This is a genomic window from Alkalimonas mucilaginosa, from assembly GCF_036327005.1.
Taxonomy (GTDB): domain Bacteria; phylum Pseudomonadota; class Gammaproteobacteria; order Enterobacterales; family Alteromonadaceae; genus Alkalimonas; species Alkalimonas mucilaginosa.
Map to the genome: position 1 here is coordinate 1 of NZ_JAUGZK010000014.1, position 97,587 is coordinate 97,587.

At 51.2% G+C, this 97,587-nt stretch carries 89 protein-coding genes, 1 tRNA gene, 2 pseudogenes and 1 riboswitch; of the genes and pseudogenes, 40 read left to right on the forward strand and 52 right to left on the reverse strand.

Annotation, left to right across the window (positions count from 1 at the left end):
- From QWF21_RS15040 to QWF21_RS15095, 12 genes and pseudogenes are all read right to left on the reverse strand, one after another.
- Positions 1–193, reverse strand: a pseudogene (locus QWF21_RS15040) (hypothetical protein); the annotation flags it as partial.
- Positions 194–329: 136 nt separating this feature from the next.
- Positions 330–779, reverse strand: a complete 450-nt coding sequence (locus tag QWF21_RS15045) for a hypothetical protein (protein WP_330088867.1) — start codon at positions 777–779, stop codon at positions 330–332.
- A 108-nt stretch (positions 780–887) separates the two neighbouring features.
- Positions 888–1,295, reverse strand: coding sequence for a GFA family protein (locus tag QWF21_RS15050; protein ID WP_330088868.1), 408 nt, complete (start codon positions 1,293–1,295; stop codon positions 888–890).
- A 96-nt stretch (positions 1,296–1,391) separates the two neighbouring features.
- On the reverse strand, positions 1,392–1,688 hold the full coding sequence (locus tag QWF21_RS15055; protein WP_330088869.1) for a hypothetical protein: 297 nt from the start codon (positions 1,686–1,688) through the stop codon (positions 1,392–1,394).
- Positions 1,689–1,785: 97 nt separating this feature from the next.
- Complete coding sequence (locus QWF21_RS15060) at positions 1,786–2,199, reverse strand: hypothetical protein (protein ID WP_330088870.1); 414 nt, start codon at positions 2,197–2,199, stop codon at positions 1,786–1,788.
- 108 nt (positions 2,200–2,307) lie between these two features.
- Complete coding sequence (locus QWF21_RS15065; protein ID WP_330088871.1) at positions 2,308–2,916, reverse strand: hypothetical protein; 609 nt, start codon at positions 2,914–2,916, stop codon at positions 2,308–2,310.
- Between the two features lie 24 nt (positions 2,917–2,940).
- Positions 2,941–4,011, reverse strand: a complete 1,071-nt coding sequence (locus QWF21_RS15070; protein WP_330088872.1) for a serine hydrolase domain-containing protein — start codon at positions 4,009–4,011, stop codon at positions 2,941–2,943.
- A gap of 106 nt (positions 4,012–4,117) precedes the next feature.
- Positions 4,118–4,876, reverse strand: coding sequence for a PD-(D/E)XK nuclease domain-containing protein (locus QWF21_RS15075; RefSeq protein ID WP_330088873.1), 759 nt, complete (start codon positions 4,874–4,876; stop codon positions 4,118–4,120).
- 67 nt (positions 4,877–4,943) lie between these two features.
- Positions 4,944–5,252, reverse strand: a pseudogene (locus tag QWF21_RS15080) (LysE family transporter); the annotation flags it as partial.
- Between the two features lie 130 nt (positions 5,253–5,382).
- On the reverse strand, positions 5,383–6,264 hold the full coding sequence (locus QWF21_RS15085) for an alpha/beta fold hydrolase (RefSeq protein ID WP_330088874.1): 882 nt from the start codon (positions 6,262–6,264) through the stop codon (positions 5,383–5,385).
- A gap of 576 nt (positions 6,265–6,840) precedes the next feature.
- Positions 6,841–7,257: a hypothetical protein gene (locus tag QWF21_RS15090; RefSeq protein WP_330088875.1), complete on the reverse strand. Its 417-nt coding sequence runs from the start codon at positions 7,255–7,257 to the stop codon at positions 6,841–6,843.
- A gap of 65 nt (positions 7,258–7,322) precedes the next feature.
- Complete coding sequence (locus QWF21_RS15095) at positions 7,323–7,664, reverse strand: hypothetical protein (RefSeq protein WP_330088876.1); 342 nt, start codon at positions 7,662–7,664, stop codon at positions 7,323–7,325.
- A 234-nt stretch (positions 7,665–7,898) separates the two neighbouring features.
- Between QWF21_RS15095 and QWF21_RS15100 the strand changes: the two genes are divergently transcribed.
- A complete protein-coding gene (locus QWF21_RS15100; RefSeq protein ID WP_330088877.1) occupies positions 7,899–8,864 on the forward strand; it encodes an integron integrase in 966 nt (321 codons plus the stop codon).
- 45 nt (positions 8,865–8,909) lie between these two features.
- Here the strand turns inward: QWF21_RS15100 and prpF are convergent, their stop codons facing one another.
- The 5 genes from prpF to QWF21_RS15125 all read right to left on the reverse strand — a co-directional run bounded on the left by prpF (position 8,910) and on the right by QWF21_RS15125 (position 15,838).
- Positions 8,910–10,088 carry a 2-methylaconitate cis-trans isomerase PrpF gene (gene prpF, locus QWF21_RS15105; RefSeq protein WP_330088878.1) on the reverse strand — a complete coding sequence of 393 codons (1,179 nt, stop codon included), beginning with the start codon at positions 10,086–10,088 and terminating at the stop codon, positions 8,910–8,912.
- A 167-nt stretch (positions 10,089–10,255) separates the two neighbouring features.
- The gene (acnD, locus tag QWF21_RS15110) at positions 10,256–12,844 is read right to left on the reverse strand and encodes a Fe/S-dependent 2-methylisocitrate dehydratase AcnD (RefSeq protein ID WP_330088879.1); all 2,589 of its coding nucleotides are present in this window, start codon (positions 12,842–12,844) and stop codon (positions 10,256–10,258) included.
- A 104-nt stretch (positions 12,845–12,948) separates the two neighbouring features.
- Positions 12,949–14,073: a bifunctional 2-methylcitrate synthase/citrate synthase gene (gene prpC / locus QWF21_RS15115; protein WP_330088880.1), complete on the reverse strand. Its 1,125-nt coding sequence runs from the start codon at positions 14,071–14,073 to the stop codon at positions 12,949–12,951.
- Positions 14,074–14,273: 200 nt separating this feature from the next.
- The gene (gene prpB, locus QWF21_RS15120; RefSeq protein ID WP_330088881.1) at positions 14,274–15,158 is read right to left on the reverse strand and encodes a methylisocitrate lyase; all 885 of its coding nucleotides are present in this window, start codon (positions 15,156–15,158) and stop codon (positions 14,274–14,276) included.
- A complete protein-coding gene (locus tag QWF21_RS15125) occupies positions 15,155–15,838 on the reverse strand; it encodes a GntR family transcriptional regulator (protein ID WP_330088882.1) in 684 nt (227 codons plus the stop codon). Before QWF21_RS15125 ends, prpB begins: the two co-directional genes overlap by 4 nt.
- Positions 15,839–16,061: 223 nt before the next feature.
- Here QWF21_RS15125 and QWF21_RS15130 point away from each other — a divergent pair, with 223 nt between their 5' ends.
- Positions 16,062–17,267, forward strand: a complete 1,206-nt coding sequence (locus tag QWF21_RS15130; protein ID WP_330088883.1) for a class I SAM-dependent methyltransferase — start codon at positions 16,062–16,064, stop codon at positions 17,265–17,267.
- 115 nt (positions 17,268–17,382) lie between these two features.
- Entirely contained in the window at positions 17,383–17,952 is a 570-nt protein-coding gene (locus QWF21_RS15135; protein WP_330088884.1) for a YceI family protein, read from the forward strand.
- A gap of 63 nt (positions 17,953–18,015) precedes the next feature.
- On the opposite strand, the gene QWF21_RS15140 is transcribed toward QWF21_RS15135, so the two are convergent.
- The 6 genes from QWF21_RS15140 to QWF21_RS15165 all read right to left on the reverse strand — a co-directional run bounded on the left by QWF21_RS15140 (position 18,016) and on the right by QWF21_RS15165 (position 25,467).
- Positions 18,016–18,315, reverse strand: coding sequence for a PilZ domain-containing protein (locus QWF21_RS15140; protein ID WP_330088885.1), 300 nt, complete (start codon positions 18,313–18,315; stop codon positions 18,016–18,018).
- Positions 18,316–18,427: 112 nt separating this feature from the next.
- The gene (gene hrpA / locus QWF21_RS15145) at positions 18,428–22,351 is read right to left on the reverse strand and encodes an ATP-dependent RNA helicase HrpA (RefSeq protein WP_407935301.1); all 3,924 of its coding nucleotides are present in this window, start codon (positions 22,349–22,351) and stop codon (positions 18,428–18,430) included.
- Positions 22,352–22,409: 58 nt separating this feature from the next.
- Positions 22,410–22,829 carry a CBS domain-containing protein gene (locus QWF21_RS15150; RefSeq protein ID WP_330088886.1) on the reverse strand — a complete coding sequence of 140 codons (420 nt, stop codon included), beginning with the start codon at positions 22,827–22,829 and terminating at the stop codon, positions 22,410–22,412.
- A gap of 104 nt (positions 22,830–22,933) precedes the next feature.
- On the reverse strand, positions 22,934–23,941 hold the full coding sequence (locus QWF21_RS15155) for an isoaspartyl peptidase/L-asparaginase family protein (protein ID WP_330088887.1): 1,008 nt from the start codon (positions 23,939–23,941) through the stop codon (positions 22,934–22,936).
- 242 nt (positions 23,942–24,183) lie between these two features.
- Positions 24,184–24,951, reverse strand: coding sequence for a MipA/OmpV family protein (locus tag QWF21_RS15160; protein WP_330088888.1), 768 nt, complete (start codon positions 24,949–24,951; stop codon positions 24,184–24,186).
- A gap of 12 nt (positions 24,952–24,963) precedes the next feature.
- Positions 24,964–25,467 (reverse strand): TspO/MBR family protein, encoded by a 504-nt coding sequence (locus tag QWF21_RS15165; RefSeq protein WP_330088889.1) that lies wholly within the window; start codon positions 25,465–25,467, stop codon positions 24,964–24,966.
- A gap of 126 nt (positions 25,468–25,593) precedes the next feature.
- Here QWF21_RS15165 and QWF21_RS15170 point away from each other — a divergent pair, with 126 nt between their 5' ends.
- Positions 25,594–26,190 (forward strand): DUF938 domain-containing protein, encoded by a 597-nt coding sequence (locus tag QWF21_RS15170; protein WP_330088890.1) that lies wholly within the window; start codon positions 25,594–25,596, stop codon positions 26,188–26,190.
- On the opposite strand, the gene QWF21_RS15175 is transcribed toward QWF21_RS15170, so the two are convergent.
- Positions 26,187–27,356: a GNAT family N-acetyltransferase gene (locus tag QWF21_RS15175; RefSeq protein ID WP_330088891.1), complete on the reverse strand. Its 1,170-nt coding sequence runs from the start codon at positions 27,354–27,356 to the stop codon at positions 26,187–26,189. The genes QWF21_RS15170 and QWF21_RS15175 overlap by 4 nt on opposite strands.
- Before the next feature lie 221 nt (positions 27,357–27,577).
- Between QWF21_RS15175 and sbcB the strand changes: the two genes are divergently transcribed.
- The 6 genes from sbcB to thiH all read left to right on the forward strand — a co-directional run bounded on the left by sbcB (position 27,578) and on the right by thiH (position 34,699).
- Positions 27,578–28,999 (forward strand): exodeoxyribonuclease I, encoded by a 1,422-nt coding sequence (sbcB, locus tag QWF21_RS15180; protein ID WP_330088892.1) that lies wholly within the window; start codon positions 27,578–27,580, stop codon positions 28,997–28,999.
- Positions 29,000–29,043: 44 nt separating this feature from the next.
- Positions 29,044–29,164, forward strand: a riboswitch (TPP riboswitch).
- Between the two features lie 127 nt (positions 29,165–29,291).
- Positions 29,292–31,112: a phosphomethylpyrimidine synthase ThiC gene (gene thiC / locus QWF21_RS15185; RefSeq protein WP_330088893.1), complete on the forward strand. Its 1,821-nt coding sequence runs from the start codon at positions 29,292–29,294 to the stop codon at positions 31,110–31,112.
- Positions 31,099–32,631: a thiamine phosphate synthase gene (gene thiE, locus QWF21_RS15190; RefSeq protein ID WP_330088894.1), complete on the forward strand. Its 1,533-nt coding sequence runs from the start codon at positions 31,099–31,101 to the stop codon at positions 32,629–32,631. The genes thiC and thiE overlap by 14 nt, the downstream gene beginning before the upstream one ends.
- Positions 32,615–32,815, forward strand: a complete 201-nt coding sequence (thiS, locus tag QWF21_RS15195; RefSeq protein WP_330088895.1) for a sulfur carrier protein ThiS — start codon at positions 32,615–32,617, stop codon at positions 32,813–32,815. The genes thiE and thiS overlap by 17 nt, the downstream gene beginning before the upstream one ends.
- Position 32,816: 1 nt before the next feature.
- Positions 32,817–33,584 (forward strand): thiazole synthase, encoded by a 768-nt coding sequence (locus tag QWF21_RS15200; RefSeq protein WP_330088896.1) that lies wholly within the window; start codon positions 32,817–32,819, stop codon positions 33,582–33,584.
- Positions 33,581–34,699: a 2-iminoacetate synthase ThiH gene (thiH, locus tag QWF21_RS15205; protein WP_330088897.1), complete on the forward strand. Its 1,119-nt coding sequence runs from the start codon at positions 33,581–33,583 to the stop codon at positions 34,697–34,699. The genes QWF21_RS15200 and thiH overlap by 4 nt, the downstream gene beginning before the upstream one ends.
- A gap of 53 nt (positions 34,700–34,752) precedes the next feature.
- Here the strand turns inward: thiH and QWF21_RS15210 are convergent, their stop codons facing one another.
- A complete protein-coding gene (locus QWF21_RS15210) occupies positions 34,753–35,187 on the reverse strand; it encodes a DUF2059 domain-containing protein (RefSeq protein WP_330088898.1) in 435 nt (144 codons plus the stop codon).
- A gap of 127 nt (positions 35,188–35,314) precedes the next feature.
- Between QWF21_RS15210 and upp the strand changes: the two genes are divergently transcribed.
- From upp to rnk, 13 genes are all read left to right on the forward strand, one after another.
- The gene (gene upp / locus QWF21_RS15215) at positions 35,315–35,941 is read left to right on the forward strand and encodes a uracil phosphoribosyltransferase (protein ID WP_330088899.1); all 627 of its coding nucleotides are present in this window, start codon (positions 35,315–35,317) and stop codon (positions 35,939–35,941) included.
- Between the two features lie 80 nt (positions 35,942–36,021).
- The gene (locus QWF21_RS15220) at positions 36,022–37,368 is read left to right on the forward strand and encodes a TolC family protein (RefSeq protein WP_330088900.1); all 1,347 of its coding nucleotides are present in this window, start codon (positions 36,022–36,024) and stop codon (positions 37,366–37,368) included.
- A gap of 9 nt (positions 37,369–37,377) precedes the next feature.
- The gene (locus tag QWF21_RS15225) at positions 37,378–38,349 is read left to right on the forward strand and encodes an HlyD family secretion protein (RefSeq protein WP_330088901.1); all 972 of its coding nucleotides are present in this window, start codon (positions 37,378–37,380) and stop codon (positions 38,347–38,349) included.
- Positions 38,349–39,518: an ABC transporter permease gene (locus QWF21_RS15230; protein ID WP_330088902.1), complete on the forward strand. Its 1,170-nt coding sequence runs from the start codon at positions 38,349–38,351 to the stop codon at positions 39,516–39,518. Before QWF21_RS15225 ends, QWF21_RS15230 begins: the two co-directional genes overlap by 1 nt.
- The gene (locus QWF21_RS15235; protein ID WP_330088903.1) at positions 39,518–40,645 is read left to right on the forward strand and encodes an ABC transporter permease; all 1,128 of its coding nucleotides are present in this window, start codon (positions 39,518–39,520) and stop codon (positions 40,643–40,645) included. The genes QWF21_RS15230 and QWF21_RS15235 overlap by 1 nt, the downstream gene beginning before the upstream one ends.
- Positions 40,646–40,804: 159 nt before the next feature.
- Positions 40,805–41,305, forward strand: a complete 501-nt coding sequence (locus QWF21_RS15240) for a hypothetical protein (protein WP_330088904.1) — start codon at positions 40,805–40,807, stop codon at positions 41,303–41,305.
- Between the two features lie 68 nt (positions 41,306–41,373).
- Positions 41,374–42,258, forward strand: a complete 885-nt coding sequence (locus QWF21_RS15245; protein ID WP_330088905.1) for an alpha/beta fold hydrolase — start codon at positions 41,374–41,376, stop codon at positions 42,256–42,258.
- Positions 42,259–42,308: 50 nt separating this feature from the next.
- Positions 42,309–43,412, forward strand: coding sequence for an META domain-containing protein (locus QWF21_RS15250; protein ID WP_330088906.1), 1,104 nt, complete (start codon positions 42,309–42,311; stop codon positions 43,410–43,412).
- 154 nt (positions 43,413–43,566) lie between these two features.
- Positions 43,567–46,143: an intermembrane phospholipid transport protein YdbH family protein gene (locus QWF21_RS15255; protein WP_330088907.1), complete on the forward strand. Its 2,577-nt coding sequence runs from the start codon at positions 43,567–43,569 to the stop codon at positions 46,141–46,143.
- An 11-nt stretch (positions 46,144–46,154) separates the two neighbouring features.
- A complete protein-coding gene (locus QWF21_RS15260) occupies positions 46,155–46,343 on the forward strand; it encodes a YnbE family lipoprotein (protein ID WP_330088908.1) in 189 nt (62 codons plus the stop codon).
- Between the two features lie 10 nt (positions 46,344–46,353).
- Positions 46,354–46,707: a YdbL family protein gene (locus tag QWF21_RS15265; protein ID WP_330088909.1), complete on the forward strand. Its 354-nt coding sequence runs from the start codon at positions 46,354–46,356 to the stop codon at positions 46,705–46,707.
- 10 nt (positions 46,708–46,717) lie between these two features.
- Positions 46,718–48,193 (forward strand): NAD(P)H-hydrate dehydratase, encoded by a 1,476-nt coding sequence (locus QWF21_RS15270; RefSeq protein ID WP_330088910.1) that lies wholly within the window; start codon positions 46,718–46,720, stop codon positions 48,191–48,193.
- Positions 48,194–48,335: 142 nt separating this feature from the next.
- Positions 48,336–48,746, forward strand: coding sequence for a nucleoside diphosphate kinase regulator (gene rnk, locus QWF21_RS15275; protein WP_330088911.1), 411 nt, complete (start codon positions 48,336–48,338; stop codon positions 48,744–48,746).
- Between the two features lie 40 nt (positions 48,747–48,786).
- On the opposite strand, the gene QWF21_RS15280 is transcribed toward rnk, so the two are convergent.
- The 7 genes from QWF21_RS15280 to QWF21_RS15310 all read right to left on the reverse strand — a co-directional run bounded on the left by QWF21_RS15280 (position 48,787) and on the right by QWF21_RS15310 (position 54,591).
- Positions 48,787–49,185: a CBS domain-containing protein gene (locus tag QWF21_RS15280; RefSeq protein ID WP_330088912.1), complete on the reverse strand. Its 399-nt coding sequence runs from the start codon at positions 49,183–49,185 to the stop codon at positions 48,787–48,789.
- A gap of 1 nt (position 49,186) precedes the next feature.
- Entirely contained in the window at positions 49,187–49,537 is a 351-nt protein-coding gene (locus tag QWF21_RS15285) for a P-II family nitrogen regulator (protein ID WP_305944918.1), read from the reverse strand.
- Complete coding sequence (locus QWF21_RS15290; protein WP_330088913.1) at positions 49,534–51,021, reverse strand: DUF1538 domain-containing protein; 1,488 nt, start codon at positions 51,019–51,021, stop codon at positions 49,534–49,536. Before QWF21_RS15290 ends, QWF21_RS15285 begins: the two co-directional genes overlap by 4 nt.
- 69 nt (positions 51,022–51,090) lie before the next feature.
- A complete protein-coding gene (locus QWF21_RS15295) occupies positions 51,091–52,635 on the reverse strand; it encodes a cation:proton antiporter domain-containing protein (protein WP_330088914.1) in 1,545 nt (514 codons plus the stop codon).
- An 87-nt stretch (positions 52,636–52,722) separates the two neighbouring features.
- On the reverse strand, positions 52,723–53,355 hold the full coding sequence (locus QWF21_RS15300) for a winged helix-turn-helix domain-containing protein (protein ID WP_407935303.1): 633 nt from the start codon (positions 53,353–53,355) through the stop codon (positions 52,723–52,725).
- 74 nt (positions 53,356–53,429) lie between these two features.
- Positions 53,430–54,044 (reverse strand): potassium transporter TrkG, encoded by a 615-nt coding sequence (locus tag QWF21_RS15305; protein WP_330088916.1) that lies wholly within the window; start codon positions 54,042–54,044, stop codon positions 53,430–53,432.
- Entirely contained in the window at positions 53,983–54,591 is a 609-nt protein-coding gene (locus QWF21_RS15310) for a potassium transporter TrkG (RefSeq protein WP_330088917.1), read from the reverse strand. The genes QWF21_RS15305 and QWF21_RS15310 overlap by 62 nt, the downstream gene beginning before the upstream one ends.
- Positions 54,592–54,727: 136 nt before the next feature.
- Here QWF21_RS15310 and QWF21_RS15315 point away from each other — a divergent pair, with 136 nt between their 5' ends.
- Positions 54,728–55,381, forward strand: a complete 654-nt coding sequence (locus QWF21_RS15315) for a potassium channel family protein (RefSeq protein WP_330088918.1) — start codon at positions 54,728–54,730, stop codon at positions 55,379–55,381.
- Between the two features lie 2 nt (positions 55,382–55,383).
- Entirely contained in the window at positions 55,384–56,751 is a 1,368-nt protein-coding gene (locus tag QWF21_RS15320; RefSeq protein ID WP_407935304.1) for a TrkH family potassium uptake protein, read from the forward strand.
- Here QWF21_RS15320 and QWF21_RS15325 read toward each other — a convergent pair.
- The 6 genes from QWF21_RS15325 to kdpF are packed head-to-tail and all read right to left on the reverse strand — an operon-like array spanning position 56,748 to position 64,593.
- Positions 56,748–59,375, reverse strand: a complete 2,628-nt coding sequence (locus QWF21_RS15325) for a sensor histidine kinase KdpD (RefSeq protein ID WP_330088920.1) — start codon at positions 59,373–59,375, stop codon at positions 56,748–56,750. The genes QWF21_RS15320 and QWF21_RS15325 overlap by 4 nt on opposite strands.
- Before the next feature lie 4 nt (positions 59,376–59,379).
- Complete coding sequence (locus tag QWF21_RS15330; protein ID WP_330088921.1) at positions 59,380–60,120, reverse strand: TorF family putative porin; 741 nt, start codon at positions 60,118–60,120, stop codon at positions 59,380–59,382.
- 14 nt (positions 60,121–60,134) lie between these two features.
- Positions 60,135–60,773 carry a potassium-transporting ATPase subunit KdpC gene (kdpC, locus tag QWF21_RS15335; protein WP_330088922.1) on the reverse strand — a complete coding sequence of 213 codons (639 nt, stop codon included), beginning with the start codon at positions 60,771–60,773 and terminating at the stop codon, positions 60,135–60,137.
- Positions 60,774–60,782: 9 nt separating this feature from the next.
- On the reverse strand, positions 60,783–62,777 hold the full coding sequence (gene kdpB, locus QWF21_RS15340) for a potassium-transporting ATPase subunit KdpB (RefSeq protein ID WP_330088923.1): 1,995 nt from the start codon (positions 62,775–62,777) through the stop codon (positions 60,783–60,785).
- Entirely contained in the window at positions 62,777–64,504 is a 1,728-nt protein-coding gene (gene kdpA / locus QWF21_RS15345) for a potassium-transporting ATPase subunit KdpA (protein ID WP_330088924.1), read from the reverse strand. The genes kdpB and kdpA overlap by 1 nt, the downstream gene beginning before the upstream one ends.
- Before the next feature lie 8 nt (positions 64,505–64,512).
- Positions 64,513–64,593 carry a K(+)-transporting ATPase subunit F gene (gene kdpF / locus QWF21_RS18185; RefSeq protein WP_407935305.1) on the reverse strand — a complete coding sequence of 27 codons (81 nt, stop codon included), beginning with the start codon at positions 64,591–64,593 and terminating at the stop codon, positions 64,513–64,515.
- Between the two features lie 418 nt (positions 64,594–65,011).
- Here kdpF and QWF21_RS15350 point away from each other — a divergent pair, with 418 nt between their 5' ends.
- A complete protein-coding gene (locus QWF21_RS15350; RefSeq protein ID WP_330088925.1) occupies positions 65,012–65,275 on the forward strand; it encodes an AbrB/MazE/SpoVT family DNA-binding domain-containing protein in 264 nt (87 codons plus the stop codon).
- Positions 65,262–65,651 (forward strand): type II toxin-antitoxin system VapC family toxin, encoded by a 390-nt coding sequence (locus QWF21_RS15355; RefSeq protein ID WP_330088926.1) that lies wholly within the window; start codon positions 65,262–65,264, stop codon positions 65,649–65,651. Before QWF21_RS15350 ends, QWF21_RS15355 begins: the two co-directional genes overlap by 14 nt.
- A 2-nt stretch (positions 65,652–65,653) precedes the next feature.
- On the opposite strand, the gene QWF21_RS15360 is transcribed toward QWF21_RS15355, so the two are convergent.
- Positions 65,654–66,619, reverse strand: coding sequence for a LysR family transcriptional regulator (locus QWF21_RS15360; RefSeq protein ID WP_330088927.1), 966 nt, complete (start codon positions 66,617–66,619; stop codon positions 65,654–65,656).
- 152 nt (positions 66,620–66,771) lie between these two features.
- Here QWF21_RS15360 and QWF21_RS15365 point away from each other — a divergent pair, with 152 nt between their 5' ends.
- Positions 66,772–67,983 (forward strand): MFS transporter, encoded by a 1,212-nt coding sequence (locus QWF21_RS15365; protein WP_330088928.1) that lies wholly within the window; start codon positions 66,772–66,774, stop codon positions 67,981–67,983.
- A 3-nt stretch (positions 67,984–67,986) separates the two neighbouring features.
- Positions 67,987–68,553: a hypothetical protein gene (locus tag QWF21_RS15370; protein ID WP_330088929.1), complete on the forward strand. Its 567-nt coding sequence runs from the start codon at positions 67,987–67,989 to the stop codon at positions 68,551–68,553.
- 5 nt (positions 68,554–68,558) lie between these two features.
- Here the strand turns inward: QWF21_RS15370 and cysB are convergent, their stop codons facing one another.
- Positions 68,559–69,536 (reverse strand): HTH-type transcriptional regulator CysB, encoded by a 978-nt coding sequence (cysB, locus tag QWF21_RS15375; RefSeq protein WP_330088930.1) that lies wholly within the window; start codon positions 69,534–69,536, stop codon positions 68,559–68,561.
- 179 nt (positions 69,537–69,715) lie between these two features.
- On the opposite strand from cysB, the gene QWF21_RS15380 reads away from it, so the two are divergent.
- Positions 69,716–70,408: a sensor histidine kinase gene (locus QWF21_RS15380; RefSeq protein WP_330088931.1), complete on the forward strand. Its 693-nt coding sequence runs from the start codon at positions 69,716–69,718 to the stop codon at positions 70,406–70,408.
- 37 nt (positions 70,409–70,445) lie between these two features.
- Entirely contained in the window at positions 70,446–71,216 is a 771-nt protein-coding gene (locus tag QWF21_RS15385; protein WP_330088932.1) for a hypothetical protein, read from the forward strand.
- A 40-nt stretch (positions 71,217–71,256) separates the two neighbouring features.
- Here the strand turns inward: QWF21_RS15385 and topA are convergent, their stop codons facing one another.
- Entirely contained in the window at positions 71,257–73,851 is a 2,595-nt protein-coding gene (topA, locus tag QWF21_RS15390) for a type I DNA topoisomerase (RefSeq protein WP_330088933.1), read from the reverse strand.
- A gap of 217 nt (positions 73,852–74,068) precedes the next feature.
- Here topA and astB point away from each other — a divergent pair, with 217 nt between their 5' ends.
- Positions 74,069–75,412, forward strand: a complete 1,344-nt coding sequence (gene astB / locus QWF21_RS15395; protein ID WP_330088934.1) for an N-succinylarginine dihydrolase — start codon at positions 74,069–74,071, stop codon at positions 75,410–75,412.
- Between the two features lie 66 nt (positions 75,413–75,478).
- On the opposite strand, the gene QWF21_RS15400 is transcribed toward astB, so the two are convergent.
- Positions 75,479–77,569 carry an Ig-like domain-containing protein gene (locus QWF21_RS15400; protein ID WP_330088935.1) on the reverse strand — a complete coding sequence of 697 codons (2,091 nt, stop codon included), beginning with the start codon at positions 77,567–77,569 and terminating at the stop codon, positions 75,479–75,481.
- 307 nt (positions 77,570–77,876) lie between these two features.
- Here QWF21_RS15400 and QWF21_RS15405 point away from each other — a divergent pair, with 307 nt between their 5' ends.
- Positions 77,877–79,217 (forward strand): dicarboxylate/amino acid:cation symporter, encoded by a 1,341-nt coding sequence (locus QWF21_RS15405; RefSeq protein ID WP_330088936.1) that lies wholly within the window; start codon positions 77,877–77,879, stop codon positions 79,215–79,217.
- Positions 79,218–79,221: 4 nt separating this feature from the next.
- On the opposite strand, the gene QWF21_RS15410 is transcribed toward QWF21_RS15405, so the two are convergent.
- The 3 genes from QWF21_RS15410 to QWF21_RS15420 all read right to left on the reverse strand — a co-directional run bounded on the left by QWF21_RS15410 (position 79,222) and on the right by QWF21_RS15420 (position 83,344).
- Positions 79,222–79,908 carry a class I SAM-dependent methyltransferase gene (locus QWF21_RS15410; RefSeq protein ID WP_330088937.1) on the reverse strand — a complete coding sequence of 229 codons (687 nt, stop codon included), beginning with the start codon at positions 79,906–79,908 and terminating at the stop codon, positions 79,222–79,224.
- Entirely contained in the window at positions 79,872–80,864 is a 993-nt protein-coding gene (gene sohB, locus QWF21_RS15415; protein ID WP_330088938.1) for a protease SohB, read from the reverse strand. The genes QWF21_RS15410 and sohB overlap by 37 nt, the downstream gene beginning before the upstream one ends.
- 86 nt (positions 80,865–80,950) lie before the next feature.
- Positions 80,951–83,344: a VolA/Pla-1 family phospholipase gene (locus QWF21_RS15420; protein WP_330088939.1), complete on the reverse strand. Its 2,394-nt coding sequence runs from the start codon at positions 83,342–83,344 to the stop codon at positions 80,951–80,953.
- Between the two features lie 213 nt (positions 83,345–83,557).
- Between QWF21_RS15420 and QWF21_RS15425 the strand changes: the two genes are divergently transcribed.
- Complete coding sequence (locus QWF21_RS15425) at positions 83,558–84,304, forward strand: YciK family oxidoreductase (protein ID WP_330088940.1); 747 nt, start codon at positions 83,558–83,560, stop codon at positions 84,302–84,304.
- A 52-nt stretch (positions 84,305–84,356) separates the two neighbouring features.
- Here QWF21_RS15425 and QWF21_RS15430 read toward each other — a convergent pair whose 3' ends face one another.
- Together QWF21_RS15430 and purU are read right to left on the reverse strand one after the other, a co-directional pair.
- Positions 84,357–84,881 carry an H-NS family histone-like protein gene (locus tag QWF21_RS15430; protein WP_330088941.1) on the reverse strand — a complete coding sequence of 175 codons (525 nt, stop codon included), beginning with the start codon at positions 84,879–84,881 and terminating at the stop codon, positions 84,357–84,359.
- 77 nt (positions 84,882–84,958) lie between these two features.
- A complete protein-coding gene (gene purU, locus QWF21_RS15435) occupies positions 84,959–85,795 on the reverse strand; it encodes a formyltetrahydrofolate deformylase (RefSeq protein WP_330088942.1) in 837 nt (278 codons plus the stop codon).
- A 186-nt stretch (positions 85,796–85,981) separates the two neighbouring features.
- Here purU and tsaA point away from each other — a divergent pair, with 186 nt between their 5' ends.
- The 3 genes from tsaA (at position 85,982) to QWF21_RS15450 (ending at position 89,524) form a co-directional block, all read left to right on the forward strand.
- Positions 85,982–86,704 carry a tRNA (N6-threonylcarbamoyladenosine(37)-N6)-methyltransferase TrmO gene (gene tsaA / locus QWF21_RS15440; protein WP_330088943.1) on the forward strand — a complete coding sequence of 241 codons (723 nt, stop codon included), beginning with the start codon at positions 85,982–85,984 and terminating at the stop codon, positions 86,702–86,704.
- Positions 86,664–87,716, forward strand: coding sequence for a Kelch repeat-containing protein (locus tag QWF21_RS15445; RefSeq protein ID WP_330088944.1), 1,053 nt, complete (start codon positions 86,664–86,666; stop codon positions 87,714–87,716). The genes tsaA and QWF21_RS15445 overlap by 41 nt, the downstream gene beginning before the upstream one ends.
- 77 nt (positions 87,717–87,793) lie before the next feature.
- On the forward strand, positions 87,794–89,524 hold the full coding sequence (locus tag QWF21_RS15450) for a proline--tRNA ligase (RefSeq protein ID WP_330088945.1): 1,731 nt from the start codon (positions 87,794–87,796) through the stop codon (positions 89,522–89,524).
- 53 nt (positions 89,525–89,577) lie between these two features.
- Here QWF21_RS15450 and QWF21_RS15455 read toward each other — a convergent pair whose 3' ends face one another.
- On the reverse strand, positions 89,578–89,967 hold the full coding sequence (locus tag QWF21_RS15455) for a DUF2750 domain-containing protein (RefSeq protein WP_407935302.1): 390 nt from the start codon (positions 89,965–89,967) through the stop codon (positions 89,578–89,580).
- A 35-nt stretch (positions 89,968–90,002) separates the two neighbouring features.
- Positions 90,003–90,422 (reverse strand): MAPEG family protein, encoded by a 420-nt coding sequence (locus QWF21_RS15460; RefSeq protein ID WP_330088946.1) that lies wholly within the window; start codon positions 90,420–90,422, stop codon positions 90,003–90,005.
- A gap of 147 nt (positions 90,423–90,569) precedes the next feature.
- Here QWF21_RS15460 and QWF21_RS15465 point away from each other — a divergent pair, with 147 nt between their 5' ends.
- A complete protein-coding gene (locus QWF21_RS15465) occupies positions 90,570–91,151 on the forward strand; it encodes a thymidine kinase (protein WP_330088947.1) in 582 nt (193 codons plus the stop codon).
- An 85-nt stretch (positions 91,152–91,236) separates the two neighbouring features.
- Complete coding sequence (locus QWF21_RS15470; protein ID WP_330088948.1) at positions 91,237–92,751, forward strand: GGDEF domain-containing protein; 1,515 nt, start codon at positions 91,237–91,239, stop codon at positions 92,749–92,751.
- Here QWF21_RS15470 and QWF21_RS15475 read toward each other — a convergent pair.
- The 3 genes from QWF21_RS15475 to QWF21_RS15485 all read right to left on the reverse strand — a co-directional run bounded on the left by QWF21_RS15475 (position 92,748) and on the right by QWF21_RS15485 (position 97,005).
- A complete protein-coding gene (locus tag QWF21_RS15475; protein WP_330088949.1) occupies positions 92,748–93,533 on the reverse strand; it encodes a putative porin in 786 nt (261 codons plus the stop codon). The two genes, QWF21_RS15470 and QWF21_RS15475, sit on opposite strands and share 4 nt — an antisense overlap.
- A 116-nt stretch (positions 93,534–93,649) precedes the next feature.
- On the reverse strand, positions 93,650–95,638 hold the full coding sequence (gene uvrB, locus QWF21_RS15480) for an excinuclease ABC subunit UvrB (protein ID WP_330088950.1): 1,989 nt from the start codon (positions 95,636–95,638) through the stop codon (positions 93,650–93,652).
- The gene (locus tag QWF21_RS15485) at positions 95,635–97,005 is read right to left on the reverse strand and encodes an MATE family efflux transporter (protein WP_330088951.1); all 1,371 of its coding nucleotides are present in this window, start codon (positions 97,003–97,005) and stop codon (positions 95,635–95,637) included. The genes uvrB and QWF21_RS15485 overlap by 4 nt, the downstream gene beginning before the upstream one ends.
- A gap of 475 nt (positions 97,006–97,480) precedes the next feature.
- Here QWF21_RS15485 and QWF21_RS15490 point away from each other — a divergent pair.
- Positions 97,481–97,557 (forward strand) — tRNA-Asn (locus QWF21_RS15490).
- Positions 97,558–97,587 lie beyond the last annotated feature (30 nt).

Consider the following 97,587-nt stretch of genomic DNA (forward strand, 5'->3'; position numbering starts at 1 on the left):
CTCCCTCTTTGTTTGCAAATCCTACAGCAAAAAAGCATGCAGAGAATACTCCAATATGTTTAACAAGCTTAACTATGTTCAACCCGATGGATGCCGATTCATAATCCATTTCTGCGTAAGGTTTGAAGTAGTACTGGTTTGCCAAATAAATCGATAGCAAATGAAATAGCAAAAAAACACCTAACGACGACATTGTCGCAGCAAAGAAAGCAGAAATTCTCAAACGGATGCCCCTAGCATATAACGCTCAAATTTAGCGCGGAAAGCCGCGCAGCGGGTTGACGTCGCAGCCAGCGCTTTTTGCTGGCGATAAAATTTGCTTGTTATATTTAATTCTCACAGATTGAGACTTTTTCTCCAGACAAAAAGCGCTCTATCGTTGTTTTGTTTTTTGAGTCGTACGCAGGTAGTTGGTAAACTGATATTTTAGTTTGTGTACCATTCTCACCGATCAACTCAATCATCCTTTCATACCAGCTGTGGAAGTTAACTCTTCTTCTAACAGCAATTTGATAACTACGGTCTGTAAGCTGGCTTGCTTCAACTGTTTTAGACTCATGTGAGCCAATAAAAGCACCACCGACGGGGATCATTGTCGAGTTGCTAACCTGATAGCATTTTGCATATTCATCTATTAACAATTGAAAGGCTTCATCAACCTTCAGGTCAGCTTCAAATTTCAGTGGTGCGTATCTTGATGTTTTAAATTCATCCGCTGTTTTAGGTGGCATGCTACAGCCAACAAGCAAAACAATAAAAAATATTGGAATTACTCTCATGATTCGACCCTTAAAAAATATAACGCCCCGCACACGGGCGACAGGCCGCGCAGCGGGTTGGCGTCCCAGCGACCGCAGGGAGCGAGTGCTGCGGTTTGTTATGTGCCATTATTTGCGATCTGCTGGATGGTTTACACCATCGTTGGTCGGTACATTTGGTATTTTCAATGGGTTAACTCCCTCAAGACAAGCAACATTAAAACCATACTGCGTTGGATTTGACCTGCGTTGATGGTGAGTATAAATACCGCAGTTACTACAAAAATAATGCTTGGCTGTCTTTGTATTAAACTGGTAAAGCTTTAAAAAGCACTCACCTTTTATAATCTTTATACCCGACAGAGGAATTGAAGCCGCTATCGCTCCACGCCTCCGGCAAAGCGAACAATCACAGCGACGTAATTCAACTAAACCATCCGGTAAATCAAGCTCAAACTCAACAGAACCACAATGGCAGGTCGCTTTGTGTTTAGCGTTGATTTGAACGCCATCAACTTCTTTCAAATTTAAAGCCATACTTGGTTCCTTGCGAGCACATAACGCAAAGCTTTGGGGCGGCTGGAGCGCAGCGTAAACCGTCCCAGCCACGACAGTGGCGACAATAGCGCCTTGTTATACATCATCTTTCAACAACTTATGAAGCGCATCTATACGCTTGTTGATTTTTTTGCTTTCTGCATGCAATTCGGCGCTCATACCAAATATAAGAATTAAAAAAACATACAATACAGGCTGCTGCATGATTTCTGGATACATCCATATTAAAAATGCTATGCCTAAAACCATGCCAGCAAATCTGATGATACTGCCTTTCCAATTTGGGCGGAGCTTCTCGAACTCATCTAATAGGGCTTGCTTCTTTTGCATGCTATTAAAAAGTGAATGAGCTTCAACTTGATCTTTGTCCATCAAATGTACCTATTGTGATGTATAACGCTGCCAACACGCGCAGCTTTGTAATGAAGGCGTAGCCGCAACGAAAAAGCTGTCGCTGTGCTTGGCCTTGTTAAGAGACACCGGCACCGTTACTGATTGCGCTGTTGATGGCAGCTGATATTAAAACTCCCACTGCTTCGGAGGTCTTAGATTTAGCAAACCTAGCGAGCCTCTCGCCGATGGACTCTGAACCCTCCAGCGAGCTAGGAACTCGACGAAGGGCTTCCAGGCCCTTCTCACTAAGGACCACTTCAACGTCGTATCCGTCCATCGATGAGAAGTCTTGACTAATCCAAATATATCCGGCGGTCTCTAGCCATTTGATTGTGTGCTCAAAGTATTCAGGGAAGTTGAAAGAACCCTCATCATCGTCAGCATCTATGGTTTTTTCAAGAAAGTCGCCTGCATCAAGGCGCAACGGAACGGGAAATTCTTCATACAACGTTCCAAACAGCAACCCAACTAGCCGATTAAACTTTTCCATATAGTGCCCCTTAACGCTTTGCTAATTGGCTGCCGCAGCGCAGCGTAGGCAGTCCAGTGGAGGCCACGCCTTTTGTGGCCGGAACGAAATTAAGCAATTTGTTAAGTTTCATGTTGAACGAACTTTGCACTGAAAATACAGCTCAATTTTAGTGACGGCCGCATAAATTTTCTGGCTAAAATCGTCGTCATCTGAAATCAAATAAACGATAGCATCATTCGCTGCTACTCGTTCAGGATTGTTGTCGACAGTAGCACCTCCACTTTTGTAAGCACCCTTTAACCAAAAGTGAAGCCAAATTTCAGATCTTATTTTTCTAACTAAACTCTCAAGATCTCCAAAAGCTTGTTCCGCTGGAGATGACCAAATGATCTTTGCTTCCAGCTTTAATGTCGCAAGTTCGGCCCACTCGGAGGAAAGATTTTTTAATCGTTCATCATATATTCTCTGTTCCTCCTTGAGACGATTCCCGGCATCAACTTCTTCTTTGTTTAAAAAAAGCATAGGGCTACGTACAGCTTGAATTGCTTGTGCCACTTGATGAGATTTTACAAGGATCTTTTTGGCGAGTTCGTACTCACTAGTACCTCGTAATTGCTTTTTCCAAGTTGATAGACCGTAGATACCAATTAATACAACAGCAATAGTTCCAAAGATGCTAATGACATCCTTTGTAAGAGACCAATTCACCTCTGAAATTGAAAAACAGATATTCAATGCTCCTCCTTGAAACTTAACGCTTCAATCAGCCGACGCGTTAGCGGTCGGCTGTATTGCTTTGTTAGCTCTTAAATTTGTAGGTTTAATTTCTTCCGAAGTTAAAGCCTTAAGTTCGCTTAGCAGTTTGTACAACGTCGATTTATTGCCATCACTCGACATTAAAATAATTACATTCCCGGAGATGAAGTCATGGTGTTTAATAGTGTGGTGACTGGGATTTGAGCCATCATGCTCCCAGGAAACCAAAGAACCATTGTCGTCGACGAAGAATTTGCCAAAATCAAAGTAAGCTCTGTTCGTTTGCCCCGACAAACTATCGCCAGGCAATGCCTGTTTCAATTGTTCTGCACTTAGCAATGAACCATTCCACAAAGCATTTTCAAACTTAAACAAGTCCAGCGGTGTTACGTAGATAGTTAAACCTGCCATATTTGTAGGGAAGTCACCTGAAACAACAGTTTTGGATACTTGCTCATTTTCGGTTTGATGAAATGCATGTGTCATGTCCGCTACTTTGAAAATTGAAGAATCAACATAGTCTGCATAGCTTTTTCCGGTAATGCTTTCGACTATCAGAGCACGAACAACAACGTTCAAATTTGTATACTTGTAACCAGTTCCAGGTTCAAAAGCCGGCGTTCCCTGCTGGATCTGATGAATCGCATCGGCCGTACTAATGCCCTTTTTCCACTTTACATCCGGCAAGCCTGAAGTGTGAGTAAGTATATGCTCTATCGTTATTTTATTGGCCCACGCAGGCAATGCATCAACGTATCTTGCAATGCTGTCCTGGTACTTCAGTTTGTTTTTTGCAGCAAGCTGCATGATAGAAACCGTCGTAAATTCTTTCCCCACAGAACCTGGGCTGAATAAGTGATTAGCGGTAAGTGGAATTGTTTTTACCGCATCGGCATAGCCAACACTTTTATGTAAAAGAATCTGTTCTCCACGTCCAACCACTATCGTGCCGTTGAAACCTGTTTCGTGTACAATTTCTTCAATGTTACCCCAGTAGTCGGTACTCAAGGCTTCTTTTGCATATACGGGTAAAGTTAGGAAAACAACATTTAAAAACAGTAAAAATAACTTCATGGTAAATCCATTTTTATGAGTGAGCTAACGCCGCCAACACGCGCAGCTTTGTAGTGAAGGCGAAGCCGCAACGAAAAAGCTGTCGCCGTGATTGGCCTTGTTAGCCTTATGGCCGAATGTATGTCTGCACCACTAATTCATCGGTGTCTTTATTTAAGTCTGACTCCAGTCCACGCGGATTTGCCACTCGCCCATCTGGATCATAAACAAAGCACACCAATGCATCGCAATCTGGATGTGAAATATACCTGTGAATGTCCTCAATGAGCTGACTACCCACTTCCTTTGCACCAAGCCCTTTTCGAGTTTTTTTGATCTCTACAACTATTCGCTCAGGTTTTAAAAGAAAGTCTACTCGCGTTGACTTTCCAGCATTACTCGGGACCCACTCTTCGGAGCGGATATCTTCAAACTCCAAATGAAGCAAAGCATGAAACAAGTCTTGAACATCATACTCATCCTGAATATCAATCGTTTCTCTTTCACTATAACGTTCACGTAGCTGCCTAGCAACCAAGTGAAACCGGTCACACAGATTTTCGATAATTTGAATAGGATTTTTTGTGTCTGAAACTGTGCTTATTTCACCAGATTCTATCTCTTCCTTTACGGCTTCAAGAACCCCTATTCCCGTGTTTATCGAACCTTTGTAGGCCTTTTTGACTTTATCCTGAAATTCTAAATAGTACGGGCTTGTAGAAGAAAACTGTTTCTCTAGAAAAGCAAGCGATTGCGTCTTCCAAGTAGCAAATAGCCCGGAATCGCACGTTGGGAAACCAATAACATTCGGCGGAGGAGGACGATGCGACGCCAGCACTCCCTTTCCTTTGTCTATCAAACTATCTACTTTTTCCAGAATTCCCATGAACTCTCCATAGTGAGGCTAACGCTGCAATCAACGGCTCGTCCGTTGCATTGCTTTGTTACATTTTTTATTTTGCGAATGCTGATTTAACAATTGAAATACCAACTAACCCAAGGATCGCACCTGTTAACTTGTCAATATAGTAAGCCAACTTAGTGAATCTACTCCTTGCCTTATTTGTAGACAGCATAAAAATAATCGCTGTATCCCAGAAGAAAACCACAAGAGTCATCCATACTCCAAGTGCGATCTTAAATACCAACCCCACATCATTCGTCAATACAACTGTGAACAAGCTCAAATAGAATAGGAGATTCTTGGGATTCAGAATCCCAGACATAAATCCTGTAACAAACTCCTTTATGAAGCTCGCTTCTCCATTTTTTATTTGATCGTTCTCTACCTAGGCATGGTAACGACCTCGTTCAGCCGACCAGAAACGCAGGCCTCAACGTTATGCCCGCTATGCTTTCCTAGGCATGCCTCTCCCTAAAGGATTCTTGTCCCTAAAGGATTCTTTTCGACCAGTTCAACAAATTCTGCTTCACCGCTTCATGACCAAAGTCATGCAACATTTCATGACGTCCCTCGTCATAGAAGTCGACTGTGATGTTCATTACACCTGCATTTCTATAGCGATTGACCAACTCTTTCACGCCAATTGTCTGCATACCAACTGGATCCATTGCACCTGAGAAAATATATATAGGTAGGTCACTTCGTATATTTGAAAGATTAATAGAATCAGCTAGAGCTGATGCTGCTGAAAGATAAGACTCCATTGATGCAGGATTCAGCTGTGGAAAACATAGCGAATCAGCGAGGAAAGCATCAACCACACTCACATCACGACTAAGCCAATCAGCTGGAGTACGTGCTGGCTCAAAATTCGCATTCAATATCTCGAGCCCAGATGCAGCAGCTAAGTCTACTAAGCCATCGAGAATACCGGAGCCTGACAGTATCAATCCATCAATTTCACTACTTTTATTTAAAACAAATTGTTGCGCAGCAAAAGATCCCATGCTGTGCCCCATCAAAAGTAATGGTAAATTTGGCGCTTGTTTACGCGCCATTGAGCAAAGAGTAAACATATCTTCAACAAGTAAGTTAAAACCTCCCTCACCTAGATCGCCGAGACATTGACTACTGGACACACTAAATCCATGTCCTCGATGATCATTTGCCCAAACATTGAACCCAGCCTCAACCATTAAGGCTATTGTTTCGGTATAACGACCAATATGCTCTCCCATGCCATGAGCAATCTGTATAGTCCCTCGCGCCGTGCCTTTCGCATTCCAACGCGCACAAGCAATCGACAAACCATCACTGCTTAAGAAATGAAAAGTTTCTGTCGGCTCAAAGCCAGTGAAGTCATGAAACATAATTAGCTCCTTTAAAACCAGATGTGACTATAATAATACATTTACCTTATATAGCATCAAAAGTAGGCACTAACGTCAAGACAGTTTTTTACAGAATTTAAGTTGAATCCCAATTTTATAAGTGTGCAGATGAACAGCGCATACTGATGTTATATAAGGAAGTAGACCAGTACATTTTTTCGAATACCGTAAAAGCACAAGACGCCTTCTAAGCAATCAACACAGAATTATGCATCTATGATATTACTGATGCACCAAGACAGTACCTTGCGACTGCATCAGTCGGTCACGGCCACCAAGCACGCGAAGCCGCGAGTCAGCTGAATCAAGTCCACTTGCCACAAAATCCTTACTCCCTTGAGGAACTACATGGGCCGGAAGGAGCGCGAGGAGTGCCTGTCCCAGTGTCCCTGGCAAACATACGTCGCCTGCTGCTTCCCATGCTAGCAACTTTCAACATAGTGACCCTCATCGCTCATTTGCATTGCCTTTTAACGCAAAGCACACGGGCGGAAAAACGCGTTAGCGTTTGACGTCCCAGCAGCCGTAGGCTGCGCGTGATGCGCCTTGTTAGAGTTACTCATGCGCGATCCAAAACCCAACACCATAAACAAGGGCAGTGCCTAATGCATACCAATAGTTTTCTGTAAGAAATCCAGTAACCGCAACAATAGAACCGAAATTGAAAAAAACAGAACTCCATTCTTGAAGCGCGAGATTTTGAAAATAACGGGTTCTTTCAAGTTCGTCCGGGGTGTTCAATTTACGAAAAGCAAAACAGAGCAATCCATATAAAGTAAAACCAGACAATATTAGCAGTATAAATTGTTTGGTTTCTATTAAATTCTCCAATTCCGGGAACGTGGGCTTTTGGTCAAGAATGAAATCAACTTTTGCCCAATTGATAACTAAAATGACTATTCCAAAGCTCATCCAAAAAGCAAAGTTTATAAAAATTTTGTAGCCAAGAGACTTATTATGTGAAATTTCCAATTTACTTTCCTAGTAACTCTAACGCTCAAAGCAGCTGCGCGGTTCGCGTCGGCTGCCTTTGTTTGTTAAGTGTTTTTGTATAACCTTGACCATGAATTCCAATCGTCCTCGTTCCGTAAATACACTAACAAAGATAGATGCTCCATTTCTTCAGGATACGGAACGGCTAACATTTCTTCCTTATAACTCCGATGATTTTTGGAGTAATTTGAGAGCAGATTAGTCAGCACAACGCTCGCAACTTCTTTAGCATCATCGCTTGGATTTCCATCGAAAATAAAGCGTGCAACCAAATCTTCACCATCAGGAGATAGCTCGAAAGAGACTGCCCTAAATGATGGTACCACCTCACCAAGCAGCGCACTTTGGGCGTGTAGCATTAACTTTATTTCGTGCTCTGTTCTCATAAACACTTAACAGCTTAATAGTTTGGAAAATCCCTTCTTTCCCCGCGGGATTTTCCCTTCTATCTTTTTTCGATTTCATCAATCTAGCGAACTACCTGCGCTAAATCAACAACTTCATAACGAAGATGTAAATCTTCGTGCAAAAAAGCAGGGATTTCCCCTGCAAGTGACTTGCTAACAATAAATTCACCAACTACTGTTTATTTATACACACCCATTTATGAGGTTCGTGCAATGGCTTCACCATTTCTTGATCACGTAGCAGAGTTTATGACGGTTCGTCGTTATGCCAGGCGAACGGTGGATACTTATATCTATTGGATCCGCTTCTACATTCTGTTTAGTAAAAAGCAGCACCCTGCCAAGCTGGGTGATGCTGATGTCGAGCTGTTTTTAAACTATTTAGCCAATCAGCGCCATGTAGCGCCACGTACACAGGCAACCGCTTTAAATGCACTTAGTTTTTTGTACAGCAAGGTGCTGCAAAAGCCGCTGTCCCTCAACCTGGAGTTTAACCGCTCTCAGGTGAGCCCTAAGCTTCCGGTGGTGCTAACCCGGCCTGAGGTTGCTGCACTTTTACGGCTGATCGACCCAAAGTACAAGTTAATTGCGCAACTGATGTATGGCAGCGGTTTGCGTTTAATGGAAGCTGTTCGGCTGCGGGTGCAGGACATCGATTACGATTACCTGTCGGTGATGGTGTGGCAGGGGAAAGGCAACAAAAACCGCCGGGTTACACTTGCGCCCGAATTGGTCACAAGCCTGAAGCAACAAACTCAGCATGTGTTGCGGTATTTTCAGGCAGATCTGGCGAACCCTGACTATGCCGGTGTATGGCTTCCCTTTGCACTAGCACGCAAAAACCCGAGCGCTCCCAAGCAACTTGGCTGGCATTACTTGTTTCCGTCGATAAAACTCAGCCTGGATCCCGAGTCAAAATGCATTCGTCGGCATCATCTGGATGAATCCTGTGTACGGCGTGAAATCAAAATCGCCGCCCGCAAAGCGGAAATTCGTAAAAATGTCACCTGCCATACCCTCCGCCATTCGTTTGCCACCCACTTGCTAGAATCCGGTGCCGATATCCGCACCGTGCAGGAACAACTGGGCCATACCGATGTACGCACCACGCAAATTTATACCCATGTGCTTAATCATGGTGCTAGCGGTGTGAAAAGCCCGTTATCTCAGTTGCTGTAATTAAAAAAGGCGCCAAAGCGCCTTTAGTGATGTGAATGCCCAGCGTTAAAAACAATCCCCAGGCACCCGCACCCAGCCTTCCATCAGCACCCTGGCGCTGCGGCTCATGCTGGCTTTGGTGACGACCCAGTCACCGTTTTGCTGCTCGGCCGCGGCCCCTACCCTAAGCGTCCCGGAGGGATGGCCAAAGCGCACTGCATCCAGCTTGCCGCTCCCGGCGGCCAGGTTGACCAAAGTGCCTGGGATCGCAGCAGCAGTGCCAATAGCGACTGCTGCGGTGCCCATCATGGCGTGGTGCAGTTTACCCATCGAAAGCGCCCGTACCAGCAAGTCGATATCTGCAGCTGCTACCGCCTTGCCACTGGATGCGCTGTAACTTTTTGGCGGGGCAACAAAGGCAATTTTCGGCGTATGCTGCCGGCTGGCGGCTTCGGCTATATCGCTGATAAGGCCCATCTGCAATGCGCCATAGGCCCGAATGGTTTCAAAGCGCTGTAACATTTCAGCGCTGCCATTAATGGCATCTTGCAGCTCGGTGCCATCAAAGCCCAGGTCGGCGGCATTTAAAAAGATGGTCGGGATGCCGGCATTGATAAAGGTCGCCGGGAAACTGCCTACCCCGGGCACTTCCAGCGTATCGACCAGATTGCCGGTTGGGAAAATGGCGCCGGTGGCATCGGCCGGATCCATAAAGTCGATCACTACTTCTGCCGCCGGAAAAGTCACGCCATCGAGTTCAAAGTCGCCGGTTTCCTGCACTTCGCCGTTGGTGATTGGCACATGGGCAATAATGGTTTTGCCAATATTGGCCTGCCAAATCCGCACCGTGCAAATACCGTTTTGCGGAATATGGCTGGTATCCACCAAACCATTGCTGATGGCAAAGGAGCCAACCGCTGCCGTTAAGTTGCCGCAGTTGCCACTCCAGTCGACAAAGGCCTTGTCGATGGCGACCTGACCAAACAGATAATCGACATCGTGCTCCGGCTGGCTGCTTTTGCTTAAAATCACCGTTTTGCTGGTACTGGAGGTCGCCCCGCCCATGCCATCGGTGTGTTTGCCGTACGGGTCCGGGCTGCCAATCACCCGCTGCAGCAGTGCATCCCGCGCCGGGCCAGGCACCCTCGCCTGCTCTGGCAAATCGTCCAGCTTAAAAAAGACCCCTTTCGAGGTTCCGCCACGCATATAGGTGGCTGGAATTTTAATTTGTGGCGCTGTCATCATTTGTACTCACAGTTGATCTAACGAAACACTGGACTGTTCACGTAGGTTGGAATGCCATGAAAAGTCGACACAGAATGTCTGAAGGAGCGCGCCAGCAGCGACTGAGTTGCTGTGGCGAGCTTTTCGTGGCATTGCAACCGGAGCTAAAACAAGGCCCCGGTATACTATTACGCAGATCCTTCCAAAAAGTCCTTAGCAAAACGCTGCAACACCCCACCGGCCTCGTAAATCGACACTTCTTCAGCGGTATCCAACCGGCAACGCACCGGTACGTCAACCCTGTCGCCATTGGCGCGATGGATTACCAGCGTTAGCGTAGCCCCTGGCGTGCGCTCTCCGCGCACATCAAAGGTCTCGGTGCCGTCGATGTGCAGGGTTTTGCGGGTCGTGCCTGGCTCAAACTCCAGCGGCAGCACGCCCATCCCAATCAAATTGGTGCGGTGAATGCGCTCAAAGCCTTCTGCGGCAATGGCTTCCACCCCGGCCAACCGCACGCCTTTGGCGGCCCAGTCACGCGATGAACCTTGGCCGTAATCGGCACCGGCAATGATGATCAGCGGCTGCTTACGCTCCATGTAGGTTTCAATGGCTTCCCACATCCGGGTGACTTTGCCTTCGGGTTCAATCCGTGCCAGTGAGCCTTGCTTCACCTTGCCGTCTTCCACCACCATTTCGTTAAACAGCTTGGGATTGGCAAAGGTCGCGCGCTGGGCGGTCAGGTGATCGCCGCGGTGGGTGGCGTAAGAGTTAAAGTCCTCCTCCGGCACCCCCATCTTGGCCAGGTACTCACCAGCAGCGCTGTCGAGCATAATGGCGTTCGAGGGCGATAAGTGATCGGTGGTGATGTTATCGCCCAGCACTGCCAAAGGCCGCATGCCGGATAAGCTGCGCTCACCTGCCAAGGCCCCTTCCCAATACGGTGGACGGCGAATGTAGGTGCTTTGCGGCCGCCAGTCGTACAAGGGGCTGATTTGCTCGCCGTAATCGACACTTAAATCAAACATCGGCTCGTAGACTTTACGGAACTGCTCGGGTTTGACCGCCGCTTTGACCGCAGCATCAATCTCGGCATCGCTTGGCCAGATATCTTTTAACGTCACCGGCTTGCCTTCGCTGTCATGGCCCAGCACGTCTTTTTCGATATCAAACCGAATGGTGCCGGCAATGGCGTAAGCCACTACCAAAGGCGGTGATGCCAAAAACGCCTGCTTGGCGTAAGGGTGAATCCGGCCATCGAAGTTACGGTTGCCCGACAGCACAGCGGTGGCATACAGATCGCGCTCTATTACTTCTTGCTGGATCACCGGGTCTAAAGCGCCACTCATGCCGTTGCAGGTGGTGCAGGCAAAGCCAACAATGCCAAAGCCCTGCTGCTCCAGCTCGGGCAGCAAGCCGGCTTCTTCTAAGTACAGCTGCACCGCTTTGGAGCCAGGAGCCAGTGAGGTTTTAACCCAGGGCTTGCGGCTTAAGCCTTTTTGGTTGGCATTGCGGGCCAGCAAGCCGGCGGCAATCACATTGCGCGGGTTGCTGGTGTTGGTGCAGCTGGTAATGGCGGCAATAATCACAGCGCCATCCGGCATCTTGCCTTCTTCCAGCTGATAGCTAGCTGCAATGCCACGCGCTGCCAGATCACTGGTGTTCAAACGGGCATGCGGGTTGGATGGCCCGGCCATGGTGCGGCCGACACTGGATAAATCAAAGCGCAGCACCCGCTCGTACTGAGCGGTTTTTAAACTGTCCGACCAAAGGCCTGTGGCTTTGGCGTAGGTTTCAACCAGCTTGACCTGCTCCGGCTCACGGCCGGTCAGCATCAGGTAATCCAGCGTTTGCTGATCGATGGAGAACATCGCCGCGGTAGCGCCGTACTCCGGCGTCATATTGGAAATGGTAGCCCTGTCGCCCAGACTGAGGCTGTCGGCACCTTCGCCAAAGAACTCCAGATAGCTGGAGACCACTTTTTCTTTGCGCAAAAACTCGGTCAGTGCCAGCACTAAATCGGTTGCCATCACGCCAGGCTGGGCTTTACCCACCAGCTCGACGCCAATGATATCCGGCAGCCGCATCCAGGAGGCCCGGCCCAGCATCACGCTTTCGGCTTCCAGACCACCCACACCAATGGCAATGACGCCAAGCGCATCGACATGAGGAGTATGGCTGTCGGTACCGACCAGCGTATCCGGGAAAGCCACGCCATCTTTGGCATGCACCACAGGGGACATCCGCTCCAGATTGATCTGGTGCATAATGCCGTTGCCTGGCGGAATTACATCAACATTCTTAAAGGCTTTTTTGGTCCAATTGATAAAGTGGAAGCGATCGTCGTTGCGCCGATCTTCAATGGCGCGGTTTTTGGCAAAAGCGTCTTTATCAAAACCGGCGTGCTCGACGGCCAGTGAGTGATCGACAATCAACTGGGTTGGCACCACAGGGTTTACTTTGGCCGGATCGCCGCCTTGCTCGGCAATGGCATCGCGCAGGCCGGCCAAATCGACCAGCGCAGTCTGACCTAAAATATCGTGGCAGACCACCCGGGCCGGAAACCAGGGGAAGTCCAGCTCTTTTTTCCGTTCAATCAACTGGCGCAGTGCATCGGTCAGCATAGCCGGATCGCAGCGGCGCACCAGGTTTTCAGCCAACACCCGCGAGGTGTATGGCAGGGTATCGTAGGCACCGGGTTGAATGGCTTCAACCGCCGCGCGGGCGTCGAAGTAGTCCAGTTGGGTGCCTGGCAGTGGTTTACGGTAATTGGTATTCATCAGCATGCCCGGTCGTAGTGGGTGAAAATCAGCCAGCGAAGGGGCTGTCCTTGTCCTCGTCCTTCCCCTTCGCTGTGGTTTGCTTCGATGTTTATTTCTTAAACTTAACGCTCAGCAATCGGCGGTACCGGCCGTGGTGCTGGGCCGGTGTAATCGGCGCTTGGGCGAATAATACGGTTGTTGGCACGCTGCTCTTTCACATGCGCTGTCCAGCCGGTGACCCGTGACATCACAAAAATCGGCGTAAACAGCTTGGTCGGAATGCCCATAAAATGGTAAGCCGAAGCATGGAAGAAATCGGCGTTGCAGAACAATTTCTTCTCGCGCCACATCACTTCTTCGCAGCGTACCGACACATCGTACAAACGGCTGTCGCCAAACTCAGCGGCCAGTTTTTCCGACCACTGCTTGATGATGGCATTGCGTGGATCTTTTTCACGGTAGACCGCATGGCCAAAGCCCATGATTTTTTCTTTGCGCTCCAGCATGCCCAGCAGGGTTTGCTCGGCTTCGTCCGGGTTTTGCATGGTTTCAATCAGCTCCATTGCCGCTTCGTTGGCACCGCCGTGCAGTGGGCCGCGCAAAGAGCCAATGGCGCCGGTGACGCAAGAATGAATGTCCGACAAGGTCGAGGCACAGACGCGGGCGGTAAAGGTCGAGGCATTGAACTCATGCTCGGCGTACAGAATTAACGAGGCATGCATCACTTTTTCGTGCAGTGGGCTTGGCTTTTTATCGTGCAACATATGCAGGAAGTGGGCGCCGATGGAGTCGTCGTCTGTGTCGGTCTCTACCCGCACGCCGTCGTGGCTGAAACGGTACCAGTACACCACGATGGCCGGGAACAACGCCAGCATCCGCTCGATGTGCTGATCGGCCTCGCCAAAGTCCGCTTCGGTTTCCAGGTTGCCCAGCATCGAGCAGCCGGTACGCATGACATCCATCGGGTGGGCGCTGGCCGGAATGCGCTCCAGCACGTCTTTGAGTGCCTGTGGCAGCTTGCGCAGTTGCTTTAACCGCGCTTTGTACTCGGCCAGTTGGCCAGCATTTGGCAACTCGCCATGGGCCAGCAGGTAGGCCACTTCTTCAAACTCGGCCACAGCGGCCAGCTCAGAGATATCGTAGCCGTAGTAGGTTAAACCGGAGCCGGATTGACCGACCGTACAAAGGGCAGTTTGTCCTGCTACTTGTCCGCGCAGACCTGCGCCACCTAAAGCTTTATCGACCATGATTGTTGTCCTCTTGTTCTGTTGATTTAATAAGGTTCTGCTTTTTTAGTTGCTGCACTATCTAAGCTAGCCAAGATAGCTCGACAAGGCCGGCTGGCAATTCTGTTGGCACAGCCAGAGGATGTCTGACTGAGCGCTCGCGCGAAGGAGTTGCTATGGCGAGCACAACAGAGATTGGCAGATGGCCAATAACCCGGCAACTATTTCTTCTGGCTAAACAGCTGATCCAGCTTTTCTTCAAAGCTGTGGTAATTCAGAAAATCGTACAGCTCCATCCGGGTTTGCATGTCGTCGATCACCGCTTTCTGATCGCCCTGCTGCAAAATGTTCTCGTACACTTTTAATGCTGCCTTGTTCATGGCCCGGAAGGCACTGAGTGGATACAGCACCATGGCCACGCCGACACTGGCCAGCTCGTCTTTGTTGAACAAGGGCGTTTGGCCAAACTCGGTAATGTTGGCCAGTACCGGCACATCCAGCGCCTTGGTAAAGGCCTGGTACTGCTCCAGCGTATGCACGGCTTCGGCAAAGATGGCATCGGCACCGGCGGCCTGGCAGGCCAGGGCCCGCTCAATGGCCGCATCCACGCCTTGCTGCGCTAACGCATCGGTGCGCGCCATAATAAAGAAGTGTTCATCAGTACGGGCATCGACCGCGGCTTTGACCCGGTCGACCATTTCATCCAGCGACACGATTTCTTTGTTCGGCCGGTGGCCACAGCGCTTTTGCGCCACCTGATCTTCAATGTGAAAACCAGCAGCGCCGGCACGGGTCATTTCTTTCACGGTACGGGCAATGTTAAAAGCGCCACCCCAGCCGGTATCGGCATCGACCAACAGTGGCACTTCGGTCGCACCGGTAATGCGGCGGATGTCTTCACAGACATCGTTTAAGGAAGTCATGCCCAAATCCGGCAGCCCAAAGGAGGCATTGGCGACACCGGCACCGGATAAATACAAGGCTTTATGACCCACCCGCTCAGCCATCATGGCGGTGTAGGCATTGATGGTGCCGACCAGTTGCAAAGGTTGATTGTCGACAATGGCCTGACGCAGCCGGGCTCCGGCGCTAAAATGAGTGCTCATGCTTGATTCCCCGTTAGTTGCAATTCAATGTTTCGCCGTGACGCGCCTATGTGGCGGCGCATCAGTAAATCGGCCAGTTCACCATCGCGGTTGGCAATGGCATGGATGATGGCTTTGTGTTCATCAAAGGCCCGCGACACCCGCGGCCCGTTCATGCCTAACTGCACCCGGTACATCCGGACCAGAAAGTATAGCTCATCACATAAAATGTTGATTAAGTATGGATTTTTGCTGCCAAGAATAATGCGGTAATGAAAGTCCAGGTCGCCGGCTTCCTGGTAGTAGCTCTCCCCTTCGCGCACGCGCTGGGTGCTGAGGTGCTGGTCGAGCAAGGCACGCACTTCGGCAATTTCGGCATCGGTCATCTGCTCGGCGGCAAGGCGGCAGGCCAGGCCTTCCAGCTCTTCGCGCAATTGATAGAGCGATATCAGCCCTTCTTTCGATAGCGTCACGACCCGGGCGCCGGCATTGGGGATGCGCTCAATCAGATGGCAGCGCTCCAGCCGTGCCAGCGCCTCGCGCAGTGGTGCCCGGCTTAAATCAAAGCGCCGCGCCAGTTCAGGCTCGCTGATTTTGCTGCCAGCCGGGATATCCCCTTCCACGATAGCACGCTGTATTTCCAGCAGCACGCGGTCGGCTGCTGTCACCGGCATCCGCCAGATTGGACTTTGCATTGTCATCAAATTGCCACACCACTCGCGCTAAATTGTCGACAGATAAAAACGATAATGCAGTTTTAGTGGCTATTGAACCGATTGTCAAGCAACGCAACACAAAGATTGTCGACAATAACACCAAAGTTGTAGCCAGATCATGCCAGTTTCAGCTTTCTGCTGCTGACAGATGATCCCGCCATCCGTTTCAAGTACAATAACCGCCCTTTACTCTTTGGCGAACCGCACCATGTCCAATGCAAAAACCTACCCCATCGTCACCCTGGCTGCTGGCCGGGAAAAAGCATTAAAACGCCGTCATCCGTGGATCTTTTCCAAAGCCGTGCATGCAGTCAAAGGCACCCCCAATGCCGGTGATACCGTCGATGTGGTCAGTTTTGATCAGAAATGGTTGTGCCGGGCGGCCTATTCGCCAAAGTCGCAAATCCGCTTACGGGTCTGGACAGAGCAACAGAGTGAAGCCATTGATCAGGCATTTTTTGAAAAACGCATTCAGCGAGCGCAGGGCCTGAGAAGCCTCTGGTTTGCCGGTCAGGATACCACTGGCTACCGGCTGGTGGCGGCCGAGTCCGATGACCTGCCAGGCATTATTATTGACCGTTTTGCCGATGTGCTGGTCTGTCAGTTGCTGTCGGCTGGTGCCGAGGCCAATCGCAAGCATCTGCTGGCTGCGCTCAAAGCGCTCTACCCCAGCTGCAGCATCTACGATCGCTCCGATGTTGAGGTGCGCAAAAAAGAAGGGCTGGAACTCAAATCCGGCTGGCTGCATCAGCCACTGGCAAGCACCGAAGTGACCATTCGTGAGCATGGCATGCAGATATTGGTGGATGTGGCCGAGGGCCATAAAACCGGTTTTTACCTCGATCAGCGTGCCAATCGCCTGCGCCTGCGCCAACTGGCGGCCGGCAAAACCGTGCTGAACTGCTTTAGCTACACCGGTACTTTTGGTGTAGCGGCTCTGCTTGGTGGTGCCACAGAGGTAATCAACGTCGATGCCTCTGAAAGCGCCCTCGCCTTGTCTGAGCGTCAATTAGCATTAAATGGCCTGCAGCCAGAACAAGCCAGCCATGTGAAACAGGATGTGTTTAAGCTGCTGCGCCAGTACAAAGAAGAAGGCAAGCAGTTTGATCTGCTGATTCTGGACCCGCCGAAATTTGCCGACAACAAAGGCCAGTTGATGGGCGCCTGTCGTGGTTACAAAGACATCAACCGGGTGGCAATGCAATTGGTAAAACCAGGCGGCTTGCTGCTGACCTTCTCCTGCTCTGGCCTGATGGAAGACAGCTTGTTCCAGAAAGTGGTGGCCGATGCAGCGCTGGACGCCGGCCGCGACTGCCTGTTTGTGGAGCGGATGCAGCAAGATGCCGATCACCCGGTCGCCAGCTTCTACCCGGAAGGTCATTACTTAAAAGGATTGATCTGCTACCTGCCTTAACTGCGTAACTGAACACCAACACCCGCTAATTCCACACAAACGGCGGGTGTTTGTTGCCATAGCCTTTTGGTATGCTGCCAACAGTTTTTCCGTTCATACACAGATAGGTATTTGCATGAAAACAATGCTTTGCTCTTTGCTGCTTGCGACCAGCCTTGGCGCCAGTGCCAACTGGCAGCTGGATAACAGTACGTCGCGGTTGGATTTTGTTTCGTTAAAAAATGATGTGGCCGCTGAAGTCCATCAATTCTCGCAGCTTAGCGGCAGCTGGCAAGCTGATGGCAGCTTGCAGATCGAGATTGCCGTCTCAAGCCTGCAAACCCATATCCCAATCCGCGATGATCGCATGTGGCAATATTTGTTGAAACTGGATGATTACCCACTGATTACCGCTACCGGTACTGTCAGCCCGGATGCCATCGCCGACTTAGCCATTGGCAGCAGCAAAACGGTGCGGGTACCCTTGCAGCTGACCATCGTTGGTCAAACACAGCGGGTGCAAAGCGAAGTGCTGGTTACCCGGTTGGCTGAAAACAGCCTGCAAGTAAACACCCAGGCGCCTATTATGGTGAACGGGGATCAATTTGGTTTAACGGAAGGTTTAAACCGGCTGCGCGATCTGGCCGGGCTGCAAAATATCAACCCGATGGTGCCTGTGACCTTTACCGTACGGTTTGAAAAGTAACTGCGAATAAAACGAGCGCAACAACAGTGCAGCCCGGATCATACCTGGCTGCCTGGTTACACGCTAATTCATATCGATAAAAGCCAGTCCCAGCTGGTAACCATCCCCGCTTTCCTGGCCACAGCGCATCACTTTAGCGGTCGCATCCAGTGGCGGTATGCTGTTGTTGGCTGATTCTAAACGCACTCGAATTATGGTACCCATTTCCAGTGGTTCATTAATATCGACCGACATGCCGGAAGCGCTTAAATCCCGGCAAATACCATCAATGGTTCGGCCTGCTTCCGGATCATTGATCAGCAGTTGCACATCGGCATTAACCATCATACGGTAAAAATGGCGCTTATCACTTTGGTTTAACATCACTACTCCCCCAGCTTGTCCTTGCTTAATGTGTTTGTACCTGACGTACTAGTTATATAGCTTTCCCCCATGCCTGTAAAGGCAGGATTGAAAACGGTGATAGATTTAGGCGTCAGGCAGCCGACGACTTCGCGTCACTGATGGCGTTGAGCACCCGCTTGAGCGAAATTGGATACGCCGTGCCCAGGGTTTGCGCGAACAGTGATACTTTTAACTCCTCTATCATCCAGCGGATCTCCGCTACAGGCTCAGGCAACACAGCAAGGGTTTTGTAATGGCCCAGCAAGGCCTGATAAGCTTCTTCGGCGCGCTGGTAATCGTGCATCATCAACCGGTCACGGTGCGGATCTATCGGTAGTTTCTCCAGTCGTTTTTCCATCGCTTTTAAATAGCGCAGTAAATCCGCCAATCTGGCTGCGCCATGCTGGCTGACAAAGCCTTTAAACAGCAAGCTAGCCAGATGCTGTTTGACTTCCCCCTGCGCCTGCACATGGGCTAAATCCACCTTGCCCTTTAAGCGCTTTTGGATCTGGTGACCGAGCGACAAAATTTGCTCCACCTGCAAGGCGATGGCCAACACCCGCTCGTTCAGCTCGGCCCGCACCTGCTCTTTGATGGTTGTAAATTGCGCCTGGTTGTGTGGAAAGTCCTGCTCTGCCAGCATGGCATCCACCGCCGCCGCAATGCAGTCGTCTATCAGCTCCAGCACCTTGCCAAAAGGATTAAAATAAAGCCCAAGCTTGGCCTTGTTCGGCAATGACTCTTGCAGGTATTTCACCGGCGATGGAATATTCAGCAATATCAAGCGGCGTAGACCAAGCAAGCTGGTTTGCCTGGCCAAAGCGGCATGGTCCAGCAGCTTAATGGCGACTGAGTCGCCCTCATCCACCAGCGCCGGATAGGCCTTGATCTCGTAACCCGCCTGCAGCTGCACGTACTCACTGGGCAACTGACCAAAGCTCCAGTCGGTCAGCTGTTGCTGCTCGATATCCGGCTCTGCCACCTCGCTCAAGGTTTGCTGCACATCGCCCTGCAATTGCTGTTTTAACAAGGCCAGCGAACGTCCCTGCACCATCAGCTTGCCGCTGGCATCGACCACTTTAAAATTCATCTGCAAATGAGCCGGCAAACTGGCCAGGTCCCAGGCATCCTCCGGGATGGTGGTGCCGGACATCCGCCGTAACTGTGCGGTCACCGCCCCCAGCAGCTTGCCCTGGCCAGGTTGCAGCACCTGCAACAGAGCATCGGCGTAATTGGGTGCCGGTACAAATTGGCGACGGTAATTTTTCGGCAAGGATTTAATAAGCGCCACCAGCAACTCATGCAACAGGCCCGGGATCAGCCAGTCAAAGCCTTGATCGTTGATTTGATTCAGCAGCGCCAGCGGGATCACCAGACTGACCCCATCGTCCGGCTCGCCCGGTGCAAAGTGATAGCTTAGCGGCAGCTTCAGATTGCCCTGGCTCCATACATCCGGGAACTGTCCTTCGCCGATGTCATCGGCAGCGCGTTTTTTCAAGGCTTCGGGGTCAAAGTGCAAAAAGCGTTTGTCTTCTTTGCGTTTTTGCTGCCACCATTTACTGAAATCAACGCGGTTATTGGCTTGCAGCGGCACCCGACTGGCGTAAAACTGCACCAAATCTTCTTCATCCACCAGAATATCACGGCGCCGGCTTTTATCTTCCAGCGCGATCACTTCATCCAGCAGCTTGCGATTGTGCGCCAAAAAAGCTTCCTGCTGTCCCAGCTCTTCATGCACCAGGGCTTCACGAATAAAGATCTGGTGGCAGGTCGCAGCATCGATGTTGCTGTACAGCACTGGCCGTTTGCCGACAATGATCACGCCATACAAACTGACTTGCTCAAAAGCAATAACAGCCCCGCGCTTCTTCTGCCAGTGCGGCTCGCTGTAGCTGCGGCTAACCAGGTGTTCGGCCAGCGGCTCCACCCAGTCCGGCTCTATTTTTGCCAGGCTGCGGGCATAGAGTTTGGAGGTTTCCACCCATTCGGACGCCATCACCCATTTGGGTTTGCGCTTAAATAAATGACTGCCTGGAAAGGCGTAAAAACGGGTTTGCCGCGGCCCCAGATAATCGGCTTCAGCATCTTTGCAGCCAATCTGGCCGAGCAAACCACTAAGCAGACTGCGGTGAATTTCGGCATAGCCTGCTGTGGCCTGATTGGCGCGAAAACCAAGCTCCTGCATCAGTTGCGTCAGCTGATACACCAAGTCCTGCCACTCCCGCACCCGAAGGTAGTTCAGCAACTCGGTTTTGCACAGTTTGCGAAACTGATTGTTGCTCAATTCCTCCTGCTGCTGTTGCAAGTACTGCCAGAGCTTGAGGTAACTGACAAAGTCCGAGTCCTGATCGGCAAAGCGGCTGTGCAGCTCATCGGCTTTTTGCTGTTTATCCAGCGGCCGCTCACGCGGGTCCTGAATCGAAAGCGCTGCTACGATCACCACCACTTCACTCAGCGCCTGCTGTTTTGGCGCTTCGAGCAGCATGCGGCCAAGCCGGGGATCAATCGGCAACCGTGCCAACTGACGGCCAAGCTCGGTCATTTGCAACTGACCGGCTTTGCGTTTGGTTTCAACCGCCCCCAGCTCTTCCAGCAATTTGATGCCATCGGTGACAAAACGGCTGTCGGGCCGCTGCAAAAACGGGAAGGCCTCGATGCTGCCAAGGCGTAAGGACAACATCTGCAAAATAACCGACGCTAAGTTGGTGCGCAGGATCTCCGGATCCGTGTACTCCGGCCGGTTTAAAAAGTCCTCTTCGCTGTAGAGCCGAATGCAAATACCAGCCGCAACCCGACCACAACGGCCCTTACGCTGATTGGCGCTGGCCTGGCTGATGGGTTCAATCGGCAGCTGCTGCACTTTAGAGCGGTAACTGTAACGGGAAATACGGGCGGTACCGGGATCAATCACATAGCGGATCCCCGGCACCGTTAACGAGGTTTCGGCCACATTGGTGGCCAGCACAATGCGCCGGCCCGGATGCGATTGAAACACCCGGTTTTGTTCGCTGGCGCTTAAACGCGAATACAGCGGCAGGATTTCGGTATGCGGCAATTTCAGCTTTTCCAGCGCATCGGCGATATCACGAATTTCCCGCTCGCCATTTAAAAACACCAGAATATCGCCCGGCGGCTCGCGGTACAGCTCCTCCACTGCATCGAACAGGTTTTGCAGCTGATCGCGATCTTTATCGTTCTGCTCGGCCGTTTCATCGAAAGGCCGGTAACGCACTTCCACCGGATAGGTGCGGCCCGAGACTTCAATCACCGGCGCATCGTTAAAGTGTTTGGAGAAACGCTGCGGATCGATGGTGGCCGACGTAATAATCACCTTCAAATCCGGCCGTTTTGGCAACAACTGTTTCAGGTACCCAAGCAAAAAATCGATGTTCAGGCTGCGTTCGTGCGCCTCATCAATAATCAGCGTATCGTACTGATTTAAGAAACGGTCCTGCTGCATTTCTGCCAACAGCACCCCATCGGTCATCAGTTTAATCCGGGTCTGCTCGGAAGTATGATCGCCAAAACGAATTTTAAAACCGACTTCTTTACCAGGCTCGACCCCCAGCTCTTCAGCAATGCGATTGCTAACGCTGCGTGCAGCCAAACGCCGTGGTTGGGTGTGGCCAATCATGCCGGCAACACCGCGCCCCAGCTCCAGGCAAATTTTCGGCAACTGGGTGGTTTTGCCCGAGCCGGTTTCACCGGCAATCACCACCAACTGGTGCTTAGCAATGGCCGCTTTGATGTCGTCTTTTTTTGCCACCACCGGCAGCTCGGCCGGATAGTTCAGTTGCAAGGCCTGGCTGGCTCGTTGCTGGCGCAGGGCAACCGAGCGCTCAAGATCCTGTGCTATCGTGGCGAGAGCTTTATTACGCTTTGCCTCATCGCTGATTTTTTTCAGGCCATGCAGGCGCTTTTGCAAACGGAACTGATCTCTTTGCATGGCGAAACGAAGCTGTCGCTGCAACTCGTGGAGCGACTGTGGATTCGGTATGGACTTGGGTTCAGACAAAAAAACGCCCTCAGCAGAATAAGGGCGTTATGCTAGCAAGAAGCGCAAAGCGCTGCAATCAAACGGCTTTGCGATAATGGGAATTCATTTCCTTATCGATGGCGGCCAGCACATGGCTGCGGCTGATGATCCCAAGCAACTGGTTGTTGTCGTCCACCACCGGATACAACTTGGGTTTTAGCTTTAGCATGGTTTGCGCCAAATCGATGATGCCATCGTACGCTTTTACCGACAACACCTCGGTTTGCATAATATCGCGCACATGCGCCACCTGCTGGTCGTGGTAGGTGGATTTTAGCATCAAAGCCAAGCAATCCTGCTCGGATAAAAAGCCAATCACTTTATTGTGTTCGTCCACCACAGGGCCACCGGTCTGATTGCTGATGGTGAGCCGATCGGCTGCCAGCTCCACCGTCATATCTGCGGTAAAGGTTACCGGATGGTTGTTCATGTAATCGCCTACTTTCAGTAAGTCCATGTTTCCTCCTGAAGACATATTGCTTGCTTTAAGCCTAGCTGAAACTGGCAAAACTGCCGGATTTTAGTCAGCAAAAAACCACTGACTGCTGACTTTTTAGCCAGTTACTCGTCGGCAAAAATAGCCGTCAAGGCCGGTTGATTGCTGCCAATCTTGCCGCGGTACATGCCGGGGGTATTAAAAGACCAGCTAAGCTCTCCTTTGGCATCCACCACAATAACACCACCGGTGCCACCGACTGGCAGCAATACATCCTGAATTACCGCATCAGCTGCGGTTTTAGCCGAAACGCCCTGATACTTCACCCGGGCACAGATATCGGAAGCGACTTGATAACGAATAAAGTACTCACCATGACCGGTGGCAGAAACGGCGCAGCTGCTGTTGTCGGCGTAGTTGCCAGCACCAATAATGGGCGAGTCGCCGATCCGGCCATAACGTTTGCCGGTCATGCCACCGGTCGAGGTCGCCGCGGCCAGATTGCCCTGGCGATCAATAGCCACAGCGCCAACCGTGCCCATTTGCCAGTTCGGATCACGCACCACGTTAGCCTGGTGCGGCACAGCGCCCTCAGCCGCTTTCATGCGCTTGAGCGCTTCATGGCGAAATTCAGTGTTAAAGTAACTGTTATCGACCTGCTCCAGGCCCTTCTCTGCAGCAAACTGTTCGGCACCGGCGCCGGATAACATCACATGCACCGACTCCGTCATCACCTTGTGCGCCAGCAAAATAGGGTTCTTAACGGTACTGACCCCAGCCACCGCACCGGCATTCAAGGTAGCCCCATCCATAATGGACGCATCCAGTTCGTGGCGTTCATCCCAGGTATAGACAGCCCCTTTGCCAGCATTGAATAACGGATTGTCTTCTAAAATAGTGACCGCCTTGATGGCAGCATCCAGGCTGGAGCCGCCGGCTTGCAAAATAGCATAGCCCTGCTCCAGCGCCAGTCGCAGGCCGTCATGATAGGCTTGTTCCTGCTCGGGCGATAAGTTCGCCCGCTCTATGGTGCCGGCCCCACCGTGGATCACTAAACCAATCGGAGATTCTGCCCCGACTGCAACTGTGGCAACTAATCCGGTAGTTACAGCGGCTAACAATGTCTTGCGCATCTTGGATGTCCTGTTGAAATGGGATCTTGTGCTTTACTTGTAACCTATCTGGCCCAGGCTGACAAATTTGTGCGGTTGTCGGCAACTGATTTGCGGTAGATCAACTTCTTGCATGCACCAAAGCGCTACCATGGCTTTGTTCCTTGTAACACCCAGACACCAACCTTGTCTGCTGACATTTTTAGCGCCGCTTGCCGGCGCTTTTTTTTGTCTGTCAGCCAAGCAAAACAGCAACACAATCATTAAAAGAAGCGGCTGAAACTAAAAAACAACTGAAAACCGCGGCGCCGATCCGTCAATGGGCTGTCGGCTATCGCATCATCGTACCAGCGATGATCCAGACCTAACCGGGTCATGCCTCCCCAAAAAATGGGAGTGGCTACCGACACACCGGCCCCGGGGTTCCAGGCACTGCCCGCATGGTAAGCCGGCCGGTTGCTGGTAACTTCCTCCGGCCGGACGCCATAGTAATAATTCACCAGCCGGGCGTTGCTGTAATCCAAACTGAGATGCGGCTCAACAAAAACCGGGCCAAAGCGATGCTGGTAACCAATGCGATTGCGCACTTCATAGCCATCGGAGTTACCAAGCACATCGTGCAGCCAGGATGTTTCCAGCCGGATATTCTGCCAGTCATACCGCAGGCCAACACCCGCATCCATTGAGGTTTTGCGTTTTTGCATGCCTTCAAAGACCGGGCTTTTTGAAGCATCGGTACCGGCAAAGCGTGGGGCCAGCCGCGCCGTTAGTGTCAAACCGTCCTGCTGCAGCAACTCATAACTGATAAAAGGACCATACACCGATAAGCGCTCGCCCCGGTAGCCAACCACCGGTATAGGTACTGTCCGCCTGCGGTAATCCTGATACAGCTCCTGATTAACTCCAACGCCAACTCCGTAAATAAAACCTCGCGGCTCAGGCCGGACAGTCTCGTTATCAGCATTGGCAGATGGCTGCCAAAACAAGCTCACAGCGATGAAGGTAGTGCAAAGGGTGTAGCGGTATCTCATAAACGCCTCTCGTTACAGCACAGTCGGGTTGAATTGCCAGATGCTCCAGGTAAGTACCGTTGCAAAACTTACCCAACACAAATAGGGTACCAAAAGCAGAGCCGCCAGATTGCTGTGCCGTTTAAACCATAGCAGAGTGAGCAGGATCGCCAGCCAAAGCAATACAATCTCAGCCAGTGCTGCTGCTCCCAGGTACCAGGCAAAAAACAGCCAGCTCCAGAGCGCATTCAGCGCCAGTTGAATACCATACAACTGCAATGCTCTGCCCGTGATGGCGATACGGTCACTGCGCCAAACCAGCCAGGCAGCCAGCGCCATCAGGGTGTACAGCACCGTCCAGACAGGACCAAATAACCAGCCGGGTGGTGCCCAGCTCGGCAGCTCCAGTTGCAGGTAAAACGCTGGCGCATTGATAGAGCCCAGGCTTCCCAGCGCTGCGGCCAAAAAAGTAATCAGCAGAATAACCAGCAAGCCACTGCATTGCTGTAACTTTGTGTAAGGAGATTGTCGGACCATCACCACACCATGGTATTTAAGTTATTGTTTCATCATAGCGTTACGCTCAGAATCGCAGTTCGATCACTTCATCGTACTGCAGCTTTCCGTTATGCTATGACTCTGGTAATCGATAGCGAGTGCGTTATGCAAACAGCTTTACCCTTTTCACAGGCCTGTGAAAACAACAAGGGGCCTATTCTACAGATCCTGCGCCATGCCTTTGCCCATCGCCAGCAGGTGTTGGAGATTGGCAGTGGTACCGGGCAACACGCCGAATACTTTGCCCATGAGCTGCCGCACTTGCATTGGCAGTGCAGCGATCAACCGGCCTATTTACCGGATCTGAATCGGCGCTTGCAGCAGGTGAAACGTCCTAATCTGCCTTTGGCAGTTGCACTGGATATTCGGGAAAACAGCTGGCCTTATGCCAAAGTGGATGCGATCTTTAGTGCCAATACGCTGCACATTATGAGCTGGGCTGTGGTGCAGCGGTTGTTTGCCCGGCTGGATGAGTTCTGCCTGCCAGCTGCCAGCCTCTGCATTTATGGCCCCTTTAATTACCAGGGCCAATTTACCAGTGCCAGCAATCAGGCTTTTGATCAAAGCCTGCGACTACGCGACCCTGTCATGGGCATTCGTGATCAGGAAGCCGTGCTTGCATTGGCCGCTCAGGCCGGTTTTGTGTTGCAAGCCGATCATGCGATGCCGGCCAATAACCGCTTGCTGCACTTTCAGCGTTAAGACAAAGGCTCTGAGTGTGCCGGCTGGCGAAATGGTAAACGCGCCTGCGCCTGGCGTTGATAAAGTGCCAGCATATCCTCTTCGCCTTCAAAATAGCGGCCTATCGCATCTTTTAGCGGGCTATCCCGAAAGTGATAGCAACCATAACGCGTAACCGGCTCAAAGCCGCGTTGCAGCTTGTGTTCACCCTGAGCACCGGCATCAAAGCGCTGTAAACCCTGCTCGATGCAATAGGCAATGCCGGCATAGTAGCAGGCTTCAAAATGCAGAAAGTCCCATTCGGCTTCACAGCCCCAGTAACGGCCATACAGGGTGTCCGCTGAGCGGAAGCACAAGGAAGCGGCTATCAGTTGCTGCTGCTGGTAGGCGGCAAAAATCACGATGCTATCGGCCAGTTGCTGGCCCCATTCGTGAAAGGTAGCTTCGGTCAGATAACCGGCATGGCCAGAGCGCTTTAAGTAGGTGCGTTGATAAAAGTGATACAATTGCTGCCAGAGCGCCGCATCGGCATCGCAGCCATGCACCACACTAAGAGCAACACCGGCGTCTTGCACCCGCTGACGCTCCTTACGAATTTGTTTGCGCTTGCGTGAGCTTAAACTTGCCAGAAAATCATCAAAAAACGCGTAACCATAATTGCGCCATTCAAACTGCACATCCTGCCGTGGCCAGTAGCCGGCAGCCGTTAGGTGCTCGCGCTGCGCTTCATTGGGGTACAAACACTGAATACTGCTCAGGCGCTGTTTTTTCATGCGCTGCTGCAAGGCATCCAGCATCAGCGTCATCAGCTCGGCCTCATCTTCACCCGCTAACACACCAAAACGCGGTCCTTCGGCCGGGGTAAAAGGAATGGCCAGCACCAGCTTGGGGAAAAAGTCCAGGCCATAGCGCTGATAGGCTTCAACAATGGCCCAATCAAACAGGTATTCGCCATAGGAGTGTTGCTTCAGATAGGCCGGCACGGCCGCGATCAATTGCTCGCCTTGCCAGATGGTCAGATGACTGGCCTGCCAGCCAGTACCAGGCCCAACACTGCCGCCACTTTCCAGCGCCTGCAAAAAATCAAACCGGGTAAAAGGGTAATCGGTTGCAAACAAAGCATTCCAGCTATCGGCTGGTACCGATTGCAAGGAGTCGATCCATTCAATCCGTCTACTGGCGGTCATTGGCTATCCTCTGCAAAGCCTGCCACAGCTGGCGTAACGACCAGCCCGAGTAGGTTATGCGTAACTTTAATGCGCAGTATTTTTGCCATACTGGCGCAGTCTGGCGCTCGGGTCAAGCAGCAAAAAACAGGTCCTGCCTTGCATCCGCTTTTGTCTATCGCTCTATCGAGCTGTTACACTAGCAGCAGGAAAAATTCGCCAGCCAAGAGTCCGTACTGTTTATGTCTTTTTACTTCTACGATTTTGAAACCTGGGGCGCCGATCCAAAACGTGACCGCCCGGCCCAGTTTGCCGGTATTCGTACCGATGACCAGCTCAACATTGTTGGTAAACCGGATGTCTGGTACTGTCAGTTGGCTCCCGACTACCTGCCGCACCCACAAGCAGCCCTGATCACCGGCCTGACCCCGCAGCTTTGCCAACAACGCGGACTGCCGGAAACCGAGTTTATCGGTAAAATCCTGGAACGTTTCAGTGAGCCGGATAGCTGCGTGCTTGGTTACAACAGCATTCGCTTTGATGATGAAGTGACCCGTCACAGTCTGTACCGCAATTTTTATGAGCCTTATGGCCGTGAGTGGCAACAGGGCAACAGCCGCTGGGATTTGCTGGATGTGGTGCGGGCCTGTTATGCACTTCGCCCGGAGGGTATTGAGTGGCCGTTAAAAGACGACGGTACGCCCAGCTTTAAACTGGAAGACTTGGCCAAAGCCAATCAGCTGGCCCATGAACAGGCGCACGATGCGCTGTCCGACGTCTATGCCACCATAGCGCTGGCAAAACTTGTGCGTGACAAACAGCCGCGTTTGTTTCAGTTCTTGTTTGAGCACCGAAAAAAACAGGCCCTTAGCAAATACATCAATCTGGCCAATCAAACCCCTTTGGTGCATGTGTCCGGTAAATTCCCGGCCAGTCAGGGCTGTGTCAGTTGGGTGGTGCCATTGGCGTTTCATCCAACCAACAAGAATGCACTGATTGCCTGGAACCTGCAGGCCGACCCAACGCCTTTACTGGCGCTTGATATCGACCAATTGCGCGAGAAGCTTTATACCAAAAGCGCTGATTTAGCCGAAGGCGAAGAGCGGCTGGGCCTGAAACTAATTCACCTGAACAAATGCCCGGTGCTGGCACCGGCGAAAACCTTATCGGAACAGCGGGCCGATGCTCTGGGTATTGATCGCAGCAAATGCCGGGCACATTTAAATTGGTTGCTGGCCAACCCGGAGGTGCAGCAACAAGCACAGCAGGTGTTTGCCCAAGCCGAAGCATTCCCAGTAGAAACCAACCCGGATTATCAGCTCTATCAGGGATTTTTGGCCGATGGCGATAAGCAAAAAATGATGGCGTTGCACCAGCTCAGCCCGCAGCAGTTGGAAGTGCAGACGCCAGTTTTTAGTGACGAACGTTTGAATCAACTGCTGTTTCGCTACCGGGCACGTAACTACCCCGCTAGTTTGAATGAACAGGACATGCTCAAATGGCAACAGTATTGCGTGGATCGCTTAACCGATGGGCTGGATGATCCGCCACTGACACTGGAGGCTTTTCATCAGCAACTGGAGCTGGCGGCGCAGCAACATCAACACGATGAGCGGGCAATGCGTATCCTGAAAGCGCTGTACCATTATGCCGAGCAGCTCTGAGCACGAGCGGCTCTTGCTTTCGATTATGAAGTCCGTATACTGAAGCCAACTTGTCGGAGTGCTCCACTGGTTGTATTACAACCAAAGGAGCTGAGATCGCTGATGCGAGATCCGTGGAACCTGATTCAGGCTAATACCTGCGAAGGGAACAAGATGCGCTGCACCATCCTGCTTGTTGGGATCCCTGCTGCAGCGCCTGGTGTATCTGGCTGTATCTCAGCCTGCTGCCCCACCTTTGTTCACCCACTCCAGACAAGCAACCTCAACCGATATCGGAACCCAGGAGCTTGCTATGTCAGAGAATTCAACCCCAGTATCCAAACGCGAACAACGCGCCCGCGCCCAGGCTTATATTCGTCAGCTGCAGGGCGAAACCTTTCCCAACTCAGTACGGCGGTATTTACAGGGCGAGCGCCCGGATATCCAGGTGCCGGTCCGTTCTATCCAACTGCATCCGACCAAACACAAAGACGGCAGTTTAAGCGATAACCCGCCACTGAATGTGTACGACAGTTCCGGTCCTTATGGCGATCCGGAACAAAAACTCGATGTGCTAAAGGGCCTGCCAAAGCTAAGGCTGGCGTGGATCACAGCGCGTGCAGATGTGGAAGCCTCCCCGCTGCCACCTTACCAGGAAATCGCGCTGGATGAATGGCACACCGAATTTTCGCACCAGCCAATGCGCGCTAAAGCCGGTAAAACAGTGACACAACTGCACTACGCCAGAGCCGGTATTATCACGCCGGAGATGGAGTTTATTGCCTTGCGCGAGAACATGGGCCGCTCAGAACAAGCGCAGGATGATGGCATGCGCCGGCACAGCGGCAACAGTTTTGGCGCCCGCACGCCCAAGGTGATTACCGCCGAATTTGTCCGGGAAGAAGTAGCTGCTGGTCGGGCTATTATTCCGGCCAATATCAACCATCCGGAAGCCGAGCCGATGATCATTGGCCGCAACTTCAAAGTGAAAGTCAACGCCAACATCGGCAACTCCTCGGTCACCTCCAGCATTGAAGAGGAAGTGGAAAAACTGGTCTGGGCCACCCGCTGGGGCGCCGATACCGTGATGGATCTCTCCACCGGCCGGCGCATTCACCAAACCCGCGACTGGATTTTGCGCAACAGCCCGGTGCCCATTGGCACAGTGCCGATTTATCAGGCGTTGGAAAAAGTCAAAGGCGATGTCAGTCAACTAAGCTGGCAGGTGTTTAAAGACACCCTGCTGGAGCAAGCCGAACAAGGGGTGGATTACTTCACCATTCATGCCGGTGTTCTGCAGGAGTACGTTGGGCTAACCGCCAACCGGGTGACAGGCATCGTCTCGCGCGGTGGCGCCATCATGGCGCAGTGGTGCCGCATCTTTAACCGGCAAAGTTTTTTGTACGAGCACTTCGAAGAAATCTGTCAGCTGTGCGCGGCCTACGATATTTCGTTATCACTTGGCGATGGCCTGCGCCCTGGCAGCATTGCCGATGCCAACGATGAAGCCCAGTTTGCCGAGCTTCGCACCCTGGGTGAGCTGACAAAAATCGCCTGGCGCTACGATGTGCAGGTAATGATTGAAGGTCCGGGCCATGTGCCGATGCAACTGATTGAAGAAAACATGACCGAGCAGCTCAAGCACTGCCATGAAGCGCCTTTTTACACCTTAGGGCCACTGACTACCGACATAGCCCCGGGCTACGATCACATCACCTCCGGCATCGGTGCTGCGATGATTGGCTGGTATGGCTGCGCCATGCTCTGTTATGTCACCCCCAAAGAACACCTGGGCTTGCCGAACAAAGAAGACGTCAAGCAAGGCTTAATTGCCTACACCATTGCTGCCCATGCCGCTGACTTGGCCAAGGGCCACCCGGCGGCGCAACTGCGGGATAATGCCCTATCCAAGGCCCGTTACGAATTTCGCTGGGTCGATCAATACAACCTGGCACTGGATCCCTTCACGGCCAAAGCCTACCACGATGAAACACTGGGGCACGAAGGAGCGGACAGCGAAGAATTTTGCTCAATGTGCGGTCCTAAGTTCTGCTCAATGCGACTGAATCAACAAATCGCAGAAGAGTCCGCAAGTCAAAGCAGCACCACGGAGTTGGCCGATGCAAGCAGCTAATACTTCGTTAGCCAGTCCTCAGCCGGTAGCAGCACTGCAGCCGGCGAAACCCCTGGTCTGGAGCATTGCTGCTTCAGACTCCGGGGGGGGCGCAGGTATTCAGGCCGATGTGCTGACCTTGCAGGACCTTGGCTGTCATGCCTGCACCGCAATCACCGCCATCACAGCGCAGAACTCGCTTGGTGTGCAGGCGCTGGAGCCTGTTTCAAATAAGCTGTTCCAAGCTCAGTTGGACGCCTTGAAAAGTGACTTACCAGCGCGAGCGATTAAAATAGGTTTGCTGCCAACAGCTGAAATGATTTGGCAGCTGGCCGACTGGCTGCAGCAGTACAAACAGCAACATCAGGCACTGGTGGTGGCCGATCCTGTACTTGGCAGCAGCAGTGGCCAACACTGGCACAGTGAAGCGCTGCTGGATGCCTGGCGTGCCTTGCTGCCTCACATTGATGTGCTCACCCCCAACCTGCCGGAGCTTGGCTTACTCAGTGGCCGACCGACCCAGGCTATTGATGAGCAGGTGGCATTGCTGCAGGCGCTTGGCGCTTCAGCTGTACTGGTAAAAGGTGGCCATATCAGCCAGATCCGGGATGTCACAGACCTGCTTTATCAGCAAGACAAGCTGGTTGCTCTTGCCTGTGAACGGTTGCAGACGCCGCATCAACATGGCACCGGTTGCACTCTGTCCAGTGCCCTAACTGCCCTGCTGGCGCATGGTTATCCGCTGGAAGATGCACTGGTGTTGGCTCGGGCCTACCTGCAGGCGGCACTGGAGCAGGGCTATGCAACAGGGGCAGGCCCAGGCTCTCTGGCGCATCCGGGCTGGCCAACAAGTCAGCAGTATCTGCCACGAATTAGCGGTGCCAACTGGCCAAAAACACCAACAGCACCTTTTGCCGGCATCAGTGAGCCGCTGGGCGTCTACCCGGTGGTCGACTCCATCGCCCTGCTGCAGCAACTGTTACCGGAGCAACCTGGCTGCATTCAATTACGGCTGAAACAAGGCAGCCCTGCTGATTTGCATGCTCAGATTGCCGAAGCCGTGATGCTATGCCGCAGATATCAGGTACGGCTTTTTATCAATGACCACTGGCAATTGGCCATTGAACTTGGCGCTTACGGCGTGCATTTAGGCCAGGAAGATTTGGCTCTGGCCGATTTAACAGCGATCCAGCAAGCTGGCCTTCGGTTGGGTATTTCCAGCCACGGCCCCTTTGAACTGGCCAGAGCCCTGCAATTACGCCCTTCCTATGTTGCATTGGGCCATGTGTTCCCCACCCAAACCAAGCAGATGCCATCGCAGCCCCAAGGGCTCAAAAGGTTGGCTCTGTCAGTACCGCTCTGTGCCGGTACTCCGACGGTGGCGATTGGCGGCATCGATCAGCACAGCTTTGCACAAACCTGCGCCAGCAAAGTGCATGGTATTGCCATGGTCAGTGCTATTACCAAAGCGACGCAACCAGCTCAACGCTTGCGCTTTTTTAATAAGTTATGGGAGCAGCATTATGCGTATCACCGTTAATCAACAACCACAGCAACTTGCTGAACCCTGTACTTTGCAACAGCTGGTTGAGCAGCTGCAACTTAACCCGAATGGGCTGGCACTGGCCATTAATCAGACCGTGATCAGTAAACGGGAGTGGGCTCGCACTACTTTACAGCCGGACGATCAGGTCGCGGCTTTTCAAATCGTCACCGGAGGTTAAAATGCTCAATCTGGCAGGCGTTCAGTTAGAAAGCCCTCTGCTGCTTGGTACTGGCAAGTTTGCCAGTGCGGCACAATTAATGGCTGCAGTCACAGCATCAGGCACTGAGCTGGTGACCCTGGCAATGAAGCGGTTGGATTTACAACACCAAAGCGACGATATCCTGACGCCCTTGCAACAGCTGGGCGTTCGGCTGCTGCCCAATACTTCCGGTGCTAAAACAGCCAGCGAAGCCATCTTTGCCGCAGAGCTGGCCCGCGAGGCGCTTGGCACCCACTGGCTGAAACTCGAGATCCATCCGGATCCGCGCTATTTGCTGCCGGATCCGATTGAAACCCTGCAGGCTGCGCACGAGCTGGTAAAACGTGGTTTTGTGGTACTGCCTTATTGCCCGGCCGATCCGGTACTGTGCAAACGACTGGAAGAAGCTGGCTGTGCTGCCGTAATGCCGTTGGGTGCACCGATAGGCTCCAATCAGGGCCTACAGACCCTGGCAATGCTGGAGATCATTATAGAGCAGGCGACGGTACCGGTCATTATTGATGCAGGCCTTGGGGCTCCCTCCCATGCCTGTCAGGCGTTGGAGCTGGGTGCCAGTGCTGTGCTGGTCAATACTGCCATTGCCAGTGCGGCCGATCCTGTTGCTATGGCAACAGGCTTCCGGCTGGCATGCCAGGCCGGAGTTCATGCCCGGCGCAGCGGTTTGGCAGCTACCTCTTCGCAGGCGCATGCTTCCAGCCCACTGACCCACTTTTTGGAGACGCTATGACCCAGGGGTTCTATGAACTGTGGCAGCAGCAAAGCTGGGAGCACCAGTTGCTTCAAAGCCGAAGCTATTCACTGGCCCAGGTGAAACAAGCGCTCGGTAAAACCCGACTTACCCTGCAAGACTTCCAGGCTCTGATATCGCCGGCTGCCGAGCCGCTGCTGCCTGAACTGGCAGCCAAAGCACAACAACGAACCCGCCAGCGCTTTGGGCGAACTCAGCAGCTGTTTGCCCCTTTGTATCTATCCAACCTCTGTGCCAATGAATGCAGTTACTGCGGCTTTTCCATGAGCCAGAAAGTCAAACGCCGGGTACTCACTGCCGAAGAAATCGAAAAAGAATGCCTGGCATTGCGTCAATCCGGCATCGATCAGGTACTGATAGTCACCGGTGAGCATGAACGCAAAGTGGGCATGCCCTACTTCCGGCAGATGCTACCTTTGATCCGCCGTCACTTCAGTAGTCTGATGCTGGAAGTGCAACCCTTATCCGAAGCCCACTACCTGGAGTTACGTCAGCTTGGTGTCGATGCGGTGATGGTGTATCAGGAAACCTATCAACAAAGCGCCTATCAGCGTTACCACTTAAAAGGCCAAAAGTCCGATATGAGCTGGCGGCTCGGTTGCCCGGATCGGCTGGGCAAAGCCGGTATTGATAAAATCGGTTTAGGCGTATTATTTGGCCTGGCAGACTGGCGCACCGATGCCAGCTTTTTGGCCATGCACTTGTTGTATTTGCAACAACAGTACTGGCAAAGCCGTTATTCACTGTCGGTACCGAGGATCCGGCCTTGCAGCGGTGGTATCGAAGTCCCCTATCCACTGAGCGACAAGCATTTGGTGCAACTAGTCTGTGCCTTCCGCCTGCTGTCTCCCAGTCTAGAGATCAGCTTATCCACCCGTGAACGGGCTGAGCTGCGCGATCAACTGGTACCCATTGCCATTACCAGCAGCAGTGCCGGCTCCAGCACCCGCCCCGGTGGGTATGCAGTGGATCCTGAAGCACTGGAACAATTTAGCATCGACGATAGCCGTAGTCCGGCTTTATACCGGCAGCATCTGCAACAACTGGGGATGGCTCCGGTGCTTAAAGACTGGGAACCTTATTTAGGAAGATAACAACTGCCAGTTTGAAGTCGGGGCGCAATCAAGCGCCCCGATGACTTAAGAAACTAATTGCCGATATCCAATCCTGCAGCTTCCAACATCTGCAGTAATTGCGGCTGATACTTTTCTGCCAACGCCATGCCGATTTGCGCACCTTCGGAAAACAGCTGCGGCATTAGCTCAACACTTTTGGCACCTACCGGGGACTTGTAGAACTGAACCAGCTCTTTTAACTCCGCTTCACTGAAATGCTTTTTATAAAGCGCGGCCATCGGCACTTTCATTTCGTCCCAGCTCATGTAGGTCCGGCTCCATTCCAGCAATACCGGCTCGTACTGTGCCAGCACTGGGTTTGACCCTGCCATCATTTGCACCAGTTGTTGCTGCATCTGAAGCACTTGCTCCTGGCCTCCCATCACATCCAGCAATTCATAGGCCGGATCCGCTTTTAATGGAAAACAGCACAACATCGCCGCCAGCAGAATTGATTTCTTTAACATCGTTTTTTTCCTTTTATTCAAAGACAGCTCAAAATAACTTAAACTCAGAGTGGTTGCAATTGCTGGGGCATCAAAGCCAGGCTTTCGATGTGCTATGCTTAAAACTGTGTTTTAACAAGGATAACAAATGAAGCTAACGGAAGTTAAACACCCGCTGGTGCAGCATAAAATGGGCTTATTGCGTTCAGCCGATATCAGCACCAAAGCCTTTCGCGAACTTGCCAGAGAAGTTGGCAGTTTACTTACTTACGAAGCCACCACCGATTTACCACTGGAAGACTGTAGTATTGAAGGCTGGTGCGGCACCATTCCAATCCGGCAAATTCAAGGCAAGAAAGTCACTGTAGTGCCTATTTTACGGGCAGGTTTAGGGATGATGGACGGTGTACTGGAGCACTTACCCAGCGCCCGCATTAGTGTGGTTGGTATTTACCGGGATGAGCACAGCCTGCAACCTGTTCCTTATTTCCAAAAGCTGGCACCGGATATGGAGCACCGTTTGGCCATCGTAGTGGATCCAATGCTGGCCACCGGTGGCTCAATGATTGCAACCGTTGATCTGTTAAAACAACAAGGCTGCAAGCATATCAAAGCTCTGGTGCTGGTGGCAGCGCCGGAAGGCATCAGTGCCTTATCGAAGGCACATCCGGATATCGAGCTTTACACCGCAGCCGTCGATGAAAAACTTAACGAGCATGGCTACATTTTGCCGGGGCTTGGCGATGCCGGCGACAAATTATTTGGTACCAAATAAGGCTCACCGTGGCAATAAGTTGCAGCCACAGGTGAACTTGCTTAGAATAAAGTAGAGCATTTACTCTAACGAGGATTTCTATGCACTTCCGTTCTTCATTGGCAGGCCTGACAGCCATGCTGCTTTTACTGATGCCAGACAGCACATTACGGGCAACAACGCTCAGCCTGCCTGATGCTGAGCAGCGACTGGCATCGAACCGAACTTTGCTGGCGCAGCAAGCTGATGTCGATGCCTGGCAAGCCCAGCAGCGAGCACTGAACAGCCTGAACCTGCCACAGCTGAGCATCACCATTGCCGGTATTGCCTATGAAAAAGAAGTGACTTTCGATATTCCGGTGATCAACCAGCCAGCCGAACTCGATGTGTTTCGCAGTGGTATTCGTAGCCAGATGAATCTGCTTTGGCCTCTGTACACCGGTGGCCGAACCAATGCGGCTCAGCAACAAGTTGCCGCCAGGGTTACCGAAGCCGAAGCGGAACAACGTTTGCTGCAACTGCAGTTGCTAAAACGATTATTTGATCTGTACTTTTCCAGCCAGATGATGCAACAGGTGGTGCAGGTTCGGGAGCAAGCTCTGCAGACTCTGGATGCCCATGTTCATAAAGCCAGGCGCTTCGAACAAGAGGGCCTGATCACCCAGCTCAACCGGATGCAGGCCGAAGTAGCTCAGGCAGAAGCCCGCCGAAGCGCTGTCCAAGCCAGACGGCAGCTCATTGATGTTCAGGCTGCCTTGCAAAATTTACTGCAACTGGATGCACTCAGTTGCTTAAGTACCCCACTGCCCCAGCCAGTCGCATTAACCGAATCTATCGACTGGTTTGTTGCCGAGGCCAGGCGCAATAACCCGGTTTTTTCGCAGTTGCAGGCGAAAGATCGTCAGGTAAAGCAGCAACTACGCATAGAGCAAGGCAAAAAGCTGCCCGAGGTGTTCCTGGTAGGCAGCTATGATTTAAACCGAGCCGCCACCCCCTTGACCGAGCCTGACTGGAGCATTGGTCTTGGCATGCGTTATCACTTTACTACCCCGGTGAATCGCCAGGCCAGTGTAGATGCCGTACTTAGCCGGCAACAACAGCTGGATCACAGCCGGGATCAGGCCGACGCCGATATGCAGTTGGCGGTGGAAAGCAGCTACCGTACCGTGCTGCAGCATCTGGAGCAATTTGAGTTGTTACAGCAGGATCTGGAACTGGCACGCGAACATGCCCGTTTGCAACGCCATGCTTTTGAAGAAGGCATGGCAACGTCACTGGATGTGACCGATGCCCGTTTAAAGCAAGCGGCTGCTGAAGTAGAGGCACTGCAGGCTGCTTTTCAATACAGCAGCGCCCTGGCGCAACTCACTCAGCTAACAGGCCGCCCGGAATTATTAGCCAACTGGCTGCCTGCTTTATTGCAACAGCAGTCCTGCGCATCCATTTAAGGGTTCAACATGCAAAGTAAAAAAATTATTCTACCTCTCTTCGCTGTTCTTTTGGTGCTGGTGCTCTTCTGGTGGCTTTGGCCAAGCCCACAACCCGAGTTCTTGCATGGTGATGTCGAAGTGCGGGAGATCCGTATAGCCAGCAAGATCCCAGGCCGTGTCAGTCGAATGCATGTCAAAGAAGGCGATATGGTTCAGCCGGGCCAATTGTTGTTTGAACTGGATAGTCCCGAGCTAAATGCCAAACTGGCTCAGGCTGAAGCCGCCGAAGCGGCGACCAAAGCACTGCAGGATGAAGCTGAAGCCGGCCTTCGTAGTGAAGAAATAGAGATGGCCCGGCTGGACTGGCAGCGGGCGCTGGTGCAGCAAAACCTGTACCAAACGACGTTGAACAGGATGCGTAATTTGCATGCCGAAGGCCTGGTGTCACAACAACAACTGGATGAAGTACAGGCAAAGTGGCAAGCCAGTACCGATCAGGCCAGCGCAGCGGAGGCACGTTACACCATGGCAGCTTCCGGCGCACGCCAGGAGCAACTGCGGGCAGTACAGGCACAGAACCGTCGTGCTGCTGCAGCCGTAGCTGAAGTAGAAGCTTACCGGCAGGAAACCCGCATGCTCGCTCCTCTGGCCGGTGAAATTGCCAGCATAGTCATTCAGCCCGGCGAGCTGGCACCTACCGGGTATCCGGTGATTACGTTAATTGACCCAACCGATAGCTGGGTGGTCTTTACCATCCGGGAAGATAAGCTCAATGCACTGGTCCCAGGCACCGAGTTTGATGCGTGGGTACCCGCATTGAACCATAGCCTGCGCTTTCGCGTCAGCAAGCTAAGTGCCCTGCCATCTTTTGCGAATTGGAAGCAAGTCCGGGGTACCCCGGGTTACGACTTGAAAACCTTCCAACTGGAAGCAAGGCCCGTGCAGCATGAGCCTAAGTTACGGGCCGGTATGACCGTGATACTGGCGCTGGAGGACTGATGTCGGCTTTTCGGCTTAGCCTGAGCCGCGAACTCAAGCACCTGCACGATGATCGTGGTGATCGCTTTTTAGCCCTTTGGCTAATGCCTTTGCTTTGCATCTTTATCTGGTGGATTTTTTCTGCCGGTCAGCCCGAGCAACTGCCTGTTGCTGTGATGGATCAGGATCAAAGCCCTTTGTCACGGCAACTGATCAGGTTGGTTGATGCTGCCCCCGGAGTAGCGGTCACCCTGGATGCCACTGACAGTAAAGTGGCCGTGGATGCCCTGCGTCAACGCCAGATCTATGGCCTGTTGATTTTACCCAAAGGCCTGCAAGATAGTATCTATCAGGGACAGCCTGCCGAACTGGTGTTGCAGCTAAACAGCCAATACACCACCTATGCATCAACACTGCAACGTGGCATTCAGCAAGCCATTATGACTGCCGGTGTCGGTATTCACAGCGACAGGCTGCAGCGACAGGGTCTTTACCCCGAGGCCAGTCTGGCCACTGTACTGCCGGTGCAGGTGCTCGCCACCCCTTTATACAACGAGGGGCCAAGTTATGAGGTATTTCTGGCAGCTACTTTAATTCCGGCCCTGTTTCAGATCCTGGCGATGGTAGTCACCGTTTCTGCCATAGGGCGGGAGCTAAGAGACGGCACGGCCAAAGCCTGGCTGGATAGTGCCGGTGGCTCAGTGTTAATGGCGTTGGTAAGCAAACTGGTTCCCTACTTTGCTTTACTTGTATTGTACGGCGCTGGCTACGTACTCTTGTTTCAGCTGCTGGCTCCTGCCAGCTATGCCGGCTCCGCTGTAAATATCTGGTTTAGTTTTGTGTTAATGATTGCAGCTGCCATGGCCATCGCGCTGTTGCTGGTTGCTCTGACCCGAAACTTTCGCATGGCTCTCAGTCTGGCCGGTTTTTACAGCGCGCCTGCTTTTGCCTACTCCGGTCAGGCCTTCCCTCTGGTAGCCATGCCGGAGCTGGCACAGTACTGGGCTAGTATTTTGCCACTGACCCACTGGCTGAAGTTATACAATCAGCAATGGCTGGCTGGCGCGCCATGGCAAGCGGCCAGCACCCCCTGGCTGGTACTGCTGTCGATGCTGCTGCTGGGCAGTATTTCAGGTTATCTGCTATTGAAACGCTCGGGCTTTAAGGCCGAAAGCTGGGGGGCACGTTAATGACTATCTGGCAACACAGCCTGCACACCTGGCGATTGATCTTTAAAGATAAGGGCGCCATTTTACTGTTGTTTGTCGCAGGCTTAATTTATTCCTTTTTCTACCCACTGCCTTACCACTTCGAACAAGTGGAATCAGTACCTACTATTTTGATTGACCAGGATCACAGTGCGTCTTCCAGAAACCTGCGACGCCTGTTGCTGGCATCACCAAATCTGGAAATACGTCAAATCAGCAGCGAAACATCCGCCATTCAAGCCGCGTTATGGCAAGGCGATGTGATGGCTCTGATTATTATCCCAAGTGGCTTTCATCAGGATATCCTGGCAGGGCGTGCTGCACAGGTGCAGATTGCCAGCCATGGCGGCTACCTGCTGGCTGGCAGCAAAGCCTTGATGAATGCCAATGAAGCAGCCCTGACAATGGGTGCAGCGGTTAGTATGCACAAGCTACAAAGCTTGGGGTTTAGTCCGATACAAGCCATCGACAGTCTGCAACCCCTGCAGTTGCACAGCCGCTCTTTGTACAACCCCAAAGATGGCTATGGCCATGCCATAGTGCCGGCAGTGATGGTGCTGGTGATCCAGCAGACACTGTTAATCGGCGTAACCTTGCTGCTGGGCAGGCAAGCCGAGCTGAAGCAACTGCCAAGCGGTTGGCGCGCCTACAGTGGTATGCTGCTTACCTTTAGCTGTATCGGACTGCTCAACTCACTGTATTTTTTCCTGGTTGCCCTTCGGCTGCAACACTATGCTCAGCTTGGTCCCTTAGTGCATCTGCTGGTATTTTGTCTGCTATTCTCGCTGTGCATAGCTGCTTTTGCCCTGCTGCTTGGCCGCTTGTTTCAAAGCCGTGAACGTGGCTTGCAGTTGCTGCTGATTAGTGCCGTACCCATGCTGTTTATCTCGGGGTACAGTTGGCCGGCCGAATCCCTGCCAACAGCGCTCTACTATCTGCGCTGGTTGCTCCCCTCCACAGCCGGCATTCATGGGTTTGTAGGTATCAATCAACTGGGCGCCAGCCTGGTCGATATTCAACAAGAGTTGGTGGCTCTTAGCTGTCTGACACTCGGCATGATTGCAGTTGGACTCTGGCTGTACCGTCCGACAGGCAAGCAATTGCCCTGAAACGGCAAGCCTTTGCCTGTTTGCTGTATCACCACAGCCAGGCACAACAAGGCGCCAGGCTGTCTGAACATTGCATCAGCCTGGCGCAGCCTTTGCATCGTGCTCACTTCACAAGCAGTCATCTTTCACCAGGCAGTACCAAACCATGGAGCAGCTGATATGCTGATTATTCCCCAAACCAGTGGCAGTGAATACCAGGCACTACGACAACGTCTGCGCGAAGACAACAAAGCCGATTTGTATCCTTTGCCCGTAAAACAGCCCGTACAAGACAGCAAAAATGAGATCCAACCTCAACCTGTGCCAGATGTGCGCCCTACCCCCATTCCTGAGCCAGATCGGGTCACTCTGGGACAAGCTGCACCAGGCTCCGAGGGATTAAGCCTGACCTACCGACCTGATGGCAGAGTGCCAGAACAAGTGACGGAGCGGGTAGACTATCTAAGCCAGATGATGCAGGCCATGACAGATGCCAAAGTTGGGTTTGACCGCGAAAAATACGAAGAGCTGCAAGAAAAAATTGATGAGATCCTGGCCAAAGAGGAACTCACCGATGCCGATCGGTCAAAACTGGAAGCTCTGGAGCAAGAACAACGCCGGCTGTTTGAAGTTGCGGCAAAACGACTGGCAGAAAAAGCTGTCAATGAGGAAAAAGTCTGATCCTGACTTGCGATAACGGGAAAAAGCTGGCATCTTGCGGCCATCTTCGTTGAAACAGGGACAATGCAGTGGAGCTTATCCCCTGGTCTTTTCATACCCATTATGGCTTTTGCCTGCGGGGGTACCACAGTGCTCCCAGTGGCAAGCCGGTATTGCATGTTTTGCATGGCAATGGCTTTTGCAGCCGGATGTACCAACCCATGCTGCAACAACTGGCCAGAGACTATGACTTATTCTTATCCGATGCGCAGGGACATGGTGACAGCGATCATGGTGGCCCCTTTGTCGGCTGGAATGAAAGTGCTGAGCTGGCAGCCCAGGCCTGGTTAGCGCATCGTGATCGCTTTGCCAATGTTCCCCACATTGGTCTTGGTCATAGTTTTGGAGGGGTGCTGACAGCGCTGAATAATGCCGCTTACCCTGATCTGTTCTCTCAGGTAGTCCTGCTCGATCCGGTGCTGTTTACTCCCAGCATGCTGACCAGCATGAAAGCACTTACCCTGGTTCGACTGTACCAACGAAACCCCTATGCCCGAGCGGCGCTAAAACGCCGGCAGCATTGGCCAGACAAAATCACCGCAAAAAACTACCTGCAGCAACGTGGCCTGTACCGGAATTGGCAGCCTGAAGCTTTAGCCGCTTACATCGACCATGCCCTAAAACCGACGGAGCACGGTATTAGTTTAAAATGCCAACCTGAGCGGGAGGCCGAAATTTTTGGCTCCTACCCACGCAATTTGTGGCGTCAACTCGCTAAGCCCTGTGCGCCAACGCTGGTGCTTTATGGCAATAACAGTTATCCTTTTGTGCCTAAAGCGCTGCAAAAATGGCAGCATCTCAACCCTGCAGTTGAGCTTGAGCAGCTGCCGGGCAGCCATTGCTTTATGCAAGAAGCACCGGAAATGACCGCAACTGCGATTCATGCGAAACTTAGCGCTATAAAATGCGTCTGAAGCGGGTATAATTCGCTGCACTACCAAAACGGGAACATGCCGGAGTAATGATGAAAACACGTTTTGTCCTTTGTGTACTGGCCAGTCTGGTCGTTTCAGCCTGTGCTACCAAGCCAGAAGTATCCCGTAGTGAACGTCTGCCAACCACGGTGGTTCCGGTCGATACGCTGGTGGTTGAAGAAGTACCAGACACCGAGGCGACTCAGGCGCTTGCCACCGACTTCGAGATGATTTTTATCGATCAGGATATGAGCTTTATCGGCACCCTGCCCTGTGCCGATTGCCCCGGCATTGCTTTTCATCTGAACCTGTACCGCGATGGCCGCTTTGAAATTCGCCAGGAATACCTGGAGCGCAACAACATATTACTGGTTAAAGGCACCTGGCTGCTGGAGCAACGCACCCTGCACCTGATGAACCAGCAACACACCCTGCCTACCTTCCAGTTTGTCAGCAATCACCGGTTGACCATGCTGGATATGGCGGGTAAACCCATTGTTTCCAGCCTGAATTACCATTTGGATCGTGCCAGCCGGCTGCAGTCTATTGATACCCGCCGGCCAATGCTTGGTCTGTACCGGGTCAATGGAGATCTGGCCAGCTTTACCCAATGTGACTCCGGCGAGCGTTATCAGGTTGCCATGACACAACACCATATGCCGATGCTGCGCAACTACCGGCAGGATCCGGCACTGGATGGTCGTCCTGTAATTGCCACCCTAACTGGCCGTCTTGGCAATGGTAAAGACAGTGATACCTTATTTATTGATCAATTTGAACAGTTTTGGCCTGGTGCCAGCTGCCCGGAGCGCCATGCTCCTGAAAGCATGCAGGGTGTAGTTTGGCGGGCTGAGAAAATCGCCGATCAGTACGTACCCCAGCAATTGAATGTACGGGTGCTGTTTCGCGACAACAACACTCTGTATGGTTTTTCCGGCTGCAATAACTTTCATGCCAACTACCGTCAGCGCGCCAACACCCTGCAGGTCAGTCCATTGGCCATGACCCGCAAGTTCTGTGACGAAAGCAGCCGCATCGAAAGCAGTTTCACCGAACGTTTGCAAAGCGCCGACAGGGCCGAAGTAAACGGCAATACCCTGCAATTGTTTAAAAACAACCAGGTGATTATGCAACTGGTTCCTGCGGCTAACTGACGCCTGCCAGTATGTATTCCTGGCAAAACACCGGCAACCGCCGGCGTTTTGCCAGAGCGAATAAAACAAAGTATCTTTCGAAGATCAGCACAATTCATTGCTCGTTCAGTTGCTAACGATTATGCTGAATCGAACTCCTTTGAATTGGGCCACTATGCGTCGTTTCTTTCGTATTTTCAGCCTGAGTCTGACCCTGCTGCTGTGCTTACTGCTGGCTGCATTTCTCTGGCTACAGCACCAGCTACGTCAACTACCCATCACTAACCTTGATTACCAGATCAGCCAGTGGGGCTTGCGTCAGTTGCGGTTGGAGCATCTTCATTTTGATTATCTAATAGCTGACGCCCCACTGCACATGGAACTGAATCAAGTGCACTTAAGTTGGCACTGGCAAGGACTGCGCCCGCAGTTAAACCTGCTAACACTGCATCAACTGGATGTCCGGCTTGCAAGCATGCCGCAAGCAACTGAGTCAGCACCAAAGGCTGCGATGCAATTGCCGGAGCACTGGCACTGGCCGGACTGGTTGCCGGCACAGAGTCGTATTGACTGGCTGCAGCTGGATCTGCCCTGTGATCAGCTGCGTTGTATTTATCAGGGCAGCCTTGAGCTTACTCACCAGACCGAACAACTCGATGTCAGTATGCAGCTCTATGCAGTGCAGCACTCTGAACACCCCCTCAGTTTGCAGCTGAGCTATCAACTCCAACAACACTGGCCGCAACTGGAGCTGATGCTTCAGCTTGATGAGGTGCTGCAACTCGAACTGAGCAGCAACTTACAGGCACATAGCTCTGATTTGACTGACACCAGTTGGCAAGGCGCGATGGCCTTTAGTCTGCAACCACCACCATCCTGGCTAGTGACCGAGTTAGCAAGTTGGCAGCTGGAGTTGCCAGAGCTTTGGCTGTCACAATTCCGGCAGCAAGTCTCTGCCAGCAGTCAATGGCAGTTTGCTGTGCCGCCGCAGTTGTCTGAGCAATGGTGGCAACACCTGAACGGCAGCATGCAATTGCAATTAAGCAGTCCCAGCCCCTTATACCTGCCTGATCTTGGCCTGATCACTGCCGAGCTGCAAGCCAGTGCCGAATTTAACCAGGGTCAGTTGGCTCCCTTTCGGGTCGCTGCCGGTGGCACTCTGACAGAAATCGTAGTGCCAGAGCCCCTGCTGGCGGCAGGTTTTAAACTACCAACACTGTACTGGAGCCTGAGCAGCCAGCACAGTGAAGCGCTCAGTCTGGCGGCACTGCCTTTGCAATTCCGGCTTGATTCGGCCGACCAGCAGCACCAGCTGCATGCCATCTTTAACCTGGATCTGTTAGCACAAAAAGCACAGCTGGAACAGCTGCAGCTTCGCCTGGTCCAGCCAGAGCTTCGCGCAGGCGACTGGCAACTCAGCGCGGTAGAACTGGCAGGCTCACTAAGTGGCTCCCTGTCCGCTCAGCAACTGCAGCTAAGGAGCAGTAGCCCTTTGCAACTGCAAGCAAAGCTAGAAAACCCGGAGTTGTCGCTTCAAATCGCCCACACCTCGCTGCATCTGAATCAGCTGCAACTCGAGTCCAGGCTTGCAACGACAGAAACCGCGTCGCATCGCCTCAGTAGCCGCCTGGTCTTTAACGCCGAACAATTGCAACAACCCCAGCTCAAAACACTGGACTGGCAATGGCAGGGTAATCTGAGTGCCAACAGCAGCAAAGACTGGCAGCTTAGCTCTGCAGGCGAGCTCATAGCCTCCTCAGGCCTGGAGCTGCGTTCTGATGTGCAAGCCAACACCCATCAAGTAACTTTGCATTGGCAGTTGGCCGATGTCTTTATGTTGGCTGGCAATACCCTGGCAAGCACAATGGCCGACTGGCCGGAGTTGCTGACCCTGCAGCGTGGCCGCATCAAGCATCAGGGGGAGCTGCGCCTGGCATTGGCCGACCAAAGTTATCAGCTGCACAGTACGACCGAGTTGCTGGAGCTGGCAGGTTTTTACGACACCACCACCTTTCGCGGTATCAATGGCCAGTTGCTGCTGGCCGCCGATCCAAAGCAATTGCAACTAAGCACTTCGCGCCTTGCGGTGGAACAATTTGAGCAAGGGGTGATGGGCGGGCCTTTGCATTTGGCCGCTCAGTACCAGGCTGAGTGGGATGCGCCAACAGCCGGCATGTTGCAGTTGCACGACAATGAATTGATACTCTTTAATGGCCGCATCTCTGTGCCGGCTATGGCACTGGATCTTAGTCAGCCACAGTGGCTGTTACCACTGCATATCAAGCAACTGGATTTGCAGCAGTTGCTTACCCAGCACCCTACCTCGGATTTAACCGGCCATGGTCTGATTGATGGTGAAATCCCGCTCATTATCTCCGCCCGGGGTGTGGAAGTCGCCCAGGGACGATTACGGGCCCTAGAGCCTGGCGGAAGCCTGAGTTACCGCTCACCACAGGCACAAGGCATGGCCGCCAGCAACCCTGGTATGAAAATGATCATTGCTGCTCTGGATGACTTCCACTACTCTGTGCTCAGCAGTGATGTCAGCTACAGTACGGATGGCCACCTGACGCTGGCACTGCGGCTGGAAGGCCGAAACCCGGCCATGGAAGGTGGCAGACCAGTGCATTTTAATATCACGCTGGAAGAAAATATCCCGGCCCTGATCACCAGCTTGCAATTAACCAATCAACTGAACGAAGTGATACAAAAAAGGGTACAGGAGCGGTTACAACGACCGCGCCAACCTTAAGGAGGAAACAGATGCACACCAAAGTGATCACCATGCTTGCCTTGTCGCTGTGGCTTAGCGGTTGCACCCCAACCGTTCAGGTCGCAGCACCCAGCGAGCCCATTACCATCAACCTGAATGTAAAAATTGAGCACGAGATCTTAATTCGCGTAGATCGCGAGCTCGATCAGCTGTTTAGCGATTCCAGTGGCTTATTCTAAGGAGCATATGATGAAAGCAACCACTACCTTTCGAACTTTACTGGCAACGCTGTTGCTGGTTTGTGCCCTGCCCGTTATGGCAATGAATCTGCAGCAAGCGATGAATGCGCTGGGCCCAGCCAAAGAGCAAGGCCTGATCGGTGAACAAATCAATGGCTATTTGGGCTTAGTTCAAGATAACGCGCAAAGCCGTCAGATTGTTGAGCTTATCAACGATGCCCGCAGGGCCGAGTACAGCCGCATTGCCCGTGACAACAACATCGCTGTTGCTGATGTTGAAGCAAGAGCTGGCCAACGTGCGATTGAGCGGACGCCAACAGGACAATTTGTCAAACTGGATGGTCAGTGGGTTAGAAAGCGCTGACATTAACCCCATGCCAAACAAGCTGTACAGCAGTACACAGATTCGATCCCTTGAGCAGCAGGCCATTGCTGAGCTCGCTCAGGGCGACTTTGTGCTGATGCAACAAGCGGCCAGTGCACTGCTTGGTTTACTAAAGCAGCGCTGGCCGAGCCGTAGAAACTTGCTGGTTTATGCCGGCAATGGCAACAATGGTGGTGATGGCTACTTGCTGGCGGCATACGCCAAAGCCGAAGGCTACCGTGTTGCCATCAAATGCCTTGGTGATCACCGCCAACTGCCCCAGGCAGCTCTGATGGCCAAACAAGCTGCTGGGCAAGCGCTCATCCCAATGCTGGCCCTGGATGACCCATTCAAAGCCGATGTGCTGGTGGACGCACTCTTTGGTATTGGTCTGAACCGGCCGGTTGACGGTGATTACGCCAAAGCCATCGCACAAATCAATCAGACCACGAGCCCAGTGCTTGCAGTTGATGTGCCATCCGGTCTATGTGCCGATAGCGGCCAGGTTTTAGGCTCCGCCGTTCAAGCCGATGTGACTTTAAGCTTTATTGGGCACAAAGTCGGCTTATTCACTGCAGATGGGCCGGATCATTGCGGCGACTTACTGCTGGAGCCATTAGCGATACCACAGCATTTGCTGGCGGCTCAGGCTGCCTGTGCCACTCTGGTTCAGGGACCCGAATTACTGAACAAACTGCCGCGAAGGCGAAAAAACTTCCACAAGGGGCAGGCGGGCCATGTGGTGATCCTTGGCGGTGATTATGGCATGGCCGGAGCCCCCTTACTGAGCGCTGAAGCAGCACTTCGCTCTGGCGCCGGCCTGGTTAGCGTACTTACCCGTAAAGAGCATCTAAGCGCCCTGCTGGCCAGGCGGCCAGAATGCATGGTGCATGGCGTGGAAGCGCAACAGGACTTGCTTCCTTTCCTAACCAAAGCCAGCGTCATTGTGGCAGGACCAGGCCTTGGTCAACGGTTTTGGGGCCAGCAATTGCTGCAACAAGTGTTGGCCATGGACAAAGCTGTGCTGCTGGATGCTGATGCACTGAATCTGCTGGCGCAGCAACCACAGCTCAGACCTAAACAACTGATCCTGACACCTCATCCAGGTGAAGCGGCCCGCTTGCTGCAATGCAGCAGCCAGCAGATACAACAAAACAGACTACAAGCGCTGCAGTCCCTTCAACAACGTTTTCAGGCCACAGTACTGCTTAAAGGTAATGGCAGCCTGATTGCCGGTTCCTCTGGCCTGCAGCTCCTTAATGCCGGCAACCCAGGCATGGCCTCTGCCGGTATGGGTGATCTACTCAGCGGCGTTATTGCTGCCTTGTGGGCGCAGGGCATGAACGCCGAAGATGCCACAGCTTTGGGCAGTTGGTTGCATGCGACAGCAGCAGATCGCCAAGCTCAAAGTCTGGGACAACGCGGCCTGCTGGCACTGGATCTGTTGACTGAAGTGCGGCAACTCATCCATCAGCAGATGGTGTAGTATTCAACCATACTCCTGCCTTCGTTGACGTAACGCAACAAAGCAATGGCTCCCACCACTTGCTTTTTCACAGGATTGGTCCAATATAGGCTTTAACCCCGCCTGTTTAGCAGGCGGTTTTTTTATGTGACAGGAGATAGCAATGTCCAAACAACCTGCGATTACGCTTTCCAGCCTGGATTACGATCGCATTGATGCGTTACTGGCCAAAGAAAAAGAACTGAGCCCGGTACACGAACAGCTGTTGCTGGAAATGGAGCGGGCTACATTGGTAGAGCCAGAAGCCGTTCCGCCCAATGTGGTGACCATGCATTCTAAAGTACGCTTTAAACTAAAGAGCAGTGGCAAGGAATTTGAGAAAACCCTGTGTTACCCGCAAGAGCTGGCTACAACCAGCGATGGTATTTCGATTTTCGCACCGGTCGGCGCTGCGCTGATTGGCTTAGCAGTCGGCCAGCACATTGACTGGCCGATGCCGGGTGGGCAACTGGATCAGGTAGAAATTGTCGAACTGGTTGATCAGCCCGAGCGCAAAGGCGAGTTTTATCGCTAAGCGCTCAGCGCCTGTGTTTTGCCAGGGGCAGCTTGCTGCCCTATTCCACCATCTCTAAAATTGGCCCCATAATATCCTGCATCGTCACCAGACCCACCAGATCGTTGTTGTTCAGCACCAGTACCCGCTTCATACGCTGTTGGCTCATCAAAGCGGCCACATGCTTGACCGCTAAGTCTTCGCCGACCGCCACTACCGGCTTGGTATAAATGTCGTACACATGCAACAAATCAATATCGCCGCTTTCCGCCACAATGGTTTTTAAAATATTGGTATGGGTGATCAGGCCATAAGCATCGTGCGGCTGCTGCTTATCCACCACCAGGGACTTTAAATCGTGTTTTTTCATCAGGCTAAGCGCTTCGCGCAGGGTAGTAAAAGGCGATACCGTTACCACCTCTTTCACCATAATGTCTTTGACCAGTCGAACCGAGTCCATACTAGAGTTCCTCTTTTAAATGTTGTTCAAAGCGCTGCACTTGTTTGACATCAATGCCGGCTAAATGCTCCAGCGGCACCGTAAAAACCAGGCCTTCAGAACCGCCCTCATCTTTGGCCACCACGTTTTTGATGGCTTTAAGGACCCCCAAAGACAATGACTTTTCCAGCACCATAATCAGCACACTCTGACTGCCTTCAAAGCTCAAGCCAAAGAAGGTTTTGCGCTCATCGCAGGGAATGCCTTTGCCTGCCAGTATGGTAATGCCGGTAGCACCATGCTTGCGGGCAGCTTTGATGGTTTGTTCTTCGTATTCATCGTTGACGATGGCCACCAGGGCTGAGAACTTCATGCGGTTTGTCTCCTGAATTTGGCGGCGTACTCCATAATAATTGCGTACGCCATCACGGTAATAATGGGGAAAATCGAAGCAAAGGCAATCAGACCAAAGCCATCGATCAATACATTGCGTCCTTCAATATGGGTGGCAAGACCAATGCCCAGGGCGGTGACCAAAGGCACCGTCACTTCCGAGGTAGTCACGCCACCCAAATCAAAGGCCAGGGCAATAATGTACTTGGGTGCCAGCGCCGTCAGCACAATCACCAGCAGGTAACCTGCCATGATGTAGTAGTGGATGGAGTCGCCGGTAATAATGCGATGCACCCCCACGGCAATGCCAATGGCCACTCCTAAGGCAACAATAATACGGATCACACTGCCTTTTAATTTACCGGGCGCAGCTTGCTCGGCTTGCTCACCAACAGCAATCAAGGCGGGCTCGGCCATGGTGGTGGCAAAGCCTATCATAAAGGCAAACAGGTAAATAAACGGCAGGTAGTTGCGCGCCATCAACTGCTCGGCCATGCCTTCGCCTATCGGGAAAAGCCCCAGCTTTAAGCCAATCACAAAGGCATACAAACCAAGCAACACCATGATAAAACCGAAAATTACTTTGACCGGATTTTTCAGCGGTTTACGCAATACCAGATACTGAAAGAACAGCACCACCAGAATAATCGGCAGTACATCACGCAGCATGGTCAGTAAATCGAGCAGCATTTGCAGCAGTGGATGCACTGCTTTAATTTCGGTGGAAACCAGCTCCAGTGCCAGCTCCGGTGTAGGCGCTACGTTATACACCCAGATACCATACAGCTGCACACTGATCATTGGCACCATCACCGCCATCGCCACCAGGCCAAAGCCATCCATTAAGGGGTTACGACCCCGAATGGAGGCAGCCAGGCCTAACCCTAGCGCGGCAATCAACGGCACCGTCACAATGTTGGTGGTGACCCCACCTGAGTCGTAAGCAAGGCCAACAATCTCTTCCGGTGCAAACCAGGTTACCGATACCACCAGGATGTAGCCGATGATCATGTACCAGTGAATGGGATGGCCCAAAATAATGCGCAATACGCCAATGGCCATCACAGCCCCCACCGACAGAGCGACAATCAGCCGCAGCGTCAGGCCATCAACCCGGCCATCGCTGATTTGCTCGGCCTGCTGTGCCACTGCAATCAGTGCGGGCTCGGCCACCACGGCGGAAAAGCCCATGGCAAAGCCAAAGGCCATTAAAATAGGAATGGAACCTTTACGGGCAAACTGATTGGCCAGGCTTTTGCCAACCGGGAAGATGCTGAACTCCAGCCCCTGCAAAAACATCGCCACACCAAGGGCGACAATGCCAAGCCCAAGCGCCAGCATCCAGGGATCATTGGGCATTTGCCGTAAAATCACTGCCTGAAAAAACACCACCACCACCACTATGGGCAGCAGGTTTTTACTGGCATGCAGTATTTGATGCAGAAAGTCCTGAAAAAAACGCACGCCCTCTCCCTAATTGCCTTATCGTCAGACTATCATAGCCGGTTTTTATGAGACATGGATTGATCTACTTTAAGTTTTTAATCGCGCCACCACATGCGATGCCAAGCCAACACCTGCCTCAGACATGGTCAAGTAGGTTTCATCGGCTCCAGCCTGACGGATTTTTTCGGCCTGATCCTCATGCATGCTGTGAGAGACGATCACACCGCTAAAGCCGTACTGTCGCAGCTTGCTGGCGGCAATCATTTTCGCCTCTGAATCGTTCATGCTTAAAATCACCGCTTTGATCTTTTGATAATTCAGGCCTTGCCAGAACACCTGATCTTCTGCATCCGCAAAGAATATATTGATGCCATTGCCTTTTTGTGCTTCTACTTTGGATGGATCCGAGTCCATTGAAATCAGACGGTAGCTATCCTGCAAGTGCAGGTAAGCAGCAGTACCAGTACGTCCCATGCCCATTATGAGTATCTCAGCATCGCCCAGATCGACCGGCTGCTCATCGGGGTGTCGGATATTGCGCTCTAAGGGCAATAATCGTCGACACAATTTTTCGTACAAGGGATGTGCCAGACGATTAAGTGGCGCAGAGACCACAAAGGACAACGCGACCGTTAATGCCAGTGGGATCAGCCACTGTGGTAGCACCACGCTGGCAACTATCAAGCCAAACTCACTGTAGTTGCCAAGACTTATCCCAGTTAAAAACGCGCTGCGGGCCCGTAATTTGAAAAAAATAAGTAAAAAGAAGAACAGAATCGCTTTGAGTGGTAACAACAACACCATCACCACAGCAAAGACCCATGCTTGCTGATCCGGCAAGCCGCCCATACCAATTTGCAGGAAAAATCCAACCAGGAAAAATTCCTTGATACTCCACAGCGATTCCGAGAGCTCTTCGGCACGTTTATGATTTGCCAGCATAGCCCCAAACACCAAAGCTCCCAGCTCGCCACTTAACCCAACCAGCTCAAAGCCATAACCGCCAATCACCAGTGCCAACAACAAGCCAAACAGCAGCAAGAGTTCATCATGGCCACTGGCATCCATCAGTTTGTACAACACCGGCCGCAGCAGTGGAATGCCAAACACCAACAGCGCCCAGGGCGATGGTAAGGTGCCAGCGGCCAGGCTAATAACCACCAGGGCAATCAGATCCTGCACAATTAAAATACCAATCGCCACCCGACCATGAAAAGCCCGCAGTTCCCGTTTGGTTTCAAGTACTTTGGCGGCCAGTACCGTACTGGAAAACGCCAGCGCCACGGCAAGCATCAAGGCAGTATAAAGGCTGATGTCCAGCAACAGATAGAGGGCCGGCGCCATCAGCAGACAGGAAATAGCGAAATGGATCAAGCCACCGCCAATCACTTCCGGCTTGATAATTTTCCGTATATCCAACTTCAAACCAACAGTAAACAGCAGCAGCAAGACCCCAAGATGGGCTACATGCTCAAGGATTTTAGTGCTTTCTGCCGGCAGGCCGATTTGATCAGACACCGCCGTAATAGCAAAGCCTGCGGCAAGATAACCAATAAGTGGCGGTAAACCTATGGTACGAACCAATAACCCCAGCGAAAAAGCAAACCCAATCCAGATGGCTTCAAGTAACATAAAGGCACACTACCTGCATTATTTATTCCTGACTGCAGTGTAGCGGCTTCAAAAACGAAGGCAAACAGATTTTCAAATCAATTGATTTTAAATAAAAAAACGATAGCCTACCCCTGCTTCCGTTTGAATGTACTTTGGGCTGGCAGGATCATCACCGAGCTTTTGCCGAAGATGGCTGATCACAATCCGCAGGTAATGGGTATCATCCTGATGACTTGGTCCCCAAATGGCTTTCAATAACTCAGTTTGCGTCACCACACACTGGTTGGCCTGTACCAACCGGGATAGCACGGCATACTCTTTCGGGGTCAGCTCAACACGCTGCCCGTCCAGCGTGACTAAGCGCTGCTGCAAATTAATGCACAAGGTTCCATCGGTGAACTCACTGGCTTGCTGCTTATCACGGCGCTGATCGCGCAGACAAGCCCGAACCCGAGCCAGCAGCTCTTCCACACTAAAGGGTTTGGTCACGTAATCCTGGGCTCCCTGATCCAGCGCTCTGACCTTTTCTTTATCCTGATTGCGCACCGATAAAACGATGACCGGCATCTCCGACCATTGCCGCAGTTGCAGCAAGACCTGGTGACCTTCCATATCCGGCAGGCCCAGATCCAGGATCATCAGTGCTGGTTGCTGCCGTGCGGCCTGCACCAAGCCCAGCTCCCCACTGTCAGCTTCGATGACCTGATAACCATCGCTGGCCAGTGCAATTTTCAGCATACGCCGGATGGGTGTTTCATCATCCACCACTAAAATACGTTCATTCAACGTTATGTTCTCATTCAAAAATGGTATCAATACCGCCAATACATGGGGACAAACAACACCAATAGAGTCAAAATTTCCAATCGCCCTAACAGCATGCCTAGCGACAACGCCAATTTAGCACCATCAGGCAATGGCGCAAAGTTTCCGGCCGGCCCAATAACATCACCAAGGCCTGGCCCCACATTACTCACTGCCGTGGCTGCCCCTGTGATGGAAGTGACGGGATCAAGCCCGAACAACGACAACACAAAGGCTAGCAAAGCTATAGTGGCAAAGAAAATAAAGCAAAACGACAGCACGGAGCCAAGCAACTGATCATCGACCCGTTTGCCGGCGTAGTGCTGCACAAAGACGGCATTTGGATGGATCAACAGCCTGAGCTGACGGATCAGCAAATAAAATGACAACTGACTGCGAAATATTTTCAGTCCTCCTGATGTTGAGCCCGCACAGCCCCCGCTAAAGGTCAAATAGAAGAAGGCTATAAAAGCCATGGTGCCCCACATACTATAGTCTTCTGACGCATAGCCACAGGTGGTAATGATCGACACCACATTAAAAGTTACCTGTGTCAGCGCATCAAACCAATCCCTGCCTTGCACAGTCAGGTAGAGTGTCAGCCCCAGCACTGCGATGAACACTACGAGCAGAAAAGCCCGAACCTGAGGATCCCTCAGCAACCGCCATGGCGATAATGCCGATCCCACCAAACCATTGTAAAAATGCCCGCCAAAACAACACTCCTTTTGGCAACGACTCAATATCGCTCAAAATGGTCGAGCCGGTGGTGGTCACCGCCGAAACTGCTTCAAACCAGGCATCCACCCGAGAGATGCCATCCAAAGCCAGGTACAGAGGGATGGTTGCAAAAGCACTGAATAAAACCCAACCCAACGCCGTCACCAGAAAGAGATTGCGTTTAATCAGCCTGATTTCCTGACCGGCCAGATACAACAAGCTGCCACCAACCGCTGCAGTGATGATGCTGCTTAATAGAAATGCCCAGATGGTTCTCTCTGCGAACCAGGCAGACACGGCGGCAGTTAAAAGCTCAGCCGTGGCCAGAAAAAGCAACAAATAACCGAATACCCGGTAAAAACACTGCGGCGATTGGCCGATGTGGCAGCAGAGGTCACAAACATGGATGATCAACGTCACTAAGTCCTGGGACGATCCTAAATCAACCAAGACAGCTCCACCGTAAAAATGCCATATAGAAGCAGCCTGAAGCGTAAATTTTTCATAAAGAAATCAGCCGTCCTCTTGAGCTTTTGACCAAACTGGCTTTAATAGCCGCCAACTGATTACAGGAGTAGGTGCAAAGATGGCACAATTTGCAGTCATTGGTCTTGGGCGTTTTGGTGGCAGCGCCTCGTTGGAGCTTATGAGCCTGGGACATCAGGTGATAGGGCTGGACAGTTGCGAAAAATTCGTTGCCCGTGTGGCCGACAAGCTAAGCTATGCCGCTATCATTGATGCTACCGATGAAGACGCATTAAGGGAATTGAATATTGGCCAGTGCGATGCGGTGTTAGTCGCCATCGGCGAAAATCTCGAGGCCAGTATCTTGTGTGTGCTGCATTTGAAAAACTTAGGCATTAACAATATCTGGGTCAAAGCATCCTCCAAATCCCATCACAGCATTCTGTCAAAGCTGGGTGTCAGTCGCATCATTCATCCGGAAGAAGAAATGGGGATCCGGGTTGCGCAAGCCCTGAACTACCCGATGGTGAATCAATACATGGCGCTTGGTCACAACATCTATCTGGTTGAGATTGAGATCATCGAAAAGTTGCAAGGTCAGACTCTGGCACAGCTGCTTAAGGATGCCAGCGCCTTTGTGCATGGCTTTTTAGTCAAGCGCCGCAAGGATGTGTTCTCCCCGGTACCCACCGATTTTGTGCTGGAAGCCCACGATACCCTGGTACTGGCTGGCCCTTTGACCGTGTTAAAAAGCCTGGCACCGAGACTAATTTGATGATTAAAAACTGGGATCCGCACACCAGCCACTACCGCAGCATCAAGACGAACAGGCCACATTTTCTGGCTTTAAGCCCGCCAGCCATCCTGGCACTGGGCTTTCTGATGCTGATCCTAACCGGCAGCGTATTGCTGTTGTTGCCGATGGCAACCACGGCCCCACTGACACTGCTGCAGGCACTCTTTACCGCAACCTCAGCCGTGACAGTCACCGGGCTGGTGGTGGTGGATACCGGCAGTCATTTCACTATATTTGGCCAGTTGGTGATTGCAGCGCTGATCCAGGCAGGAGGCCTTGGCTTTATGACCTTTGCGGTGATAGCGGCGGTCAGCCTGGGGGCAAAAATTGGTTTAGGCCAGCAAATGGCCGCGCAGGAGGCGATGGGGCAAACCAGCCTGGCACGGGTTGTTCAGACCGCTAAAGCCGTGCTGCTTTACTCATTGGTGATCGAATCCATTGGCTTTTTGCTGCTTACACTCAGTTGGTGGTCTGAACTTGGCCTGGCCACAGCCAGTTACCACGCTTTCTTTTACACCATTTCAGCCTTTAATAATGCCGGCTTTGCCTTATCAGCCGATAGCCTGATGCCCTATGCCGGCTCTGCCGCCGTCAATGGCATCATCACCGCCTTGTTTATCATTGGCGGCATTGGTTTTGCAGTCCTGATCGATCTTCGCAGCAACAGCCGGCACTTGCGGCTTAGCACCAACACCCGCATGGTGCTCTGGGCAACCTTGTGGATCAACCTTATCGCTTTCTTCGTCATATGGTTGCTGGAATATGGCAACCCCGCCACCCTAGCCAGCCTGTCGCTGGCAGATCAGGCATTGGCGGCCTGGTTTCAGGCGGTCACGCCAAGAACCGCAGGTTTTAATACCCTGGCCACCGATGAGCTGACGCAAGCGACCACCGTCTTTACCTTGCTGCTGATGTTTATCGGCGGTGGCTCCTTGAGTACCGCCAGTGGCATCAAAGTGGGCACCTTTGTCATACTGCTAATGGCCACCTATGCTTTTTTGCGCCGCCGCCAGCAGGTGACCCTGATGAAACGCACGGTACCGCCCGCTTTGGTGATGAAGGCCCTGGCATTGACGGTAGTGTCCATGATGCTGACCTTTCTGGCCATTTTTACCTTGACCGTGATGGAAGATGCCGATTTTCTGGACATCGCCTTTGAAGCTGTTTCCGCTTTAAGCACGGTCGGTTTATCGCGCGGCTTAACCGGTGAGCTATCGGCCGCTGGCCAAGCAGTGCTGATTATCCTGATGATTGCCGGTCGGCTTGGCCCGCTCACCTTGGCCTATTTTCTGGCGACACCCAAGCAGAAGAAAGTAAAGTACCCGGAGTCGCGCTTTCAGGTTGGTTAATGCAGTTCAGGCTGGTTCAGTTCGTTTAACGGCAGTGACAGTTCAAAGCAAGCGCCCTTGCCTGAGGGGTTTTCCCGAACGCGGACAGTGCCACCATGCGCACCTATCATGCCTTTGCAAATGGCCAGCCCCATACCGGTGTTACTCTTCTTGCTATCGCCAGATGCCACCACGAAAAACATATCAAAGATATGCTCCCGGTCTTGCTCTGGCACACCTGGTCCCTGATCAAGGACTTGCAGTAGCAAATCTTGCGCCAACACAGACTGCACAATGGTCACGGGGGCATCCTGCGGATTGAAGCGCACGGCATTTTCCAGCACATTAAACAGTGCTTGCTCGATCAAAGCGGCATGCACATAAATCAGCAAATCCGATTGCTGCAGCTGCACCTGAACCCTCGCATCCGGTTGATAGCGTTTCAGCCGCTGTACGGCACTGCCAATAATATCGCTTACCTGTACCCAATCACGCTCAATCTTCAGGGTACCATAGCCTAGCCGGGTCATATCCAGCAGGTTCTGAATGTAATTTTCCAGTCGGTTACTTTCGCTGCAAAGCGCATCAATCAGCTCTGCTTTATCCTCCGCACTCAATTGCTGCTGACGATGCTTTAAAGTCTCAGCAGCGCCTATCATTGCAGCCAGCGGTGATTTCAAGTCATGGGATACTGAAGACAACAAGGCGGTACGCAACTGTTCAACTTCGGCTTTGAGGCGCGAGCTTTCCAATGCGGTGCTTAATTCCAACCGGTGCATTGTGGTCGCAGCCTGCTGCAATAACGCCGTAATCAACTGCTGCTGGAAGACACTGATTTGTGTCGCTGTTGATGGAAAGCAAACCACAGCTACGGCAAACACCTGCTGCTGGTTGGAGATCGGGAAAAAAGTCTTTTCTAATGACGATAGCGTATTGTAAAAACGGCCGGCAGGTACATTATTGGCAAACACCCAGGCTACCGCAGATTGCTCCTTAACACTTAATGGCTCCAATAGCTCCTTATCTACCACAGAGCAGCTTAACTTCAGTTGCAATTGGCAAATCGATTCAAGCTGCTGATACACTTCCCGCTTCTGCGTAAAGCGCGTTAAGGATTCAGCAAAAATCCGCAAGCTCTCAGAAAAACGGCTGGATTCGTTCAACAAAATAAGTTGCCGACGCACACGCGATGCTGCCGGTCCACTGATAATGCCAATGAATGATAAAAAAATCAGTGTTGCGACATCATCCTGGTAGGTTACGGCAAAAGTATAGAAGGGCTTTGTCAGGAAAAAGTTAAAGCTTAGGAATGATAGCAACGCGGCAGACAGTGCAGGTCGCGAGCCATAACGAAGCCCTGTAACCACAACTGCAGCGACATAAAGCAGCACTAAATTGCCACTGCTTAAATAGTGACTGGCCAAAATTGCCAGAGCGGTGGCCAAGACCACAGCACCTGCGCCCACTGCATAGCCAAGCTTTCTGCCAACAAAACCACTCGTGGTCACCGGCTTGATCAAAGCGGGAGCATGCTCCGACAATGTATAGACTGAGACCTCCAAAGACATACCGGCTTCAATCAATCGCTGGTACAAAGGTTTGCGCCAAAAACGCCATTTAACCGCAGGATTTCCCACTAACACCGTACTTACCCGGTTTTCCTGCAAAAAAGGCACTACGCCGGCAAAGCTACTCTGACCTCGCAAGGTGATCGCCTGAGCACCAAGCTCGGTGGCTAAATCAAGGCTGGCTTTTAAGCGTGCACGCTGCAAGGTTGACAAGGTACGACCCGTGTCAACCCAGAGTACATACCATGTGATCTGACGACGGTCGGCAATCTGCCGCCCCTGCCGAATCAGATAGTCGTGGTTTCGGTTGCTACTAATCATCACCAGCAACTTATCCTGGATGCTATAGCCCGGCAGCTTTGCTTTTGCCATCAGTTCTTCAGAGAGATTGGAATCGACCCGAACCAAAACTTCCCGTACAGCCATCTCCCGCAAGGCAGTCAAATTTTCACGGGTAAAGAATCTATCCAACGCATCGCGCGCATAATCCGGCACATACACCTTACCATCTTGCAAGCGCTCAATCAGACCGTCCGGGGGCAAATCGATAAATTGTATTTCAGAGGCTAAGTCAAACACCCGATCCGGGACTGTTTCCTGAACCCTAACTCCGGTAACTTTCAGCACCAGGTCATTCAAACTGGCCATGTGTTGGATATTGACTGTGCTGTATACATCGATGCCTTTTGCCAGTAACTCTTCAATATCCTGATAGCGGAAGCGATTCCGGCTGCCTGGTGCATTGGTGTGTGCCAATTCATCCACCAGAATCAAGGAAGGCTTTCGCACCAATGCGGCATCAAGGTCAAACTCATCAATACTGGCCGAGTGATACTGAATGGATAATGGCGGTAGTATGGGTAACCCCGACAACATCTGCTCAGTATCTTCCCGACCATGCGTTTCAACCAGACCAACCAACAAATTGACTCCCTGTGCACTTTTGACTTTCGCTGCACTTAGCATTGCAAAGGTTTTCCCCACCCCGGGAGCGGCCCCCAGAAACAAGGTCAACTTTCCTTTGTCATTCTGCTTCAATCGCTTCAGTAAAATATCGGCTTGTCGTTGGTCTGGCATGGATTTAAAAACTCCGGTTTAATGAAAAAACAGCCCGACTTTGACAGTCCTCAAGGCATTGACTGCGCCCAATTGAGGTACCAACCCAAGCTAAACTAAAGGCCCAATCGTCAGCAAAATTCCAGCTCACTCCAAGCTGGTAATCCCAATAGGCCGACTTACGGCCATCGAATGCCCCTAAAAGTTGATTCAAATCCGTGCTGGAATCAAACCGATTATAACCTAATGATATAAATACATCATAACTCTGCAAACTGTAGCTATAGCGACCAAACCAGTAACTGAATCGACCAACATCCTGTCCAAAGTAATCTGGGCTGTAATGCATTCCAAGCTCAAGTTGTTGCCAGGAAAAGTGAGCGTACCATTCATTGTAATTGTAGCCTTGTGTTCTATCGGCGTTCGGGTACCAGTAACGCATCACCCCCACATCAAGCCCAAATGACTCAGCGAAGTCCCCTTGCCAGCCCAACAATGTATCCAGCTCCACACTGCCATCTCCGAAGCTGATATTCGATCCCCAGACAGTGGCGTAAAAACCCGAGGTGTGGCTGGCTGAATACTCAAGCTGCACAGCCGGGCTACGCTCAGTTTGTGAAACGCCCCGAAAACGGTAGTCTGAAATCAACACGGCCTCTCCAGCCAACTCAAACGCAGGGGTTGTGCTGGCCCAGACCGGGCCTCCACACCAGCCCTGTAGAGCCATCATGGCACTCAATGTCATCAAACCTGTCATTTTTTTCATACAATCCTCTACGATTACAAAGTTTCTTGCGTCAACGACACTGGGAAGCGATCGTCCAACGCGATATTTAGAGCCAGGACATTGACTCTAGCCTGACCCCAAATTCCAAATGAAGGCCGCTCTGAAAGCTCATTGATCACTGCGACAATGGCAGACTCATCAACGCCTCTGGCAGCAGCAACACGTGCGGCTTGCATAGAAGCTGCACCTGGCGATATATGCGGATCCAACCCCGAGCCTGACATCGAAATCAATTCAACCGAAATCTGTTGCGCAGTGACCTGCTCACGTTGCTGGATACGCTGACTGAAACCAGTTGCTAACGATCTAAGCTCTGGATTGGAAGGCGCCAGGTTACTGCCACCAGTATCCGTTGGGTCATAATCAACGGCACTGGGACGCCCATAGACATACCGTTCAGACTCAAAAGCTTGTGCAATCAACACAGAGCCACGAACTTCCCCATCATGCACAATCAGACTTCCTTTGGCCTGCTCAGGAAATAGCAGGCTTCCACTGAGCGTGCTTAACCCCGTGTAGAGCACGCCACAGACCAATAAAGACAACAGAGTAAAGCCACTAACACGCTTTAACTCGGCAGCGCCCCGAAGCTCTGTTAACAACAGAGTGTGTTGCTGATTCATTTTGTTCATTGCAGCCACCTATAGAAACATCGACAAAAACATATCAATCCCTTTAATCGCCACGAATGGCACCAGAACACCACCCAAGCCATAGATCAGCATGTTGTGCTTTAACAACACATCGGCTGTGGCAGCTTTCAAACGAACACCTCTCATGGCTAATGGAATTAAGGCAGGGATGATCAATGCATTAAATATCAAGGCAGAGACGACAGCAGTACCAGGACTATGAAGTTGCATAAAATTCAGTGCCGCAATACTGGGAATTGCCCCCGCAAACACTGCAGGAATAATGGCAAAGTACTTGGCAACATCATTGGCCAACGAGAAGGTGGTTAAAGCGCCACGCGTGATCAACAGCTGTTTGCCAATCTCAACCACGGCCAGTAGCTTGGTAGGATCCGAATCCAAATCCACCATGTTGCCAGCCTCTTTGGCTGCTTGCGTACCATTGTTCATGGCCAAACCAATGTCCGCTTGGGCAAGTGCAGGCGCATCGTTGGTACCATCCCCAACCATCGCAACCAAACGGCCTGCGTCTTGCTCTTGTCGGATCAATTGCAGCTTGTCTTCAGGCTTTGCTTCAGCAACAAAGTCATCCACCCCAGCCTGGGCGGCTATCACCCCCGCGGTCACCGGGTTATCCCCTGTTACCATAATGGTTTTAACGCCCAATGCCCGTAAGCTGGCAAAACGCTCCGCGACGCCAGGTTTAATCACATCGGTTAAAGCGACAACACCAAGAATGGCCGTATCCATGGCAACAACCAAGGGGGTGCCACCCGACTTGGCAACCTGATTGACCAGAAGGTCAAGATTCGCCGGGATCCGCAACTCACGTTGCAATGCCCATTTGATGATTGCATCGGCAGAGCCTTTTACCGCGATGCTTTGGTTGGTAAGGGTGTTTCCGGAAATGCGGGTTTCAGCAGTAAATGGAATGGACTCCTGAATAGCAACCTCTTCCGGCAGGTCGGTGTGATCAAGTGTTAGCTTGAGAACAGACTTTCCTTCCGGGGTTGGATCGTTCAAAGAGCTGATACCTGCCGCTATGGCAAGCTGAGTGATGCTTACCCCTTGCACTGGTAAAAACTCTGTAGCCTGGCGATCACCATAAGTAATGGTGCCCGTTTTATCCAGCAATAAGGTATCAATATCACCGGCGACTTCAACCGCCTTACCAGACTTGGCAATCACATTGGCTTGTAAAGCACGGTTCATACCGGCTATACCAATCGCAGGCAACAACCCGCCGATCGTGGTAGGTATAAGGCAGACCAGCAATGCAATCAGCATCACATAATCCAGCCTTACGTCCAAAAAACTCGCCATAGGAGGCAGGGTCGCAACCACCAACACAAACACCATCGTCAGAGCGGCAAGCAACACGGTTAACGCTTGCTCATTGGGTGTTTTTTTCCGTTCAGCCCCCTCGACCAGGGCAATCATTTTATCCAGAAAGCTATGACCTGGCTCCTGGCTCACTTGCACAATAAGCTCACCTGTCAGCAAAATGGTACCAGCAATCACACTTGAACGATCAGTATTTGCTTCCCGGAGTACGGCAGCAGACTCTCCTGTTACCGCCGACTCATTGACGGTACCGAACCCCTTAAGGATTTCACCATCGACAGGAATCACCTCACCCGCTTTGACCAAGACCTGATCACCGGGTTTTAACAGTGATGCATCCACACTATCGAGCTTCCCTGCGCTGATGCGTGTCGCTTTTAACGCAGCACGCGTTGCTTTAAGGGACTGAGCCTGGCCTTGCCCCCGAGCTTCAGCAAAAGCTTCTGAGAAGTTTGCAAACAACAGCGTGAGCAATAAAATGACACTGCAACTGATCGCCAATCCAAATGGCTGTTGCTGCAACATTAGTTGAAAACTAAGCAACAACGACACCAGTGTACCAAGCCAGACAACAAACATGACCGGGTTCTTAAAAGCATGTTGCGGTAACAGCTTCACCAAAGAAACCATGATGATGCTCTTGAAATTAGAGGTTTGCATTAGAACGACTCCTTACCAATCACCGCAAGCTCCAGACCTTCACCAATAGGTCCCAATACTGCGGATGGCAGAAATGAAAGGAAATTCAACATTAAGATCACCACCACCAACGTGATGCAAAAGGTCAGGCTGGATAATGTAATGGCGTTGCTGGATTGCTGTGAAACCCGCTTTGAGGCCATCATGCCTGCTACAGCCAATGGCAAGATGATTGGCAAATAACGGCCAAGCAACAAGGTAAGAACAGCAGATAGATTCCACCAGGGCGTATCATCATCCAGTCCCTCAAAACCAGATCCATTGTTGGCAAAGGCAGAAGTGTACTCATAGAAGACCTGTGAAATACCATGGAAACCGGGATTGGTGTTGCCTGTTAAAGATGGAAATGCCACTGTCACCGCAGTCAGTACCAAGAGTACAGCTGCAGGTAATACCACCAAGCCTCCCAACAGACTTATCTCTTTAGTTTCTAGTTTACGACCAAGCAATTCCGGTGTTCGCCCCGTCAATAAGCCCGCCAAAAACACCGCAATCCAGACATAAACAATAAAGTTAATCAAGCCGCTACCAATACCACCCCAGATGGCATTGATCAGCATACCGGCCCGTGTAGTTAGCCCTGCGATTGGATTCAAAGAGTCATGCATGGCATTGACAGAGCCATTCGAGGTTTGGGTGGTTAACGTTGCCCACAGTGCAGAAGTATCCGAACCAAACCGGAATTCTTTTCCTTCCATATTCGAACCAGGGTGACTTAAATCAGCCAAGGCCGCATTTTGCTGTCGCTCGCTGTATATCGTCGCCGTGATCAAGCTCAGACTGAGCACGCCCATAACGACAAAAGCCATCGCCGAGAATGAACGGCTCCGTAGCACTGAGCCGGCCATCAATACCAGTGCAATAGGGATTAACCATATGGCGATCAGTTGCAGAACATTGCTTAGCGGAGTCGGGTTCTCATATGGGTTGCTGCTGTTTGGTCCAAAATAGCCCCCGCCATTGGTACCAAGTTGTTTAATGGCAATCATAGCGGCCGCAGGCCCACGAGGGATTTCTTGCTGCACCACCTCAGTGGCAGGATCTAAGGTTGTCGCCAGGGCAGCCCCTTGAAAGGTGCTGGGTGTACCTTGCCAAACCAACAACAATGAAAGTACGAAGGCAATGGGCATCAGTACCCGAAACACCGCCCGGGTCGTATCAACATAAAAGTTTCCCAGATCCCGCGGTTCCCCTTCTTTAGCGCTCTGATGATTACGGCCACCAGACATAGCACGTAATATTGCCAAGCAAGCAGCCAAACCCATCGCCGGTGTCAAAAACTGCAACGTAACAATCAACGTTCCTTGCGATAGATACGTCAGTTGAGCCTGACCGCTGTAATGCTGTTGATTGGTATTGGTTAAGAACGACACAGCCGTATGCAAAGCAAGATCCCAGCTCAACGCCCCTATGCCATCCGGGTTTAAGGGGAGAATATGCTGAAACTTAAGAATGAGAAATGCCAGGATACCAAACATCAAGTTTGTTAGTAGAAAAGCTTTCGCATAGACTTGCCAAGTCATGCCCTGCGACGCCTGAACACCTAACAAGGTGTATACACGTGATTCAAGCGGCAGAAACAGTCGATCACTAAAGTGGGGACTTTGATTAAATACCCCTGCCATATAGCGACTTAATGGCCAAGCCAGTGCTAGTGTCAGCAAAATAATCGTAGAAACCTCAAGCATAACTTCTCCTAGAACTTTTCTGGGTAAAACATGGCGAATGCCAAGTAGACCATCAGAAAAATAGTGATAAGCGACAACAATGTATTCATGGATACCTCCTGATTGGAGGCATGATTCTCTGAGGTTTTGGCGTAATTTTTCTAGATTAAGAAGCCGTGGATGGCATAAAGAATGTCTAAGTATGAATAAAGAAAGTGTAAAGTGCGACGCTGTGCTTCAAACTATTCATTAAGCTCTGCTAATTTGTCCTGTTGATACAGGCTTTCAAGCTCTGCGGCCTTTTGCTGTGCAGCTAATTGCTGCTCGTCTTGATTGATTTTCTGCATATGACTATTTTCCTTAATGTACTGGATACCCTGTTCATTTTTTTTAAAACGCCAACGAGTTAATAGTAAACTTTTGCAGCATAATATCACCAGAAACCTTGCTTCGTTAAAGCCATGATTCTTGACAAACGGCATCCGGCACCATAATCTTACCTAAGTCTTACTTTACGGAATAGCTGCTGTGGAAACCACCAAATTATCCAGCAAAGGCCAGGTAATTATACCGAAGCATATCCGGCAATCTCATCACTGGGAATCAGGTTTAGAGCTGCAAGTAATTGAACAAGATGGTGGTGTTTTGCTAAAGCCGAAAGCCCCCTTTACTCCAACCACACTGACAGAAGTTGCTGGCAGCTTGCCCTATTCTGGCAGCCGCAAGACCAATGCAGAGATTGAAACCGCAATGAAGCAAGCCGCGAGAAAGGCCTGGCGTGATAGCAATTGATACCAACATCATTGTCCGGCTACTCACCAAGGATAATGCAGACCAGTACGAAGCCAGTCTAAAACTATTTGAGGCTGAACAAATTTTTATACCCGATACCGTGATTCTGGAAACTGAGTGGGTACTACGCTTCGCATACGACTTCGAACCCCAGCAGATTTGCGCAGCACTTAGAAAGTTGTTTGGTTTGCCAAACGTGGCTTTATCCAATCCGTATCTGGTAGCACAAGTTTTGGACTGGCATCAGCAAGGATTGGATTTTGCCGATGCTTTTCATTTAGCCCAAAGCCAGCAGTTGCCGACTTTCAAAACCTTTGACGAAAAACTGATTAAAGCCGCCAAAAATCGTTCCTCTTGCATCGTGCAAAAACCCTGAGCTCAGTGGCGAAAACTAACCAGCGGTGTCAGCTGCTCAGCCCAGGTGTGATGTGCTCCCTCGCCCTGCGCTTCTAAAAACTCCAGCAAACCGTCGAGAAAGACTCTGACCCGGGCGGGCAAATAATCGCGCTTGGGGTAAATGGCAAAAACGCCGTTGTCTGGCTCCGGTGGCCGGTAGTAAGGATACAGCGAAACCAAAGCCCCGCTTTGCAACCCCTCTTTGGCCAGAAAGTGTGGCAACTGCGCAAAACCCCCGCCATCGGCACAGAGCTGGGCCATGGCTTCGCCATCATCGGTGATATGCCTTGGCTGCAAAGCAGTGGGTTGATAGTTGCCATCGGCATCTGGCAGTAGAATCGGTTGCAGCTGCTGGGTTTGTTTGATGCGAAAACCTATCCAGGCATGCTGGGTAAATTCATCGGCACAAATCGGGGTGCCATGCTTGGCCAAATAGCCAGGGGAGGCACAGACCAGAAAATCCATCGGGCTTAAGCGCCTTGCGACCAGCCGACTGTCTTTGATGTAGCCGGTGCGCAGGGCGATATCGATGTCGTTTTCTATCAGATCGACATACAGATCGTTGAGTTGCAAATCCAGCTGTATCGCCGGATAACGCTGACTGAATGCCTGTAGCATCGGGCGCAGATAGAGATGGCCGTAACAAACAGCGCATGTGATCCGAAGCACCCCGCCTGGCCGGTCATTTAATTGCTTTAGCTCACGCTCGCAGCAACTAAGCTCCTGCATCATGCTGCGCACCGTCGCCGCATAACGCCGGCCTGCCTCGGTAATGCTTAAACGCCGGGTTGAGCGTTGAAAAAGAGTCAGTGCCAATTGCGCCTCAAGCCGCCCAATAGCTTTGCTTACGGTAGAAGGATCCGTGCCGCAGCTTTTGGCTGCAGCGGCGAAACTGCCACCATCACAAGTCGCTAAAAAGATCTCCAACAAACGCAGTTTGTCCATCATTACTCACTGCCTGCGGCCCTACAATCAACCCAACATACCATGAAATTCATGAATTGTATTCATGAGTGAAAGGGTGTTACAGCTAATTTTCTTTTTAGTGCACGGCCATAGAATACCAGCCAACAACGAGCAGCAGCATACAGAGGATAATAATGTTGCGTATTTCAACATTTTCTACGGCCATAGCAACGGCCAGCAACCAACCAGGCCTTCGCCACTGGCTGGCAGCCCTGCTGCTCGCCTTTATCACCATGAGCGGCTTGTCTTACATCAACTTTCTTCCGGCTCTGGTCAGTGCGCTGGCCGGTGAGATTGGTTTTAGTGAGGTACAGGCGGGCCAAATCGTAGCACTGAATGGCTACGGTGCTTTGTGTGGCAGCAGTCTGGCAATTTTTTTGGTGCGAAACATCCGTTATCGCCCAGTGCTGATGACAGCTTTACTGCTGTTGGCAAGCATGGATATTGCCACCCTCTGGCTGGATGATTTCTTGCTGCTGCTCGGCTGGCGTTTTCTCGCCGGCCTGGCTGGTGGTCTCGCCCTTGGCTTGGGTGTGGCCCTGCTGGCACGACACCCTTACCCCGATCGGGCCTTTGGCGCTTTATTGTTTGTGCAATTCAGTGTTGGCTCCCTGGTGATATACCTGCTACCCACACTGGAAGCCATGCTCAGTGCCCATGCTGTCTTTTATGTGATGGCCAGCTTTGCAGTGCTCAGCCTGGTGTTTGTGTGCTTACTGCCAACTGGCCGGCTGCTGGCAGTTCCCGCTCAGGCACCAGGTGCGTCACTCGGCTCTGACCGACGCAGTGCTGTCATCACGGTGCTGTTGCTGCTGGCAGCTATGCTGGTGTACCAAATCGCCGCCAGTGCCATCTGGGCTTATGCTGCGTTAATTGGCACAGCCGCTGGTATCGCCAATGAAACCGTCAGCACCACCATCGCCGTTACCGGGATGCTGGGCTTGCTGGGCGCTCTGTTACCCATGATGTTGGGCAATCGCTATGGTCGCCTCCCCTGGCTGATTGCTGGCTGCGTGTTGTCCATCAGCGCTGCCGTCCTGCTCACTTTTTCCGGGCAAGGCCCGTACTATACCCTGGCACTGGCACTGTTGTTCTTTTCCTGGCCAGCAGTGCAATCCTTCTTGTTAGCGGCTACTGCAGTCTTGGATAGCACCGGCCGGCTGGCCACCATCGCGGCAGTGGTATCTTCTATCGGCCTGGCAACAGGACCTCTGCTGGCATCGGCATTAATCACTGAGGGCAATTTCAGCCAGATGCTGCAGGTCGGCGCCAGCCTCTTTGTGGTCAGCCTGCTGTTGCTGTACAAGCCTATTCTTTGGTCCGGACAGCACGCTAAGGAAGCTTAACTTATGATTCGTTACCTATTGAATAAAATGCTGCTAACGCTAACAAAGCACTACCACTACGATGTGCGCTATCAACAGGATATTCTGCAAGCTGATCTGGCTGCGTTTTTAAAGTTCATGGGGTTTCAGACCATGGCGACTCACTCAGGCCCGGTACCGCTTGATGCACTCTACGCCGCCAGAATAGGCGCTCTCCTGTCGGAAGACTGTGGCCCCTGCACCCAACTGGCGGTGGATTTGGCACTCGAGGCCGGGGTACCCCCTACCATCATCCAGGCCATTGTGCAGCGAGATGTAGCAGCCCTACCAACGGAAGTGGCCCTGGTGGTGAACTTTACGGAGCTGGTGTTAACCCGCAAGCCGGAGGCGGATGCGCTACGTGAAGACGATGTTCTGCGTGAAGAGATAGTGGCACTGTGGGGACAACAAGGGCTTATTGCCCTTGCTTTTGCGATCAGTGCGTACCGGGTATATCCTGCGCTAAAGTACGCATTGGGTTACGGTAAAGCCTGCAACCAGGTTATTGTTGCGCAGCAAGCTGTGGTACCAGGTAAAGCACCAGAACAATAGTTCAGCTAGCGTGTTGGCAACTTGAACGACGAAAACATCGCATCAATGTCTTCCTGATTGCGCAACATGTTGGCTTTTTCTACCACATCCTTGGTGAGATGAGGGGCGAAACGCTGAATAAAATCATACATATAGCTACGCAAAAAAGCGCCTTTTCGGAAGCCTATTTTGGTGGTTGATGCTTCAAACAAGTGACTGGCATCCAAGGCAACCAGATCATGATCCAACACAGGATCAATCGCCATGGTGGCCAGCACCCCCACTCCCAGGCCAAGACGGACATAGGTTTTTAACACATCCGCATCGGTTGCGGTAAACACAATTTTGGGCTCCAGGCCACAAGCGTTAAAAGCTTTATCCAGCTCAGAGCGACCGGTAAAACCAAACACATAAGTCACAATCGAGTACTGAGCAATATCTTCTACGGTCAACTTGCGCTGCAACTTGGCCAGCGGATGCTCAGCGGTCACAATAATACTGCGATTCCAATGGTAACAAGGCAGCATCACCAAATCGCCATACAAATGCATGGCTTCGGTAGCAATGGCAAAATCAGCATCCCCACGGGAGGCTGCTTCCGAAATTTGCTGTGGTGAGCCCTGGTGCATGTGCAATGTCACTTTGGGGTATTTCTGAATAAAGCCACCGATCACTGGCGGCAATGCATAACGGGCCTGTGTGTGGGTGGTGGCTATATTCAACTTACCCTGATCCGGCAGGGTATGCTCTTTCGCCACCGCTTTGATGCTTTCTACTTTCGCCAGAATTTGCTGCGCGATATCAATGACTTCTTTGCCCGCAGGCGTGACGTGGGTTAAGTGCTTACCACTTCGTCCAAAGACCTGAATACCAAGTTCATCCTCCAGCATCCGGACTTGCTTGCTGATACCCGGCTGCGAAGTGAATAAACTTTCAGCCGTAGCTGAAACATTGAGGTTATGGTTTAACACCTCGACAATGTAGCGTAATTGCTGAAGTTTCATCAGACGGTTCCCTGTTACAATGCACGGGCAAGCAGCTGGATATTCCAGTTAACTTAAGATACTGTATGGTTCTATAACCAATAGTAGCTAAAAATGCATGGAAAGAGTAGGCATCTGCTATACGAAAAATCATTTTTCGAGTACTTTAGATGCAACCATCGCAGGAATGAGTAGCACGCATGAGTAATTCCTTACCGCCGATTGATTTTGCCTCGGTGCTGGCCTCGTCAGTGCATGATATGAAAAACTCCTTATGCATGCTATTGCAATCCATTGAGTTGATGCACAACGAGCTGGAGCAAAAAGCTCCTGATACGCAGCAAGAGCTGGCCAAAATTCATTATGAAGCCAACCGCTTAAATACCAATTTACTGCAACTGCTGTCGCTCTACCGGTTGGAACGAAATCAGCTACCTTTGCAGATTGATGATTATTACCTGATTGATATTCTTGAAGAAATACAGCTCAAGAATGAATTGTATATTGAGCAGAAACAAATCCAGTTACAAATCCAATGCGACGCAGACCTGCACTGGTTTTTCGATCGGGACCTTATCACCAACCTGGTCAATGATATCGTGGTAAATGCAATACGCTATACTCAACAACAACTTACTATTTGTACTTTTGTCCGTGATGGCTGGCTGTGCATAGAAGTGCATGACGATGGCGCTGGCTTTCCGGAAGCGATGCTTACCAACAGTGACTTGTTGATGGGTAAAACCGAGTTAAGCCGTGGACACACCGGGCTTGGCTTGTTTTTTGCACACTTAATTGCGCACGCCCATCAACATCAGGGCCGCAGAGGTCAGATCGCACTTAGCAATGGAGGCATTTTTGGTGGTGGCTTATTTCAACTGCAACTGCCCTGAGACAGGGTTACAACACAGACAGGATTTCGAGGTTTAGATGCTATTAACATTGATCATTATTCTGGTCATTGCCCTGGTCATCATTGCTGTGATAGTGAACGCTGTCCAGCAACACCGTAACCGGATGGCCTCGCTAAAGCGTGCTGAGTTCAGCAAGCTTCGTACCATCCTGGAAGATACCGAAGATATCCTGATCAACTCGGCCAACGTGCCGATGAGCCCTGCCATCAGCCAGGTGCTACTGCGTCGCATCGCCTACACATTAAAGGCCATGACTGAACTGGAGCCTGGTTCGAAGGACATTAAAAACCGTTTGCACGAAACACAAAACCGTCTAAAAGAACTCGGCAATAATACCGCGGACATTCAGGTGCCTGAAGGAATTAGTTTGCCGGATGACGACAAAGCACTGATCAGCCTGATCCAGGGAATCAAAAAGCTTCGCCTGATCCTGCGCTCTGAGCATGCCAAAGGCAATGCTGAAACTCAGGTGGTTATTCAAGAAGATCGCCGGCTGGAGGCACTGCAGCTGCGTATTAACGTGGAGAGCCAGATTAAGCGTGGGGTCAAAGCCCGCTCAACCCAGATGCTTGGATCCGCCCGCCAGTACTACGAAAAAGCCCTGGCGGCGCTGCAGGGAGCCCCGAACCAAACCGATTATGTGGTAACCCGCAAGTCGGAAGTAATACAAGCGCTGGAAGAAATATCCAATGAGCTGAAAAACAGCAATCAGCGTGATCGTGACAAGAAAGCCGAACTGGAAAATAAAGATCTGGACGAGTTATTTGCCCCTAAACGCAAATGGTAAAAACCAGCCGAAGCTGGTTTTTACCATCTTTACAGCCGCATTACTTTGCCTTATCGGTCACTTTCCAGCGGCCATTCTCAAACCAGGCTGACCAGCCCGTTGCTTTGCCATTCGCTTCTGACATCACGTACTGCTGCTTGGTTTTTCGGCTCCAACGGACAATGCTGGGGTTTCCTTCCGGATCTTTGACCGGAGCATCTGCCAAATAGTAAAACTTAGGCGACAAGCGCTCACGAAAACGCACCAGTTCCTCTACCAAAGGCGCCCGGGTTTCGCGTGATTTCGGGAAAGTAGACGCCGCCAGAAAAATCCCTGCAGCTCCGTCCCGTAACACAAAGTATGCATCTGACTTTTCGCACTTTAACTCAGGCAAATGCACAGGATCTTCTTTCGGTGGCGCAGCCTCACCATTGCGCAATAATTTGCGGGTGTTTTTGCAATCGCTGTTGGTACAGCCGAAGTACTTACCAAAACGGCCAGATTTCAGCTGCATATCCGAGCCACACTTATCGCACTCAATTACAGGGCCATCGTAGCCTTTGATTTTAAAGCTGCCCTGCTCAACCACAAAACCATCACAGCCTGGGTTATTGCCACAGACATGCAGTTTACGCTTTTCATCAATCAGGTAAGAATCCATCGCCGTACCGCATTTGTCGCAACGACGCTTTTGACGCAAGGCTTCGGTTTCCTGCTCCTCATCATCAACATCAGCTATGGCTTCATCACCAGACACCAGATTCATGGTGGTGGTGCAACGCTCCTTGGGTGGTAGCTGATAACCGGAGCAACCAAGGAATACACCGGTTGAAGCAGTGCGGATCCCCATCTTACGGCCGCAGGTTGGACAATCGATATCAGTAAGCACAAACTGGTTGGCGCGCATGCCTCCGTCTGCTTCATCGGCTTCCGCCAACTTGAGCTGCTCTGAAAAGCCAAGGTAGAAACTATCCAGGACTTCACGCCATGACACTTCGCCATGAGCAATATCATCCAGTTTAAGCTCCATATTGGCGGTAAAATCAAAGCTCATCAGCTCTTCAAAATTGTCACGCAGGCGGTCGGTAACGATCTCGCCCATTTTTTCGGCGAAAAAACGTTTGTTCTCAATACGAACGTAACCACGCTCCTGGATGGTTGAGATAATAGAAGCATAGGTAGAAGGACGACCAATACCCCGTTTTTCCAACTCTTTGACCAGACTGGCTTCACTAAAACGCGCTGGAGGTTTGGTAAAGTGCTGTTGCGGATTGAGCTGTTGCAATGCTAACTGCTCCCCCGGCTTTACATCCGGCAACACATGATCTTCTTCACCTTTTCGCTTTACTGCTGGCTGCACTCTGGTCCAGCCATCAAACCGCAATACCCGGCCTTTTGCTTTTAACTCGTACTCACCCGCCTCGACCGTAATGGTGGTTACATCGTACTGCGCTGCCGGCATTTGACAAGCTACAAACTGGCGCCAAATCAGTTCGTACAGCTTGCGGGCATCGGCTTCCATATCCCCAAGCGTGCTGGCCTTGACCTGCACATCGGATGGACGTATGGCTTCGTGCGCTTCCTGTGCATTGTCTTTACTGCCATAACGCAACGGTGCCGGTGGTAAATACTGCTTACCGAAGTTCTGCTCAATGTAATCACGGCAGGCATTGACGGCATCCTGGCTCAGGTTGGTCGAGTCGGTACGCATGTAAGTGATATGGCCAGCTTCGTAGAGCCGCTGCGCCAACATCATGGTTTTTTTCACCCCATAACCAAGCCGTGTACTGGCAGCTTGCTGCAAGGTAGAAGTAATAAAAGGCGCGGATGCCTTACTGCTACTCGGCTTATCCTCCCGCTTGGCAACCCGATAATCGGCTTGTTGCAATTGCGCCAGTGCCTGCTCAGTTTGCGCCTTATTGACGGGTCGGAAGCTTTGTCCCTGATGCCTGCTTACATCAAGCAACAAGGCAGTCGCTGACGCTGTCGTGGTATCCGCCTGAACCGTCCAGTACTCTTCCGGGTTGAACGCCTTAATTTCGCGCTCACGCTCCACCACCAAGCGCACGGCAACAGATTGCACCCGTCCGGCCGATAAGCCTCTGGCAATTTTCTTCCACAACAGTGGGGAGACCATAAAGCCAACAACCCGGTCCAGAAAACGTCGGGCTTGCTGTGCATTCACCCGATCAACATTGACCTCTCCCGGCTCTTCAAAGGCTTGCTGGATAGCGTTTTTGGTAATTTCATTAAAAACCACCCGTTTGAACTTGCCGGGCTCACCACCAATAATTTGCTGTAAATGCCAGGCTATGGCTTCCCCTTCCCGGTCCAAATCCGTTGCCAGATACACCGTATCTGCTTTGTCAGCCAGAGTTTTTAACTCTTTCACCACCTTCTCTTTGCCGGGCAAAATCTCATACCTGGCCTGCCAGCCATTCGCCGGGTCGATGCCCATGCGATCTACCAGTGCCTGATACGCTTTTTCCTCTTTACTTAGCGATGTATTGGCTTTTTTGGCTTTCTCTTTGCTGGAGCTGGTAGGTAAGTCGCGAATATGCCCTACGCTGGATTTCACAACAAAGTTTGTGCCCAGGTACTTGTTGATTGTCTTTGCTTTTGCCGGTGACTCGACTATAACCAGTGATTTCGCCATCTGAACCTTAAAATGCCTTAATGTGTGCGCCAATGGAATCTTCTTTTTTAACGTATATCTGCAAACTGAAGTTGTGACAAGCCCATAAACTCATTATTATGCAGTTAAGCCCTGTTTTTTGGGCTTCTTGGTGATTAAACCACCAAATCAATGAAGCAAATCCCTTATGGCCAAATAAAAATAACAGTGCCAGTCAAACGAAAGGATCTAAGCAAAAATGAAGTATTTTGAAGCAAATTTTGATGGCCTGGTAGGCCCAACCCACAACTATGCCGGTCTATCGGTAGGCAATGTGGCCTCCCTGAACAATGCCCGCAATACCTCCAGTCCGCGCCAGGCGGCCAAACAAGGCTTGCAAAAAATGAAAGCCTTGCAGGATCTTGGCTTGGTTCAGGGAGTATTGGCCCCGCAAGAGCGGCCGGATGTTTATACATTGCGACGGCTGGGCTTTACCGGCAGTGATCACGATATCATTAGCAAAGCAGCGAAACAAGCACCGGCAGTGTTGCGGGCCGTTTGTTCAGCATCCAGCATGTGGACGGCCAATGCCGCCACCATTTCGCCCAGCGCTGATACGGCTGATGGTAAAATCCATTTTACCCCGGCCAATCTGACCAACAAGTTCCATCGCTCATTGGAGCCCGACACCACTGGCCGCATCCTGCAAGCCATGTTTGCAGATCCAAATCATTTTGCCCACCACCGTCATTTACCGGATAACGATCATTTTGGTGATGAAGGTGCTGCCAATCATACCCGCTTGTGCAGTGAGTACGGCGCCAGAGGCGTCGAGCTTTTTGTGTTTGGACGCTATGCCTTTGATACCACGAAAGCAGCACCTAAGCGCTTCCCTGCCCGCCATACACTGGAAGCCTGTGAAGCAGTTGCGCGTTTGCATGGCCTATCGGAAGAGCATGTGGTGTACATGCAGCAAAATCCGGATGTGATTGATCAGGGCGTGTTCCACAACGATGTGATTGCTGTTGGCAACCAGAACGTGCTGTTCTATCACCAGCAAGCTTTTGTCGATAAAGAGCAAAAGCTGGCAGAGTTACAACGTAAATTCGGTAACAACAGCGAGCTGCATCTGATTGAAGTAAAAGATTCGGAAGTAGCGGTCGATGATGCCATTAAAACCTACCTGTTCAACACCCAGGTGATTACGCTGCCAAATGGTGAAATGGCCATCATCGCCCCTACCGAGTGCCGGGAGAATGAGCGGGTAGCAGGTTATCTGGAGCAGCTGACCGGCCGTGGCACTCCTATCCGCCAGGTACATTATTACGATGTAAAACAAAGCATGCGTAATGGTGGCGGCCCAGCTTGCCTGCGCTTACGTGTTGCCATGAGCGAACAGGAGCGCCAGGCCGTCAATCCTCATGTGTTACTGACGGATGAACTGTTCGCGACGCTGAATCAGTGGGTTGATAAGCATTACCGCGATACAATCAGTGAAGCTGATTTGGCCGATCCGCAACTGCTGCAAGAGTCTCGCGCAGCTCTGGATGAGCTGACGCAAATCATGCATTTAGGTTCGGTCTATCCTTTCCAACGCGGTTAATTACTCAGCTTGCAAACATAAAAAAACCCGCGACAGTATCGCGGGTTTTTTGTATGCAAAACTTGCTCAGAATGCATCGCCACAATTGGGGCTTATTCCAAATGGGTTGGCCGGTGGACTAACGGTTTCAGTTGTTAAATCACTGGCTGCAGCTGTCAGTGTATATTCACGGTAACTTATGTTTTCTGTTCCAGCGGCAAAACCTGTGACCTGTAAGCGAATATCAACCCAAGGTGCAACATCTCTGTTGTAGGTCACATGGAACACAGCAATGCCATCGCCATTTGATGTCACCGTAGCTGGAACAGTGGCAACATTCCCTGGGGTTAGCAAACCATCACCATTGGTATCCTCACCAAGATCCAAAATACCATTAAAATTGACATCTTCGCTTAAACAATGTGCCGATGTCTGAGCTTCCCAGCTTTTGAAGCTTGCAGGCGGCGGTGGCGCAGGTACCCAAATCCCTTTTCTGTAACGCAATGACACCGCTGCAACATTCAGTGGCTGATTGGCGACAGGATTACCGGAAGCATCGGTCACAATAATTGAAAACTCTTTGCGGTAGGTGCTGGCACTGGGTGTTTCAATGCTATTGCCCGTGCCAAAGCGGAAGAACAAGGTTCTGCCGCCAACTGCAATATCGGTTGAGTCCGTCACAGCGGCATTGTCCACCAGTGACGCAGATACCACCAGATTTTCACCGTTTACTCCTGCACCTGTGGTTTGATCAGCCGTAAAGGAAGTCGTAGCAACACCCTGCGAATTGGTGGTGGCGGTGCCAGAACTAATAGAGCCACCAGCACTGTTATCCAGTGAGAAAGCAACCAATTGATTTTTCACTGGGTTGTTGTTTGCATCCCGCACGATGGCCCGAATTGAACTACTGTCCCCTGGCACCAACTGTGCTGGGAAAGCCTGTACTTCCATTTTGCTGGGGTTTGTGGCCACAAACTCAATCACCTTTTGGGTGCTGACTTCGTTATCCCCACCACGCGCTGAAATGGTGGCTAAACCAGCAAAGGCGGACTGGATAAAAACACTGGCCCGCCCCGCTCCGTCGGTAGTGGTTTGTGCCACTACATTGCCATCATTTAAACCAGCGATGGAGCTGGCAATGCTGCCACGAGTGGTTGAAAAAAGCACATCATTATTAGCATTCGGTACAGCATCGGTTAACCATTCCAAGCTCATACCGCTCGGTGTGTTCAGGTCCACTTCGGGTATTGCCGCTTCATTTTCCGTTGCTTTTAGAAATACAAAGCTGTCGGCTTTAACACTAAGCTTCACAGACTGGTTCAAGCCTAACGCAGACACCAGCAAAGTATCATCACCACTGGTCACCGCATCGTAACTGATACTAACCTGACCATTGCTGCCGGTAGTTGGTGACGTTTGACTGAGTGGATTTCCAAGCTCAGAAGACACCGTTAACACTTCATTGGCAATGCCCTGACCACTGGCATCTTGCAATGAAAAGTTAATCGAAACCTGATCGCCCAGCACAACAGCTGATGGTGCAGCCACTTCCAGGCTGGTGCCAACCACCCGAACCAACAGTTCGTCCCGAACATTACTCACCCGGGCACTGACAACAATATCACGCACAGATTTATCAATCTGGCTGGTAAGCTTGGCTTTGGCCACACCATCTTGCTCTGTATTGGCTGATGTCACTACCAGCTCACCCGAGTCGGTAGCAAAAATGACTGGAACCCCAGCAAGTAAAACATTGTTGCTATCACGAACTAATGCGGATAGTTGGAGCACATCAGAAGCTCCCGAGCCTAATTGCGTGCGATCAGCCAGCAAGCGAATGCTGGAAATAGTGACGCTGGTCTCACCTCCACCATCACCAGCCGAATTAAAGCCAGCCGAAGCGGTGCGGGTTGTTTCACCATCCGGATACACATATTCAGCGGTTAATTGCCCGGCACCACTGACATCCGTGGCACTAAGAGTGATGGATGCTACCCCGTTGGCATTGGTTAATGCCGTGCCGGTATTGGTAGATAATGAAGCAAGATTAGATGGAGCCATGGAAAATGCAATCACCTGCCCAGCAACATTGCCGGTTGAGCTGGTGAGTGTCGCCGTTGCGGTCAGTGGTTGTTCAGCTGAAAGCAACGCACTTGCTTCGCCTGTGCTGTCAGTCAAGCTGAGTTGCACTGTGAATGCCGGAGCTGAGCCCCCGGTTCCACCGTTACCTCCACCATCAAGAGTTCCACCACCACCGCAGGCAGCCAGGAGGAAAGAAAAAATTACCGAAGTGCATATAAGCTGAATTAAACGCATCCACAGGCTCCAAAGCTTTATAATTGTAATTGTTTGATCTCTATTCTGTATCTTAACCTAGGATTTATCCAGCCGTCACAGCCTTTTTTAAAAAAAAATCAATTGCTGTTGGTTGTCTTAAGGCAAACTGATAACCTTAAGCATCTTTGAATCCAACCTGAACTGCGCTATGCAAAACAATAAAAAACTAAGCCTGACCAGCCGAATTGTGATTGGCATGCTGGCAGGCATGGTGTTAGGTGCTGGTCTGCAATGGCTGTTAGCCGGCGAGGACGAGCGGCTGATCCCATTATTCCTGTTCGATTTGCCGGTCAAAGCATTCTTTATCGATGGTCTTTTCCATATCGGCGGGCAAATTTTTATTGCCAGTTTGCAAATGCTGGTGGTGCCTCTGGTTTTTATCTCTTTGGTCTGTGGCACCTGCTCACTGTCGGATGCCAGCACCCTTGGCCGTTTAGGGGCCAAATCAGTCGGGCTTTATCTCTTTACTACTGCCATTGCCATTACCCTGGCCATCAGCGCCGCTTTATTAATTGGGCCTGGCCATGGTGTCGAATTGCAAAGCGATGTTAACTTTAGCACCGAAGAAGCCCCTGGGCTGGCACAAGTGCTTATCAATATGTTTCCCCGCAACCCCATCAATGCGATGGCAGAAGGAAACATGCTGCAAATCATTATTTTTTCCGTGTTATTTGGCATTGCTACAGCTATGAGCGGTAAAACCGGGGAACGTATCGCGGACTTATTTCAGGATCTGAATACCATCGTCATGAAGTTGGTCACCATCTTGATGAATCTGGCTCCCTATGGGGTCTTTTGTTTGATGGTTCGGGTATTCAGTACCATGGGACTGGATATGTTCAGCAGCCTCGCTGCTTATTTCTTTGTGGTACTGGGCATCTTGCTGTTGCATGGCTTCCTGACCTACCCACTGCTGCTAAAATTGCTGACAGGCCTGAATCCGGTAATCTTTTTACGCAAAATGCGGGATGCCGCCTTATTTGCTTTTAGTACCTCCAGCAGCAATGCCACTATTCCGGTCACGCTGGAAACGGTGACCAAAAAGCTGGGGGTAAAAAACAGCATTGGCTCTTTTACTGTGCCGCTTGGCGCAACCATCAACATGGACGGCACAGCCATTATGCAAGGGGTTGCCACCGTCTTTATTGCCCAGGTGTATGGGGTAGATTTAACGCTAACCGATTATTTAATGGTGGTGCTAACGGCTACCTTAGCCTCTGTAGGGACAGCAGGAGTGCCGGGTGTGGGCTTGATTATGCTGGCGATGGTGCTGCAACAGGTGGGTTTACCGGTAGAAGGCATTGCGCTGATTATTGGCGTGGATCGCTTGCTGGATATGACTCGCACCTCGGTCAATATTACCGGTGACTCCATGGTGAGCTGCGTGATCGCAAAAAGCGAAAAACAACTGGATGAAGCGGTGTTTAACGACCCGGATGCCGGTCGTAAAGATGAGTCAGTTGATTTTAAACACTTGCACAATAGCTAACAGGCTAACACTGGATCCGCCAGGCCTTTTCCAGTAAAAAGCTGGTTGCAAAGGTCCGGCGGGCAAAGCCCTGACCGGTCAGATTACGAATGGCCAGCAACTCCAGCTGACAGCCGTCAAACAATTGCCGGATCTCAGCAGCAGATACCGTAAAAGGCGGCCCCTGCTTTTCTGCTGGTGGGTACTCGAGGCTAAGCAGTAAAATGGTGCTGCCTGCAGGGAGCAACTTCCGCAGGTGGCGAACATAGTGCTGCCTCATGGTTTTGGGCAAGGCAATCAAGGCCGCCCGATCGTAAACGAGGCAAGGGCCTTGCAGTTGCTCAGCCGACAGCTGAAAAAAGTCTCCCTGCAAAATACACACTGTTTCCCCCCGATGCGCGATAAAGCCATCGACCAGATCGGTGTTCACTGCCAGACGGTTTTCGATAAAAAACTCATGACAAGGCCGCTTAGCCAGCTCGATTCCCAGCACAGGCAACTGCTGTTGCAGCCAGTACATATCGATACTCTTACCGCACAGCGGCACCAACACCTGCTGATGCTGAGGCTGGCTCACCCGAGCCCAACAAGCGGGTAATAAAGGGTGAACGGCATCCAAATGAAAGCCGGGTACCGGCTGTTGCCAGCACTCCAGCCAAAACTCGGTATCCACTTTCAGTGACTCCAGTGCCCAAAAGGCAACTTTTGCCACAGATGTTGCAGTGCTGAACTGGCACCGGCCCCAACCCGCTCGGCCAACTTCTTTTTCGGTTGAAATTTCACCTGCAACACCCGACGTTGTTGTACCCGCTCCAGTAAAAAATCATCACTGGTTTGCAACTTGTCTACCAGCTTGTATTCCAACGCCTGGCTGGCCAGCCAATATTCGCCCGTTGCAACCTGTTCCATATCCAATACATCACGGTGGCTAAACACATGATCTTTGAACAGCTGATGGGTTTGCTCCAGCTCTTGTTGAAACTTTTCCCGTCCCTGTGCGGTATTTTCACCAAAGAGCGTGATCGTTCTTTTGAACTCACCAGCGGTAAATTGCTCAAAGTCGATGTCATTTTTTTTCAATAAACGGTGAAAATTCGGCAGTTGTGCTAAAACACCAATCGAGCCAATAATAGCAAAAGGAGCTGCAATAATGCGGTTCGCTATGCAGGCCATCATGTAACCGCCACTGGCGGCCACTTTATCCACCGCTACGGTTAGCTCAATACCCCGCTGGCGCAGGCGATCAAGCTGGGAAGCACCCAGCCCGTAACCGTGCACAACCCCACCACCACTTTCCAATCGGACCAGCACATCATCACCATCTTCAGCCGCAGCTAGGACAGCGGTGACTTCTTCTCGCAGTGCATCCACTTCGGACGCTCCCATGCTGCCATGAAAATCAATCACGAATGTGGTTTGGCGTTGCTCTGGTTCTTTTTTCTTCTGATCTTTGAGCCAGCGTTTAAAAGCTTTTTTTTCCATCAATTCAGCTTTTAAATCCGTTTGCAACTGCACAAAATCATCGGACAGATCAGTAAACTGAAACTCACCTTTTTTTGGCTTATTACGCATAGCAGCGCCGGCTATCAGACCAATCACTATCCCCGTTGCAATGACAATGGTGGCTGCTTTTGCCAGAAAAAGGCCATACTCGTACAGAAAATCCACAATGTTTCTCCTTTACAGTTTCAGAGCATTGTACATAAAAATAAAGCCCGGCGAACCGGGCTTTATCAAAGCGGAGGGTGAAAAAGTTATTCTCTTAGTACCGAAGAATCTGTCACCACCACGTTAGCGCCACCAGTTGCAAAGAAAGTTGCCATCTGCCGCTGCATTTCTTGCATCGCAGCAGGGCTGGCAGCGGGGCTTAAAATAGAGCCATGATCACCGGCGTTGAAGCGACTGATGGTAACACCATCAACCGGCACCGGTCCTGCCACTGGAGCCACAGCTTCAGCCTGGAGCAAGCGAGCAAGTGGCTCGGTGCCAGCTAATGGCATAGCCCCGGCTTGTAGAGCCGCTGCAGGTGAGAAGAAACCATTTGGAATCACCTGATCGGGTAAATTCCCGTCACCGCCGGCTACCATCATGATATGCACCGGTGTCTCCGTTGCCAGCAATTGCTGTACATAATTGTTTGGGTCACCGGCCTCGGTAATGGTTTGAGCCGCAAAAGCAAAGCGAGTCAAATTGCCACTGATTTGGGCCAGTACGGCACTATCGCCTTCCACCATAAAATCATTCACATGCTGAGACACACAACCAATGAAGGCTGCTTGTGACACTGTATCGGATTGCGGCTGACAACCTCTGCCTATCGCAAAAGCAGCCAAGGCATTAGAGCCTGCATCACCGGCCGCCAAAATCACACTGGCCTTGATCAGTGGGCTAAACTGAGGAGAGTCCAATAAGAAGTTAGCCAAAGCACCGCCAGGCATGGCCAGTACCACACTTTGTATTTCAAACATAGGATCCAGTGGCGCCAGTTGTTCATTACTGAATGGCGTATTGGCCAGAGCAGCCATGGATGAGCCTGTGATAGCACCCAGCGAGTGACCTAGCAGATGCACCCTGCTGGTATCCAGGTCCGCGCCCTGAGTGTAGTTTAGCGCCAAACGCAAACCGAGCATATCGGCAATACTTTGTCTCAGGTTATCCCGGGTTACCGGTAAATTGCCAAGGTTCATATACGCAGTAGCATTCCCACCGGCTGGAAAATCTGCACCACAGCTACTGCCGGAAGCATTGATCGGGCCAAAACCGCGACTGCCATGCAGTGGGTGGTCAATAGCAACGGTGGCAAAACCAGCCTGAGTTAAGGCACTGGTAACTGCCAGCATATTTTCTTTACAGGAGGTAATGCCATGTTGCAGCATCACCACAGGCCAACCATTGGCAGGCTTATCAAACGCATTTTCATCCGGCAGGGTCATTTGTACTTCCAGGGTCGCCTGCATGCGTGGTAAAGGGATGGTGTTAAACTTGGTTAAATGACGACGCGGATCCACGTCAAAGTCACGAAGCGCTCCATTGGAAGCTAGATTGCAAAAACCATCGTTTAGCAATTGATCCTGATCGGTGATACCTGCTTCAAGCGCAGTAATTTGCTCCTGGCTTAAGGCCGCAATGATAGCGCCGCTGTCACAGCGAGCTTTCCAAAACTCGTTCAACGGACCTTGCGGATTCTCCGCTGTTGGCACGCCCGAATAATAAGGCAGCGTCACAGTACCCTGAAATAGCCTGACCAGGCCAAAACCAAGCTCAGCAGGGAATAACGGACTAACCTGAGACACCCGAAACCCGGTATCCTGCACCTGCAGCGAAGGCGCAGCACCCTGCTGAATAGCGCCAGCCCACAGTTGCTTGGTCGTTGCCAATACATCAGCCGTCGACTGAGTGGTAATTGCTGCCGTGTAAATAATACTGGAGCGCGTTAAATCAGTGGATGACACCACCGCTTCAAAGCTGTTGATCGCCCCCTGCAGTTGACGCTGCTGAGCCGAGCCTAGTGGCAGAGTCGCTAAATCCTGCTGCAACAGCTCGTACGTAGTCGATGGCTTGATGGAGCGACCAGCAGAGTCACGTAACTTATCAGTGAGCGCCACAATGTAGGTAGTGTTCGCTTTTAAAGGACGGAATGGGATCACTGCGACATTATTACCAGCAGCGGCAGTAAAAAAGTCCTGACCAAACACCAACTCGCCAACCAACTGACAGGCCACACCTTGCGGCAACTCGCGGCAGGCGTCAATGCTGGCTGTTGGACCGCCCATGACCACTTCAAAAATACGCACAGCCTGAGGCTCACTGGCAGACTGAGCATCGAGTGTCACATCCGGGGCAAAGCTCAGCTCAATACTAAAAGGATTTTGGGTTGACCAGCCATCCAGTATACCCAAAGCTGTTTGCGGATTGCTGTAATCCTGGCTGGCACTATCGAGTGTGAGTGTACCATCGGTCGTACCCAGAAACAGCAAATCGTTGGGTACTGATACAGCACCGGCACCCGGGTTAAACACCACGCGAGAAACTGGTGTTAATACCTCCCCCTGTTGTTCGGTGTCTTTTTTAATATCATCCAGCGAGTCGCCACAGCCTGCAAGGCCTAACGCCGAAGCCACCGCCAGACTCAGTAAAAGCTTTTTCATAGATTCTCCCCTGTCGTCACTTTTTATTTTTGCAACAGTGTGTGTTGACTAATATTTTTGGGTTTGGGCTGTTACCCTCAACAGCTTAGACCAGTTAAACTTAACCCAATCAAACCAAAATCGCTAGTTGAAAACAGCGCATCTGTCGTAAAAGATGAAAAAAAACTGCAAAAAGCGTATGCTGCTGCAATTTAGAAAGAGGAACATGATTGGATGAAAAGTTACCATGCGCCAGCTGGTCTACTGGCTGATAAAGTCATTCTGGTTACAGGTGCCGGTGATGGCATTGGTAAAGAAGCAGCGCTCACTTTTGCCCGTTACGGTGCAACTGTTATTTTATTAGGTAAAACCACAGCCAAGTTGACCGCTGTGTACGATGAAATATGTGCGCACCAGTGGCCAGAGCCGGCTATTGTGCCCCTTGACCTGAAAGGCGCCACACAAAAACATTACCAGGATCTGGCCGCGACAATTGAAGCCGAGTTCGGTAAGCTGGATGCTGTGCTGCACAACGCCGGCATTTTGGGTGGTTTAGCACCCTTTGAGCATATAAAAGCTGATATCTGGCAGGATGTGCTGCAGGTAAACCTGACAGGCCCTATGCTGATGACTCAGGCTTTGATGCCGGTATTACGCAAAGCCGATCACGCCTCCATCATCTTTACTTCTTCTGGTGTTGGTCGTCAGGGGCGGGCTTACTGGGGAAGTTATGCCGTGTCTAAATTTGCCACCGAGGGACTGATGCAAACGCTGGCCGATGAGTACGAAGGCAGCTCTGTCCGCGTAAACTGCATTAACCCAGGCGCTACCCGTACTACCATGCGGGCCCGCGCTTACCCGGCTGAGAATGCGCAGCAGTTGAAAACACCGGCGGATTTAATGTGGCTGTATTTGTATCTGGCCGGCGATGATAGCATTCAGGTAAATGGCCAATCACTGGACGCGCAACCCAAGCCATAAAAAAACCCCGGCTGAGCAATCTCAGCCGGGGTTTTCATCCAACAAAATAGTTTTATTTAGGACTTAACATTTCAGCACCATTGGCTTCAGCCCACTGGTTCCAGACCCCTACTTTGGCATTGAAGTTTTCAATCGCTTGCTGTTCAGCCTCGGCCAGCAGTGCATCTACATCTTTTTGATGCTTTTGACTGACATCCGCATAAGACAAAATACTAATACCACGATCACGTAATCCCTGCTTCATGGTATGAGTTTTTAATAATTGCAGTTTGCCTTCATCAACATAAAAGTATTGTTTTTCTTTATTAAGCGACTTTAGTTTTGGTTTAACCGGACGCTTACTGGTGACTGCCTGTGGTTCATCGACAGAAACCACTTCATGCTGCACAGAAATGCCCAGTTGCTGGAAAGTAAAGCCCTTTTGCTTGACGAAATCTTTCAGCTCTTCCAGAGCTTCAGTCTCCCGCTTCCGATTTTCCAGCACGTCGTTTAATTGACGGATCACATCTTGCAATTTCACAACCGATAATTCTTCAGCCGCTTTTTTTAACTCTTTTTTATTTAGCAATAAAGACATTGTGTAACCTCGATACTATATCATGAATGAAATTGTATGGATCCTAACATAGTCTGAGTTTAGGTTTCTAGCCATTGTTAAAGCAATACTGTTTTATTACCATGAACAAAAACCCGGTCTTCTTGCAATAACTGCAAAGCTTTCGATAAAGCAGATTTTTCAACATCGCGCCCCGCCTTGGCCATATCCTGAGCCGCGTAATTATGGTCGACCCGGGTAACCATTTGCTCAATAATAGGTCCTTCATCCAGCGCATCATTTACAAAGTGTGCTGTGGCACCGATAATTTTTACACCTCGCTCAAATGCCTGCAGGTATGGTTTTGCACCAACGAATGCTGGCAAAAAACTATGGTGAATATTAATAATACGCTGTGGAAAACGACGCACAAAGGCTGGTGTTAAAATCCGCATAAACTTGGCAAGCACCAGATAATCCGGAGCATAACGGTCAATCACCTGCAGCAGTGCCTGCTCATGTGCTTCGCGGCTAAGCTGCTGATGGCACACATGATGAAAAGGAATATGAAAACGCTCTGCCAAACTGGCAAGGTCGGCATAATTGCCAACCACAGCCACTATATCCAGCTGCAAACTGCCATCGAACACTTTCATCAGAATGTCTCCCAGGCAATGCGACTCTTTAGTTACCAGCACCAGCACCCGTTTACGCTTACTGGCAGACTCTAAACTGCGCTCGCTACCAACCGGCAGTACGGCATCCAGCTCAGCCAGCAAGCGACTATCATCAAACTCACCTTCCAGTTCTGTACGCATATAAAATTGCCCTGAAATCGGGTCGACGTACTCGGTATTACGAATAATATTGAGCTGATGTTGAAAACAAATACCGGTGATTTTGGCTATCAATCCCTGAGAATCCGGACACTCCGTACGTAATATTTTGCGCTCCATCCTGCAATCACTCCCTTACGAACACTATGTTCCCTATACTACTTTGCGAACATCTGGAAATAAAGACATTTAGATTGCCATAAAACCGTTCATTAAAACCGCAACTACTCTGCCACAGCTTGGTGTTTCCTGGCTTCAGCTGTCATACTAAGGCATTGTTAAGCAACTAAAACTGCAGCAGGCCCCATGCAGCAACAATACGCATTTGATGTGATTGGAATCATCCGTTCACCTTACAAACAAAAGTTTGCCATCCCACGACAGCCAGGCCTGGTTCCGGAGGCCAAAGCGCAACTCATTTTTAATCACGCTTTTAATGCCGAACCTTTTGTGCGTGGTATTGAAGAGTTTAGTCACCTCTGGCTGCTCTTTGTGTTTCATGAAACTGCCGATAAAGGCTGGTCCCCCATGGTCCGGCCTCCGCGCCTTGGTGGGAATACCCGCAAAGGCGTCTTTGCAACCCGAGCAACATTCAGGCCTAATCCAATTGGCCTTTCTGTCGTACAATTAGAAGCTGTGCGCTGTGTGAATAAACAATGGCAACTGGATTTGGCTGGCATTGACTTGCTGGATGGCACGCCCATCCTGGATATTAAGCCCTATTTGCCCTACTCAGATGCCATCCCGGAAGCCAGCGCCAGCTTTGCCGACAACGCCCCTGAAACCGCGATGACGGTCAGCTTCTCTGCTGAAGCAGAGCAGTTTTGCATTCACCAGAGCCGTTGGCCTGAACTTAAAACCCTGATTGAAAAAGTACTCAAACAGGATCCGAGGCCACCTTACAAGAAGAAACATGCTGGTGAACAGAGCTATGGTATGACACTCTATAACTTAAATATTCAATGGAAAGTGACAGGAGAACATCATTATGTCTATGCGATCACTCCCCTTGCTGAGCTTGCTGGTTAGTGGCAGCGTATTGGCATTGCCACCGTTACCAGAGCCAGTCAGCAACAATGCCGTGGCCAGCACTACCGTGCGCGGCAAAACCTATGTGATCAGCATGATGGGCATAGGCCCGGAGAAGAACAGCCAAAGCTTGCACAACAAAGTCTGGGTGCATACCGTAGGTGAATTCGGCTGGAGCAGTATGCCGGAAGTCCCCAGTCAGACACGCTTGCCTGGCCGGGTTGCCGCCAGTGCTGTGGCACTGAACAATAACTTTTTTGTTTTTGGCGGTTACAGCATTGACCGCCAGGGTAATCGCAATACCTCAGATGAAATTTACCGCTTTAATCCGGTAACCCAACGTTATAACAGAGTCAACCCGATCCCTGTCCCGGTGGATGATACTCTGGCTCTGACCTATCAGGATCGCTACGTGTACCTGGTGGGTGGCTGGAGCAATGATGGTGCGGTCAACCTGGTGCAAGTGTTTGACAACTTCACTCAACAGTGGAGCCAGGCAACCCCGATGCCAGGCAAGGCCAGCTATGGTTTGGCCGGCGCTATCGTCAGTGACCATATTGTGTTTTGTGATGGGGTCAGCCTGAGCTACCAAAGTGGTCAGCGTGTTAAGTCGACCGAACCGGCTTGTTACCAAGGGAAAATCAACCCGCGCAATGCCTTGCGCATTGAGTGGCAGCCTATTCCACATCCAACAGGACAACCCCGCTTTCGTATGGCCGCTATCGACAGTACTGTTGATGATGAAGCTGTTGCTGTCTTTATTGGCGGCAGTAGCCACTTTTACCATATCGATGGCGTCAGTGAGCAAGGCGACAAAGCCGAGCCGGAAGCCAATGTCTGGCTGTATTCCCCCGCGCAGCAACAATGGTTGGCCGCCAAGCCCACCACAGCCGTTATGGACTTACAGGGCTTGGTCAAGGTGAATGATGCTATCTATTCGATTGGTGGCATGCTGGCAGGCCAGCAGGTCACACCTCAGGTACTGCAGCACTCAATTGAAAGGGTAAAATAGCGCATGATTGGGCATGGCGTTGCTGCCATGCCCTTGCTAGAATACGGCAATTTTGTGAACTGCAGACAGGGTCGACAATGCGCAGCAGCCAGTATTTACTCTCCACCATGAAAGAAACCCCGGCCGATGCCGAAGTAATTAGCCATCAACTGATGCTGCGAGCTGGCATGGTCCGCCGGCTGGCATCCGGTTTATACACATACTTACCCACTGGGGTACGCACCTTGCGTAAAGTGGAGCGTATTGTCCGTGAAGAGTTGAATAAAGCCGGTGCGATCGAAGTATTGATGCCCATGGTACAAAATGCAGAACTGTGGCAGGAAAGCGGCCGCTGGGAACAAATGGATGCAGAATTACTGCGTTTTCAGGACCGACATCAGCGCGACTTTGTGCTTGGACCCACCCATGAAGAAGTTATCACCGACCTGATTCGCCGTGAAGTCACCAGCTACAAACAACTCCCACTGAACCTGTATCAGATCCAAACCAAATTCCGCGATGAGCGGCGGCCGCGCTTTGGTGTGATGCGGGCCCGGGAGTTTCTGATGAAAGATGCTTATTCCTTTCATCTGTCACAGGATTGCCTGCAAAAAACCTACGATGCCATGTACCAGGCTTATACCAATATCTTCACCCGACTGGGGCTAAATTTCCGCGCTGTGCTGGCAGATAGCGGTGCTATTGGTGGCAGTGTATCGCATGAGTTTCATGTATTGGCCAGCTCTGGTGAAGATGCCATCGCATTTTCCACAGAAAGTGATTATGCCGCCAACGTTGAAATGGCGGCCGCCCTGCCCCCGCAAGCTGAACGTCCGGCAGCAACACAGCCACAACAAAAAATAAGCACACCCAATGTTGGCTCCGTAGACGAAGTAGCCAGCTTCCTTGGACTAACACCGCAGCAAATTGCTAAAACGCTGTTTGTCCGGGCAGAGCCAACCGACGACAGCTCAGCACCGGCTTTTGTTGCTTTGGTGCTGCGTGGCGATCATCAGCTCAATGAAGTTAAAGCTGAGAAGCATCCTCTGGTTGCTCAACCTCTGACCTTTGCCAGTGACGAGGAGATCAAAGCTCTGACCGGTGCCTTGCCTGGCTCTGTTGGGCCGATAGGTCTGAACATCCCGGTGATCGTCGATCACAGCGCAGCGCAGCTGGCAGATTTTGTTTGTGGCGCTAACGAGACTGGCTATCACCTGACAGGTGTGAACTGGTTGCGGGATAGTGCAGCTTTTGATACTGCCGATTTACGCAATGTGGTCGCCGGTGATGCCAGCCCTTGTGGTAAGGGCAGCCTGGAAATCCGCCGAGGTATTGAGGTTGGACATATTTTCCAACTGGGAGATAAATACTCGCAAGCGATGAAAGCAGGTGTCCTGAATGAAGAAGGCAAAAATCAAATCCTGACTATGGGCTGTTACGGCATTGGTGTATCACGTATTCTGGCTGCCGCCATCGAGCAAAACCATGATGAACACGGCATCATATGGCCAGATGCGATTGCCCCGTTTCAGATTGCACTGATCCCAATGAACATGCATAAATCAGTTCGTATTCAGCAGGCTGCTGAACAGCTTTATCAGCAACTGACTGAGGCTGGTTTTGAGGTATTGTTTGATGATCGCAAAGAGCGCCCAGGTGTTATGTTTGCGGATATGGAGCTGATCGGCATTCCGCACCAAATCGTGATAGGTGAGCGCAACCTGGATCAGCAACAGGTCGAGTACAAGCACCGCCGCAGTGGCGATAAAGCCTTACTGGCATTGGATGCCGTAGTGGCAGAGATGCAAGCCAGAGTACAGCAAGCGTAACTCGGCTTTTCATAAACTCCAGCGCCCTTTAAGGGCACTGGAGTTTATGGTATTTAGTCGCTTAATTCAGCCTGTAACGCTTCTTCCAGCTCACTGGGCGTCACTACCACGCCAGGACCTTCCGCATCAGGAAAGACCGCAATCGCCAGCTCATCCCCCTGCAGACCAGAGGTCCACTTTTCCAGCCAGGTTGCCACTGGAATCGACTGCGCCTGACACTCACTCCACTCGCCGTCAATCCAGCTTTCGGCCAATTCGGCATGAGGCCAAACCGGGATACAACGCTCATCTTCAGCACTCACCAACACAAAGCCTTCATCATCCACCAGGATCCAAATGGTATCCAAATCGGCAACGGCATGTACAAAATACTCGTAACGCTGTTCGGGTGCCAGCTGTTCTAACTTAGTCAATTCGTCACGACTTAACTGGTATTCCATCATTCACCTCACATAGGTCGGACTGTCTCCGACGAAATTTATCCGAAAAAAAGCAACCATAACAAGCGCAACCAAATCACCCAGAGCACTGCACAGCTGTATACAAAGGTACGAAAGCGCCAACGCAATCGGTTGCTACCAGTATGGATCAACGCATGGAACACCCGCAATAGCAGATAGAAGGCCCCCATCAGCACAAAAGATGCATCGGCCAGTCCCTGTTGCAAAATAAATACCACAGCAAACAAATACAGCATTGGCATTTGAAACTGGTTGTCAAAATTGCGCCCGGTAGCTATCACCTGCGCATTGGCTTTATCCAGCTGCATCAGCGCAAAAGCATCCATCGATAACTCACCACGGCGTGCAGCGGCAAAACGTCGCCGTCCCATTAAAATTAACAAGACGCTGGTTAGCAAAACCTGACCAAAGACGGTCAATAGTAACCATTTATCCATTCGAACTCCCACGACCAAGCCTGAATTTTCGCTCAGCTTATAGTATCCAGGCAACGGTTACCAGTACCGGCTGCGAAAGGCAGACCGAAGTGGTCAATTCCCCATCGCGCTCTGGTATACTCCGGCAATTTAGCACCGGAAACAAACATGGCTCAATTGTATTTCTACTATTCGGCAATGAATGCCGGCAAGTCCACATCGTTACTGCAAAGCGCATACAATTACCGTGAACGCGGTATGCAAATTGCGCTTTTTACTGCCGCCATCGACAACCGTTTTGGTGAGGGTGTAATCAGCTCCCGTATCGGCTTGTCTATGCCTGCAACCTTGTTTGATGCAGAGTACCACTTCTATAACCAGCTTAAGCAACAGCAGGTGGACTGTGTCTTGATAGATGAAGCGCAATTTTTAAGCCGCAACCAGGTGCAGCAGCTAACCGATGTGGTTGATGCGCTCAATATTCCTGTCTTGGCCTATGGCCTGCGCACTGACTTTACCGGCAATACCTTTGCCGGTAGCGAAGCTTTGCTGGCCTGGGCCGATAAACTGATCGAGTTAAAAACCGTTTGCCATTGCGGCCGTAAAGCCAACTTCGTGGTGCGACTGGATGCCGATGGCAAACCAAGCCGCCATGGCGATCAAATTCAGATAGGTGGCAATGAGCAGTATGTATCTATGTGCCGGGCGCATTTCAAAGCTCTGGTCTGGTCTGCAGATCCGGAGACATAACCGTCTGCTGCCATTTGTAGCTTCTCAATAGCTGCACTAAGCTTAGCCTGTAAAGGTTTCGGCTGCTGCTGCCGTTGAGGATGTTATGACACGACTCATAGAAGAAACGCCACCCTTTTGGGCCATCATGGATGCATTGCCAACCGCTCTACTGTGCAAAGATATTGCCAAAGCCTCCATCTATGCCAATTCAGCAGCCCTAGAGCTGCTGGATTTACCCATGGACCAAGCGGTGTTGTCGCTGAGCGATGTACGTCAAATTTCACTCGCAGATCCGGATAGTAAAGAGCCGCTGGGACTGGTACATAACCCTTTATTGCTTGCCTTAAGTGGCTCGGCACTGCAACAGTGCGTTACCCTGCCGACCGGTCTAACCGTTGAGTTAAAAGCACAACTGATCCGGTTTCATTTTACCTCAAGCAGCACAGTATTAATTGTACTTTGCCCTTGTCAGCCGCAGACAACACTTCCCGTCAGCAAGTGGACGGCTGATGATGACAGTGAACTGACAGAGGCTCTCGCCTTTGATAAGTTGATGTCGCTCATTTCGACAGAACTTATCAACGTAAGACCAGAACAATTGGATACACATATTCAAAGTGCACTGGCTGCTCTGGGAGAGTTTTGCCACGCTGACCGCAGCTATGTTTTTTTAATGAACCACGACAAGGCCACCATGAGCAATACCCATGAGTGGGTTCGAGCAGGTATATCCTCCCATATTGAACGGCTGCAGGATCTTCCCCAAGCAGCTCAACCATTCATCTGGCAAACTCTGGCAGCCGACGCTATTTTTGCCGTACAGGATGTTGGTCAGTTGCCTGCGGAAGCGGCCCTTGAAAAACGTGAGTTCCAGCGGGAAGATATTCAGTCCATTCTTTGCTCTGCCATGCTCAGTCATGGCCAGCTTCTTGGCTTTGTTGGTTGTGATATGGTGGCTCGTAAACGTGCCTGGACAGCCAGCGATATTCGCCGTCTGAAGCTGGTTGGCCATATGATTGGCAATACCATACAAAATGTCCGCGATCGAGTGTCGCTGCAGCAGGTGCAGCAGCAGTTGATGCAGGCAAATAAAGAGCTGCAGCTGTTGGCCAGCAGGGATGGGCTCACCGGCATCGCCAATAGACGTCAGTTTGATACAGTACTACAGCAGGAGTTACATCGCTGCGCCAGAAATAAACAACCTTTGGGGCTGATACTGATTGATATTGATCACTTCAAAGCTTACAACGACAACTATGGCCACCAGGCCGGCGATGATGCATTGAAACGAGTGGCAAGCCTGTTGCGCGATCACATCCAGCGGCAAGGTGAGTTGGTAGCCCGTTACGGAGGTGAGGAATTTGCCATCATTCTGCCATCCATTCAGATAGCACAACTGAAAACCACCGCTGAAAACTTACTGCACGCGGTACAGCAGCTGGCCATCCCCCATCAACATTCGGTGAGTGATTGTCTTACCATTAGCATTGGCTGTAGCCTGATGAAACCAGATAAAAACAGCAGCCCTGAGTTTTTCATTCATCAAACGGATACCGCCCTTTACCGGGCTAAGGCACAAGGGCGGAATCAGGTGTGTTATGCCACAGTTACTGCTTAGAAACGATAGCTGGCACCAACGGTGTACAAGTCCTCGCCCGTCTCAAAGCTATCGAAGCTGACAGAGGCCCGCACCGCCAGATTATTCATCGGGAACCACTGGCCACGCACTGTGAAAGAGTCCTGCGCAGTACTTACGATGTTCTTCGATGTCCAGTCGTAAAACAAACCAACGGATAACTCTTTGCCAAAATAGTAATCACCACCAAAGCTGTAGGCATTGCGGCTGGTGCTGCGCAGATCCCGGTAGCTCGCTTCGACATTCAGGTGATCACCAGTCGGTAAACGCATCAATTTTTTGGTGCTAAAACCAAACTCTGTGCGGGTACCTGCGCTATCCGGGCGGGTATGATCGATATCGAAGGTAACCAGCCAGTCCGAATCAAAGAAGTAACCCAACTGGGTCAAAGCAGATTTGGTGCTGGAGCGGTTGATGCTTTCAAATTCAAAGCCGACATAAAAGTCATGGCTGCTGTCCATGTACTCGCCACCCAGGCGCCAGGAAGAGGAGCTAAGCTTGATACCATCCTCTTTCTGTGTGCCACGTACATAATCACCGAATACATTGCTGTTACGGCTAAGAAATGCTGACTCTGCTAAGGGTGCTGCCACATTGCCCTGGACTGGTGTCAGAAAATAGCGATGGGAAAACTCCCACTGCTGCAGATCAGCCTGAACGACATCGCCCCAGCTAAAATTTAACGAAGACTCGTTCTGGTAACTGGCAGCCATTGCCGTGACTGATACCACAGAAAGCAAAGAAGCAAGCAGAGTGCGTTTCATAATTATTTGTCCTTATAGTACTTTATTCTAAATAGTGATGGCCGGCATGCTAGCCCTTTCAAACTTAATAAAAACTGAACACTGCTACAGGAATGCATAGTCCAACAATAGCTTGCTTAGTCTTTAAGCAATAAAGCCTGAAGCTGCTGCAATCGATCCCGACATGCAGCGGCCTGCTCGAATTCAAGGTTTTCAGCGTGCAGCCGCATCTCACTCTCCAGCACTTTGATATCCGCAGCAATGGCAGTCCGATTGCTGTGGTAGCCCGCAGCTTGTTCAGCAACCTCAGCTAGTGGCGCAGGCTCTTGTGCCAAGTCCATCACATCAGCGACTTTCTTATTCAAACCTTTCGGAGTGATGCCATGCGCCGCATTAAAGGCTACTTGCTTGTGGCGGCGACGCTCTGTTTCGTCAATAGCACGCTGCATGGAGCCTGTGATTGAGTCTGCATACAAAATGGCCCTGCCCTGCAAGTTTCTGGCAGCACGACCGATGGTTTGGATCAGAGAGCGCTCCGAACGTAAAAAGCCCTCTTTGTCCGCATCCAGAATCGCCACCAGCGAAACCTCCGGAATATCCAGTCCTTCCCGCAGCAAGTTAATACCTACCAGGACATCAAATACCCCAAGACGCAAGTCTCGAATAATTTCGACCCGCTCCACGGTATCAATATCTGAATGCAGGTAGCGTACTTTGACCTGGTGCTCTAGCAGGTAGTCGGTTAAATCTTCCGCCATTTTTTTGGTCAGAGTGGTGACCAGAACCCGCTCATTGCGTTGCGCCCTCAGATAGGCTTCTGACAACAAGTCATCCACCTGGGTCGCAACCGGCCGAATTTCAATTTCTGGATCAATCAAGCCGGTAGGACGTACTACCTGCTCCACTACTTCGCCAGCGGATTTTTCCAACTCGTACTTGGCGGGTGTGGCCGATACATAGATCCGCTGCGGGGCGATACTTTCAAACTCATCAAACTTAAGTGGCCTGTTATCCAGTGCAGACGGCAACCGAAAACCATAATTGACCAGGTTTTCTTTTCGCGACCGATCGCCTTTGTACATAGCCCCAATCTGCGAAATGGTAACATGTGATTCATCAATAAACATCAGGCCATCAGCTGGAAAGTAATCCAGTAAGGTTGGTGGCGGCTCTCCTGGCATGCGGCCGGATAAATAGCGGGAGTAGTTTTCAATGCCGGAGCAATAGCCAAGCTCAACCATCATCTCAATATCAAACTGAGTCCGTTGCGTCAGACGTTGTTCTTCCACTAATTTGTTTTGCTCAAGCAATTGCTGTTTTCGTTGTTGCAGCTCCGTTTTGATTTGCTCCACTGCATCCAGAATTTTCTCTCGCGGGGTTACATAGTGGGTTTTGGGATAGATGGTGTAGCGCGATACCACTTTTTCAACAGCCCCGGTCAGGGGGTCGAATAAACTGATGCGCTCAATCTCTTCATCAAAAAGCTCCAGCCGAACGGCCAATGCATCCGATTCTGCCGGGAAAATGTCTATCACATCGCCCCGCACCCGATAGGTAGCCCGCTCAAAGGCCAGATCATTACGCTGGTACTGCAACTCCGCCAGGCGCCGAAGAATAAAGCGCTGATCAAGGGTATCCCCCTGCCGTAAATGCAGCAACATTTTCATGTAGGACTCAGGATCGCCCAAGCCGTAAATAGCTGAAACAGACGCTATGATCACTACATCCCGGCGTTCCATCAACGCTTTGGTTGCAGACAAGCGCATCTGCTCAATATGTTCATTGATGGAAGCATCTTTCTCGATAAAGGTATCGGTTGACGGGACATAAGCTTCAGGCTGATAGTAGTCGTAATAAGACACAAAGTATTCAACAGCGTTATCAGGGAAAAAAGCTTTCATTTCGCCATACAACTGAGCTGCCAATGTTTTGTTGTGCGCCATAATCAGAGTAGGCCGACTGACCTGCTGAATCACATTGGCCATGGTGAAGGTTTTGCCAGAGCCGGTGACACCAAGCAAGGTTTGATGCGCCAGTCCGGCTTCCAGGCCTTCTACCAATTTGGCAATAGCCTGCGGCTGATCGCCGGCCGCTTGATAATCCGAAACCAGTCGAAACGCTTTCACTCTATTTCACCTCGGTTGACCATGGGGTGCTGCATGCGTTGTAAAGCCCGTTGAAACCAATAATAACTCAGCATAGACATGCATAGATTAGCCATGACACAGCCAGCAAACAAGCCTGGAATACCAGCCAACTGACCACCAGCCCAGGCAAAAGGTACATAAAAAACAAACAACCTGCAGATACTTAACCAAAGCGCCTGTACCGGCAAGTGCAACGCATTCAGCGATGAGTTGGTAAGAATAATTAACCCTTGCAAGCCGTAGCCCAGCGGCAAAATCCAGAGAAACAACTGAATCAGTCGCTGCACTTTGATGTCATCGGAAAAGGCGCTGGCGATCAGCGGAGCCAACAAAGCCAGCAACACAAAAATCGCCAATTGCCAAAGCAAAATGAAACAGACACTTTTTTTATAGGCATTGAACACCCGGTCAAAATAGCCGGCACCATAGTTTTGACTGACAAAAGGTGGCAAGGTAGTGGAGAGTGCCAGAACCACCAGACACGCCATGCTTTCTAGCCGAATCCCAACGCCAAAGGCTGCCACGGCCTCAGCACCGTAAGTGGCCATAATGGCTGTAAGAATTGCCATAGCAATAGGGGTTAGCATATTGGCACCGGCGGCAGGAAAAGCAATGCGTAAAATTTTTCGATAAATAGGATAGGCCCGTTGCAAGGGTTGCCAGCCGCGCTCAATCAGAGCCCGTTGCAGCAACACCTTAATCACCAGTACAGTGCCACAAAGCCAGGACAAAACACTGGCCAGCGCCGCGCCCTGCATACCAAGCTCAGGAAAAGGCCCAAGACCAAAAATCAACAAAGGATCCAAAATAGCGTTGCATAAACCTCCGGCGGCCATAATATAAGCTGGCAACCGCGTTTCACCGGCGGCACGCAAGATACTGTTACCCACCATAGGTATCATCAAAAAAACAGCACCGGCCAGCCAAATCAGCATGTACTGCCGAATAAGCGGAACAATCGCATCGCTTGCGCCAAGTGCCTTGAATAGCGCATCGTGCGCCAACCAGCCCACAGCAGACAAGATCAGCATCAAAAATACAGCCAGCCACAAGGACGCCAGACCATCTGCACGAGCTTCTTGCTGGTTACCAGTTCCAAGGGCTTTGGCAATAATGGCGGAAGTACCAATCCCAAGACCAATGGCCAGACTGATAAAGGTAAATGTCACGGGGAAAGTAAAACTAACTGCCGCCAGTTCTTGCGTGCCAAGCATGCTGATAAAGAACGTATCCACCAGGTTAAAGCTCATCAGCGTGAACATGCCCAGCAGCATGGGAACCGTCATACGATAGAGCGTCACAGCAATGTCATTGTGCAATAACGAGCGTTTATCCGGAGAGGTCATTCCTACGGCCAGTTATTCTGAGGAGGGCATAGTGTAATGAAAAGCAGAGATTGATGCCATGCCGTAACTACAAATGCAGCAAATTCAATGGCGGTGTTTAGCAATAGTCCACACAGCAACACAACGTAAATTTCTAAACCAGAAATTCGATTGTTTTTTGCCCTCACCAGAGCAAAAACACAAACCATTGATTTAAAATGAAAATTTATTTATCCCTGCAACTATTGACGCTGCTATAACCCTTGATTTTTCTAAGCTGGCTTCAATCATCACCTGATCATTCACAGACTTATCCACAGCTTCTGTGGGTAAACTGGCTTAGCCTAGAAAACCAGCAGCTTTGTCCGGTTGACAGGCCGCAAATAAAACAAATTGACGATTCTCTGTTCAAGCAGTCTGAATTTAAACAAATGAACAAGCTTAGCTGTTGACAGCCTCACAGACTGGCATTAGTATTGCCGCCGTTGTTTACTGTTCCTCAGTAGCTCAGTTGGTTAGAGCGGCGGACTGTTAATCCGTAGGTCGTTGGTTCGAGCCCAACCTGGGGAGCCAACAGTAAATTACAATTCCTCAGTAGCTCAG

Bases quoted from the DNA above. Each gene is read 5' to 3' on its own strand.
- QWF21_RS15045 (WP_330088867.1), bottom strand. From the start codon at position 779: ATGAGAGTAATTCCAATATTTTTTATTGTTTTGCTTGTTGGCTGTAGC.
- QWF21_RS15050 (WP_330088868.1), bottom strand. From the start codon at position 1,295: ATGGCTTTAAATTTGAAAGAAGTTGATGGCGTTCAAATCAACGCTAAA.
- QWF21_RS15055 (WP_330088869.1), bottom strand. From the start codon at position 1,688: ATGGACAAAGATCAAGTTGAAGCTCATTCACTTTTTAATAGCATGCAA.
- QWF21_RS15060 (WP_330088870.1), bottom strand. From the start codon at position 2,199: ATGGAAAAGTTTAATCGGCTAGTTGGGTTGCTGTTTGGAACGTTGTAT.
- QWF21_RS15070 (WP_330088872.1), bottom strand. From the start codon at position 4,011: ATGAAGTTATTTTTACTGTTTTTAAATGTTGTTTTCCTAACTTTACCC.
- QWF21_RS15075 (WP_330088873.1), bottom strand. From the start codon at position 4,876: ATGGGAATTCTGGAAAAAGTAGATAGTTTGATAGACAAAGGAAAGGGA.
- QWF21_RS15085 (WP_330088874.1), bottom strand. From the start codon at position 6,264: ATGTTTCATGACTTCACTGGCTTTGAGCCGACAGAAACTTTTCATTTC.
- QWF21_RS15095 (WP_330088876.1), bottom strand. From the start codon at position 7,664: ATGAGAACAGAGCACGAAATAAAGTTAATGCTACACGCCCAAAGTGCG.
- QWF21_RS15100 (WP_330088877.1), top strand. From the start codon at position 7,899: ATGGCTTCACCATTTCTTGATCACGTAGCAGAGTTTATGACGGTTCGT.
- prpF (WP_330088878.1), bottom strand. From the start codon at position 10,088: ATGATGACAGCGCCACAAATTAAAATTCCAGCCACCTATATGCGTGGC.
- acnD (WP_330088879.1), bottom strand. From the start codon at position 12,844: ATGAATACCAATTACCGTAAACCACTGCCAGGCACCCAACTGGACTAC.
- prpC (WP_330088880.1), bottom strand. From the start codon at position 14,073: ATGGTCGATAAAGCTTTAGGTGGCGCAGGTCTGCGCGGACAAGTAGCA.
- prpB (WP_330088881.1), bottom strand. From the start codon at position 15,158: ATGAGCACTCATTTTAGCGCCGGAGCCCGGCTGCGTCAGGCCATTGTC.
- QWF21_RS15125 (WP_330088882.1), bottom strand. From the start codon at position 15,838: ATGACAATGCAAAGTCCAATCTGGCGGATGCCGGTGACAGCAGCCGAC.
- QWF21_RS15130 (WP_330088883.1), top strand. From the start codon at position 16,062: ATGTCCAATGCAAAAACCTACCCCATCGTCACCCTGGCTGCTGGCCGG.
- QWF21_RS15135 (WP_330088884.1), top strand. From the start codon at position 17,383: ATGAAAACAATGCTTTGCTCTTTGCTGCTTGCGACCAGCCTTGGCGCC.
- QWF21_RS15140 (WP_330088885.1), bottom strand. From the start codon at position 18,315: ATGTTAAACCAAAGTGATAAGCGCCATTTTTACCGTATGATGGTTAAT.
- QWF21_RS15150 (WP_330088886.1), bottom strand. From the start codon at position 22,829: ATGGACTTACTGAAAGTAGGCGATTACATGAACAACCATCCGGTAACC.
- QWF21_RS15155 (WP_330088887.1), bottom strand. From the start codon at position 23,941: ATGCGCAAGACATTGTTAGCCGCTGTAACTACCGGATTAGTTGCCACA.
- QWF21_RS15160 (WP_330088888.1), bottom strand. From the start codon at position 24,951: ATGAGATACCGCTACACCCTTTGCACTACCTTCATCGCTGTGAGCTTG.
- QWF21_RS15165 (WP_330088889.1), bottom strand. From the start codon at position 25,467: ATGGTCCGACAATCTCCTTACACAAAGTTACAGCAATGCAGTGGCTTG.
- QWF21_RS15170 (WP_330088890.1), top strand. From the start codon at position 25,594: ATGCAAACAGCTTTACCCTTTTCACAGGCCTGTGAAAACAACAAGGGG.
- QWF21_RS15175 (WP_330088891.1), bottom strand. From the start codon at position 27,356: ATGACCGCCAGTAGACGGATTGAATGGATCGACTCCTTGCAATCGGTA.
- sbcB (WP_330088892.1), top strand. From the start codon at position 27,578: ATGTCTTTTTACTTCTACGATTTTGAAACCTGGGGCGCCGATCCAAAA.
- thiC (WP_330088893.1), top strand. From the start codon at position 29,292: ATGTCAGAGAATTCAACCCCAGTATCCAAACGCGAACAACGCGCCCGC.
- thiE (WP_330088894.1), top strand. From the start codon at position 31,099: ATGCAAGCAGCTAATACTTCGTTAGCCAGTCCTCAGCCGGTAGCAGCA.
- thiS (WP_330088895.1), top strand. From the start codon at position 32,615: ATGCGTATCACCGTTAATCAACAACCACAGCAACTTGCTGAACCCTGT.
- QWF21_RS15200 (WP_330088896.1), top strand. From the start codon at position 32,817: ATGCTCAATCTGGCAGGCGTTCAGTTAGAAAGCCCTCTGCTGCTTGGT.
- thiH (WP_330088897.1), top strand. From the start codon at position 33,581: ATGACCCAGGGGTTCTATGAACTGTGGCAGCAGCAAAGCTGGGAGCAC.
- QWF21_RS15210 (WP_330088898.1), bottom strand. From the start codon at position 35,187: ATGTTAAAGAAATCAATTCTGCTGGCGGCGATGTTGTGCTGTTTTCCA.
- upp (WP_330088899.1), top strand. From the start codon at position 35,315: ATGAAGCTAACGGAAGTTAAACACCCGCTGGTGCAGCATAAAATGGGC.
- QWF21_RS15220 (WP_330088900.1), top strand. From the start codon at position 36,022: ATGCACTTCCGTTCTTCATTGGCAGGCCTGACAGCCATGCTGCTTTTA.
- QWF21_RS15225 (WP_330088901.1), top strand. From the start codon at position 37,378: ATGCAAAGTAAAAAAATTATTCTACCTCTCTTCGCTGTTCTTTTGGTG.
- QWF21_RS15230 (WP_330088902.1), top strand. From the start codon at position 38,349: ATGTCGGCTTTTCGGCTTAGCCTGAGCCGCGAACTCAAGCACCTGCAC.
- QWF21_RS15235 (WP_330088903.1), top strand. From the start codon at position 39,518: ATGACTATCTGGCAACACAGCCTGCACACCTGGCGATTGATCTTTAAA.
- QWF21_RS15240 (WP_330088904.1), top strand. From the start codon at position 40,805: ATGCTGATTATTCCCCAAACCAGTGGCAGTGAATACCAGGCACTACGA.
- QWF21_RS15250 (WP_330088906.1), top strand. From the start codon at position 42,309: ATGAAAACACGTTTTGTCCTTTGTGTACTGGCCAGTCTGGTCGTTTCA.
- QWF21_RS15255 (WP_330088907.1), top strand. From the start codon at position 43,567: ATGCGTCGTTTCTTTCGTATTTTCAGCCTGAGTCTGACCCTGCTGCTG.
- QWF21_RS15260 (WP_330088908.1), top strand. From the start codon at position 46,155: ATGCACACCAAAGTGATCACCATGCTTGCCTTGTCGCTGTGGCTTAGC.
- QWF21_RS15265 (WP_330088909.1), top strand. From the start codon at position 46,354: ATGAAAGCAACCACTACCTTTCGAACTTTACTGGCAACGCTGTTGCTG.
- QWF21_RS15270 (WP_330088910.1), top strand. From the start codon at position 46,718: ATGCCAAACAAGCTGTACAGCAGTACACAGATTCGATCCCTTGAGCAG.
- rnk (WP_330088911.1), top strand. From the start codon at position 48,336: ATGTCCAAACAACCTGCGATTACGCTTTCCAGCCTGGATTACGATCGC.
- QWF21_RS15280 (WP_330088912.1), bottom strand. From the start codon at position 49,185: ATGGACTCGGTTCGACTGGTCAAAGACATTATGGTGAAAGAGGTGGTA.
- QWF21_RS15285 (WP_305944918.1), bottom strand. From the start codon at position 49,537: ATGAAGTTCTCAGCCCTGGTGGCCATCGTCAACGATGAATACGAAGAA.
- QWF21_RS15295 (WP_330088914.1), bottom strand. From the start codon at position 52,635: ATGTTACTTGAAGCCATCTGGATTGGGTTTGCTTTTTCGCTGGGGTTA.
- QWF21_RS15300 (WP_407935303.1), bottom strand. From the start codon at position 53,355: ATGCTGAAAATTGCACTGGCCAGCGATGGTTATCAGGTCATCGAAGCT.
- QWF21_RS15315 (WP_330088918.1), top strand. From the start codon at position 54,728: ATGGCACAATTTGCAGTCATTGGTCTTGGGCGTTTTGGTGGCAGCGCC.
- QWF21_RS15325 (WP_330088920.1), bottom strand. From the start codon at position 59,375: ATGCCAGACCAACGACAAGCCGATATTTTACTGAAGCGATTGAAGCAG.
- QWF21_RS15330 (WP_330088921.1), bottom strand. From the start codon at position 60,120: ATGAAAAAAATGACAGGTTTGATGACATTGAGTGCCATGATGGCTCTA.
- kdpC (WP_330088922.1), bottom strand. From the start codon at position 60,773: ATGAACAAAATGAATCAGCAACACACTCTGTTGTTAACAGAGCTTCGG.
- kdpB (WP_330088923.1), bottom strand. From the start codon at position 62,777: ATGCAAACCTCTAATTTCAAGAGCATCATCATGGTTTCTTTGGTGAAG.
- kdpA (WP_330088924.1), bottom strand. From the start codon at position 64,504: ATGCTTGAGGTTTCTACGATTATTTTGCTGACACTAGCACTGGCTTGG.
- kdpF (WP_407935305.1), bottom strand. From the start codon at position 64,593: ATGAATACATTGTTGTCGCTTATCACTATTTTTCTGATGGTCTACTTG.
- QWF21_RS15360 (WP_330088927.1), bottom strand. From the start codon at position 66,619: ATGATGGACAAACTGCGTTTGTTGGAGATCTTTTTAGCGACTTGTGAT.
- QWF21_RS15365 (WP_330088928.1), top strand. From the start codon at position 66,772: ATGTTGCGTATTTCAACATTTTCTACGGCCATAGCAACGGCCAGCAAC.
- QWF21_RS15370 (WP_330088929.1), top strand. From the start codon at position 67,987: ATGATTCGTTACCTATTGAATAAAATGCTGCTAACGCTAACAAAGCAC.
- cysB (WP_330088930.1), bottom strand. From the start codon at position 69,536: ATGAAACTTCAGCAATTACGCTACATTGTCGAGGTGTTAAACCATAAC.
- QWF21_RS15380 (WP_330088931.1), top strand. From the start codon at position 69,716: ATGAGTAATTCCTTACCGCCGATTGATTTTGCCTCGGTGCTGGCCTCG.
- QWF21_RS15385 (WP_330088932.1), top strand. From the start codon at position 70,446: ATGCTATTAACATTGATCATTATTCTGGTCATTGCCCTGGTCATCATT.
- topA (WP_330088933.1), bottom strand. From the start codon at position 73,851: ATGGCGAAATCACTGGTTATAGTCGAGTCACCGGCAAAAGCAAAGACA.
- astB (WP_330088934.1), top strand. From the start codon at position 74,069: ATGAAGTATTTTGAAGCAAATTTTGATGGCCTGGTAGGCCCAACCCAC.
- QWF21_RS15405 (WP_330088936.1), top strand. From the start codon at position 77,877: ATGCAAAACAATAAAAAACTAAGCCTGACCAGCCGAATTGTGATTGGC.
- QWF21_RS15420 (WP_330088939.1), bottom strand. From the start codon at position 83,344: ATGAAAAAGCTTTTACTGAGTCTGGCGGTGGCTTCGGCGTTAGGCCTT.
- QWF21_RS15425 (WP_330088940.1), top strand. From the start codon at position 83,558: ATGAAAAGTTACCATGCGCCAGCTGGTCTACTGGCTGATAAAGTCATT.
- QWF21_RS15430 (WP_330088941.1), bottom strand. From the start codon at position 84,881: ATGTCTTTATTGCTAAATAAAAAAGAGTTAAAAAAAGCGGCTGAAGAA.
- purU (WP_330088942.1), bottom strand. From the start codon at position 85,795: ATGGAGCGCAAAATATTACGTACGGAGTGTCCGGATTCTCAGGGATTG.
- tsaA (WP_330088943.1), top strand. From the start codon at position 85,982: ATGCAGCAACAATACGCATTTGATGTGATTGGAATCATCCGTTCACCT.
- QWF21_RS15445 (WP_330088944.1), top strand. From the start codon at position 86,664: ATGTCTATGCGATCACTCCCCTTGCTGAGCTTGCTGGTTAGTGGCAGC.
- QWF21_RS15450 (WP_330088945.1), top strand. From the start codon at position 87,794: ATGCGCAGCAGCCAGTATTTACTCTCCACCATGAAAGAAACCCCGGCC.
- QWF21_RS15455 (WP_407935302.1), bottom strand. From the start codon at position 89,967: ATGATGGAATACCAGTTAAGTCGTGACGAATTGACTAAGTTAGAACAG.
- QWF21_RS15460 (WP_330088946.1), bottom strand. From the start codon at position 90,422: ATGGATAAATGGTTACTATTGACCGTCTTTGGTCAGGTTTTGCTAACC.
- QWF21_RS15465 (WP_330088947.1), top strand. From the start codon at position 90,570: ATGGCTCAATTGTATTTCTACTATTCGGCAATGAATGCCGGCAAGTCC.
- QWF21_RS15470 (WP_330088948.1), top strand. From the start codon at position 91,237: ATGACACGACTCATAGAAGAAACGCCACCCTTTTGGGCCATCATGGAT.
- QWF21_RS15475 (WP_330088949.1), bottom strand. From the start codon at position 93,533: ATGAAACGCACTCTGCTTGCTTCTTTGCTTTCTGTGGTATCAGTCACG.
- QWF21_RS15485 (WP_330088951.1), bottom strand. From the start codon at position 97,005: ATGACCTCTCCGGATAAACGCTCGTTATTGCACAATGACATTGCTGTG.